The organism is Pseudoalteromonas sp. OF7H-1, from assembly GCF_022347825.1.
In the GTDB taxonomy this organism is placed as follows: Bacteria; Pseudomonadota; Gammaproteobacteria; order Enterobacterales; family Alteromonadaceae; genus Pseudoalteromonas; species Pseudoalteromonas maricaloris.
Genome location: NZ_JAKRFX010000011.1, coordinates 1 through 115,343 on the forward strand (window position 1 = coordinate 1; position 115,343 = coordinate 115,343).

Annotated in this window: 77 protein-coding genes (1 of these 77 running past the window's edge); 21 read left to right on the plus strand and 56 right to left on the minus strand. The window is 44.2% G+C overall.

Translation table 11 applies throughout. The features are described from left to right. Positions 1–50: 50 nt before the first annotated feature. The 5 genes from MHN30_RS14390 to MHN30_RS14410 all read right to left on the minus strand — a co-directional run bounded on the left by MHN30_RS14390 (position 51) and on the right by MHN30_RS14410 (position 3,885). Complete coding sequence (locus MHN30_RS14390; RefSeq protein WP_239360106.1) at positions 51–953, minus strand: HD domain-containing protein; 903 nt, start codon at positions 951–953, stop codon at positions 51–53. A gap of 6 nt (positions 954–959) precedes the next feature. Next, positions 960–1,583 (minus strand): RNA ligase family protein, encoded by a 624-nt coding sequence (locus MHN30_RS14395; protein ID WP_069021149.1) that lies wholly within the window; start codon positions 1,581–1,583, stop codon positions 960–962. Between the two features lie 169 nt (positions 1,584–1,752). Then, entirely contained in the window at positions 1,753–2,082 is a 330-nt protein-coding gene (locus MHN30_RS14400; RefSeq protein WP_130165174.1) for a phosphotyrosine protein phosphatase, read from the minus strand. Then, a complete protein-coding gene (prfH, locus tag MHN30_RS14405; RefSeq protein WP_130165175.1) occupies positions 2,072–2,716 on the minus strand; it encodes a peptide chain release factor H in 645 nt (214 codons plus the stop codon). The genes MHN30_RS14400 and prfH overlap by 11 nt, the downstream gene beginning before the upstream one ends. After that, the gene (locus MHN30_RS14410; protein WP_130165176.1) at positions 2,713–3,885 is read right to left on the minus strand and encodes an RNA ligase RtcB family protein; all 1,173 of its coding nucleotides are present in this window, start codon (positions 3,883–3,885) and stop codon (positions 2,713–2,715) included. The genes prfH and MHN30_RS14410 overlap by 4 nt, the downstream gene beginning before the upstream one ends. Positions 3,886–4,502: 617 nt before the next feature. On the opposite strand from MHN30_RS14410, the gene MHN30_RS14415 reads away from it, so the two are divergent. After that, entirely contained in the window at positions 4,503–4,796 is a 294-nt protein-coding gene (locus tag MHN30_RS14415) for a PAAR domain-containing protein (RefSeq protein ID WP_045989257.1), read from the plus strand. Between the two features lie 62 nt (positions 4,797–4,858). Here MHN30_RS14415 and MHN30_RS14420 read toward each other — a convergent pair whose 3' ends face one another. The 19 genes from MHN30_RS14420 to MHN30_RS14510 form a co-directional block, all read right to left on the minus strand. Beyond that, positions 4,859–6,094 (minus strand): CyaA/EF/ExoY family adenylyl cyclase toxin, encoded by a 1,236-nt coding sequence (locus MHN30_RS14420; RefSeq protein WP_239360107.1) that lies wholly within the window; start codon positions 6,092–6,094, stop codon positions 4,859–4,861. Positions 6,095–6,269: 175 nt separating this feature from the next. Continuing rightward, positions 6,270–8,501, minus strand: coding sequence for a hypothetical protein (locus tag MHN30_RS14425; RefSeq protein ID WP_239360108.1), 2,232 nt, complete (start codon positions 8,499–8,501; stop codon positions 6,270–6,272). A 91-nt stretch (positions 8,502–8,592) separates the two neighbouring features. Further along, positions 8,593–9,096, minus strand: a complete 504-nt coding sequence (locus MHN30_RS14430) for a hypothetical protein (RefSeq protein ID WP_130165180.1) — start codon at positions 9,094–9,096, stop codon at positions 8,593–8,595. 8 nt (positions 9,097–9,104) lie between these two features. After that, on the minus strand, positions 9,105–11,117 hold the full coding sequence (gene tssI, locus MHN30_RS14435) for a type VI secretion system tip protein TssI/VgrG (RefSeq protein WP_239360109.1): 2,013 nt from the start codon (positions 11,115–11,117) through the stop codon (positions 9,105–9,107). 26 nt (positions 11,118–11,143) lie between these two features. Continuing rightward, entirely contained in the window at positions 11,144–14,506 is a 3,363-nt protein-coding gene (locus MHN30_RS14440; protein ID WP_239360110.1) for a type VI secretion protein IcmF/TssM N-terminal domain-containing protein, read from the minus strand. After that, positions 14,503–15,660 (minus strand): DotU family type IV/VI secretion system protein, encoded by a 1,158-nt coding sequence (locus MHN30_RS14445; RefSeq protein ID WP_045989252.1) that lies wholly within the window; start codon positions 15,658–15,660, stop codon positions 14,503–14,505. Before MHN30_RS14445 ends, MHN30_RS14440 begins: the two co-directional genes overlap by 4 nt. A 2-nt stretch (positions 15,661–15,662) precedes the next feature. Beyond that, entirely contained in the window at positions 15,663–16,982 is a 1,320-nt protein-coding gene (tssK, locus tag MHN30_RS14450) for a type VI secretion system baseplate subunit TssK (RefSeq protein WP_128727255.1), read from the minus strand. Positions 16,983–16,984: 2 nt separating this feature from the next. After that, a complete protein-coding gene (gene tssJ / locus MHN30_RS14455) occupies positions 16,985–17,497 on the minus strand; it encodes a type VI secretion system lipoprotein TssJ (RefSeq protein WP_045989250.1) in 513 nt (170 codons plus the stop codon). Continuing rightward, positions 17,482–18,294, minus strand: coding sequence for a hypothetical protein (locus tag MHN30_RS14460; protein ID WP_239360111.1), 813 nt, complete (start codon positions 18,292–18,294; stop codon positions 17,482–17,484). The genes tssJ and MHN30_RS14460 overlap by 16 nt, the downstream gene beginning before the upstream one ends. Next, positions 18,295–18,984, minus strand: a complete 690-nt coding sequence (locus MHN30_RS14465) for a transporter substrate-binding domain-containing protein (RefSeq protein ID WP_239360112.1) — start codon at positions 18,982–18,984, stop codon at positions 18,295–18,297. Positions 18,985–19,021: 37 nt separating this feature from the next. Beyond that, complete coding sequence (gene tssH, locus MHN30_RS14470) at positions 19,022–21,592, minus strand: type VI secretion system ATPase TssH (protein ID WP_239360113.1); 2,571 nt, start codon at positions 21,590–21,592, stop codon at positions 19,022–19,024. A gap of 14 nt (positions 21,593–21,606) precedes the next feature. Then, positions 21,607–22,527 carry a type VI secretion system baseplate subunit TssG gene (locus tag MHN30_RS14475; RefSeq protein WP_130165184.1) on the minus strand — a complete coding sequence of 307 codons (921 nt, stop codon included), beginning with the start codon at positions 22,525–22,527 and terminating at the stop codon, positions 21,607–21,609. Further along, on the minus strand, positions 22,518–24,335 hold the full coding sequence (locus tag MHN30_RS14480) for a type VI secretion system baseplate subunit TssF (RefSeq protein WP_045989246.1): 1,818 nt from the start codon (positions 24,333–24,335) through the stop codon (positions 22,518–22,520). Before MHN30_RS14480 ends, MHN30_RS14475 begins: the two co-directional genes overlap by 10 nt. Next, a complete protein-coding gene (gene tssE / locus MHN30_RS14485; protein WP_045989245.1) occupies positions 24,328–24,771 on the minus strand; it encodes a type VI secretion system baseplate subunit TssE in 444 nt (147 codons plus the stop codon). The genes MHN30_RS14480 and tssE overlap by 8 nt, the downstream gene beginning before the upstream one ends. Further along, a complete protein-coding gene (locus MHN30_RS14490; RefSeq protein ID WP_130165185.1) occupies positions 24,768–26,045 on the minus strand; it encodes a type VI secretion system contractile sheath large subunit in 1,278 nt (425 codons plus the stop codon). The genes tssE and MHN30_RS14490 overlap by 4 nt, the downstream gene beginning before the upstream one ends. Before the next feature lie 108 nt (positions 26,046–26,153). Beyond that, positions 26,154–27,626: a type VI secretion system contractile sheath large subunit gene (tssC, locus tag MHN30_RS14495; protein WP_045989243.1), complete on the minus strand. Its 1,473-nt coding sequence runs from the start codon at positions 27,624–27,626 to the stop codon at positions 26,154–26,156. After that, positions 27,626–28,123: a type VI secretion system contractile sheath small subunit gene (gene tssB, locus MHN30_RS14500; RefSeq protein ID WP_045989242.1), complete on the minus strand. Its 498-nt coding sequence runs from the start codon at positions 28,121–28,123 to the stop codon at positions 27,626–27,628. Before tssB ends, tssC begins: the two co-directional genes overlap by 1 nt. A gap of 11 nt (positions 28,124–28,134) precedes the next feature. Continuing rightward, positions 28,135–28,665 carry a type VI secretion system tube protein Hcp gene (locus MHN30_RS14505; protein WP_045989241.1) on the minus strand — a complete coding sequence of 177 codons (531 nt, stop codon included), beginning with the start codon at positions 28,663–28,665 and terminating at the stop codon, positions 28,135–28,137. A 65-nt stretch (positions 28,666–28,730) separates the two neighbouring features. Then, complete coding sequence (locus MHN30_RS14510; RefSeq protein ID WP_239360115.1) at positions 28,731–30,035, minus strand: type VI secretion system ImpA family N-terminal domain-containing protein; 1,305 nt, start codon at positions 30,033–30,035, stop codon at positions 28,731–28,733. A gap of 357 nt (positions 30,036–30,392) precedes the next feature. On the opposite strand from MHN30_RS14510, the gene MHN30_RS14515 reads away from it, so the two are divergent. Then, positions 30,393–31,850 carry a hypothetical protein gene (locus tag MHN30_RS14515; protein ID WP_239360117.1) on the plus strand — a complete coding sequence of 486 codons (1,458 nt, stop codon included), beginning with the start codon at positions 30,393–30,395 and terminating at the stop codon, positions 31,848–31,850. 190 nt (positions 31,851–32,040) lie between these two features. On the opposite strand, the gene MHN30_RS14520 is transcribed toward MHN30_RS14515, so the two are convergent. The 7 genes from MHN30_RS14520 to MHN30_RS14550 form a co-directional block, all read right to left on the minus strand. Further along, entirely contained in the window at positions 32,041–32,427 is a 387-nt protein-coding gene (locus MHN30_RS14520) for a hypothetical protein (RefSeq protein ID WP_130165188.1), read from the minus strand. Positions 32,428–32,744: 317 nt separating this feature from the next. Further along, entirely contained in the window at positions 32,745–33,434 is a 690-nt protein-coding gene (locus tag MHN30_RS14525) for a DUF6602 domain-containing protein (RefSeq protein WP_130165189.1), read from the minus strand. 19 nt (positions 33,435–33,453) lie between these two features. After that, positions 33,454–37,101 carry a DEAD/DEAH box helicase family protein gene (locus MHN30_RS14530; protein WP_130165190.1) on the minus strand — a complete coding sequence of 1,216 codons (3,648 nt, stop codon included), beginning with the start codon at positions 37,099–37,101 and terminating at the stop codon, positions 33,454–33,456. 35 nt (positions 37,102–37,136) lie between these two features. After that, a complete protein-coding gene (locus tag MHN30_RS23915) occupies positions 37,137–38,282 on the minus strand; it encodes a restriction endonuclease subunit S (protein ID WP_130165191.1) in 1,146 nt (381 codons plus the stop codon). Further along, complete coding sequence (locus tag MHN30_RS14540) at positions 38,279–39,886, minus strand: class I SAM-dependent DNA methyltransferase (protein WP_130165266.1); 1,608 nt, start codon at positions 39,884–39,886, stop codon at positions 38,279–38,281. The genes MHN30_RS23915 and MHN30_RS14540 overlap by 4 nt, the downstream gene beginning before the upstream one ends. Positions 39,887–40,489: 603 nt before the next feature. After that, positions 40,490–42,310, minus strand: coding sequence for a glutamine--fructose-6-phosphate transaminase (isomerizing) (glmS, locus tag MHN30_RS14545; protein WP_130165192.1), 1,821 nt, complete (start codon positions 42,308–42,310; stop codon positions 40,490–40,492). A 10-nt stretch (positions 42,311–42,320) separates the two neighbouring features. Continuing rightward, a complete protein-coding gene (locus tag MHN30_RS14550) occupies positions 42,321–43,103 on the minus strand; it encodes a DeoR family transcriptional regulator (RefSeq protein ID WP_130165193.1) in 783 nt (260 codons plus the stop codon). A 149-nt stretch (positions 43,104–43,252) separates the two neighbouring features. Between MHN30_RS14550 and MHN30_RS14555 the strand changes: the two genes are divergently transcribed. Further along, a complete protein-coding gene (locus MHN30_RS14555) occupies positions 43,253–45,154 on the plus strand; it encodes a PKD domain-containing protein (RefSeq protein WP_239360118.1) in 1,902 nt (633 codons plus the stop codon). Between the two features lie 64 nt (positions 45,155–45,218). On the opposite strand, the gene MHN30_RS14560 is transcribed toward MHN30_RS14555, so the two are convergent. Continuing rightward, a complete protein-coding gene (locus MHN30_RS14560; RefSeq protein WP_095729450.1) occupies positions 45,219–45,539 on the minus strand; it encodes a DUF6482 family protein in 321 nt (106 codons plus the stop codon). Positions 45,540–45,742: 203 nt separating this feature from the next. On the opposite strand from MHN30_RS14560, the gene MHN30_RS14565 reads away from it, so the two are divergent. Next, entirely contained in the window at positions 45,743–46,036 is a 294-nt protein-coding gene (locus MHN30_RS14565) for a transposase (protein WP_239360119.1), read from the plus strand. A 338-nt stretch (positions 46,037–46,374) separates the two neighbouring features. Here the strand turns inward: MHN30_RS14565 and MHN30_RS14570 are convergent, their stop codons facing one another. From MHN30_RS14570 to MHN30_RS14600, 7 genes are all read right to left on the minus strand, one after another. Beyond that, entirely contained in the window at positions 46,375–47,499 is a 1,125-nt protein-coding gene (locus MHN30_RS14570; protein WP_239360120.1) for a glycosyltransferase, read from the minus strand. Beyond that, positions 47,496–48,524, minus strand: coding sequence for a glycosyltransferase family 9 protein (locus MHN30_RS14575; protein WP_130165197.1), 1,029 nt, complete (start codon positions 48,522–48,524; stop codon positions 47,496–47,498). Before MHN30_RS14575 ends, MHN30_RS14570 begins: the two co-directional genes overlap by 4 nt. 1 nt (position 48,525) lies before the next feature. Then, complete coding sequence (locus MHN30_RS14580) at positions 48,526–49,872, minus strand: 3-deoxy-D-manno-octulosonic acid transferase (protein WP_239360121.1); 1,347 nt, start codon at positions 49,870–49,872, stop codon at positions 48,526–48,528. Between the two features lie 122 nt (positions 49,873–49,994). Then, on the minus strand, positions 49,995–52,409 hold the full coding sequence (locus MHN30_RS14585; RefSeq protein WP_239360122.1) for an FtsX-like permease family protein: 2,415 nt from the start codon (positions 52,407–52,409) through the stop codon (positions 49,995–49,997). 226 nt (positions 52,410–52,635) lie between these two features. Further along, positions 52,636–55,032: an ABC transporter permease gene (locus MHN30_RS14590; protein ID WP_239360126.1), complete on the minus strand. Its 2,397-nt coding sequence runs from the start codon at positions 55,030–55,032 to the stop codon at positions 52,636–52,638. A 2-nt stretch (positions 55,033–55,034) separates the two neighbouring features. Then, on the minus strand, positions 55,035–55,742 hold the full coding sequence (locus tag MHN30_RS14595; RefSeq protein WP_130165201.1) for an ABC transporter ATP-binding protein: 708 nt from the start codon (positions 55,740–55,742) through the stop codon (positions 55,035–55,037). Between the two features lie 10 nt (positions 55,743–55,752). Beyond that, the gene (locus MHN30_RS14600; RefSeq protein ID WP_017218594.1) at positions 55,753–57,006 is read right to left on the minus strand and encodes an efflux RND transporter periplasmic adaptor subunit; all 1,254 of its coding nucleotides are present in this window, start codon (positions 57,004–57,006) and stop codon (positions 55,753–55,755) included. A 249-nt stretch (positions 57,007–57,255) separates the two neighbouring features. Between MHN30_RS14600 and MHN30_RS14605 the strand changes: the two genes are divergently transcribed. The 4 genes from MHN30_RS14605 (at position 57,256) to MHN30_RS14620 (ending at position 63,027) form a co-directional block, all read left to right on the plus strand. Then, the gene (locus MHN30_RS14605) at positions 57,256–58,668 is read left to right on the plus strand and encodes a sigma-54 dependent transcriptional regulator (protein WP_130127197.1); all 1,413 of its coding nucleotides are present in this window, start codon (positions 57,256–57,258) and stop codon (positions 58,666–58,668) included. A gap of 11 nt (positions 58,669–58,679) precedes the next feature. Then, positions 58,680–60,011, plus strand: coding sequence for an ATP-binding protein (locus tag MHN30_RS14610; protein WP_239360127.1), 1,332 nt, complete (start codon positions 58,680–58,682; stop codon positions 60,009–60,011). A gap of 132 nt (positions 60,012–60,143) precedes the next feature. After that, a complete protein-coding gene (locus MHN30_RS23920; RefSeq protein ID WP_239360128.1) occupies positions 60,144–60,920 on the plus strand; it encodes a LytTR family DNA-binding domain-containing protein in 777 nt (258 codons plus the stop codon). A 139-nt stretch (positions 60,921–61,059) separates the two neighbouring features. Next, complete coding sequence (locus MHN30_RS14620) at positions 61,060–63,027, plus strand: TonB-dependent receptor (RefSeq protein WP_239360129.1); 1,968 nt, start codon at positions 61,060–61,062, stop codon at positions 63,025–63,027. 503 nt (positions 63,028–63,530) lie between these two features. Here the strand turns inward: MHN30_RS14620 and MHN30_RS14625 are convergent. Both MHN30_RS14625 and MHN30_RS14630 read right to left on the minus strand, forming a co-directional pair. Next, complete coding sequence (locus tag MHN30_RS14625) at positions 63,531–66,956, minus strand: GMC family oxidoreductase N-terminal domain-containing protein (RefSeq protein ID WP_239360130.1); 3,426 nt, start codon at positions 66,954–66,956, stop codon at positions 63,531–63,533. A gap of 137 nt (positions 66,957–67,093) precedes the next feature. After that, positions 67,094–68,296, minus strand: a complete 1,203-nt coding sequence (locus tag MHN30_RS14630) for an acyltransferase (RefSeq protein WP_130165207.1) — start codon at positions 68,294–68,296, stop codon at positions 67,094–67,096. A gap of 166 nt (positions 68,297–68,462) precedes the next feature. On the opposite strand from MHN30_RS14630, the gene MHN30_RS14635 reads away from it, so the two are divergent. From MHN30_RS14635 to MHN30_RS14650, 4 genes are all read left to right on the plus strand, one after another. Next, positions 68,463–69,326, plus strand: a complete 864-nt coding sequence (locus MHN30_RS14635) for a LytTR family DNA-binding domain-containing protein (RefSeq protein WP_045989705.1) — start codon at positions 68,463–68,465, stop codon at positions 69,324–69,326. A gap of 230 nt (positions 69,327–69,556) precedes the next feature. Further along, complete coding sequence (locus MHN30_RS14640; protein ID WP_239360131.1) at positions 69,557–70,843, plus strand: LysM peptidoglycan-binding domain-containing protein; 1,287 nt, start codon at positions 69,557–69,559, stop codon at positions 70,841–70,843. Between the two features lie 23 nt (positions 70,844–70,866). Then, positions 70,867–71,616 carry a hypothetical protein gene (locus MHN30_RS14645; RefSeq protein ID WP_130165210.1) on the plus strand — a complete coding sequence of 250 codons (750 nt, stop codon included), beginning with the start codon at positions 70,867–70,869 and terminating at the stop codon, positions 71,614–71,616. Next, a complete protein-coding gene (locus tag MHN30_RS14650; protein ID WP_188249499.1) occupies positions 71,580–72,233 on the plus strand; it encodes a hypothetical protein in 654 nt (217 codons plus the stop codon). The genes MHN30_RS14645 and MHN30_RS14650 overlap by 37 nt, the downstream gene beginning before the upstream one ends. A 3-nt stretch (positions 72,234–72,236) precedes the next feature. On the opposite strand, the gene thpR is transcribed toward MHN30_RS14650, so the two are convergent. From thpR to MHN30_RS14665, 3 genes are all read right to left on the minus strand, one after another. Further along, on the minus strand, positions 72,237–72,755 hold the full coding sequence (gene thpR / locus MHN30_RS14655; protein WP_239360132.1) for an RNA 2',3'-cyclic phosphodiesterase: 519 nt from the start codon (positions 72,753–72,755) through the stop codon (positions 72,237–72,239). Positions 72,756–72,784: 29 nt separating this feature from the next. After that, a complete protein-coding gene (locus tag MHN30_RS14660) occupies positions 72,785–73,507 on the minus strand; it encodes a helix-turn-helix domain-containing protein (RefSeq protein ID WP_239360133.1) in 723 nt (240 codons plus the stop codon). A 171-nt stretch (positions 73,508–73,678) separates the two neighbouring features. After that, on the minus strand, positions 73,679–74,545 hold the full coding sequence (locus tag MHN30_RS14665) for an AraC family transcriptional regulator (RefSeq protein WP_010377630.1): 867 nt from the start codon (positions 74,543–74,545) through the stop codon (positions 73,679–73,681). A 284-nt stretch (positions 74,546–74,829) separates the two neighbouring features. On the opposite strand from MHN30_RS14665, the gene MHN30_RS14670 reads away from it, so the two are divergent. The 6 genes from MHN30_RS14670 (at position 74,830) to MHN30_RS14695 (ending at position 84,229) form a co-directional block, all read left to right on the plus strand. Continuing rightward, positions 74,830–77,484: a TonB-dependent receptor gene (locus MHN30_RS14670; RefSeq protein WP_239360134.1), complete on the plus strand. Its 2,655-nt coding sequence runs from the start codon at positions 74,830–74,832 to the stop codon at positions 77,482–77,484. Positions 77,485–77,542: 58 nt separating this feature from the next. Next, the gene (locus tag MHN30_RS14675) at positions 77,543–79,030 is read left to right on the plus strand and encodes a tryptophan halogenase family protein (protein ID WP_239360135.1); all 1,488 of its coding nucleotides are present in this window, start codon (positions 77,543–77,545) and stop codon (positions 79,028–79,030) included. A gap of 106 nt (positions 79,031–79,136) precedes the next feature. Beyond that, on the plus strand, positions 79,137–80,402 hold the full coding sequence (locus MHN30_RS14680) for an MFS transporter (protein WP_239360136.1): 1,266 nt from the start codon (positions 79,137–79,139) through the stop codon (positions 80,400–80,402). Between the two features lie 6 nt (positions 80,403–80,408). Next, the gene (locus tag MHN30_RS14685) at positions 80,409–81,284 is read left to right on the plus strand and encodes an ROK family protein (RefSeq protein ID WP_239360137.1); all 876 of its coding nucleotides are present in this window, start codon (positions 80,409–80,411) and stop codon (positions 81,282–81,284) included. After that, a complete protein-coding gene (locus MHN30_RS14690) occupies positions 81,274–83,820 on the plus strand; it encodes a family 20 glycosylhydrolase (protein WP_239360138.1) in 2,547 nt (848 codons plus the stop codon). Before MHN30_RS14685 ends, MHN30_RS14690 begins: the two co-directional genes overlap by 11 nt. Positions 83,821–84,055: 235 nt before the next feature. Further along, the gene (locus MHN30_RS14695; RefSeq protein ID WP_017218574.1) at positions 84,056–84,229 is read left to right on the plus strand and encodes a hypothetical protein; all 174 of its coding nucleotides are present in this window, start codon (positions 84,056–84,058) and stop codon (positions 84,227–84,229) included. A gap of 49 nt (positions 84,230–84,278) precedes the next feature. Here the strand turns inward: MHN30_RS14695 and MHN30_RS14700 are convergent, their stop codons facing one another. Beyond that, positions 84,279–84,797, minus strand: coding sequence for a hypothetical protein (locus tag MHN30_RS14700; RefSeq protein ID WP_130165217.1), 519 nt, complete (start codon positions 84,795–84,797; stop codon positions 84,279–84,281). A 238-nt stretch (positions 84,798–85,035) separates the two neighbouring features. Here MHN30_RS14700 and MHN30_RS14705 point away from each other — a divergent pair, with 238 nt between their 5' ends. Continuing rightward, positions 85,036–86,601 carry an NAD(P)-binding domain-containing protein gene (locus tag MHN30_RS14705; RefSeq protein ID WP_045989717.1) on the plus strand — a complete coding sequence of 522 codons (1,566 nt, stop codon included), beginning with the start codon at positions 85,036–85,038 and terminating at the stop codon, positions 86,599–86,601. 46 nt (positions 86,602–86,647) lie between these two features. Here the strand turns inward: MHN30_RS14705 and MHN30_RS14710 are convergent, their stop codons facing one another. Together MHN30_RS14710 and MHN30_RS14715 are read right to left on the minus strand one after the other, a co-directional pair. Continuing rightward, positions 86,648–89,776, minus strand: a complete 3,129-nt coding sequence (locus MHN30_RS14710) for a lantibiotic dehydratase (protein WP_239360140.1) — start codon at positions 89,774–89,776, stop codon at positions 86,648–86,650. Positions 89,777–89,785: 9 nt separating this feature from the next. Continuing rightward, the gene (locus tag MHN30_RS14715; RefSeq protein WP_130165219.1) at positions 89,786–90,991 is read right to left on the minus strand and encodes a lanthionine synthetase C family protein; all 1,206 of its coding nucleotides are present in this window, start codon (positions 90,989–90,991) and stop codon (positions 89,786–89,788) included. Positions 90,992–91,221: 230 nt separating this feature from the next. Here MHN30_RS14715 and MHN30_RS14720 point away from each other — a divergent pair, with 230 nt between their 5' ends. Beyond that, the gene (locus MHN30_RS14720; protein ID WP_130165220.1) at positions 91,222–91,422 is read left to right on the plus strand and encodes a hypothetical protein; all 201 of its coding nucleotides are present in this window, start codon (positions 91,222–91,224) and stop codon (positions 91,420–91,422) included. Positions 91,423–91,769: 347 nt separating this feature from the next. Then, positions 91,770–91,937 carry a hypothetical protein gene (locus tag MHN30_RS14725; RefSeq protein ID WP_165384120.1) on the plus strand — a complete coding sequence of 56 codons (168 nt, stop codon included), beginning with the start codon at positions 91,770–91,772 and terminating at the stop codon, positions 91,935–91,937. Positions 91,938–91,989: 52 nt separating this feature from the next. Here MHN30_RS14725 and MHN30_RS14730 read toward each other — a convergent pair whose 3' ends face one another. The 9 genes from MHN30_RS14730 to MHN30_RS14770 all read right to left on the minus strand — a co-directional run. Next, positions 91,990–94,134, minus strand: coding sequence for a peptidase domain-containing ABC transporter (locus MHN30_RS14730; protein ID WP_130165221.1), 2,145 nt, complete (start codon positions 94,132–94,134; stop codon positions 91,990–91,992). Between the two features lie 17 nt (positions 94,135–94,151). Continuing rightward, complete coding sequence (locus tag MHN30_RS14735) at positions 94,152–95,396, minus strand: HlyD family efflux transporter periplasmic adaptor subunit (protein ID WP_130165222.1); 1,245 nt, start codon at positions 95,394–95,396, stop codon at positions 94,152–94,154. 159 nt (positions 95,397–95,555) lie between these two features. Continuing rightward, complete coding sequence (gene glmU / locus MHN30_RS14740) at positions 95,556–96,917, minus strand: bifunctional UDP-N-acetylglucosamine diphosphorylase/glucosamine-1-phosphate N-acetyltransferase GlmU (protein WP_239360142.1); 1,362 nt, start codon at positions 96,915–96,917, stop codon at positions 95,556–95,558. A gap of 326 nt (positions 96,918–97,243) precedes the next feature. Beyond that, positions 97,244–97,453 carry a hypothetical protein gene (locus MHN30_RS14745; RefSeq protein WP_039493175.1) on the minus strand — a complete coding sequence of 70 codons (210 nt, stop codon included), beginning with the start codon at positions 97,451–97,453 and terminating at the stop codon, positions 97,244–97,246. Positions 97,454–97,467: 14 nt separating this feature from the next. Continuing rightward, positions 97,468–99,087, minus strand: a complete 1,620-nt coding sequence (locus MHN30_RS14750) for a cyclic peptide export ABC transporter (RefSeq protein WP_239360143.1) — start codon at positions 99,085–99,087, stop codon at positions 97,468–97,470. A 48-nt stretch (positions 99,088–99,135) separates the two neighbouring features. Continuing rightward, positions 99,136–100,146, minus strand: coding sequence for a TauD/TfdA family dioxygenase (locus MHN30_RS14755; protein ID WP_017218556.1), 1,011 nt, complete (start codon positions 100,144–100,146; stop codon positions 99,136–99,138). A gap of 19 nt (positions 100,147–100,165) precedes the next feature. After that, positions 100,166–107,464 carry a non-ribosomal peptide synthetase gene (locus MHN30_RS14760; protein WP_239360144.1) on the minus strand — a complete coding sequence of 2,433 codons (7,299 nt, stop codon included), beginning with the start codon at positions 107,462–107,464 and terminating at the stop codon, positions 100,166–100,168. Next, complete coding sequence (locus MHN30_RS14765; RefSeq protein WP_239360145.1) at positions 107,461–110,838, minus strand: amino acid adenylation domain-containing protein; 3,378 nt, start codon at positions 110,836–110,838, stop codon at positions 107,461–107,463. The genes MHN30_RS14760 and MHN30_RS14765 overlap by 4 nt, the downstream gene beginning before the upstream one ends. A 2-nt stretch (positions 110,839–110,840) precedes the next feature. Further along, positions 110,841–115,343, minus strand: the 3' portion of a protein-coding gene (locus tag MHN30_RS14770) for a non-ribosomal peptide synthetase (protein ID WP_239360146.1). The gene runs 1,269 nt beyond the window's last position; 4,503 of the gene's 5,772 nt are visible here — the last part of the coding sequence; the start codon falls outside the window, past its right edge; it ends in the stop codon at positions 110,841–110,843.

Sequence of the window (115,343 nt, forward strand, 5' to 3'; positions counted from 1 at the left end):
TTTTGCCAAGTCGATAGCAATTAAATTAGACTGTGTCATGTATGGACTCCTTATTTGGTAAAAGTGTTTTGCAATATCTTTATACCGTACTCTCCCGTTAAGGGGGAGGAGTCCATACATCTCCCACTAGCTCCACACATGATATAAAAATGACCATAGTGCTTTGCCTGTTGGTAAAATTTGATAGGAGCTTCTTCAGGAACTGTGATTTCGCCAAAAGCCATTTGCCTAACTGTATAAGCAGCAATGAAGCACTGTTCTTCAACAGTTGGGTATCGCGATATATTAGCAAGTAGTGATTCAGCCGGATCTGCAACCGACCAAAGCTTATATTCTTGAGCAAACATTTTAAACAAGCTCAGCAGTTCAATTTGCATATTCTGATCTGGGCAGATACGACCTCGCATATCTGCAACTTCGAGCCAGTAGAGCATCTCGAGATCAGCATTTAGCGCTAAATTAAGATATTCACTGAAGCCTTTGTTTTTAACTACCAATAATTTGGGCATTTGATGAAAACCGACTAATGCTAAAATCGTTTGAATAGTCTGCATTGGCAACGGTAAGTCAACGAGTCTACTTGCTAGGTAACTCATCCCGATCGCCTCATGCCGCGGTGCAACAATCCGCCGTTGACCATCAATCTCCTTCGCTCTAGTCACGACAGGCTTGGCAATATCATGCAACAGCGCAGAGAGTATCAGCACCTGCCTTCGCTCCCCCTTTATATGAGAGGCAGAACTCTGCAGCAATGCATAAAGTGCTTCCAATACCATATTGGTATGAATGGCAACATTACCTTCCTCATGCCAAATAGTATCTTGTGGTGTTGCTTCAAGTTCGTGCAACAGGGGAAAGGTTTCCCCCAACATGGCTAAGCACTCTGTAAAATCAGGCTGATGTTGCTCTGCAAGCAAAGGCAACCAATCCGCTACTTTTTTCTTCGCTAACATACAGTGTTACTCCTCCATAAGTTTGTTTGGTGTAATAACGCTATGCATCCAATGCTTATCCGACACAATATGATCTGAGCGCACCCATTTGGCAACACAATTAGCAAACTCATCATAATGGAAGGCATCAGCCACTCTGACCACATAGCCTTCTTGTAAGTTTGTATCTACAACAATACTTTTGATGGTTTTTTCGCACCATGCCCCACGATAGAGCACCTTTGGATTATGCAGACCAAGCTCATTAAAAATAGCTTGGCTATCATCCCAACTTAAACACTCGTTACTCGCGTTCCACACAGAAAAAGCGAGGAAGTAGCTAGGCAACTTCTGATAATGAATGGCGTGCTTTGCATACAAGTTTTCACCACAGATACGCCATCCTTTTGGAATCTTTAGACCTATTTGAGCCTGTAGTGCTTTTACCCACGAGCGAGATGGATGAAAACGACTGTCGAGTGAACGTGCATGCATATAATCAGCATACAAAGTGGTATTTTCACCATCCATTTTTTCGGTCACGACTACTTGTTTGTTTTTAAAGTGTTCCGTATTGGCACACCTTACATCATCACTTGTGATCCCTTTTGACCACACCAAGTGCGGAGTTCGAGGATATTTAATTCTCATCTTAGTTGCTCCATTTTTAAAATTAAAAAGCCAAGTTGGTACTTGGCCGCAAAATCAGCAATTAATAGCGACAAAACGACTTATTGTGTTCTCAATTGCTTGTTCCCGATGGAATTACATTGCTCTATCCTCTTCCCTACAACCTTATTAACACCCAAAATGGGCTGGGTTAAACCACTAAAATACTCGCGACGCTGTCTTGTAGTAGCGTCACTAACTCGTCATCCATAAATTGATATTCGTCAGGAATATCCAACACTTGAACATTTTTATAGCGCAATAGATTGGCGTATAGTGCACGCAGCCGCGATTTATGTTTTTCTTCCATGACTAAAATAGTATCGGCCCACTCAATATCACTCGCATTTACGCTGCGACGTGCTCTTGGGCTTGTGCCTGCCGATCTCACGCTAATACCCGGATGATTTTTCCAGATACGCTCAGCGGTTGGACTGCGCCACTGGTTGCGACTACAGATGAATAACACATTAGTTGTCATGCGGAGTGCCTTTATTAAATGGCACCGTTGGGCTGAACTGGTTTCCTTTAAAAGTATTTTTAGGATTACCGCGTTGTAGCGCCTGATGCTGCTGCCACCTTGCTTTATCACGAGCCATTTCCTCAGTATCTGCCTGCGCGGCCAATTTCTGTAGCAATAACGCCTTTGCAACGCGCTTGTTGGCGTGCTGACTACGTTCACTCTCCACTCGCACACTCAATCCTGATGCAATATGCGTCGCTCGTACCGCTGAGTCTGTGGTATTAACATGCTGCCCACCAGCTCCTGACGCGCGACAAGTTTGATAGCGAATATCGGATGCCATTGCGACTTCATCTATCTCGGCCATGCTGCCGCTAAAGAACCAATTTTTCCGTTTATGTTTGGCACGAAATGGGCTCTGACACACCCACAACTGCGGGCCATGCCAATACTCGGCAAGCGCTTTTGCGTCCCTCGAAAGCTGTAGCAATACGGATTTCATGCAGCCTTTGTGTGCATGCATTTCTTGCGCTAACACGGTACATTCTGCGCCTATTGCTTTGGCTTGTTTATTGACTAAGTTGAGCGCCAATGCAACGGCTTTCCCGCACTCTGCTGGGCCTTGACCGGCTGAAAGTTGCAACAAGATCATGATGAACAGCTCCCGTTGGTTTTAAATGTCAGCACCGGACGCAATATTGCAACCACTTCTATCAATCCAGCGTCAACCAAATCACTAACAATGGTTTCACACTTTTTATAAGCTTGCGGCGCTTCATCGTACAGCAACTCCTTATTGCCACAGATCACACGACTCCCCAACGCTGTGCGATAAAGATCTTCGCGTTTATATTTGTGACTCAAGCGGCTTTGGCAGTCACCTCGCTTCCACTTTCGACCAGCACCATGAGCCAAAGAATATAAACTAGCCGTTAACGCAGGCGCATTGTTTACAGGCTGAACCAAATAGCTATAGTCACCTCGTGAGCCGGGGATCACGACAGCACCTTTGTCACTTGGGGTCGCACCTTTACGGTGCAGCCAACCAGCGCGGCCATCAATAACTTTTGGGCACACGAGGTTGTGATTAACATCTAGCGTACATTCACCATCGCTACGAATGGCTGCGAGAAATCTTTTTGCAATCAAAAAGCGGTTTAACTCAGCCCAGCGCACCGCTTCATCATGGCGTGCCAAATAGTGTGAACTTTCACTACCTTGAGCCGCTTCAGCCACCAAACCATCATGATTAAAACGCGCAACATGGTCGACTAAAATAGTTTGCCCAAGCCCACGCGAGCCTGAGTGAACCAGCAGCTGTAAATACTTTTTATCAAGGCCAAGCGCAGTAAACGCGGCTTCATTGTAAACACGTTCCACCGCTTGAAACTCGGCGAAGTGATTACCGCCGCCAATCGTACCCAGTGCACTTTCAAATAATCCAGCTGAAATATCACGATGTGTCATTTCAGCTTGAATCGTCTCTTGCCAACTGGCATCGAGCGGTTGCTCGATATCTTTTAGCCGTTTAGCAAACTTATCGACATTAACTTTGGCAACCTTTGTGGTGGTTTGCCACAGCGCCATGCCACAGCCAATATCGTTTCCGACTAACGCGGGATACAGCCGGTCTAGGCTAAAAAATGCCGCGCCGATTGGATAACCACGTCCCGGGTGCAAGTCAGGCATACCTGCAACACGATGCATACTGGCTAGTTCAGCGGTTTTTGTAAGTTGTTGGATCGCAGCGCCTTCAATCCAAGTGTCTTGAGATGCAAATAGACACACGCGATCAGAAATTTGTTGGACGGATCTGCCCATAGTTACCAATACCTTTCAATGAGGTTTAAAAATAATTGTGTATTGGCAGGTCTAGAATGGCTTAGTTATAGCAACCAAATGTTAGGTTACATAGGCAACATAAAATCGCTAAATACAGCTTTCACAAGCTAGGAAATATTTATTCGCGCTCGCGAATTACAGAGAAAGACCTGCAAAGGATAAAGTTGTTTGTGTCATGTTTTTTCTCCTCTACAGTGAATGAATGGTTAGAATCGCGGCAAGTGTAAACAGTTTGGGAACGTAATGCAACCTCTGGCAGACATTACACCCTTTCTGTGTATTGGGAATTTTCATAAAGGCGATATACTAAGTAACCTGAGCTGTGGATAATTAATGCCTTTCTAGCAGCCAGTTTTAGCGCTAACTGCGTTGAATTCACTTCCAATAGCCAGCTATTGGTGCGTAAATTCGCCTTGCCTACAGGATGTAGGTACCTTAGCGAGAGCAGGACGCGGAAGCGGTGTTTTCCCTAAAACTCTCTAGCTAGACAAGGAAAAAACTAAGTTGTGCTTTAGCAACAATGAGTTGGAACATTCCTTATCCAAACCTCAGGTTAAGTAATCTCAGGTTAAATAAAACAATAAAAGGAGAATGCCATGCCAGGATTACCAGCTGCACGGATTTCAGATATGCATGTCTGCTCTATGGTAACAGGCACCGTGCCACATGTAGGTGGGCCGATATCAGGCCCCTCGGTGCCTAACGTGCTAATAGGAAATATGCCTGCTTCTGTTGTTGGCGATATCGCTGTCTGTGTTGGCCCACCTGATACTATAGTAAAAGGCAGCACCAGTGTGCTTATCAGTGGCAGACCGGCGGCGAGAATGGGTGATACCACCAGCCATGGTGGCAATATCGTGCTGGGAATGCCAACCGTCCTGATTGGCTAACGGACGACAGCACAAACTGAGCTTCAAAAAGCGAATGCCTTTCAAGTGAAAGGCATGCTCAATTAGATTTTCAATGACAAGCCTTGATAGTCTTTCAACGGGAAGCCTTTCATTGAGCCATGTCGCTGCAGCCATTCAGTTAATATTTTCATCCATTGGAAACCAAGTTTAAAATTCCAAATTGGATTAAATAGCGGCACATAGTCCATTTGTACTAATTGTGCCCGCAGCGTTATCACATCCTGTTCGCTTTCCATGATCCAAATACGAGAATCTGGAAAATACACCACGGCTTCATAATCAAGTTCATCAACCATAGGTCGGCCGGCTTCATCACTGTGGTGAACCATCCACCCGCCACTGCCTTCATTCATACAGCCAGTGTTGACGCGTACCGCTATTTCTTCGATCAATAGAGAAAGGTTACCGGTGTGAGGACCTTCTTGGCGGCTATATTCATCAAACGTACGAATAAACTTATCACTGCCATCCACGTCTCGTTGCCAAAAGCCATCCTTTTTACCATTGGTGGCAGCTCGCACGACCGCTCTTTCTTCTTCACCGAAAAACTTCTCCTTCGGAAATACTCCCCACAAGTCATAATCACCAGTTTGTACACCTTTGTAGTTTGATGGCGCTTTGGCACCATAACCTAGCGGGTTTGTTAGTCCGCAAAGTTGTACATAGGTATGCCCAGATTGCAGCGTGATAGTATGTTTGCGGGGATCAGGACAGGCTGCAGCAAGGGTATTACTCGCATCATAGCAAACTGCCCAGTCGCTCTGTTCTGGTCCATAGGCACGAGACGCTGGCTGAATTTGGCTTACCTTAATCAATAAAAAAACATGTCGCTGCCCATCTTTAGCGGCTGCAGTCACTTTGATGATATGGTCATTCACGGTTTCTTGCGCGTAGCCTTTACTGGCTCGTAGCATTAGCCCTGCCATCGCCTGCCGACGAGCATCCGTAATATAAAGTGGAATAGACATTGCGCCATATTTATTAATTGCTTCGGCTACCTTCCCTTCTTGCCAACCTCTCGCCTTACCCCCTGTGCCCTTCTTTCCAAGGGCAGGATCAGCTAAGACAAAACCAGCCATTGGTCCCCAATCACATGACTTAGCCTTAACATGATAGCCTTTTGTGGCGTAGCCTTGTGTGATCAGCTGGGTTGCGTAAATACCAACCGCGCGAGAGGAAATAACACAGTTTGTCTCTTTTGCTACACGCGCAAATACCGCTGAGTGGGCTTCTGGGATCCCAGCCAACAGCTCCGCATTTTCTATTCCGCTTTTCAACGCTATATCCTTAGTAATGATCCATTACAGTTACAATACCAACTTGATTTGAGCACGAAGTGATAACGCCAAATGCGTTAGCAACCCCATATATAGCAATCAACTAGCGATTTAATCTTAATGTTCGCCATGATGTATTTGCCTCAAAAAACCATTTTACTCACTGCCGCAGACCCTATGCTTTGTACCCTGCCAACACGCTATATCGTCGGTTTATTTTTTCTAACGACATCGCTAGTGCCTGCAACGCATTTCTCTCGGATTGGCTCGAGGCATTCAGCTTAGTCATCGCAGGACGACGTGGACTCGTCCGGTGTGTCGAGTCCAGCTGTGACAACCACTTTTGCGTCGGATAAAGTACATCTCGCTGCAAAATTTCTATTCTACTTGCAATCAACGCCAAGCATTTTGGGATCTGTTCACACTTGCTAGGCCTTGTAAAAGCATGTTTGCGCTGGCAAAAGAATTGGTAATATTTACCAATTCCACTATCTATCGCTTTGGTTATTTCGTGACGACGACCAAACTTTACCCAAGTAAGTTTTTTCCACTGCGCAATATTAACGGGTGTACTTTCGATACTATTCAAGTCACTGGACAACGAGCCTTTACCTAGCAAAGTATGCGCTAACATCTTGTAGTCCAGCGTATGCAATTCCATCTCCAGTTTCTTTAATTGCGTTAAATAGTCCAACTTGTTTGTACTTTGTTGCTTCAGTACTTTTTTATTGAATAACTCAACTTGGTCCAACACGCTGACGCCCTGTTTTACAACCGTGTTAGCACTACTCAATGACTTGTTATTAAACAGCTCAACCTGATCAAGCACACTGACCCCACGCTTTACCTGTGTTTTACTTGGTGTCAATTGTAACGGGTTAAAACGCGTCACTTCATCGAGTAACCCCAAACCACGCTTTTCTAGCGTCGTCACCGAGTTCAACTTTTTGCTATTAAAAAGCTCAATATCATCAAGTAGTCCATGCCCTCGTTTTTCCACGGTCACCGTTGGCTTCAAGCTAGACTTATCGAACCCTCTAACCTCGTCCAATACAGATTTAGGTTTAGATAATTCGACTTTACTGAGTAGCGATTTATCAAAATTTTGTACTTGTTGCAGAAAAGGCGCAGGACCTACTTCGCTTGCCTTCGTTTTTAAATCTTTAAGTCGAATTTTGCGTGACTCTATGTACTCTTGCGCCCGCTCCTTGAGTGACTCAAATTCAGACAAATGCTCATTACAATAGTCGAGCCAAACAGCCATATCAGTGTTGTCTCTAACCGTTGCAAACAATGTGGAATCGGTTGCATTAACAATAAGATACGCAGCAACTAATGGGTCTTTAAGGAGGTTATCATCCAAATATGGATGATATTTGTTGATTTGTAATAAATGCCTATTAATTTTACGCGTGTAGTAATACTCTTTTGCCAATACTGCGATTTTTTGCACATAAAAAGCCGTGAGCGTCAGCACCTTCGTGACATTTCCGGGCAATGTGATCCCGGAAATAACAGAAAAACTATTATCTATTGCTTTGACCAATTGCTTACCCGCTTCGGCCATCGCCAGTAAAAACTGATTGTTAGCAAACGTCGTTAGTGCGGTTCTTAATTGATAAGTTTTATTCGCCAGCATCATCGTTTTACTATCTTTAAAACGCTGAGAACAAGCTTTGGCAGCCATTTTAACCGCTTCAGTGTAGTCTTTCACCGACTTCGCAGCAGATACAATGGCATTGATCCCAGGCACCAAAGCGATACAAATTTCGGCGACTAAACTGATCAACAGCTCACGAATGCTCACCCAACACTCTTTGACAAATAACATAAAGTCTTGCGCTATGCCTTTCAAAAAGTCGATCACAGTTTGCGCAATTTCTTTTACCCAGTGATAGCCCTGCTTAACTGCCGTTGCCATGACATTACCACTTTTAACTTGGCTGACGATTGAATTAGCAATTCTATGAATTTCAGAGGATTCTCGTCGTTGCTCTTCGTTGTAATTCGATTGCACCTGACGGTCTTTTTCTTGCTTTTCTCGCTTCGACTTTGTGATGTCTTCCTTTGCCTGCTTGACCATGTCTTTTAAGTCATCTTTATAAAGAAACTTTGCACGGCTGCCATACAAGATCCTGACACAGTCTCGTTTGGCCTCTTTGGCAAGCAACAATGAAAAATCATCAATACCTTGATCTTCTTCCTTCGGGAAAAGGAAGTTATGTAAACGCTCAACAGGGAAGTTATTATCAGCCGAGTTACGTAAACTAGAGCGCCAGCCATCCTGTTTTAAATATTTCTCTTCTTTACTTACCTGCCATAGAAAGTAGGCACTTTTTAGTTCTCTAAAGTTGGCTGGGGTCGCTGATTCTCGATAGGCTGCGACCTTACTATCAACTTTACGCAACAATTTCCCTCTGGGTGTCAGCCTAATACTCGTGTCATTACGCCATGTATTAAGGATATGAGTAGTCGCAAAGGGCATGTAGGCTCCAAGATTATTGATCAATCATAGATAATAATATTGCAGCATTGATAGCATGGCCAACCATATTTTCGGGTGGTAATACCACAGGTAACTCAGGCGCAACTATTGAACCTGTTCCTGACCAAAAGACAGAGTAAGCTAACCACCCAAACGCGTTGTCTAGCCCCACCCGCTCAGCGAGCTGTTGTGCACGAATACGCAGGGTTTCACTAGGTGATTGCAACCACCCCTCGACACAACTCAATACCTTGAGTTCATCATCTGATTTCCCTCCTGAGGCCTTCACGACCTGAAGCCCCCATCGGATAGCATTCATCACCGCTAAGCCATGCGCGACGAGTTGAATTGCATCTCGCTCAAGGTCAGCTTTTAGTAAAACCGATACCGCCTGCCGTGGGGTTAATGTTGGTTCCAGTAATTTGCTTGCTTCTTCAGAAGCCTGATATCGACTGATAATAGTCGCAATCGATGCTTGCTTGAGTTGCTCTAGCACTTGCTCGTTAATTCTCGTCATCAATATACTCAGTTAATTTTGACCAATGCGCCGCTGATCTCAGCCATTGCCGTACCACTCAGTTTGGCCATCGCCGTTGAGGTGACTTGTGCACCCGCCGTTCCCTCTAACTTAGCAATTGCGGTCGATTTTACGTTAACGCCAGCCGTCCCCTCTAAGTTTGCCTGTGCGGTTGCTTTGAGATCTAAGTTTGCTGTCGCACTAATTTTGGTAGATGCTTGGCTTGAGGTTGTCAGATTCATGGCTGATATTTTTGTATCTTGAGACGATTTAAGCTCAATGGCAGAACCTTCTATCTTGATACCAGAACTTGAAATAGTAATTTTATTACTGCCCACTTTCAGCTCAATCTCGGTGTCCCCTTCAAGCGCAATTTTATCTGCTTTTAAGCTGTAATTTTTAGTTACCGAGACGGTTTGTGATTCTTCAACTGTCGTTGTCTGGTTTTTCTTAACCGTTAAACTATCGTCCGCGTTGATTAAACTCGTGGCATTGTTGGCAACCGTAATGGAGAGATCTTTACCTGATGTAATAGAAAGCAGCTCTTCGCCTTTTTTATCATCAAAGCAAATTTCATGCGCGGTATCATCAGCCAAACCTGTTTTGATACTCGACTGCGTCGCGTCTTTTTGTGGATAAAGTGGTTTCGTGTTGCTGTTAAACACACTACCAATAACGATTGGCTGATCAATATCACCGTTTATAAAATCTACGATAACCTCATCGCCTATGCGCGGAATAAATTGCATCGCCGCTTTGCTGCCCGCGGTTTGCTGCATCACACGTAAATAACAACTAGTTGATTTTTCGTCTGTGGTATCCCAGTAGAAATGCACTTTGACTCGGCCATCCGTGTCTTGGTTGATTTCGCCTTTGCTATCTAATGAACCACTTTCGGTTACCACCACCGCTGACGTAATACCCCGTGCCAACGGTTTTTTGGGATAAGGTGGCGTTAGCGGAAGCGCCTCATCGCGACACTGAACCACACAGCGATAGCTCGCGCTTTGGCTTGATTGCTGCACATCAATATGATGATTAACCGCCAATACATTATAGCCACCTTCGAGTTGACTATTAACGTGAGTCGCCACGGTGAGCTTGTTACCCACCACCACCACGTTTGCATCCGTCTCCATCTCGATATCACCACCACATGCTTGCTCTGCGCTATTAAGTTGAGCCGCGAGCGTGCTGACATCACTAAAGTCGTTACTATCACTATTTAACGCTACATGCTCAAAGTTATTTGAGGTTATCGTCGTGACACTTGAATTAGAGAGCTGGCTTTTGGCGGATTCTACTTTCGTTTTTGTGTAGTTATAACCTGCCAATGACAGAGATTTTTTAACCAGCTTTTGCTGTGGTTCAAAGCGCTGTAGCAGCAAGTTTTTTGCCGTTTTAACCTGCGCATGATCGAATTTAGCTTGGCTATTGCTATCGAGTGGTGAACTTGCACTATGAACCTGCAGGGTGTGCTTGCCACTGTCTTGAGAGAAATAAAAGATAACCCCAGATTGCGACATTAAGCGCGTCACAAATTCCAAGTCGGTTTCATCATATTGAGTACAGTATTCCAATTTAGCGGTTGGCATAGTGCCAAACTGGTACATCCCTTTAAATCCTGCCGTATCAAAGATATCTGACAAAATGTCTTTTGCAGACTGAGCTTGATAGATCCGATAGGTACGATTAAAACTGAGCAACCATAGCCAAGATTTCAACGTTAGCTTGAAGCGACGAAGTGTATCAGCACGACTATCAAGCTCATTAATTTCAACTACATAAGCCTGATATTCCAGTAAGTTATTGGGTCGTCCAGCAACATCCTGATACCAGTTTAAGGTCATTGTGTCCCCTAACGTATCTGAAATATCATCGCCGTCAGTGACTAACTCAATTTCTGCAGAGACGCCTTTATCTACTGCATCATTAATATCGCAATAGTTCAGGCGATAAGCTTTGCCGCTACTTGTCTTAGCAACTAAGTAGCTAACTTCACCTGCAATATAAGTTTCCATGTTCACACCTTAATCGACGGGTAATATCACTGCAAAACAGCATCGGGTACGAGTAACCGAGAGAAAAACTCGGGGTTTAGCAAACTCGTTTCATCGCCAGCACCTTTCATGCTCAACACGACAGCGGCACCTTGTTTATTGCTCACCTCAACCGTATCTCGCCCATTTTGTTGTTGGTAACTCTCAACCAGACGCATGGGTGACCAGACGCCCTCCAGTGTTTCCGTCATTTTTTGGTTGCTCAGATCGGTTAACACCAATTCTAGTGATTGCTCAGTAAAATCTGTTGGCCAGATAAACTGGGTTTCAACCAAAGGACCATGGGTATAGGTTAGTTTTCGCTCACCAACGCACATCGCAAATTCGCTCAAGGCTGCAGACATCGACTTTGGTGCAACTACAATGTTCAGCTTAAGATTGCCATCTTGGCCGTAAAGCTCTCGCTGAAGCTTGCCGTAGGTGGATAAAAACGTTGTGACTGCAGGTGATAGTGAAAGCGCAGCCTGACGACCAAATACCGGAAATTGTAACGTGCCATCAACCGAAACAAACTGCCCTAAGATCTGCTCCTCAAAATTACTGATCGAACTATTGGGCGCGAAAAATGCGGCCAGTGCGCTGAGCTTAAGATCTTCCCCAGATTTATTAAATGGGTAGTAAATAGCAACATTTTTACGGTAAGGCGCTACGACGTCTTGCTGCCACTTTTCTTGTAAGTACTCTGATGCTTTTCGCTTTACATGCGTTGCAGTTTCACGCAAAACCAAATCCACCAGCTCCGCCATTAAAGGCTCGTCGTAACGGGTTAACCACAGTCCTGAAAAGGCCTTGAAGTTATTAGGGTCTTGTAGCTGCTGAAAATAGCTTAGCCCAGGGATCACAGTGCTGTCCGCCTGTGTTTTCCAATCCTTCAGCGCTTTTAACTGTGCCACAAACGCTTGATACTGCTTTGATAACGTTTCAGCGCTTTGCACTAGGATTGGACTATCAGAGAATGCTTGACGGATTTTACCCGCAATTTCGTTAAACTCTTTTGCCCGCTCGATTTCCAATAACTGTTGCTTATTTAAGTTCTGATTGGCTTTATCAATTAGTTGCTGCGCTTTTTGTGCTTTGGCTGCGACCTTCTTCGGGGCATTTTCAGTAATTGCATCGGCTTTTTCAAAGCTCGGCACTTCCACTTGCGGCAGATAGATATAGGCTCGAAGTGTGGTATATAGCTGCAACAAAGGAGATTGCTCGCTTTCGGTTAACTCGGAAAGCAACACCTCTAGCGACAGCTCTGGAGCAAGGTGGATACCTGAGTAGTACTGTCTCCAAAAGCTAATATAATCATTAATATAGCTAAACTTTATATAGTTCCCAATGCGAGTTAGTTCACGCTTGGATGGCGGAGTTTGAAATAACCCATGGTTGTCTTGCACTAGCGTCTGCATAAACGCAGACTCCGGCAAAAACGATAGCTGTTGCAGTGCTTTAGGTGTAAACAACTCGGGAACCAAAAACTGTGTTTTAGCTCGAGTGATCCCAAATAAACTCACATGATCGCTATGTTTGGCGAGTAGTGTTGGTCTGATATCAATCAGCTTTGCAAATTCAGGAAGCTGCTTAACGTACTCATACATCAGTTGGTTGGTATCTTGCAGCGCTAATTGGCTATCGACTAAGGCCAATAGCTCTTCATTGATATCGATTTTGTTATAGCCGAGGAAATACAGGTCATCAACGAGACTTAATACCATTTGAACTTGAGATTCATCAAGCAAAGCACTCTGTGCGAGAGATTCTGCCAAATGTTTTTTAACCAATCCTTTGTTTTCACCTAGTGCAAACGATTGATAAATATCCTTTACATTGATGACATTGAGATAGTCTTCAAGCTCCAAATAAACAAACAACTCTTGTTCAAGGTATTTGCTGATGGTTGGCTCTAACGTGGTAGCTAGTTGCTGTTGATATAGCGAACGATAATGCTCTTCACGATCAATCGAGGCAAGAATTGGTAACGCATACCAAGGCTGGTTTTCTTTCCCCTCAGTAAATTTACTATAACCAGACTGCAGCAATGCCAATGGTTCAACCAAGGAGCTTAACTCATCAAAGCTAATCACATCTTTGTTTAAGATATACTTATAATCTTGATGTAACTTGCTAAACTCTTGATGTAACGACTGGTTATAGATATAGGCCTGCCAGCCTACCCAAGCCGCTCCAGCGAGTAGACCTGCACCTGTGCAAAGCATTAAAAACTGCCTAACGCTGTGGCGCCAAATCTTCCATCTATTTACAGGCGCTAAATGTGCCAACGGCAAAACCTGATTTGTGAATGTCTTGGTGATCTCTGCTTTAGGTTTTAACGTGGTTTCGGCAACAACCGGTAGGAGAGATTGATTCACTTCAATTAACGTATGTGCCGTTGCAAGGTTTACCCGCTGCTCTGCATTTTCAGATTCAACTAAGTGGAAGCTCTCAATTTTATACGGCAGTACCTGACCATTAAAGTCGGCCAGCTCATCGATAAAGTGTGCAACGGCAAGCTTTAAATATTGCAACTGCATCGGCCCCAGCAGCTGTTTACGCTTGAACTCATCGTCAAGCTGCAACGAGACTTGTTGTAGATTATTGGCAAATAGCTTCTTAAACAGTAAGTCGTATGCTTCATTGAGCGCATGAGAGGATTGTAATCCCTGCTCAGAGAAGTAAATGGACAGATCAGCAAGCTCGACCCGCTCATTCAAGCTTTCAGCTATCCCATCTAACTTGTTAATTCCACATAGAAATAAGTGTGCGGGAACGGGATAGCCACTACGCAGATAAATAGATTCGAGCCGCGCTTTAAAGTCAGCAATAAACTCTTGTTTAGCCTTTTGCGAACGCTGGATCACACTAAATGCATCGCTTAATAACAGCACTCCGTTCAACGGTTGTTTTGCACGAATAAAGCTCAGCCAAGCTAAGAAGTGTTGTTGATCTTCAACCTTTGCTTTTACATGCCAAATCAACGCCCCTTGAACGTGATAAACCGCTATATTTGGTGGCATACCATTGAGTTTAACGCGATTAAATTGCGCGAACGAGTCACTGGTATTGCCCTCTGAAATCACCAAATACCATGCGGTTTTATAAACATTGCTGCTCAGTTTCAGTTTCTTTGCGATGCGCTTGTATAGGGTCGAGTACTGCTTAAAGAAGTTTCTTCTTTGGTACTTGCCGATGACAAAACGATTGATACTAGGCACATACACCACCAGCACACCAACCAGCGCCAGCAGTCCGCTCAGCCAATACCAATGTGTTGCTAACGCTAGCGAAAAAGTAAGTACCAAAAGTAGTACAGCCAATAACACGAAGGATGCACCGATCCATAGGCGAACTAACGGAGTCTTCACTGATACTCCTTGATATAAGGTGAAATGTTACAGCTTTGCACAAAAAACTGACTAACCGCTTTGGCCTGCGTAAAACCTGTTGCAATAAAACCTACAAACTGGCTATCGCCCACTTCCTCAATAACGAGTGGATAACGGCTATTATCACATTTTTGTTTAAGACTTTGTGCGCGTGCCATATTGTTAAAAGCACCAATTTGCACCAAGTACAATGTCATAGGCTCTTCTGTGATAACCGGTGCAACTGCGGGCGCTTTAGATTGCTCAATTGTCTGTGGTTGCGCAGTTGGTTTTGCTGTTTCTAATGCATGCATTTGCTCACTTTCGTAAAATCTTGCATTTTCAATAAACATTTTCTTTGGTTGCAACTGCTGGATATGCTGAAAAGTGTCTCCCGCCATTTCTTTGTACTCTTGGTTTTGGCGCTCATAAATCTCACCGAAATACTGGTTATAGATAAATAAACCCACCACTAGAAGCACCGCAAACGCTAACCAAAAGCTCAATGGTGAAATACCGGTAAATAGCCCTAGGTTACGAGATGACTTTCTGGGAGCCGTTGTTGTATTCGTATCAAGCTTCAACTTGAATGCCCCAAGCTCAGTTAATGCAAAACTGATCTCGGCGGTTAACTTTTTCAGCTCAGTCACATGACCTGTGTGATATTTCCCTTTAAAGCCAAGCTGTAGAATGAGATAGCAAATCTTTAATAACGCTAAGTGCTTCTTAGGAAACTCCATCAACTGAAATACTAAGCTAAAAAAGGTGTCCCCACTGTTGCGAATACCAAATAATTGACTCACTAGGGTCTTGTTTTGCCACTGTGTCGTATCCAACTGACAACCATAGCTTACCCTTTCGTCAAAAAATGCCGCCCAAATAAAGCACAACTTATCCAGTAGCGCTGGTGATACTGCTCGCTCCCGACCCCTTTGTTTAATGCTCTTGAGCTCGGTAATGAGGTTAGCTCTGAAATTTTCCAGCGCGGCGATATCTTCCAATGAAGAAACAGACTCAACCATCGCAAGAAGCGGCAGGCTTAATTGCAATAACGCCTCTTCCTGCCAACTAAATTCCGTTAGCAAGTCCTTTAGCGCTGCATTTTTCTCATCAACAAGTGAGAATTGGTTAACCGTATAACTGGCTGCACTCATAGTTAGCTAATCAAAAATAATTTAACGTCATCGACATGAATTCGGGCATCAATGTGCAACGCCAGCATTTCTTTGTTATCCACCATTTTCACCCACAGTGGATCTTCTAAATCAATTTGAAAATATTCCGTCGACCCTTGCTCTTTTAGCTCTGGTGGAGCGTAAGGTAATGCACTCACTCGCACACCTGGTGTGGCGTTTTTAATACAATTGATGATGCTCTTGTTACCGGCGAGCTTAAACCCTGTTGTAAACAGTTCTTTGGCGAGGCTTTGCGGACTAGTCACCGCAATAACCATACGTTTAGTCTGGCTGATATCGTGTTGCTTCACCTTTACCAATAACATTCTTCTGCTATCGAAAAGCGACTTATCCCAAGTGTATTCAATAACATTTTGCTGCTGGGTGATCGACAGCTTGTCTTTGATCCGGGCCAATACACCATGAAACTTTTCATATAAACTTTCGAACGTAAGCGGTGTCCACGGGGAGCGCACCTCAAAATCGATACTCAATAGCGCCGCCTCAAACTGTTTTAGCTCAAAATAGAAACGGCCTAATTTATAATGTTGTGTTCGTTGGGTTGCCTCAAGCCAAGGTAGCCAATGATAGATCACGGTAAGCAACTGCTGCTCTTTGTACCATGCGCTGTTGCTTTGTGTATCAACAACGGATTGTAATCGTGTGAGCAGCTGATTCACTTTGGCATTTGCCAGAGTGTCGAGTTCTCGCACGCGCTCTAACAAAATATCTGCAGCCCCAATGCTGAGGCAGTCTGGGATAAAGGCGCGGTCGATGATCACAGCCCCATTACCATCCACCTCCAGCACTTTACCAACCGCTAATTTGACAAAACCATCTAAGTTTTCTTGCTCAAGCTTAAGCGCAACGTTTAACCGTGCGGTTTCAATTTCAAGTTCAGCAGCTTGGTTATTGGTAAAGTCAAAAACGCGATTAAACTGGGTTTTATAGCGAGAGCTAGAAGCCCCGTTATCAAAGCTGTTGTTTCCAGCAAGATTGGCTGGCACAACCAGATAGACCATTTGATCTATCGTGCCTTCAGGAATGTGCAGCGCGACCTCTTGATCTAACTTGAAGTACTGACCATCGGGTAGAATGCCTTCACACGCTACCACAGAAAACTGACCCAGTTTTAGTAACCCTTCATTGATACTCAGCTGAGCAAGACCGCAATGCGGTGCAAATTCACTGGTTGTCAGTGCACTATATTGCTGTGTGACGTTTTCAAGGTGTGATTCCATCTGCTGAAAATGCTGAGGATATAAAAAGGTACCTTCTCGCCAAACAATTTTATTACTCAAAACTATGCTCCCCAACCAAACAAACTATCCATCCAGCTCTGCTGTGGCATTACCGAGAACTTTATCGTCGTTCCTTGGAGCCCAAGCCAAATTACTGTACTTTCAGAAACGTCCTCAGGCACTTCCACGACGGCCTTTGTCGTCCCTTTCTGATAGTCACTAAATTCTACCAATACCGCCAAATATCTTACTCCAGGAAGCAATTTAATTGTCTTTTGCTCTTTTGTATTCGGCATCACTGGGTATAACCGCTGCTTCTCTATCAATTGCTCAGCCAATATTTGCGTATCCGATTGAAACAGCTCGATGAATTCACTTTGTGAAAATCGGTCTGACTTGGTGAGCTGATATAAACGGATAGCAACCGGATTGGCACCTTCATTGGCCCAATTGAGCTTTTCGTTGGTCTCCAGCTGCAACTGTATCGGCAACGAGAAACGCTGGAGCGGATCGGCACTCGAGCAGCCAACCGCTAAGCATATCAATAATGAGACTAAGATTACTTTTGCATACATTCGATTAATAGCGCTTTAAACTGACGCTTAAAGTGTCCTTCGTTCATTTTTCTTGTGTAGTAATTTTTATACGCCGCCCAGTGCTTACCACTCCACCTTGATGGTGAGCCAACCATGTCTTCAATCAACTGAGGATCGAATTCTTTTAGAAATTCATCCATCACCTGATCCAACATCAACAACATCTGCTTTTGTTGCTGCCAAGGGCTACGCGACGCCTCTAATAACTTATCCAGTTTCTGCTCAATAGCAGCCTGATTTAATGTACTTTGCGTATCATGAGCGCCGATATCTGTTGCTTTATACTCTATAAATTCTTCTTGCTCAGGACTCGTTTTTTGCGTGTTTATTTGGTCAAGTTCAGTCTCTAAATCGGCAAAAATATTACTCGCATCAAATTCAACTTCATCAATCACATCAAAAAAAGTCTCTTCTTGCTTTTCAGCGGCCAAAACAGGTTCACCGATTTCCGACTGCATGGAAAGCAATAGGGTGTAGCCAAAAAGTACAATGATGTCACCATCAGAAAGCACGGAGGATGAGTGGGTGATCTGTGGCCGACCATTTAAACTTACCCCCTCAACTTCTGTATATAACCGTAGTTGATTGGCATCTTTATCCTGTTCGATGCGAGCATATACGTCATGTTGCTGCGTTTCTTGCTCGGCATGCGGCAAAATCAAATCACATTCAATTGACGCTCCGAGCACCACGCCGGATTGAGAAACCGTCGCCATTCTCGATAATAATCGAACATCTTCAGGGCACTCAGTGACTTGCAACATTGCAGCATTCATCTATAACTTCCTATCATCGGCAACAATACAATTCGAGGCAGCAGTATTAAACGCCTCTAGAAAGGTTGGACGCTTCTTTAAAAAGGCTTTTGAAAACAATATACCTAACTCTATGGTGCCATATTCACGTCGAGAAAAGTTGGTGTTCTGTAGCTTGAACTTAGCCAACTCATGCTCAAATTCATGTTCATCTATTAAAATGGCATCGACTTCATGGCCTAATAACAACTTTAATAGTGCATTACCACTGCGCGGCTTCATTTGCACGTTATAACCTTTGCGCTTGATATCAAACCACTCGTCAGAGCCGAATTCAGCGGCGACTTTATATTTCTTATACAACGGATTGTTATCATTGATATCCATTTCAGCACCAGAGAAATACCAGTACAAGTGTTTTCTCGCCATCGGAATAGAAAGCGTTCCGTAACGCATTCGAGCATCACTTTGGGCAACCGCAAAGATGGCATCGAGTTTACCAGTACGCAACTTGAGCTCGGCTTCAACCCAGCTATCAAACTCTGCGCGATATGGAGCTTCCATTCGACTAAAAGCACACTGAACTTGCCTGATCACGTTACCCTTCACGAGTTCATTTTCAACATAGTGATAGGGGTAAGCATCATGCGTCGCCAGCTGTACGACTTCTTTGCCTGTCACATGCATGGTAAACAATGTAAGGCCTAACATAAGGCCTCGTATTAGTCTGGTTTTTAGCATCATTTCATCAATTTATAGCTAACTCAAAGCCCGAGACATCCGCTGAACCTGAGATCACCACTTCACGGATAGGTTCGCCTAAGCTGATCCGTTCGATACAGCGTTCAGCCAATTGCGGCATCAGGTTTCGATTGATTATTTGCTCAATGGCACGACCACCAATGGTCGGTTCATTTCCTTTGGCAACCACATAATCCACAAAGGCTTGATCATAATTTAATGTTGCCCCATAGGTTTCTTGTAGTTTTTGCGCAACACGTTTTAGCGATATCCCCGTGATCTCAGCTAACTCCGCAGTATTTAAAGGATAATATGGGATGATATTACAACGACCTAAAAAGGCTGGCTTGAAAAAGCTTTGTAGCGCAGGTCGTACGTTATCCACCAACTCCACTAAATCAGGGCGAGATTCACTGACATTACAAAAATCGACAATTTCACTGTCAGCAGCGTTAGAAGTCATGATGATCAAGGTATTTTTAAAATCGATATTACGACCTTCACTATCTTGAATACAGCCCTTATCAAAAATTTGATAGAAAATGTCATGGACGCTTGGGTGCGCTTTTTCCATTTCGTCGAGTAACAGTACACAGTAAGGATTACGACGAATCGCTTCGGTTAGCACACCGCCCTTACCATAACCAACGTAACCTGCAGGCGATCCAAGTAACATAGATACCTTATGCGCTTCTTTAAACTCGGTCATATTGATGACCGTCATATCTTGCTCGCCACCAAAAAGCTGATCCGCAAGTGCAAGCGCGGTTTCTGACTTACCCACACCACTTGGACCACACATTAAAAATACGCCAACTGGCTTACGTTTATCAGTCAGACCGGCACGCGAAACCCGAATACTCTTAGACAACTCATGTAGCGCATGTTTTTGGCCAATAATACGCTGATGTAAAGCGGTTTCTAATGTCAGTAGTTTCGCCACTTCATCTTTAACTAAATTACCAATTGGGATGCCAGTCCAAGCGCCTATTACCTCCGCAATAGTTTGCTCATCGACAATGGCATGAACCATAGGCTGCTCGCCTTGTAACGACTTGAGTTCAGCCAATTTCGCCGTAAAATCTCCCGCTTGCTCACCCGCTTGGATTTGTGCCAGTTCAGATACAAGCGCTTTTTCTTTTTCCCATTGCGTATTCAACGTAACCAATTGCGCTTCTAGTTCAGTCTTTTTCTGTTCTTTTGCGGCTATGGCTGCTGCTTGGTTCGCCAACATGTCGTTTTCTTTTGTCAGCGCTACCAGCTCTTTCTCCAAATAGCGAATACCCTGCTCTGTTGCCTCGATACTTGCAGGTTTTGCGTTTTGCGTTAAGGCAATACGAGCACACGATGTGTCTAGCACACTGATGGCTTTATCTGGGAGCTTTCGACTAGGTAAATAACGAATAGACAGATCAACGGCTGCCTGTAGCGCCGCCTCTGTGATAAACACATTGTGGTGACTCTTTAGCGACTCTGCGACACCACGCAGCATTTGCAACGCATCTTCTGCGTTCGGCTCATCGACTTTGACCACTTGGAAACGGCGTGTCAGTGCAGGGTCTTTTTCAAAGTATTTTTTATACTCTTCCCAAGTCGTTGCCGCGATGGTTCTAAACTCGCCTCGCGCTAGTGCTGGTTTTAACAAATTAGCGGCATCGTTTTGCCCTTCCGCACCACCTGCGCCAATCAAAGTATGTGCCTCATCAATAAAGACAATAATGGGCACTTCTGAAGTTTTGACTTCGTTAATTACGTCTTTTAAGCGGTTTTCGAATTCCCCTTTAACGCTCGCACCCGCTTGCAGTAAACCAAGATCCAGTGAATGAATTTGCACGCCAGACAAAACCGGAGGTACTTCATCCGCTGCAATTTTTTGCGCTAACCCCTCCACCACGGCGGTTTTACCCACTCCAGGTTCACCAACAAAAATAGGGTTGTTTTGTCGTTTTCTACATAAAATATCAATGGCTTGCCTAACTTCGTCTGCACGCCCAGAAACAATATCTAGCTCACCTGCCTGAGCAGCCTGAGTGAGATTGATGGTATATTTGTCTAACGCCCCCGTAACCACACTCTGCGGTGCACTTGCTGCGCCCTTTGCTGGCATTTTCGCCGTAATAGACAGCGTTTTTATATGTTCTTTTAAGCTCTCAACAGAGACATTTTTAAGTGCAGTAAACTCTTTTTGCTTAAACGACAATGGATCAGGCTGCAAGATGCAAAGTAACAGATGTAGCCCCGCAACAGCACTGTGAGAAAACTCAACCGACGCAACCAACCACGCAGACTTCACTAAGTCTATCAACTCAGGGCTGATGGTAGGCTGTCCTGAATGACTCGGTGCCAACTGACCTAGTTTATGCTCTAGTTCTTGCACAAACTGTGCAATATTAACCTGTTGCGACTCAAGAAACTGTTGCAACTTAGGATCACGTCCTTTCAGTAACGAAATGAACCAATGCTCAATTTCAATGGCGCCAGCTTGGCTGTTCATGGCATCTGCAGCGGCATACTCCAGCGCATTTTTTAAATTACTGTCTAAATAAGAAATTAGTTTTGAAATAGATACTTGAGACATATTTATCCCTAACTCTACAGAGCCCTTACCGTTCGTTTCTGGTCGTCATTGCGCCTTGCTAAGTTGGCGTTTACCCCAAGCACAATGCCCTTATAATTATTAGTGAGTACCAAAGTAGAAGGTACTGTTCCGATGTATTCGGCTTCAACTTCCACCGCCACCTCGTGATTGACGTAGTGGCAACAAAGTGACTTGATGGCACTTAACAACGCCACCTGTTCTGCTTCCTGTTTCTCTAGTTTTGAAAAAACCATGGCATCATCAAAGCTAACTGTTACCCTTAAGGTTCTACCTAACTGGGCAAATTGTTTTCCCAGTACAGCCCCTCTACCAAGTTGACAAGCGCTTAGACGACTTCGTGCGGCAGGGGGAATTTCCTTCACCTCGATATCACTCATCGCTAGCCGAATTGGATGGGGGAAATAATGCTTAAGCAAGCGCTGAAGATTACTCAAAGAGTAATGCTCAGCCCTCGTAATCAAAGTCGCTGGGATCATCGATAGTGTTTCGTAATTTTCGGTTAGCGAGCTGAAGTAACTTTGCAATAACTGACGCTGTTGCTGCTCTGTTGTCGTGGCCTCGGCACGAAACACCTTAGATGCAAATGCTTTGAGTTCTAAAGATTGATGAACAAAGGTATTGTCGAAAATGGCTAAAAACCGGAGGTACGCACGATTATTACGTAAGTAAGCCTCTTTCAGCCAGTCTAGGATGAAATGAGGTAACCCGCCGCGCTCACCAAATAACGTTGCTTCATTGCTATCGACCACAAAGTGCTGATCAGCCAGTTCTTGGTAGTCGATTTTTCGCTTACCATACGTGTCTGAAAACAAGTGCTGTTTAAAGCTGATTTTTTTTGCCCCAGCGACTCTCAGTAAGCGCGTAAAATGAAGTACCGACGATACTTTGCTAAATAAGCGTTTCGTTAACTGCATACGCGCGCTCCTAGCTGTGCTTCAAAGCGCTTTGCTGGCCAGTTATAACTGGTGTATTTCACTGTTAGCTGACTGCAGCGATCAAATGGTGTTTGCGCCGCTAAAAAGTCATTGAGTAATTCAGCAAACAACGAAAAATCCGCGTTTAGCTCTGAGTTATCGAGCGTCAATGTCAGCGACATCCCCGGTACAAAGATCATGCGATTTTCAACCAAAAACGGGGCATTCATTTTTTTTGCCGTGACATCATAAATTGAATTGAGTTCTTGATGTGTGGCATTGGCATTAACAAATAATTTTAAGAAACCAATCAAGGTAGCCTTCGCATCTTGTGCCTGCAACAGCTGAGATAAATTAAAGGACATCAGCTTGAGCAAGCTCCAGTAATTTTTCTCGTCCGTCACCATGCTACTAGGTTGAATCGTCACACCACCGACTTCAAACTCCCCAGCTAGCGCTTCTTCTGTGTTCACAACGATTTGATTACCAACATGAATTTTGTTAGCTAACTGCGCATCGTAACAGCTGATCTCAGCAAATGCGGTAAACCCGTTGGGGTAAGCCTTGGTCGCCTTATTGATTGGCAACACTAAGTGCTTCACTTCATCTAAAGAAGCGGCCTTATCTGCTGATTCAATATGGCCTAATTTATTGCTCTGTGACCAATATAGTTGCGACTGAAAATCAACAGTTTGCGTGCCGACCACTGGTGGGATTTCCTTTTGACCAGCCGAAGTTACGACGTAAACTTTATCGATTGAATAAATCTGAATATGACGCTGACTGGCGTCTGCAATAACGGGATAAGATAGCTCTTGATAGTTGACTCTCACCGGTTCCGAAGATTGATGAAATAAGTTACTAAAGAGTGTCTTATTGATTTTGACCGAGAGGTTTTTCTCTTCAAGTAACACTGCGCCTAGCTCATTTAAATAAAAGTCGATGTAAACACTTTTGCCATGCGCGACGTTTATCTTATGAGGGTTTTTCAAGATAAAAAACTGTCGTTTAGCAGGGATTGAGAAATACTCTTTGAGCTTAAAATAAACCGGAATTTCATTGCTTTTGATTGGTGAGATAAGAAAATCATCATCCGCGAGCAAAGGGTGAAAATTGTGTTCACCGATATCGTAGGCAAACTCGTCATCCGCCACACAAATAGCGACTTTCTTCACCGCTTGGTTAATAATGTCGGCAACATTTCGGCCTATCGACTCATTACTAAAATGCAGCTGAATTGGTTGCGTCAGCGCCTGCTGAACATCAACATCACCACTTAGCGGTGATAGCTCGACGCGCAGACAATAAGGCGCCTCTTTGCTATCAAAATTTTCAGGGATAGCATGTTGAAACGGCGTTTGCTCCAACTTAAAACGAGAAACAGTCATCGGCGTAAAGGTGACGGGCAAAGAATTACACAACTTCACGGTTGTGTTGTCATCACCTTTATTAATAACATCAAGCTCAACCTCTACCTGTTTGTCTAAAAACACAGGCTTATTAAAGTCATCCGCATTAGGTTGAAAATGCGCTTGCACCACCATAGGCAGTGATTTGAATAAATTTGGGGAGACAATATCAGCAAACTCTTCCACATGACGTGTGCGCAGAGCATCTATTTCCATGGCATTTTTCGCTGCCACCCATGCAAAACTGTCAATGAGACGGGTTACGTTCGGATCTTCTTGCCCCTTATCATTGAGGTTAATATGCTCAGCTTCTCTACGGAAACGCTTGCGGAACCCCTCAAGGCCATAACGAATGCTCGCTAATTCATCTTCAAAGTGCTTTAACATGCGGCTAATCATATTGGCTCTCGTTCTCTATCAACACAGTGAGACGGGTTAAGTCGATGTCCGTATCAAACTGTAATAACTCTTCTTTCCCCTCAAACGACAACATCGCTGAAATCTCAAAGCGCATCGTATTCGCGATGTGCTTCTCCTCATCTTGAGCTAAATAATTGACCTCAACGCTGTGTAACCTTGGCTCAAATTGGCTAATTTTATTTTTTATTCGCATCGCTATCTGCTCACCACTATTGAGCCGACTAAATAGCGCGATATCTTCGAGGCCAAAACAAATACTGGATTGGTTAACCAGATCGCTCTCACTGTCGTGTAAAAATGCCGCTTCAGTTTTTAAAATAAGGCCAATGTTGTGATGAATAGACTGCACCACTTCGTTACCTTGGTCGACCGATACGTCTTCTCTATCCATGTAAAACGCACTAAAAAAACTCATCGCTCTACCGCCGTAGATAAACTCACTGTACTCGCCACTCTGTCGAATTGATATTGCGGCACAAGGTCAACATGACAGCCATACCGTTTAAATTCGCCGGACTCTTCAACAACACTGACTTTCGCAGATTTGAGTGGCATTTTCGCTAACGTCATTTCATCAGAAACAATTGAGTTCGAGCAGTATTGTTCAAGCCAATGGGTAAGTCGATTTTCGCAATCATGCGCTTCCATCGAAGAGCCAATCATCTCCCTAAGTTGTACTTTGAGATAATGTGCAATTCGGCTGACCATCAACGTAGTTTGGATCAGGTAGCGATTTTCGGTTTCATTTTCCACTTTGATTGAGCTATTCGATTGAAAAAAGTATCGTTCATTTAATGGGTTATGAAATATAGGGATCAAACCAAGCTGAGAAATAAAGGCGGCATTACTCGCTGAAATACGAGTTTTAAAAACCACTGGCAGGTCATCTTTCTTTGCGCCATAGTAGCTAATAGCACTGCCACCAGAACCGTCTAGCTTGCGAGATTTCAAAAAGCCAAACCAGCGCACGCGATTGAACTCAATCATCACGTTTTTCAAAAAGGTTGTGGCTGTGTTTCCCCAACGAAAATTGTCATCGGCTTCTTCGTCGAACACAAACCCTGCAGGATGAAAACGGTAAATGCGACGATAACCTATTTTATTGAAAACCAAGCCAATAAAGTGACTATTGTCTTTAGCCCGCAAGCGATGCCAGCTCTCAAAATCGTGCGCTGCCAGCACTCGTTTGATCTTCGCAGTATCACATAAAAAAGACTCTCCTATCGCCCCGAGGAAAGCTTCATCAGCATCCAAGACGATAGGACAGAGGCTTTTCTCTCCCAACTCAGCAAGTAACTCTAACGTGTAAATATCGTCAAATTCATTGGCATAATCGATATCAAGGCTAATGTTGTGATCTATCACAACTAACCCATAAGGTTCTCCCCCCATAGTATTGAACTCTCGATTCGCAATGAGGTTGTATAATTTAGCCTGTTTGACTGATGGAGAAATATTGAGATCTTGGGAAATTTCTGACCAAGCAATATTTAAGATTTTTACTCGGACGGTTTTATAGTTGACCGGTAAATTAACTAATTCATGTAACGCCCGCCAGCGCGCCTCTAATGCCGTAAATTTGCGATGGGCCATAACCAAAGACAACTGTTCACTGATCAAACGGTCAATATCAGCAATTAGGTGCTTTACCAGCGCAACATTGTTTGAATGGTGTTCAGTCCTAGACATGAGGAGTAATATTCCAGCGATCAATCGGTTAATACGCAGAAGTGAAACGAGGTATCGCATACCTCGCTCCACTTAGTGTTTTTAACGCTTGAATTAGGCGTTGTAAACTTAGCCCGGTAAGCTTGCGACCATACGCACAGAAGTTGTTAGTTCTTCCATTTGTAGCCAAGGACGCAAATGCGCAATTGCCGAGTAAGCACCTGGACGACCAGGCTGCTCAATCACTGAGATTTGTGCTTCAGCAAGTGGGGTTTTTGCACGCTCTGCATTGCCCATCGCACCTGAGTTTGTGTACATTGCGATCCACTCACTCATTTCCTTCTGGATATCAGCCGCTTCCATATTAGAGCCAATATTGTCGCGACCCATTACTTTGAGATAATGTGCAATGCGACTACTCGCCATGATATATGGTAAACGTGCTGAGATTGCGGCATTCGCTGTCGCATCCGGATCGGTATACTCTTTAGGTTTTTGCGTTGTTTGTCCGCCTAAGAACACGGCATAATCGGTGTTCTTATAGTGAACTAACGGAAGGAAACCTAAATCACTCAGTTCTTTCTCGCGCTCATCCGTTAAGTTAACTTCAGTCGGACACTGCTGCGTGATATCACCGGAATCAGTCAAATAAGTCAGGTTAGGCAAAGCTTCTACTTTACCGCCATTGTCCATACCACGGATCGCAGTACACCAACCGTATGCTTCAAAAGCTTGGTTCATTTTCAGCGCCATTTCATACGCAGCATTAGACCAAACAATCTCGTCATTGCTCGCTGGTTTTGGATTACCTGCGGTATCTGTCGCTAGCTCTTCAAATTCGAATGATTTGATTTTTTTGCCTTTACCACCGTACGGTAAACGCGCCATCGTGCGAGGCATAGTTAATGCCACATAACGTGCGTCATCGCTTTCTCTAAATGAGTTCCAAGACGCATAGCTTGGCGAGTCAAATGCCGGTGCGATTGGCTTTCCTTCACTAAATGTTGAGAAGCTACTTAATTCGAACATTTCAGGCGCTGCTGCTGCGATAAATGGCGCGTGACTAGCTGCAGCCACTTCACCCATGTAACGCAAAAGCGCAACGTCTTCATCTTTTTGAGAAAACTCGTAATCACCTAAAATTAGGCCGTAAGGCTCACCGCCTGCTGTGCCATATTCATGCTGATATAGCGTATTGAATAACGGGCTACGGTCGACCGCTGGTGCATCTTCAAATTGCTCAAGTAACTCATCTTTTTTGATATTGAGTAACTTAACCTTTTGTGAAGTGCCAAGCGCACTGTTACGGACCAACTTTTGCAGACCTAACCATGAACCTTCTAACTCTTGAAAGCTATCTTGTTGCATAATTGCTGAAAGCTGTTGGGACATTTTCTTATCAATTTCTGCCACCGCATTCGCGATGGTATCTGTTAAGTTTTTATCCCAAGTCACCGTGCCTGACATCGCTTCTTTGGTTAAAGAAGTAAGTAACTCTTTGGTTCTGTCTGGCGCAGTTTGACTTGTCGCGCTGATTGCACGGTCTAAAAACGAACCGCTTTCACCAGCTGCACCACCATCTTGCTGTAATTCTTCAGACATTATTCCTCTCCTTTAACGCCAAGTTCATCAGACAACGCGCTCAAAGAATCCGCGCTTTGTAGAATGTCTTTTAGTAACTTTTCAAAGTCACGAGAGCGATCCGCTTTGCTCAACAATTCATTCAGTTGATTACGCGTTTCAAGCAGCTTTTTCAAAGGTTCAATGCGTTGAACCAACGCATCAGGCTCAAAGTCTTTCATTGAGTCAAAATCTAAATTAACTTCAAACTGACTGTCATCAGCTTCAATCACATTGTCGACTTTTAGGGTCAATGAAGGTTGGATACGGCCCAGTACGTCATCAAAGTTGTCTTGATCTACTTGAATAAATTCACGATCTTCAACTTCTTTTGGGTCTTCTCTGTCTCCAGAGAAATTACCGAGTACCGCTGATACAAACGGCAGCTCTTTTTTCTCAGTTGCGCCATTAGTTTCAACATCGTAGGTAATACTTACGCGGTTTTTACTAACGCGCTTATGTTGCGAATTAAGTGCCATAGTGATTTACCTTACTTAAGATCTGCAGCAGAAGTAAGCTGGTTAGTCGTTGCATCGTATTTAACAGATGCTGCTTTCTCTAGCTTACCGCCCTCATCCTCAACGAAGAAGATTTGCTCAATTTTAGTATAAGTAAGCGAGAATGACTCAGATGGCTGACCACCGTCACTACCAGAGATGCTAAAGTTCGCCATACGTGCTTCTTCTAGAGAAATAACGTAGTAAGGTACAATTCCTTTACCGTCACGAGATGGCTTAGTCATTACTAGCTCAACGGTTTTACCGTCTGCACCTGGCTGGAATAAATAGGTAAGTAGGTAAGGTGTTGCACCGTCATAGCTCTTTGAGATGCTGATCTCGCCAAGTGCTACCATACCGTTATCTTGGTTGTTTGCATTACCAATATCTACAGAAACGCCACGCATAGCGCCCCAAGATAGGCTATCTACCGCAAACCAACCTTTTTTGCTGTTTAAATCGGCAACTGTTGCAGCCCCTTTGATGCTGTCATTGCCGTCGATTCTCATGAAAATTGACGCCATTTGTATTCTCCATAGCTATGTTATTTTTCCCTACAAAGTGTAGGCATAAATTTAATCTTTATTAATTACCAGAGTGGCCCTGACGAGGAACTATCTTTGGTTACAGGCTTAACTTCTGGTACTGGCTCTGCGTCTGTTTGAATCGGTTGCACTACTTCAGGCACCACCGTTTCTACAACCGCGGGATTCGGACTAGATACTGCTACACTCTCTTCCGACAACAACTCACCTAAGTCATTGTCAACGCCTGTTAACTTGCTTATCTCAGCAAGCGCAGGTGAATCTTTTGCAATCAATTCTCCCATTAAATCGGAGAATGACATATTGCCCCAACGTATGGCTCTGGCGAGTAAATAGGGAATGGGGCTATGCGGCTCCGTCTTCTTAAAGAAAACCGCAATTTTATTTAAGTCTTCCAGCGCATGCTCACGGGTATACGCAGCTTTAGCAATCACAGGCTGGGTGATAGTCGCTTCTGCGACAGCTGCACTTACCGTGGCTTGTGGTTGTGGCGCGGGCTCTTTTCTTGCTTCAACAACCACTGGACTCTCTTCCTTTTGTACTAAAACTTCAGTCGCTTCTTGTTGTTTTACAACATCAGGAAAGAAGTGTTGGTACATCAGCTTAATTTGCTTTATCGCATCGCGAACAAAACGAAAACCAAGCAATGCAAGCCCCTGCTTGTTGCGGTATCCGTTGACGAATAAATCAACCTCTTTAAGCTTGTTTTCGATCTCACTCAAGATATCAAAACGCGAGACCAGCTCTGCTTTTCTGGATTGTAAAACTGCGGCGAATTCGGTTTTTTTGACTTCGAGACTGCCGTCTTTCTGAGCCGAAACATAATCACTGTAAGTGTAGTCATCAATAAACGGATAGCGCATTAGTGGCACATTTAACAGCCCTGAACTTGGGCTATCGCCGGTCAGCTGTTCAAGCGGTTTGGTTTGATTTTCACAGTGTTTTTGCGCAGCTTCAGCGTCATCGAGCTTAGCTACTTTTTTTTCAGGTAGTTTAGGATGAATTGACTCACCGAGTTGTTTTAGTGCAAACAAAAAGTCGTCTAACCCTGCATTAAATAGGGATAGATCTTCTTTTTTGTACGCTAACGAGGATAACCACCACACAAAGACTTCAATATCTCTTGAGTCATTTTTTAGCGTTTCGCCAGTTGCTTGTTGTAGTTGATACCAATCCTCGGCATTTTGGCGTTGAAGTTCTTGGTCTTGTGCTGAAGATGGCGTTTCTAGCAACTTGCGTAGGCTAGATTGCGCAATATTGAGTAAATTACGTAGTTCCCGAAACTTTGTTCGCTCTTCTTTAAGAAATACACCGGCATCAAGCTCAGTACTCGGAGAAAAAAGTAACATAGGCGACCAATTACAACCTTAATACTCGTTTATAATTTATTCTTCATTCCATTGTGGAGCAGAATGATCCAAAGTCAAGATATTAATATCTTGTAAAATAAGAACCGTGATTGTCCTTGATTCAGGCCAAATATTGACATCAATATTTAAAGTTATTAACGCAAATGTAATCAGCCTTAAATGATTCAAAAATAGCAAGCAACTGTGGATGAAAAATGAATTTAAGCGGTGTTTTTTCATTTTTCGAACAAAAATAAACCAACCAAATTAAACACTTTAATTATGTTTTTTTAACTTTGATTCAACTTTTACATTCAACTATAGTTGCGCTAATTGAGGTCATATCTAGAGGTTTACATGAAAGAGAATTTCATCAGGGATGGTATTAGGGGCAACTTAGTTGTCAAAGACTTTGTGCCTGCCACAAAAATCGGCAAGTTTGATCTCAAAGTAGAACCACACAAAAAGAAAATCACCGTGATTGTCAAAATCTTTTATCGATTTATCGACAACACCGAAGATCAACTCTCGTGGTCAATGAATGAAAAAAATGAGTTTAAACGCAACGCAAGACGCGTAATTTTAGAAAAGTGGAAGAACAATTATAAGATCCGCTGTACCAAGCAGAACTGGGAAGAATTTGTGATGGACATTAACTTTGTCATTGCAGAAGTGAACAACCCAGCGTACTGTCGTTATGTTGTAGAAGTTAAAAAGCTTGCGCGGTATAAGTCTAGCGGCGGCATCAATCATGGCGTGGTTCCACATGTCTGCGACGTCAACAATTTTGCCAATGAAATTGACATCACCAAAAACCAAGAGCGGATCTTCAATTACAAAGAGGGTTTGCTGCGCTCAGGATTGAGGGGGTTGCTACCTGCGGGCGATGGCGACTATATTACCTTCTCATCAGATCAACATTTACTCACTACTGGCATAAAAACCTATCTCGACCGCTTTCTTGCGATAGTTAGATTGAGACGCACACCTGACGTTGTGGGTATTAAAGCTTATATTATTGGTCTCAAAGGTCAAAATGACAGCACCTTTACGTACAATTTAGAATCACGCCGAGCAAATTCAATTGCCAACTATATTAATCAACGCATTGTCGGCGACAACTTTGCTATTGTGGCCAACACGTCTCAGCAATGGGCGAAAGACGCAGTCACCTTTTTAAAAACTCGTACTCGTAACCACACAGTTTCAGGCCAAGATGGGGGTGTACTTATCGTTATTCGCACACCCCATAATGTTGATCGCACCGTACCGCATAAATACATTGTGATGACGCATGAATTTGGGCATATGCTTGGGCTACCTGACGAGTACTTTGGTGTGCATAGTAACTCCACCATGGCAAAGCTAAGGCTAGATAATGTTTGGCCAAGCACAATACGCTCACAAAGTGTAGCAACAGGGAACAAACGCCTCAGAGAGATGCAAGACGGCTTTACACAAATGGCCACCCAAGCCAATGTGTCTTTACCTAACTTGATTTTAAAGACCACCATCGTCAAACGGCCAGAGGCTAAACAAGCTTATCAAGAAATACAAGATAAAAATGACCAAATCTCTCGACGTAAGCAACAGCTAAAAGATACTTTTGGTCAAACTAGTTGGGCCTATAAGAAGTATAAAGACTCACACCCCAGACTTTATGCGCCCCCGAGCACAGAAGCGATTTCTAACAGCATCATGCACAGTGGCAGCGATATTCAAAAAGTGCATTTTGTGACGATTTGGTCGGCACTGTGCAAAGCAACTGAAACACACCTTGATGTCACTGAGTGGGAGATTGTCCCTGCAGAATAAGGAAATATCAATCCTGAAGTTTGAGCAAGAAAGAGCTAAGCAACTAGAACATATGCTAATGCTAATTAGAATATAGGGCTTATTGGCTGTTGCTAGTTAGATGTTGTGTTTTGCTCACGGCAATTGAATTGCAGCTGAGTACCTAAAGCAATGGAAGGTGCGCACACTTTCCATTGCGAAATAGCAAAGCTTAGAAGCTTAGCATTTTTTTAACATGACAAACTTGAGGTAATACATTTTTTTGCACCTCAAATTGTACTCTGTCGCCTTCAGAGATTGTCGCTGCGATGTTCGTTACTCTTTCAAGAATAGTAGGATCGCTGTAGCTTACAGTGCCATTCATTACGCAGCGGAACTTACGTCCATTAGAGTCTTGAGCATTTACAGTTAAATGGTTTTCGCTCACATTCATAGAGAAAGTGCCTGCTTGGCTGTGGTTTAATACAACTTCAGCAGTTTGAATGACCACGCTGCCATAATCTACTTCTGTGATTTTTACTTCAGCAGCAGAAGCCGACCCTGCAGATACACCTAGCGCTAAAACGGTTGCACCAAAAACTTTGTTCAATACTTTCATTGTATATTATTCCTTTATACATTTATTAAGTTCATTTATTAGAAAAGCCCTTGAAATTTAAGGCATTGCAAACCTAACACATAACAAATTTAAATAAAACAAAACAAGTTTAAATATTTTCTAACACAGCACGTAGTTAGTTTAAGATTCAATTTGAACAACATACGCAGACAGCATTACCGCATTAATAGCCCGGGCCACAGTATTCCCCGTTGCCGATATAATCGAAACTCTAGAAGAAAACGGCTACCACAGATATGTTGCTGAGCTTAGTGCTTATAATAAATAATCAATTAAACCGCAGGGTTAGAAATATCTTAGTTAGAAGAGTTCAGTTTATCTGCCCTTAGAAGCTCTTGAAATAACCACTCTGAATACGGAGCACCTTTGAACAAGTCATAGGAAATAGAGCTCCTCTTTAAAAAGAAACCTTTATTATAGGTGATTGGCTCCCTATTATGGTCAGTACCATTCACCTCTTCTTCCTCATCTAAGCAAATTATAAAGTCTATGCTCGAGTATTCTTTTTTAGAGTTATCTGACTCAAAGGTTTGATACGTTTTATCAAATTTATATCCACATCTAGCAAGAACAGTGCTCGTTTTACCGGCGATCTTATAGCAAAATATACCGCATACTAGATTTGCATTATGCCTTTTGAGCTCCTTTGATTTACGTTCGAAGTCTCGAATTTCTGTTAACTTTGCATTGGTTTTAACTTCAATGATTGCTGCACATTCTGTGCTACAAATTCGAACTTGATTCCCTATATTTGGGTTCACAGTGTCTTCTCGTCTTAGAATAATATCGTGTTGCCCATATTCAATATTCTGGTAGAAGACCTCTCCTTTGTGCAATCGGTCACCAACGCGATCTAACCTGCCTTTCACTTGATCGCGAAGGAATTCCTCGCGAGCATCGCCTAATACCCCTTTATGCTTAAATTTTTCAACTGCTGTTGACTGAAGGCGTAAGAGCTCATCAATATACTCGTATAAATAAGACACTACTTAAATCCTACCCACGTTAAGCACTCTGGTTTGCTGTAACCACTGCATTCGCATTGACAGCTCGGATCACACCAAACAGCTCGACCACAGTACCTTCATCGAAGAAACCATAGGCGCTTTCGCCGTGCTTATCAGTAAATGGTGACTCGAATAGCTGCGACATATCTAAGATGCCATTATTAACGAGGTAGTCGATCACTTGGTCGACAAATTGAATTTGCTCCGCGTTATAAGCCTCTTCATCAAGGAAGCTACTGAATGCTTCTTTAGCTGCATTCATATCTAAGCCGACAAGCTCGCGAATAAACGTGCCTAGAGGCTTATCTTGTAGGATTTTTTCGCGATAGGTTTCCACATCACTCATACCACTCGCTTCCAATAACAGGCCTTCTAAAACGTCTAAGTCCGCTTGTGTAATGGCTTTATTTCGCTTTAACTTTTGGATGGTTAATTGGTCTTGGTGATCTTGAATATAGAGCTCAATTTTCTTGCGATATTGGGCTAAATCAATGCTCGGGTTCTTGTACACATTAGTCACGTCATGAACACCTTGAACATCGTCTTCAAAGTTGGTGTACACCATCTCTTTTTTATCTTTGTCCAACGCAAACATAAGACTTCGTAACTTACGTCGTAGCACTTCCAGTGTAGCTAATTGGATATCTTGCCAAAACTCTTGGGTCTGGATATCTTGGATAAGTTGTAGCTGAGCCTGTACTGCTGGAATGGTTGATTTGGCTTCTAACTGCTCTGCAAACTCGATGACACGCCCACGGTTCGCTTCCGAGATCATGCCTTTCTCTAGCAGGTCCAATTGCATGGTCAAAACTAAATTATCAAAGCGATGTGATAGGTGATTAAGCTGCTCATCAGAGTTAAATGCCTCTGCTTCCGTTGGTAGTTGTGAAATCTGACTCTCTAGCTCAGTAAACTTAGCATCATCAATGTTATTCCAATGCTCACGCTCTAAAAACGGCTCAATCGCTCGGCGCTTCGGTCTTACAATAAAGTTATCAAGATTCATCCCACTGACAATATGGTGCAACATATCCAGTTGGTAACGATTTAGCTCAGAATAACGCTCGTAGTCTTCTGGATTTTGCTCTCGGAACGCTTCATTATTCAACTTGCTGTTAAGTAATGTGCTAAGTAGAACGCGTTTCTCGAATACCTGTTGAGTCACAGATTTCGCTACACCCACCGCAATACCTCCAGGGTTAGCATCGAAATACTCAAAGTTTTGGCAGTAGTCAAAGACCTTAAATGTTTTCTTATCGTCATTCGGACCAAAGAGGTCTTTACACAAACGTGTACCACGCCCAATCATCTGGGTGAATTTCACTTTTGAGCGAACGACTTTGAAGAATACAAGGTTCACGACTTCCGGTACATCAATACCGGTATCGAGCATATCTACGGAGATTGCAATACGACATGTAGGGTTCTTGGGGTCGAATTCGTCAATCTTGTTCTCGTCTCCGCTGAATTCATCAATGAGGCTTTGTGCATAAGTCTCTTTCCATGTGATCACTCGCGCCAATTTCCCCGCCCACTTGGGATAGTTCTTATTGAATATTTTCTCAAGAAAAATTGCATGATCATTGTTAGCGGCAAAGATGATGGTTTTACCAATTACATCTCCACCTTCGACATGGATACCGCCACGTTCATCTTTACTCATCAACTGAGCAAACATCTTCTCGGCTGTATCTTCGTTGAATAAGAACTTATTCACCTCAGATGGTAACACTTCATCTCGGCCTTCTAGCTCAGCTTTGCCCTCCCACTCTTCTTGCTCTTCAGGTGATAAATCTTTGTACTTAACGCCCTCACGCAGGAACTTGGTCGCCACAGAAATCTTAGTTGGTGGCACAAGGTAACCTTGGTCATACGCTTTATCGTCTTCATAGGCGTAAGTTGGCATCCCCTTTTGCAGGTCAAAAATGCCATAAGTATCTTTTTCAACTTCATCTTTTGGTGTGGCGGTTAACCCTACCAAGAAGCCATCAAAATACTCGAAAATTTGCCGATATTTCGAGTAGACAGAACGGTGTGCCTCATCGACAACAATCAAATCAAAATGACCGACACCAAATGGTCGCTCATTTGCGCCACGATCCAGTAGATTCTTCATGGTCGGGTATGTCGAGAAGTACAAGCGACTGTCGACACTGTTTTTACTCTGACCAGAATCCAGAATAGAACAACTAACGCGGGGTAGTAGCTTAACGAAGTTCTTCTTGGCTTGAGTGAGCAGCGCATTACGGTCAGCAAGAAACAGGATGTTCTTAACCCAGTCGTTTTTCACCAACAAATCGACAAGGCTTATCACAGTACGGGTTTTACCTGTCCCCGTCGCCATCACGAATAACCCTTTGCGCTCATGTTCTAGTTCAAAGTCCTGTAATAGTTTAGTGATGGCTGATTTTTGATAGTGACGGTTGGTGATCTCGTTGTTAATAACAAGATTGCTGTTAGGCATGCCATTTTCAAAGAATGGTTTACGATCAGTACGACGCTTCACCATAAGCTCAAGTTCAGCTTTGGTGTAAAAGCCTTGAACTTGGCGTGGCGGGTAAAAATGGTCATCCCACAGATGAGTCTCATAACCATTGGTGTAGAAAATAACTGGACGTACACCACACTGTTTTTCTAAGCAATCAGCGTAAAGCTTCGCTTGCTGTTGCCCGTCTTCGGCTCGACGATGCGTGCGCTTTGCCTCAACAACCGCGAGCGCCGTACCGTCATCTCCCCATAGAACGTAGTCAACAAACCCATTCCCATTAGGGTTAACTTGCGAAATTGGCATGCCTGATACAGGGTATTCACGGTCTCGCTGATGCGCTAATTCCCAACCGGCCTCAGAAAGCAGCACATCAATAAGATAAGTACGTGTTTCTACTTCGTTATAGTCGTGCGTATCCGTGACCTTTTCGGCACTTTGCTTAGCTTGTTCAATCTGCTCAAGTAAGGCTTGGTTTGCGGCTTTGAGCGCTTCGTTTTCTTTTAGCTGCTTGAGGTAAGTGTCACGCTCTACTTTGTCTTCTTGCTCTAGCCGCTTCTCTAACTCTTGAACCCGCTTGATGCTGCTTAGCGCTTTGGTCGCTACAGCCGCATCAATTGAGACTCGCTGTGGGATAAGCGCTTCATCAAATGGTTGGACGACAAATTGCCTACGATTCAAATCTCCGTTTGCAAAAGCGGGTGTATAGGTGCGAATAAACCAATAGAGCACATGGTGCAGCTCTTTCACAGCTTGCAACGCATCACGCTGTGGCAGTGTGGTTTTACTGTGTACAGCCTCGTTACCAACCTTAATCACCAGCTTAAGCTTAGGAAAGAGGTTGGTGGTGAGGTTTTGCTTAAAGCCCTTATCATGAATCAGCGACATTAAGGTCGCATCGTGGCGAGGGCGAGTTAACCAGTTATCAATGTCAAATACGGTTTCAACCATTAACTCCAGTGCGTTACGGGCATAGAAACCAGCAATACGCGGATCGGTTTTGATATTGCTTTCCGCATTTTGGGCACGAGTTTGAATCTCGGCACAACGTGTGGTGTATATATCGCTGCCACCGTTAAGGGCAACGTCCATAAACGCAAAATTGCTCTTTTGAGAAAAGCTGCCTTTAGAGCTAGATGAAGAGTTAGCCGTATCTGACATTGAATTTCCTTTTTACATCATATTGTTATTATTCGTTATAGGTTTAGCTCGCCTTTAAAGGCTTTTTGCATAAGGGCTTTAAAATTAGACTCATGCAAGGCTTCTTCCGCTTTTTGATTCGCCAACAATTCTCTAATAACTTGAATTGCCTTGATATACTCTTCTTGCTTTTCAAGGCTTGGTACGATGATCCTAATGTTCAACAAATCGGCCATATCGATTCGTTTTGTACCATGTGCAGCCGTAGAGACAATACCTAGCAAATGAGCGTGCATACTTGATAATGCCGCTAGTAAAAATTCACTGGTGATAGATTCAGACTTAACCATTAATGCTTTTATATCTTGATTGATAGCAAGTTTTTTTCGAGTAATTGCCAACGGAACCGTATGTGCCAGAATCATTCCTCTAACGACAATAAGTATTGAATTTAAGGGGATACTTTTTAAATTAGTTTCAGTAAAAGTAATCTCATTAACATGATCAATGGCGTCATATAATTCTGGTACTTTCATATCCTTCGGAGAAACCCAAGGTACATCTCCGACCCAAAAACTATCATTTGATTTAGATGGCGTAGCTCCACTCAGTACTGAAACAAGATCTTTGAGTTTCGTAACTTCAAAACTCTTCGGATTAGTCACCGGATCACCAAACATATCAACAAACACTGACTGAGCGAGGCTGTTTAGCTCTTGCTCCATTTGCTGGCAGTCTTTACGCAGTTGGTCGGCTTGTTCTAGCACTGCTGCGATTTGCTTTTGGGTTTCTAGTGGCCAATCTGGGACATCTATATCTAAGAGTTTTTTAACCGACAGGTGTTTTACAGTAACAAAAGGAGTGTCATCCCAAATCTTTTTTAGCTTTAGAGGTAGTAAGTAGTAGATAAACTTCTTACATACTTTCGTTGGGTCTACTTCTATTTTGCATACGCGCTGGTTTAACAGAGCTTTTCCACCGCGCCAATATGCAGTATTAAAGTCACCATCCATGCCAACCAAAATATCACCATTTTCAAGAATGTACTTTTCGTCAAACTCACCGGAGTAGTAAGTGTTTGAGGTGCCTCTAACAACATCCCTTATTCTTACTACTGGTATTCCTTTCTCTCCAAACAATTCTGATTTAAAAGCAAACCCCGAGAGTACATTACATAAAGTCGCTAATTTAACGGTTTTCACAGCAACTTCTCCAACTCAGCTACCCCCTTCGCCATCTTATCCTGCAACGTTTTTATTCGCTTCAAGATGTCTTGCGGCGCATCGTATTGCACTTCTTCGTAAACCACTTCTTTGTAGCGATTGATGCTTAGATCAAAGTCGTTATTGGTAATGTCCTCTACCGGAACCATAAAGCTCTGCTCAGTCTTCTTGCGCTTATGTTCTGGGCTGTCACTGTTTGGGGTGCAGTCTTCGTTGGTTAGCGATTTAAAGCGTGCAATGATATCGGCAATATTACTTTGCTCGTGGGTTGGCTGTTCGCCATCCTTGAACAGCTGTGAGCGCTTGTCATCCAATGAGTAACCATCTGCCTGCATATCGTAGAACCAAACGTTATCGGTACCACCACTGTTGGTTTTAGTGAAGATAAGAATGGCGGTACTTACCCCTGCGTAGGGTTTGAACACACCAGAAGGAAGTGAAATGACCGCTTCCAATTTTTGGTCCTGCACGATTTTTTGACGAATGGTTTTGTGCGCCTTGGTTGAACCAAATAACACGCCATCTGGAATGATAACTGCGGCACGGCCACCAACTTTCAACATACGAAGGATTAAGGCTAAGAATAATAACTCTGATTTTTCAGTCGGCTTTTTCTGTTTAACCTCAACTTGGATCTCGTTACCGTTTTCGTCAGTTTCAGTTTTGAATTTCGGTGCCGTTTTCTTAACAATTGGGTTTTTACCTAATGCACGAAGTAAGTCTGGTGCAACAATATCGAAATCAACTGAGCCTTTAAACGGTGGGTTGGCAAGGATAAGGTTGTAGGCTTCAGAGATATTCTCGTCACCTTGGTCTTGTAAGCTATCGCGGTAGTGAACACTTGGGTTTTCAATCCCATGCAGCAGCATGTTCATCGCACCAATGCGTAGCATGTGTTTATCGAAGTCGAAGCCAGTAAACATTTCGTTGTTAAAGTGCTTACGGTTATCAGGTTTGTTCAATTCTTTCGCGTGATGCTCTTCAACGTATTCAACCGCCGCCATTAAGAAACCACATGTCCCTGATGATGGGTCACAAATGGTGTCGCCCACTTTTGGCTGCATCAGCTCGACCATCATTTGGATGATATTGCGCGGAGTACGGAACTGACCATTTACGCCTGATTGTTGCAACTTGCTTAACAGATACTCGTACAGATCGCCTTTGGTGTCTTTGTCGTTCATGTCGATAGCACTTAGTAGCTGTACGACCTGATCTAATAGCTTAGCCGATGGGATCATGAAAATCGCATCTTTCATGTGTTCAGCAAAGCTACCTTCATTTTGTAGCGCCTTGATTTTAGGGAACACGCGATCACGGACGATTTCCATCATGACGTCTGGATCTTTGTCTTTGAAACTACTCCAGCGAAGGGCTTGTTCTTCAGGCGAAAAGGTTGGGTTGTTCATCGGTAGACCCGTTGCCTGGCTGCGCCGCTCTGCGGTCTTTTGCAGCTCATCTAAACGACGAATAAACAGCAGGTAGGAGATCTGCTCAATCACTGAGATTGGGTTCGCGACACCGCCTGTCCAAAACATTTCCCAAACTTGGTCGATCTGATTACGAATTTTGCCTGTTAACATCATGATTCTCTTTGGTAAACCTGTAGCCAAGTAGTTGGCTTATATTGACTTTATCTTACTGTATCATTAATGCTTAGACACTCAATTTTTTGGGTTAATGCGCAACCGTACCTTTTAAATGCTCACTCAAAAGCTTCTACCCGTCAGGTTTCATACTAACATTCCGTTCTTAATACACTTTCAGCCGCTACTTTTTGGCCCTATTGAGCGTGTCTTAAAGATCCTACTTTTGAAAGCCATTATGAAAGCGTGAATATGGAAGACTCAGAGGTTTTGGATGTTCTGTTAACATCAACGAGATCATAGAAGATAAAGCGAATTGCTTAACCAAAAGTACCCGTATGGATTGAACCCAACAAATTGGTGAGTAAGTTCATCAGTACCATTCCATCAACACTCAAATTACAAAAAGCCTAAGCTTGGTTCTTAGTCTATCGACTGCTCAAAATTCAATGTATTAAATTTTCTCTTTCTCCCACAAAAATGTCGCCCAGCAATATAGTTTCATACTGAGCGGGGCTGTAGGGCTTATTCTTCGGCTTGGAAATTTGAGGTTGGGAACTTTATTATTCACCCACAAAAAGGGCGCTTGCGCGCCTTTTCTTATTCTACCGTTACACTCTTTGCGAGATTTCTCGGTTGGTCAACATCGGTGCCTTTGATCACGGCTACATAGTATGAAAGTAGCTGTAGTGGGATGGTGTAAACCACTGGGGCGATGATGTTTTCTACGTGATTGACGTTCATTACTCGCATGGTGTCATCCGAGGCAAAGTTTGAGTCTTTGTCTGCAAATACATAGATGATACCGCCGCGTGCGCGCACTTCTTCAACGTTTGATTTGAGCTTTTCAAGCAGCTCGTTGTTTGGTGCAACGACGATAATAGGCATATCTGCGTCGATAAGCGCTAGCGGGCCGTGTTTTAGCTCGCCTGCCGCATAAGCTTCTGCGTGGATGTAGGAGATCTCTTTAAGCTTAAGTGCACCTTCCATTGCGATTGGGTATTGTGAACCACGGCCAAGGAACAATGAGTGATGTTTGTCGGCGAATTCTTCTGCCAGTAGCTCAATGCCATCGGCCATCGTTAGGGTTTCTTCAAGCTTGGTTGGCAGGGTTTTGATAGCGTTGACGATTGCGCTTTGATCACGGCCTTTTTCCTGCGCGATCGATGCAGTTAGCATCAATAAGCCAACTAATTGAGTTGTAAATGCTTTGGTTGATGCCACCCCAATTTCAGCGCCGGCTTTGGTCATAAAGGCAAGATCTGACTCACGTACTAGCGATGAGCCAGGTACGTTACAGATGGTCATCGACGCCATATAGCCTTGCTCTTTGGCAAGACGTAGTGCCGCAAGCGTGTCTGCGGTTTCGCCCGATTGTGAAATGGTTACCAATAGGCTGTTTTCGTGAACGAATGAGTCGCGGTAGCGAAATTCTGAGGCGATTTCAACGTTACAGCTTACGCCTGCAAATTGCTCTAGCCAGTAGCGCGCCACCATGCCTGAGTGGTAAGACGTACCACACGCGATGATCTGTACGTGTTTTACATCTTTAAAAATTTCGTTGGCTTTGTCGCCAAATGCGTCGATACTGACGCGATCGTTATCTAAACGGCCTTCAAGTGTGTTACGTACGGCCATTGGCTGCTCGTAGATTTCTTTTAGCATGTAGTGGCGATATTCGCCTTTGCCCGACACATCTTGAGTAATGTTAGACTCAACCACTTCGCGCTCTACAGGATTGCCGTTAATGTCGAAGATTTCTACCGTTTCGCGAGTAATGCGTGCTACATCACCTTCTTCTAGGAAGATAAAGCTGCGTGTTACTGGTAATAGTGCAAGTTGATCAGAGGCAATAAAGTTTTCACCAAGGCCAAGGCCGATAACCAGTGGGCTGCCTGAGCGTGCCACGATGATTTCATCTTGGTTTGCTTTGTCAAACAATACCGTGCCGTATGCACCTTCAAGCTGTTTTACCGCTGCTTGCACGGCAGCAAGTAATGTAGTGTGTTGCTGTCTGAGTTGATGGATCAGGTGCACCATCACTTCGGTGTCGGTGTCAGATAAAAACTCGTAACCGTCTTCTTTTAATGCCGCGCGCAAGCCTTCGTGGTTTTCAATAATGCCGTTGTGTACCAGCGCAATTTCGCTGTTAGAAATATGCGGGTGCGCGTTAGCTTCTGTTACGCCGCCGTGTGTTGCCCAGCGCGTGTGCGCGATACCGGTAGTACCTTTTACTTCTGCATTTTCAAGCGCAGATTCTAGGTTTACCACTTTACCTACGGCTTTCACGCTGTTGAGTACACCACCTTCGCAAAGCGCGACACCCGCAGAGTCATAACCACGGTACTCAAGGCGTTTTAGGCCTTCGATAAGAATTTTGTTTACTGGACGCTCAGCAACAGCGCCTACGATTCCACACATAATCTCTCCATTATTTGCACGTTGTGTGTAGTTCAGCACAGATAAGTTGTATGCCACGCGCTTCGATCGCTTGGCGGAGGTCATCGGCCAAGTTGTTGTCGGTGATCAAAGTGGTGATCTGTGCCCAAGGTATTTCTAAATTTGGAATTTTACGGCCAATCTTGTCGGATTCGACCATCACAATCACTTCACGGGCTGACTTTGCCATCACACGGCTCAGCCCAATTAATTCGTTGAATGTAGTTGTGCCGCGCTCTACATCAATGCCATCGGCACCAATAAAAAGCTGATCAAAGTCATAGGATTGCAGTACTTGTTCTGCTACTTGCCCTTGAAAGGATTCTGAGTGCGGATCCCATGTCCCGCCGGTCATCAATAAGGTTGGCTCATTTTCTAGTGATAACAATCGATTAGCGATATTCATCGCATTGGTCATCACGACTAAACCGCGCTTTTGCGCAAGCTCAGGAATTAGGGTTTCAGTGGTTCTGCCGCTATCGATAATGATGCGATTGTGATCTTTAATCAGCTCGGCGGCCGCTTTGGCAATGGCCATTTTACGTACCGAGTCTTGCTCGTCTTTACCTGATGCGATGATCTCTTTAGGAAGGGCTATCGCACCGCCATAGCGGCGTAGTAACAGGCCGCTTTTTTCTAGTGCCGTTAAATCCTTACGAATCGTAACTTCTGACGTTTCAAACTCAGCGGCGAGTGATTCTACGCTTACTTCACCGTATTCATTCACCCATGAAAGAATGGTATGTCTGCGCTGTTGAGTATTTCGTTTAGTCATTAAATAAGTTTCGTTTCGAAATTTAAGGCGATTATAGTCGAAACTTCAAAACCTAAACAAGTTAAATTTTGCACTGAACAAATTTTAACTGGAAATATTTTGGTCATCAGGATACATTTCCCAGTTGAGGTACTTAAAAGGATAATTAAATGAACAAAAACTTAATAACATCAATACTTTGTTGTTCACTATTACTAGCAGGATGCGGCGGTTCAGGCGGTGACACCACACCAGTCAATCAGGATAGCGGCAAAAATGGAAATAATGGCAACACAGATTCAAATAACGGCAACACGGATTCAAATAACGATAATACAGATTCAGGAACGGATACCACGACTAAGCCAGTCGCTAAAATTCAGGCAAGTGCCTTTGGGGAGACAGGCAACGTCATTCAGCTTAGCACTGCGGGAAGTACGATCCCTGAAAATGCCGAAATAACATGGCAGTGGCAAGCCAAACCTCAAGGCAGTAACGCTCAGTTTTCTAACCCCAATGCTAAGCAAGCGCACTTTACCGCTGATGTTGCAGGTAGTTACATTGTAGGGCTAACAATTAAGTCAGGTAGTAATGAATCGACAACACAGTTTGAGATCCGTGTAAAAGAAAAAACCACACCAAGTGTGAACACGCCTCCTGTCGCTGATTTCACACTCACAAAACAGGAAATTGCCATCAACGAGCATCTACAGTTAGATGCGAGCAACAGCTCAGACTCAGACGGCGATAATCTCAGTTATAAATGGCAAGTTACTGCACCTGCTCATGTTGATGAATACACATTGGTAAGCCCTAACAATAACCTTGCCTCTTTCGCCTCTAAATTTGCGGGTGAATACACTATTACTTTAACCGTTTATGATGGTAAATCGTCACATAGCAAATCAGAAAAAGTCATCGTTATAGATAACCAGCCAGCTCTTAAAGCGGTTATTTCAGCACCTTCAGAGGTTACATTAAGCTCAATGACTTTTGTTGAGCTGAAAAGCGATGGTAGTCAGTATCAAGGCGCTGTAACACCGCTTTGGAGTTTTGACAGCAAACCGAGCGGCAGCCAAGCCGCAATGGCAACACCAAATGGATTTCTCACCTCGCTTCAATTAGATAAGGCTGGACAATATAGAATCCGCTTTAGCCTTAAAGACAAACAGGGCCGTTTAAGTGAAGCAACCCATACCTTAACGGCCAAATTAGGCGAAGCAAACAAACCACTTGTATTCGTCGACGCGCCGGAGTCAACCAAAATCAATGAAGCCATCGAGCTTAGTGCCAAGCGAAGTAGAGATACAAGCGGAAGAACACTCTCCTTTCGTTGGACGTTTGAGCCATTTGAAGCCGGTTTGACCTATTCCGTTACGAATGAAGATACCGATACGGTGATTTTTACGCCTCACGGAGAGGGGAGTTACCGTTATTTTGTGGAGGTAAGTAACGGTGAGCTAAGCCAAACCGCCAGTGGCGTGATAAAGAGTTACCCTGAAAATTATGGACCTACAGCGTCTATGAGCCCACAAATATCTACAGCTACGGAAGGGGAAACCAAAGTCTTTGTGGTATCCGCAGAAGATAAAGATGGCGATCCGATCACTTATCGCTGGTCGCTTGAAACGAGGCCAGAGAATAGCACGGCAGTGGTCAATAATGCTGATAATCGCGCATCTATTACCTTTGATGAAGCTGGTAACTATGTGCTGAAATGCATAGTGTCTGATGGCAAGGTTGAACTAGTAGTCGCAGCACTCATCACAGTAAATGCAGTTCAAAATAGCGCTCCTGTAATTACGGCACTGGACTATCAAGGTGTACTGAAAACAGATGCAGCGCTTTGGATAACTCCAACTGTTATGGATAGCGACAGCAACGCAGGCAATTTGACCTATTTTTGGAAGGTGGTTGCTCCGTCTGGTGAAGTGATTGACAGTACCGCAGCTCATGACTCGAACCTACAATTCACTCCTGTAGCATCAGGCGACTATCAGGTAAGTTTAAGTGTTGTTGATGAAAAGTCCGCTTCCGTTGCAACTAAAACGATAACACTCTCAGTAGAATAAGGTCTCTCTACTCGATACCTTGTAAGGCTTAAGCACTCACCTATGGGCGCTTAAGCCTTTTTGTTTAAACGGATATGTCGGATGGAGTTAAGTGACGGATCTCCATATTGCTGATATGCGTTCCCGAAGAGTCCTCTGGACCAATTTCATCATAGGCAGACTCAACTCTGAGGTAGGCTTGAGTTGCGCCGAGTTCCGCCAGCTTTGTCTCGGCCTCTCGCAGCGAGTTAAACGGCGTTAGTTTACCCTCGGCATGCATTAAGATATGCAAGTTCCCATCAACATCCTGACCACCCGCAAGATAGTGATTTGAATCCGCGTAGCTAAGCACGATGGCATGGAGTTCTTTATTAGCGATTTTTTCTTTGAGTGTGGCAGCAAGCATAATACTCTCCTCGTTTAACCGATTAATAATTAAACGACATATGTGCGTGTTTGGTTCACCTTGATTGTCGTGAATGTTTTGTCGCGAACCTGTTGTCGTGATAAATCACGACCTACCATCCAAATGTGGGTCGAGGTTTACCTCGACAGATTTAATCGAAGGGATTATCTTTAAAATTCATCTCTCAATTGCAAGGAGTGCACATGAGCTGGAATGGCCTGAGAAAAGGCAGGATATCAATCCCGTACGCGGAATACTTCATTACGTTTAACTGCCATAAACGCACGCCCTATTTTACGGATTATCGGCTGGCACGATTGTTTTGCCAATCTATCTCACATAATGAACAAAAGTTTGAGTGCAGCTGGCAAACATGGGTATTAATGCCAGATCACTTTCATGGCTTACTGACACTTGGAAATACGCAACTTGGTAAGGTTGTTGGAGAATTAAAAGGCAGAACAGCTTACCTGCTAAATAACCTGAGCTGCGGATAATTAATGCCTTTCTAGCAGCCAGTTTTAGCGCTAACTGCGTTGAATTCACTTCCAATAGCCAGCTATTGGTGCGTAAATTCGCCTTGTTTTCCCTAAAACTCTCTGGCTAGACAAGGAGAAAACTAAGTTGTGCTTTAGCAACAATGAGTTGGAACATTCCTTATCCAAACCTCAGGTTAAATAAACAACTGGATTCAAAATACAAAGTTTGGCAAAGCGCGTATTACGATCATATGCTCAGGACCACAGAAGATAGGCATACCATTGCCCGGTATATTGCTGCAAACCCACTAAGAACCAAGCTAGTAGGCCGCATTGGTGATTATCCTTATTGGAACTCACACTTTCTGTGATTGGCTGGTTAAAGGCGCTCTTCCCAACTCAGTTAACACGCTTCGATACACCGACAAGTTACCTTCCGCCATCACCTCAATGGCAAATTCACTGCATATTTTAGCACGACCTTTACGGCCCATTTGCTCTCGTAAAATCTGGTCCTGCAATAAACGATTAAGATCTTGGGTAAACTGAACTTGATTACCAACCGGAGCGAGTAATCCGGTTTCATTGTGCGCAACCGCTTCAGGAATGCCGCCAGCAGCAAAGCCCACAACAGGCACGCCAGATGCGCTGCTTTGTAATAACGCGACACCTAACCCTTCCATCGATGCTGGATGTGCAACAATATCAACCGCAGGTAAAATACGCGCTACGTCTTGTCGAAATCCCACCAGCTGGACAACTTTTTGCAGCCCCAGCTCGTCTATACGCGCCTGATACTGTTGCTGCTTTGGCCCTCGACCAAACAGTAATACGCGCAAATTAGGATGCTCAACAATGAGTTTTTTGGCTGCACGCATGATCACATCTTGCCCTTTGCGCTCTATCAGCTGCGCAAAATTAGCCACAACCAAGGCATTTTGTGGCAGCTCAAACTCATCAAGCAGCCATTGCCGCTCCGCGCTACTTGGTGCAAAGCGCTGGGTATCGACTGCACTGTGGACTAACTTTACTTGCTCAGAGGCAACACCCTGCGAGAGTAATACTTGACGGATCCCCTCTGAGATAGCGATAACTTTATCGTAGGCTGGGTATTTTAATTTTGACCACCAGCGTGGCTCGGTGTTGTCGACTCGTCTCGATAAAATAACAGGGACATTAAGCGACTTCGCGGCAAGTAATCCCCAAGTATCAACCCCTCGACGGCTGTGAATATGAACACAATCAGGCCGATGGTGGGTAATAGCCCTTCGTAACCGCAACCATTGCATGACATCGAGATCGCCTGCCATTTTCACAGGCTCTACAACTACTTGCTTATCAACGGCTGCAATCATTTCACTATTTGGCGGGCAAACCAGTACGTTTTCAATGCCCTTTTGCTGCAACGCTTGGGTTAAATATACCACTTGTTGTGCGCCGCCATATAAGTGACGACCCGCTTCAATATGCAGAACTTTCATAGCACTTCTCCTAGTGCGCTCGAGACTCTTTGTGGCGTGAGCCCCACCATACAATCAAAACGAGCCTCACAGGTTGGCCGGCGTTTGCATGGTGAGCAAGCAAGTTTATCGCTCAACACGCGACCATTTGGATTGAAGGTGTTTTCATACGGTAAGGTTGAACCAAACAATGCAATAACCGGGGTATGATGCGCCATCGCCATGTGAGTTAGCCCTGTATCGACGCCAATCACACCTTTTGCCCCCCGAATGATCTCGCTGCACTCAAGCAATGTCGTTTTCCCGGTTAGATTAATGATCCCCGGCATCTGTTTTGCTAAACGCTCGCTATGAGCGATATCACTTGGTCCACCCAATATAATAATATGCGCACAAATAGACTGATTTACTTGTTTATACAACTCACGCCAATGCCCATCTACCCAGTGTTTCTGTACTCTCGTTGTAAACGGGCAAAACACCACATAAGGTTGACCTTGAGTATGCTCCAATAGCAGTGCTTCTGTGTGTTGTTGTGTCTCTTTCGAGGCAATGAGCGAATATTGAAACGCCGCTTCTGGCGCACCAAAAAATTTCGCTGCAGCTCTGTATTCCGAGCTGATATCAGCAGACCAAGGCGAGGTCACTACCTTATTCATAAGCCACTGACTGCCCTCGCGACTATTGATCCCAACCTTATATTGAGCGCCGCTAAGCCAAGCTAGCACACCACTTTTAAGGAGTCCTTGGGCGTCGAGCACTAAGTCAAATTGTCGACTAGCCAACTGCTTTTTAAAGCTACTAACTCGCTTCAGTAGCGCTATGATCCCTTTTGCTTTTCGCACTTTTTGCCACTCATTGCGAGGCCACAGGATCACCTCATCTAGCAATGGATTTTGTTGTAGCAAGGTCGCGCCAGCAGGCTCAGCTAACCAGCTCAGTTTTGCTTCTGGATAACGTGCCTTTAGTGCAGAAATAAGGCCTGACGCCATCACGATATCACCAATGGCACTGAGCCGGACAATAAGGATATTGTTGTATTGCATGTTATCTGATCACCATTGGATGTAATCGGGTACTATGAACTGGCCGTTGCGCTTGCTTTAACTGATATAAAACTTGCAATGTGGTTTTGTGTAGTGCGCCATTATGCTTTGCGATTGCGGCTTGCCCAGCCTGTACTTGTTGTGCTGTTGCAGCACTATTTTGCCAAAAGCCGATGACTTCTTTAGCTATTTGCTGTGGTTCGTTACCCTCAACAAGTGCACCAACTTGACTCAGCGGCGCACATATATCTTCACAATTTCGTCGACTACTTCCCATTACAACAGCAGCCCCTTGGACAATGGCTTCGGCAGGATTATGACCACCGAGCTTAACTAACGAGCCACCGATAAAGGCAACGTGGGCATCACGATAAAACGCAAATAGTTTGCCCATCGTATCAAGCAGGTACACTTGAGTATTTGCCGTTAGTGTTGGCGCGTGCGAGTAACGCTGACAGCTCAGCCCGCTTGCTTGCAGCAGCTGCCATACCTCATCAAATCTTTCAGGATGACGCGGTGCGATAATTAGCCGAGCTGCTGGATTTTGCTGTAACAACTGTTTGTGCGCTGCGACCACCGCTATTTCTTCAGTGTCATGCGAGCTCCCCGCAATCCATGTCAACTGAGAGGGTTTTTGCGTTGGGTCGGCATGTTTAAGCTCTGGCCAATCGTACTTGATATTACCGCACATCATCAGTTTTTCTGGTGGTACACCCAACTCGCGAAAAGCTTGATAACTGAGCTCACTTTGCGGCAGAATTTTATGCACCTTTGACACCATAAAGGTAAAAAGACCTAACATGTTGGCATAACGATTTTTTGATCTGTCGGTCATGCGGGCATTTACCAGCATCACTCGACTGCCTTGGTTGCGCGACTGGCGAATAAGGTTCGGCCACCACTCCATCTCAACCGACATGGTCAATACCGGATTAAAATGCGTCAAGAACGCACCAACTGTCAATTGAAAGTCCAGTGGCAAATAAGTGTGAATGACTTGCTCCCCCCAGTTGCGCTCAATATAGTTGGAACCCGCAACCGTGGTACAAGTAAAAACAATGGGTAAATGAGGATGCTGTTTACGCAGCTCAGGAATAAGTTTAGCAATGGCGGCGCATTCGCCAACGGAGACGCCATGTAAATGAATACAGGCGGGTAAACGTTTACAATCGTAGACACCTAAGCGTTGCAAAAAGTGCCTTTTATAACCCGGTTTACGTAGCCATTTTTTTAATAAGATCAGCGCAATCAAAGGTAAACACAACAACAGGATACTGTTATAAACACCAATCCAAAGTGAATTAGCTGATCTTCTACGAAGACGAGAGGTTGTCTTAACCTTAGCCATAGCTACACCTTGTTATTCAAGCCTGAATTAACCCCAGTGTAACTATGGTTTTTGACACTAAATTGACAGCGAGTTATACCAACTTGCTTTATTAAGTGGTCTATTTTAAAAATTACTATCAGCTACTCGTAGCGCAGCGCTGATGAGGGGCGCCGGCTTGCAACCTTGTAGGTAACGAGTACAACGGTAAGCCAAGTAAGCAAGATCACAAGTAGGCCTGCGACTCCATAAATCCATATAGATTGATTTATCCGCTCATTAAAGCGATTAAGCCACTCACCAACTAGCCAATACGTCAGCGGGACTGCAAGTACCATACTCAATGCAGATAACCACAAATACTCTTTAGCAACCAAGCTAATTAACCCAATACGTGAAGCGCCTAACACTTTGCGGATAGCTAATTCCTTTTCTTTGCGCAAGGTAGTAAATGACGCTAATCCAAATGTTCCGAGTAAGGTCAGAAATATAGCTAAAGGACTAAAGATAGATAGCATGGTAAGCGTATAAAGTTCATTCTTGTGGGCCGCCAAGAACTCATCATAGAGAGACTGAACTTCTATATCACGACGATTGAGATGTGCAGCAAGGACTTGTTCAATTTCAGTGATCACGTTACCTGGATCAATGCCTTCAGCGATCTTTAATACCACATTTGCAGTTTCACCATCAACATGACCAAGCATCAATGAAGTAGGTTGTACTGCATTATTCACGGAACCAATTCTGATATCCTCAACTACGCCCACGACCTTGGCTGTCAACTTTCGCCTTGGTACGGTAACAGTGACGCCGATCACCTCATCAAGCTTCTCATATCCCGCTAAATGAGCCATTTTTTTGGTTATCAGGATAGCGACATGCGCCTCTCCATTTTGCTGTTCACGATACCAATCTCCAGTGTAATCGCGACTAAAGCCTCGTCCAGTAATCAGCTTTAACCCGAGTACATCAATTACGTCATAACCCGTATTGATTACTGCTAACATGCCGTCATAGGTTTCGCCATTTGGCCAAGTGTAATGCATCCCACCGTTAATGGCGGTTGCATAATTGGTATCGCTCAATGTCCAACCAGCCACACCTGAGATCTGGCCTAACTCATCAAGCAATGCGTTTCCTTGTTGCTGATAGATCAGCTCTGAGGGCAATTCTCGAATGATAATTCGCTGTGCTTTTTCGTAACCTACATCCAACTGTTTTACCAGCATCATTTGTTGATAGAGCATGCTGATAGCTGCTATCAGCCCTACGCCAATCGCACCTTGTAAGCATAAGGTTATTTTACGGATCCTTGCTGATGAACGCCCTCGACTAAAATCGCCACTTAATACTTTTTTCGCGCCAAATGACGAGATAAATAAAGCTGGATATAGCCCAGAAAATAAACCAACCACTGTCAATGTAATTACAAGACCGAGCATAAATAGAGAGTTGTATACCAATGTCAGGGGCTGCGCGATTAACTGATTAAAGTGCGGCAATGCCAACTCAACGATTACAACCCCTAAAAACCCTGAAAACAGTACAGTCAGTAACGATTCTGACAGGAATTGTGTGACGAGTTGCGACTTACTAGCACCTAGCGCTTTACGTATGCCGACTTCTTTAGCACGCTTTGCAGCACTGGCAATATTGAAGTTAATAAAATTAGCGCTGGCTATGATCACAAGTAAAGTACTCAGCACAACGCTCACTTGCAGTGCCAAATAAGACCCTCCTTGCTTCATCTCTACGGTGCCATTGGTGTGAAAATGCAACAGGGTCAACGGAATAAACTGAAACTGGATGTCTTTGAAGTTCGGGTTTTTAGCTCTTTTTTGCATCTCGCGCGTCATCTCTTGGGCTAACGCGTTGGGATCTGCTTCTGACTGCAACTTCAAATACACATGACTACTAAAAGGACCGCGCTGTAATTTGGGTAAGTACATCAGCACATCAAAATCAAAGTGTGTATTTGCTTCCAAATCCGCAAAAACAGCAGCCACTTCATAGCTTCCCCCATCGTATTCAAGTTGCCTACCGATAACATCTGTATCGCCAAACAAGCGCTTTGATTCTGTCTGGCTAAGGGCGATAAGATTGGGCTGAGAAAGAGCCTGAGTTAAGTCTCCATGTAATACAGAGATATTCACAAACTCAGCCAAATTTGGCGTCGCAACATACGCCTTTTTGAACTTAAAGCGCTGATCTTTAACCTTCACGATATCCGCCATTGGTTCGCCACTATATTGTAACGATTCAATCCGACTAATAATCAACAGTTCCTTTATTTGACTGTGCTTTTGCATCAGCTGCGGCATTCTAGGGTCAATCGCACCGCGCACGCCCACACCCACAGAACGCAAATCTAAATGCACTCGGTAAACATGATTTGCATCAGGCTGATGTTTATCAACAATCAACTGACTTTGGGCAAATAAAGCCACGATAATTGCAGCAGCAATTCCAATGCTGAAACCGATGACATTGAGCAGTGTGTGTAGCTTTTGCTTTTTACTTACCCGAATTGCCGTACTCAAATATGAAGTGAGCATAGAAGATCCTTTTTAGTTATTTTTTATAAAGATATCCAGTACAAAGTCACTTGATTTTTCCACTCGCGATTGTGACTCACTTTTGAAATGACTGCTTGTAGCAGCATATTCACACCATTCAAAAGCAGAAATGGTCGTGCCGATATTAGCGATGAACACACCAAGAAATAAATGATGAAAGCGGCCTAAATTAGGCCGCAATTTCTTGAGTGATTACCAATTTAATTTACTCATATCGCAAGATCAGCGACGGACGTGTACTCGCGGCTTTAAAGGCAAGGGTCGCCACAGTCAACCAAGTGATACCGGCAACCACCAAGGCTGCTGCACCATAAACCCACATCATTTGCTCAATACGGTCATTAAAGTTTGCAAGCCAATCACCAACAAGCCAATAGGTGATTGGATAAGCTATGGCGATACTGACTCCCACCAAAGTCAGGAACTCTTTTGCTAAGATATTCACAATGCTTAGCCGTGATGCCCCTAAGACTTTGCGTACAGCTACTTCTTTTTGACGGCGAACCGTTGCAAAAGATGCCAATCCAAAAGTGCCCAAACAGGTTAAGAATACAGCTAGTGCAGTGAAGATAAGTACTACCTTAGAGATACGCTCATCACCACTAAGTACAGCCCTATAACTGTCTGAAAGGAGGTTGATCTCTGGTTCATACACGTTTGCGGTTTTTGCCAACACACTAATCACATCTTGTCTAATCTGTGCTAAATACTGCGGGTTAATCGTTAAGATCACTTCAGATGTTGGATTAAAATAAGTAAACCCTAATAAAAACATAATGTTAGAACTCGCTTCTTGTGCATTCCCCACTTTGACGTCAGCGACGACACCAACCACTCGCATCTCTACGTTGCGGCCAGTATCTTTGATAGTTTTGCCAATAATATCAGCAACATTACTGTAGCCAGCTTGCTTAGCGACCGACTCGGTAATAATGGTGCCTATTGTGGTTACGCCGTTAACTCGATTTGACCAATCACCGGCAAACTCTCGGCTAAAATCTCGCCCTGCAAGTAGCGTTAACCCTAATCCTTTGACTACCTCGTAGCTTGTGCCGATCACTGGCGTTAAGGATTGCGACTGTTCACCATTTGGCCAAGTGGGTACTAGGGTGTTATTAATCGAGCGAGTCAGCTGCGTATCTATCACACTGATATGTTCAACGCCCTCAATCGCCGCGAACTGTTTAGCTAATGATGTTGGCGCTTTTGTAAAAGCCGCTTTAACGGGCACTTCTGAGACCACCAAACGTTGTGTGGTTTCGTAACCAAGCGGTAAGCTTTGCAAATGTGCCAACTGGTACTGTAGCGTTATCGAAGCAATAATTAACCCAACCGCAAGTGCTGCTTGTACAGTTAAAAGACTTTTGCGCACCCAAATCGCGGTACTCCCACGCTGTAAATCTCCGCTTAATACGCGTTTAGCACTAAAAGATGAGATAAAAAATGCAGGATAAAGACCCGCCAATAGCCCCACAGTGACGGCAACCGCGACCACGACGACACTAAACATAGATGCATAATCAATACTTAATTCACGGCCAACTAGATTGTTGAAACTTGGTAATAGTAGCTCGACCAAAACACAGGCTATTGTCATTGCAAGCAATGACACGAGTACAGACTCTGATAAAAACTGTGCAACTAATTGCGACTTGCTAGCACCAAGTGCCTTGCGTACACCCACTTCTTTTGCACGTTTGGTCGACTGTGCAACCGTCATATTAATGAAGTTAAAGCCAGCGATAAGGATCAGCAGCACACTTAAACCAACACAGATCATCACCACTTGTTTCGCACCACCCACTTTCATTTCAAACGGCGACTTTGCAGTAAAGTGAAGGTCCGTTAAGGGGTGTAATTGCAGTGATAAGCGGCCTTTAAAATCACCGAAATAGTATTTCTCCGTCAGTGTTTTTTCCAAGGCAGTAACGTCTGTTTGCGGTGCCAATCGTAAATAAACATAGCTAGAAGTTATATCCGTATTGGCTGGATCATGCTCTACAGACACTAGGTTTTTAAAGCCAAAATGCGTGTTTTCAGGTAAATCTGTAAATACTGCACCTACCGTATATTGGCCGTTTTTATGCTGCAGAGTCTCGCCAACCACGTTCGTGCGGCCAAAAATACGCTGAGCTTCTGAACTACTCAATGCAATGCTATTCGGTACACTCATGGCGCGACTTAAGCTACCTGCCACCGTTTCCATATCGATGAAGTTCTTGATATTTGCAGTTGCGCCATAAAGATCATTCAGTTTAAACCCTTGATTTTTTACTGTCACATCGACTTCAGCTTCGCGAGTAAACTCCACCATCGTCAGCGCAAAAACCTCTTCAACCTGGCTATATTCAAGTGCTCGAGTGCCATTGATGTAATTAAAAACAGGAACGACCCCAAGCCCTAATTGCGAATAGTCTTGTGCAATTCGATACACGCGCTCAGCTTGAGGTTGCTGGCTGTCGTAAGACAGTTCATTTTTTGCAAACAGTGCGACCAAAATTGCCGCGGCTAAGCCCACACTAAGCCCAAGTACATTTAAAATAAAATGCTGTTTTTGCTGCTTAAAAGCACGCAATGCCGTTATTAGATAATTCACTATCATCGTTATGCCACCTCTACTTTTTGTGGTTGCACCACTGTGTTGGCTTTGTCTAACATCACTTGACCATCGAGAAGGCGTACAAGTCTATCCGCGTATGACCCCTCTTTTTCTGAGTGCGTTACCATGATCACGGTTGTGCCTTCGCGGTTTAGCTCGCGTAACATCGCCATGACTTCTTCGCCATTTTTGGAATCCAAGTTACCCGTTGGCTCATCCGCTAAGATAAGTTTAGGGTTAATAACCAGCGCTCTAGCAACCGCTACACGCTGCTGCTGACCACCAGAAAGTTGCTGTGGTAGGTGATCGGCGCGGTGGTCGATGGCAACGCGTTTTAAAATCTGCTCTACACGCTGCTTACGTTCACTTTTTGAGATATTTTGGTATTGCAGCGGTAGCTCGACATTTTCAAACACAGTCAGCTCATCAATCAGGTTAAAGCTTTGAAATACAAAACCAATAGACGCTTTACGTAGCTGTGAGAGCTGCTTTTCGCTATACCCCGCAATGTCAGTACCCGCAAACTCAAACTGCCCAGATGACGGTGAGTCCAACATCCCTAGGATGGACAATAAAGTGGACTTACCACACCCAGACGGGCCCATGATGGCGACAAACTCACCTTCATTAACGGTGAGGTTAATATCGTTTAGCGCAGTCGTTTCAACGTCTTGAGTACGGAATACACGGTTTAAGTTAGTTAGTTTTATCATTGTTATATCCTTAGAAATTGAGTTGTTGCGCTTTGTCGAAGTTGCTATAGCTTGAGGTGATCACTTGCTCACCTTGTGATAAGCCATCTAACACTTCGTAATAATCTTGATTCTTTTTACCTAAGCGAATATCACGACGCTCGGCGGTTTTGCCATCACTTGCCAACACGTATACCCAGTTACCGCCAGAGCTAGTAAAGAAGGCACCGCGTTTTAGCAATAAAGCATTTTCTTTGTTACCGCCAAGCATCAGTTCGACATCTATGCTTTGGCCGCGTTTAATGTCGCTTTGGCCGCTTGGTAATGCCACTTCTACCTGAAATTGTGATTGCGTTACACGGCTATCAATTTTGCTCACCTTGGCACTGACTAAGCCACTGTCTAACATCACATTCACTGCCATATCCGGTTGTACTTGATTTAAATAAAACTCATCAAGACGGACAACCAACTTGTATTCATTCGGAATGTCAATTTGGCCTAACCTTGCCCCTTTACTCTTTGACTCACCGATTTCAACATCCAGCTCACTCAAGTAACCCGACACCGGCGCTTTGATCAGTAGGTTTTCGAGATTTTTACGGGCAAATTGCAAGTTCTTCTGTAACATCTCAGCACTGTCTTCTAGCTGTTCGACTTGCACTTTACGAATTGAATTTTCCTGCGTTTGGCGCTCTAACGTCAGCTCCTTTCGGGCCTTGTAATACTGTAAATCGTCTTCGATTTCAGACAATCTGTCGGTTGCCAGCACGCCTTTTTCAACGAGTGGCTTGGATTGCTTATAACGACGTTCCAAATGGCTAATTTGTAAGTCAATTTCAAGCAAGTCACGGCGTAAATTAAGGCGACTGGTTTCCATCGTCATTTGGGTGTTTCTTAGGAAGTTAAGCTGCTCTGTTACTTGCGCTTCGCGACTCATCACGTCTAGCTGTAAACTGGTATTGCTCAATCTCACTAATGGCTGACCCGCTTCAACAAACTCACCCTGCTCCACCAAGCGCTCTTCCACTTGACCACCGGCGATGGTATCTAAGTAAATCGTGGTTTTTGGTACGACTTGACCACGTAAGCTTAGTGCGTCCACAAACGCCCCCTTGCTTACGGTACTCACCGTAAGGCTACTCAGTGCGAGATTTTGACTACGGCCTGAAGAGGCAGTGTTATTGAATGCCAGTGCCGCTGCTGCAATGCTCAGAAGTACACCACCTGCCACCGCTTTTTTAAGATGTTTTTGCAATCCTGAACGCTCTATTTTCTTATCCATAATCACGCCTCTTGTTGTTAGTCGGTTAAATCGTTTTATCGAATATGTATGACTAATATCAAGCACCGTGCCAAGCTTAATTTTATTAGCAATTACAAAATGTTAGGCGTTTAGCATTATATTCTAAGAATAATAAGTGTCCGGAAATAGAACACATCAAAAATAACAAAGTGTCCATAAATGAACACTTTTCGTAGACGAGATCTAAACGATTGCGGTACGCTAAAAGAAAAATAAAGCGATCAGGATATGAAGCAGGAAGGCACCATATTAATTGTCGACGACAACAGCGATATATTAATTGCAGCAAAGCTTTTGCTAAAAAAGCATTACCAAACCATCATCACCACAGATAATCCTTTTGATATAGAAGCACAGATTGCATCGCAGCAAATAGATGTGATCTTGCTTGATATGAACTTTAGCCAAGATGCTATTAGTGGCAAAGAGGGCTTTTATTGGTTAAAGAAAATTGTCGAACAAGACCCAAGCATCGTGGTGTTGTTAATGACTGCCTATGGTGACATTCAACTTGCCGTTGACGCGATAAAAGCAGGAGCAGCCGACTTTATCGCTAAGCCTTGGCAAAATGACCAACTACTGGGTGCTGTTGCTGCCGCATTTGCTCATGCCAAAGACAAACAGCAGGTTGGTAAGCTCACTCGTCAGACCCAAGGGTTAAATCAGGCACTCAATCAATCTAGTGGTAGCCATCAATTTGCTTTTTTAGGTCAAAGCCCGGCCATGCAAAAGGTATTTAGTACCATAGAACGCGCAGCGCTCACCGATGCCAATATTCTGATCACCGGCGAAAGTGGCACGGGCAAAGAGCTCGCCGCCCACGCCATTCATCAGGCGAGTATGCGCCGCGACAATACCTTTATCAGCCTAGACATGGGTGCTATCTCCGAAAGTTTGTTTGAAAGCGAATTGTTTGGTCATAAAAAAGGGGCGTTTACCGATGCGAAAAGCGATAAGGTCGGCCGCTTTGAACTCGCACACGAGGGGAGCTTGTTTTTGGACGAATTGGGCAACCTGCCAATGAGCCAACAAGCAACGCTACTTGCGGCTTTACAAAATCGACAAGTCACTCCTGTAGGCGGTAATAAGCCCATTTCAGTGGACATACGCCTTATCTGTGCCACCAACGACAACCTGCAACAAGCGGTTGATGAAGGCCGTTTTAGGCAAGATTTATTATATCGGATCAATACCATAGAGATCCGTCTGCCACCGCTTCGCGAGCGTGTCGATGATATTCCACTGCTCGTAAATTACTACCTTGAACACTTTTGCCACAAGTATAAAAGACAGCTTGAAGTAAATAGCAGCGACATGCAATGTCTACAAACCTACCCGTGGCCCGGTAATGTCAGGGAGCTCGCACATGCTATCGAGCGCGCGGTGATCTTAAGTGAAAGCGAGTTTTTAGATATCAGCACTGTGATTGGCACCACCCCAACGACGGCGCAAGCAAGTATGGAAGATACCTCGGACACCAATGCACTCACTTTTGAAGGCACTTTCAATCTTGAAGAGATTGAACAACGTACGGTGCGTGCAGCGCTCAAGCATTATCAAGGCAATGTCTCAAACGCAGCCAAAGCGCTCGGGTTAACCCGAGGGGCGATGTATCGTCGCTTAGAAAAGTACGATTTGTAGGAAGAAAAGAAATGACCCGCCTTGCTCACCACCCCACCCTTGTTTTTTTCTTTACTATCATTGGCCTAGTAATTTCCAGTGGACTCTCGCTATATTTGTATATACAAGGTGGCTTTTCGGCAACTTGGCTGTTGATCACCCTTATTACCATCGCGTTTATCTCGGCCTTATACTTTCAATTTAACAAGCAAAACAAGCACATGGGCTTTGTACTTAAGTCTTTAGCCAATGGCGATAGCTCCCTGGGATTAAGCCAACATCATCCTATGCGGCAACACTTAGAAGAGATCAAAACGCGGATCCAAAGCGCGCGGTTGAGCGCAGAGCAGCAGGCTCACTTTTTACAAACCTTGTTAGTGCATATCGACTTAGCGGTTTTGGTGTTCGACAGTGAGGGGAAGGTGATTGAATCAAACCCAGCGGTAACCCGGCTACTCGGTAAACCCATTAATCACAGCGAAGATTTAGAAGATATCGCACCACTGGTTAATGAATGCGATAACAGCTTGAAAACGATAGCAAATTGGCAATATGGTGAGCAACAAGATAACTTGTCTATACAAATAACCTCAGCGCAGATCCAAGGGCAAATTCGTAAAATTGTCACCTTACAATCCATTCGTGATGCATTACAAAACAAAGAGCAGCAAGCCTATAAGCGCCTCACCAAAGTGCTTACGCATGAGGTGGCTAACTCTATTACACCTCTGTCATCCATTGCCCAAACCTGTGAAGGGCTACTGCCAGACACACTAAGCTTTGACGATGAAGAAGATAAACAAGACCTCGCCTTAGCACTGCAAACACTGGCAAAACGCACTGAGTATCTGGGCGCTTTTATCGCCCGTTTTCGAACGGTGAGTAATTTACCCAGCCCAGCGCTGCAACCTGCTCAGCTTGCGCCGCTGGTAGAGGGCATCTATCAGTTACATCAACAAAGCTGTCATCAAGCGAACATAGACTTACAGCTTGATATTAGCCACTCCCAACTGGTGATGCTAGACACGGCTCAGGTTGAGCAAGTACTTATTAACTTAACCAAAAATGCCATTGAAGCGGTGCAACAACGCAACGACCAAGACCAAGACCAGCGAAACACCCGCCAAGTGGTGTTGAAAACTGGAGCCAATAACGCAGGCCAACACTATATAGAAATAAGCGATAATGGGCCCGGCATCGCAGAACATGTCATTGACATGATTTTCGTGCCGTTTTTTACCACTAAACAACAAGGCTCGGGGATAGGCTTAAGCCTCTCGAGACAAATTATGATTAATCATGGCGGCGACTTAATTTATCTTAGGCGCGAGCAAGGCGCATGCTTCAGATGTGTATTTGGTTAACTGACTTGAGCTTTGCTTAAGGGCTTATCTTTAGTTCAAGGCAAATAAGACTACAGGCTAGGTCTAGCCTTGAAGATTTGTGAACTTATAAAAAGTCGGTAAACTAGAAGTATCTAATTTAGGGAAAAGTTCGTGCACACCGTATACAAACCTATTCTTACTATTACTGGAGTTGGCTGGACTGCCGTCATCATATTTTTAACCGCAATCGACTTGCTGCACGATTGGGTTGAGATAGAAAGTGAGCGGCTGAATAACCCTATCTGGTGGGCCTTGCAGGAATGGGGGCTTTGGTATATTTACACGCCTATACTCTTCTTGTGGCTAAATAAACTCAACCAACAGAATAAGGTATGTTGGCGTGATTACCTTGTTTGCTGCTCGGTTTTATTCGTGCTGAGCATGTCTATACAAGCCGGATTCGACTACTTCGTTTACTGCGATGATCTTCCCTATACCCTGTATTATTTTGCGCCGTTACATCCGCTGGTGATCTACGTCTGCTTTATGGTTTGGCACAAGTTTATCCGTATTGAAAGCAACGAAGAAAACAATAGCACCGCGATAAATCAACGTTTACTTGTGGATTTAGGCGGCGATAAGTCATTTGTACAGATCAAAGATATAGTGCACATAGTGGCTGCTAAAAACTATGTTGAAATTCATACCGAGTCGCGCCAATACCTCAAGCGAGCAACCTTATCTCAGTTTGAAGCCATGCTGCCAACCGATATGTTTGTGCGCACCCACCGCTCTTATTTGGTTAACATGACATATGTTGAACGTATCATCACCAAAGCGTCAGGCAATGCCATCATCAAGTTATCAACGGGCGCGCAAATTAGCTTGAGTAAAGGTTACAAGAAAGCACTAAAGTCACGCTTCGATACACTTTCTCAGGCCGCATAACACCAGCGAGCAACGTGAACCCGATTACGGTTTCCCGTCGATCCGTCCCATAGAACCACCTTACGTACCTAATAATTTGTTTTATCTGCTTTTTTATTTTTAATAGCGCAATGGAGAGCTTTTTATTTAAAGAGGAACAATGACACGATTTCATCCCTTCACAGCGGCATATTACGCTTTAATGAGCGTCATAAGTAGCAGCGTTTACGCCAATATGGATAACGCTAAACCGAGTGTTTATGCTGGAAGTTCACTGCAACAGTTTGCAGCACAAGATGCACTTGCAGCCATCGAGCGCTTACCGTCATTCACGCTCATTGAACAAAGTGGTGAGCGCGGCCTCGGAGGCAGTTCTGCCAATATTTTATTAAATGGCATGGAGATCCGCGTAAAGTCTGGATCGGTCTCGGAGTATTTAAAACAACTTCCCGTTGACCAAATCGTTGCGCTAGAAGTGTACCTAAGTCACCACCCATTCCCTTCACTTAAGCAATATAATCAAGTTGTTAACATCATTCGTGATGAAAAAACCAATGCCTATAATTGGCAGCTAGGTAGTGCAATAAATGCCAGTGCCTCCACTGGCATAACAGCAATGGCGGGATTTGTATTACCTAAAGGGCAATGGACACACAGCGGTCATATTCAAGTTCAAGATGAGCCGTATAAAAGCACCAGCCAAGGTCAGCTGTTCGCATCTAGTAATACTCTCGAAGAAAAGAGCGAAGAAACATTTAAAGAGCAAAGTGAGCGAATAACGCTCTCACTTACCAGCCACAAAACCATTCAGGATGGTGCCCTAACGCTCAATGTTCAGGCTGTAAAAGACAACTTGCAATCGCAATACGAATGGCTGTACCGCACACCAACTTCATCCAGCGATGTTGAATCTGCGTTTTCGCAAGAGCGCGATAAAACAAACACTAGCGAAATGTCTATCGATAGGCAGTGGCAAGGTCAGCGCTGGAGCACACAACTTACAGGCTACTACTCAAAACAAAAGAATGAGTTGCACATGTTTGATGGTCTCTCTGCGCAACTTTCAACACCGGGCTTTACACAGTATAAGCGTACTGACGAGCGAGTAATTCGCCTGATGGTAAACGACGCTGTCTCGGAGTTCGGTCTTGAGGCCAGTATCAATCGCGTAAATGCCAACACACTATTGCCCGATGAGCAGTTACACAGCACGATAAAAGAGCTAAGTATTGAGCCCTTTGCTGCTTTTACTTGGTCGCTTTCACCGAAATGGCGGTTATACAGCAAACTGGCAGCCGAGCAGGCTACGCTTTCGACCAACAGTAGTAAAAGTGAAGATATTCAACATTTCATCGTCAAGCCGTTGGTGCGATTAAATTATGACGCAACAAAACACATTCAGCTTACGACCACCTTAAAACATGAAGTGGAACAGCTCGATTTTTCACTTTTTTTACCAGAGCTCAACGCAGGATTTGGCCGCTTACAGTTTGGCAACCTTGAAATAAAGCCAATGCAGTACACTGAACTTGCGCTGCAAATTGATATTGAAGAAGGTGAAAGATGGCGTTTTAACGTTAAACCTTTTTATCAGTGGCAAAAAGATGTGCATGAATATCAGCAAGATAATCGAGGTGAAAGCATAGTTGCAAATGCTGGGGATGCCGCGCTTTGGGGGCTAGATGGTGCAGTTAATCTAGACTTATCAAGCTGGGTCAACAACAGTCAGCTCAATCTTGATTATAGTTATCGAGACGCATCATACCGTGACGCGCTCACAGGAAAACGTGCGATTAACGGGACTGTTCCACATAGGGCTAGCGTGCAATTTCGACAAAGCTTTAATCGCTTTTCTTGGAGCGCAGAGATTTCCAGTGGGGATAGTTATCGCGAATATTACCCCGATGAGCAATTTATTGAAGCAAGCTCATTGCAATTGACTTTGCAAGCGCAGCTTCAAGTAAGCCAACGCGTTAAGCTCAATCTAGAAGCTTCGCCACTCACGTCTAGATACGAATATCGACGCTTGTACTACAACACCTCACGGACAGATAGCGTAAGCGCCGTGGAAACGATTCGTGAGCGTGTACCACCTGAGTTTGCGTTCACGCTCAGTGGTAGTTGGTAGGCCGATACTAATCGCGCCTACCGACTTTAGTGTCCTGACTAGGGCCTGTTTATCTTTCAAGTTTGTTTTTGCAGCAGTTTGATTGGTATTTAACCTGAGGTTTGGATAAGGAATGTTCCAACTCATTGTTGCTAAAGCACAACTTAGTTTTCTCCTTGTCTAGCCAGAGAGTTTTAGGGAAAACAAGGCGAATTTACGCACCAATAGCTGGCTATTGGAAGTGAATTCAACGCAGTTAGCGCTAAAACTGGCTGCTAGAAAGGCATTAATTATCCGCAGCTCAGGTTATTTATACAAGGCAGAGCCGGCGTAGCATAGTTATTCTATGTGAGTCAGGCGATAACACAGTAGAAATGCCAATCAAGCGCAGCCCTTTGGGTTCACCTGAGTGCGCTTTGTTCATTGTTGCTCAACTTTTGCCTAGATTACTAGGCGGCAAGTCGAGCGTCGCGACTAAAACACACTCAGGAGAACAAAAGTCAAACAGCAAAGGTCAACAGGCCCTAATATCGCTCTAAATGATTGAGAATATGTGGAAAAACATCTACATCAGCCTGACGCCCAAAGATACAATCTATGTGCGCGTAATTGGGGATCACCTTACGCGTAAACTGAGCATCACCAAAGGCATGACAAAGACGTTCATAGGTTTTTTTCGTGCTCTCAGGTAAATAGCATTCGTTATCTGCCCCGCTAATAAATAGCGTCGGCACGTTTAATCGGTTGATGTGTGGCATGTAAACGTCCTTGCCATCTGCATCAACCAGTTTTCCTGCGCGACAAATTGCAGCAAGGTGCTCTAGGGTTTGAATATTGGCTTCGGCAAATAGTTCATCAATATGCTCATGCAGCAAATCGGTTAACTGATCATGACGGTATAAGGAGGCGTACATAAAAGTCACGCGATGGCAGCTGTCATTGTTGCATCGCCCCTGTGCTTCAGCGAGCGCGTACAAGCCTAACGCCTTATCATACAAAGAGGCAAGCCCATTGCTCTGCTGTGGTACTCGCGCCGTTAGCGAGTCTACGCCCAGCCTTTCTAAAAATGAGGGGAGGTGTAAACCTGTTTTCATTTTTGTTGCCATCGGTACCACGACGTCCGCCGCAATTTGTGATGCAACAACACTGCGAACCCCTGAAAGGCCGCGAAGCATAGACATAAAGAAGGTCGTAGCACCATAACAATGCACCACCGCCTGAATACTATCTGCTCCCGTGATGGTTCGGATCTTGTTCACCGCGGCTGGGTAATCGTATTTCGCTACCTGATCGCCATTTGATTGCTTTACGGCAGCAGGCAACAAAATACTGACTCGATAATCCAATAGCCACACGTCATATTGGTTAGCGACTAGGTACTCGACTAAGTTGGTATCAATCATGTCGGTGGAAAAGATACTCGAAGCAACTCCCAGACCATGCACTAACATAACTGGGCCCTTGTCACCGCCACGATAACGAGTCAGCGATAGCTGCACATGATCAGCTGTATCAAACAAGTATACTTCAGGTGTTGGAGCCCTTAGCGGCCGCTTTTTGCGCACCAATTCACCACTGTGCGTTTTTTCTTGGTAAAAAATACTGCCGTAACTTTGATATAGAGTGCCCGCAAAAAATTGCCCAAAGCGCGCGATGGCTTTTAAGCGAGCCGCTTTACTCTCGGCATGACTTACACGAATAGTGGCAAGCTGCGTCACAAAATCAATCGGCGCTATCTTCATAATACCGTGACCACATACGGCCCCTTGAGTATCTTCTCCTTCATGAATATCAACAAATAAGGTTGTAGTATCATCCCAAAGATCGAGAGAGTGAGGGTCGTCTTTGATTAACTTAAAGGCATTAAAGAAGTACTGCTTGCCATCCTCCGCCGTTAAATTCATTTTATAGATCATCTTCCGAGTATTTGGAGGAAAGGCCTGACGCTCAAACAAACGAAACTCACCATTGCGAACGGTCAGTGGTTTATCAGAAAGCAGATTGCACTCAACGCGACCCGAAATATGCGCTTTATGTTGTGGGTCGGTCAACATCACCTCTAGATCCGTCGAGGTGACCGTCAATACAAACGACAGCGTTTGGTTTGTTTCTTGACCCTGCTGATAGGCAGCCAAGTAGGTTTGTAAAGAGGTAGTGCTTGGCTCTACCACGCGGCTAAAATAGCCCTGCATGCGCTCTGTAAACGCCAACCCTGTTGTAGTCGGCTCAGCGCTACGGGAGCGGCTTGATGGCAATTGATAGTCAATTTGCCAATCACGGTCCTTGGCGATAAGTGCACAGCAGCGCTCCGTCAATGCACTTATCGTAAGCAGCGGATTGACCGCAAGCGACGTTGGAATGATGGCACCATCTGACACATAGAGCGAGTCGTAGCAGGCATCACTCTCTCCTGTAAACACTTGCCCTTTATGATTCACCACCCCTTCGGAACCCGTCTCAGCAAGCCGACAGCCACCTAAAGGATGAACTGTAACCAAGCGATTATTCAACCACGGTGACCAAATTGGGTTTTTAACATAGGTGCCACCGAGCGCCGCTGTCGCTTGAAGCAGCTTTTCACTCGCATGATGAAAATTAGGCTGAGATCCTAACTCTGGCCAACGGATGTTCAACTTGTCTTGCTCTAAAGTTATGACACCTTGGCTATCGTCATGGCTCATTACTAAGTAGGTCTGAGTATGTTTTACCGCACCATGATAAGCGCCTCGCCATTGGCTTTGCCATACTCTCGCTTGCTCCTCCAAAGCGTCATAAAAACCATGATCCGTGTCGAGCCCAACTACACCCGCAGCACTTGCAAGCGCAGTTGGTAACACTCCCGCCATGGCGCCGGGTAAACTTCCCTCTTCAATAATCATTTGTTGCGCGCGTTCGCTCGCTTCACGAAGATCGATTGCACTAGTGATACAAGGCCCTGTAGGCGCTTTGTCTTCAGGCTCTAGATTACCAACCCCAACACCATCAATTTCGCTGTCGCAGTTATAGCCAAAACCCAACATATCGCCATTACCAGTAAAATGCTGACCAAGTTGCGAAGAGATAGCCAAACCGCGACTTTGGCTACGCAATAAAATTTCATTACTGCCCAGCGTGCCTGCAGCCAAAATCACAAGATCCGCCTCAACAAATAACGGTTCAGCAGAAAAGCACTCTGCGCCGGTTCCCATGTCTTGGTAAAACACCCGCCAACCGGAGCCGGTTTTCTCCAAGTAGCGCACACTGGCCTGGCAATAAATTTCTGCGCCATGATTCCAAGCATCCGGTAAGTAGTTCATTCGAGTAGTGTTTTTAGCATTAAAATTACAGCCAGACACACAGTCTCCGCAGTTGTTGCATGCTTGCTGCTCAACACCCACATGGTTAATGCCACCTTCAGGCGTCGCAAAACATACATTGATTGGTACTTTATTAAAGGGAGCTTCTAATGCATTTGCCGACTGCTGATGAGCCTTCAGTTTATTCAAAGTTGGGTAATATTCAGGGTATAAGGCAGGTTTCAGCATCTCTCGAGCCCGCGTGAATCCCTCTTCCAACAAACCATCCTCATCATCTCTAATCGCGTGTGGCCATACTGGGTCTTTCAGTACTGCATCTACTGGGGGCAAAGCAACATTGGCATTGATAAGAGAGGTGCCGCCTAAACCACAACCGACGACGACATTCTGTTCACGGTGCATATGAATATCAAATAATCCCAAATGAGAGCCCTTGTGTCCTGTTTGGCTATTAAACTGCAACTCACCAGCGGCCTCCAATTCGGTATCCGGAAATTCTCCCGTTAAAAACTCGCGCCCTCGCTCAAGTAGGCAGACTGATTTTCCGGCTCTCGCCATGCGTGACGCAGCGATAGAACCGCCATAACCACTACCAATAACAAGTACATCGTAATGTGGCTGAATTGCCGCCAGAGGTGAAGAAATTGGTTTCATTTGCTTGATTCCCTCTTCTTATTTTCGCTCACCACCTTGCTCGTGGCGATGCTATCCGTGAAGTATCCTCCATCGGAGGCATACTGACCCTAGCAATAAGAGTAGAGTATTTATTGCACAATGGCGCAGTACACAGGTTAAATAATCCGGAGGATCAGCGGCAACAATAACAAACACCCTACCCCCCAAAGCATTTTATTGTTTGTCAGCAAGGATGCGCGATACCCCACCACCAACCCAAGAGAACCCAGCTTTGGCACCAGCCAAAACAACAATCCAGAAAATAGCAACGTTCCTGTGATCACCAACAGGCCCTCAAGCACACCACCGAGTTGATAACGGCTCAGCCAAAGCGCCAAGGCAATAATCACGCTTTGATGCCAGAGATAGATGGGAAACACCACTTTATTGAGCCTCGTAAGCAGCGGATGAGGACGGTTAAGATAACGCGCTGCTAATGCCAATATCAACAACACCGCACACACGCGCTGCAACACCAACACAAGACTCCCACTCCAAGTAATGAAGGTTGTGCGCGTATCTTGCTGCAACCAGTAAAAATGATATAAAAGCAAAATAATCACAGCGTTGACTGCACAAACCCACAGTAGCACTTTACCTTGCCGAGCAAGCCAAGCCCAAAACCGATTATGCTTAGCAAGCAGATAACCTGCGAGCAGAAAAACAAACCCCTGAAATTCTCTTTTGCTATCACCTTCCAATGCTAGCTGAGCCCAAAGTAAGCTTGCAAAAGCCAGCACGCTTAGTAGATAAGTTGGCCAGCGCAAAGTGATAAAATGCCGAAGCATTACTTGAGGCTTAGAATTAAAGACGATATGCAACACAGCAAGGAGCAAAGTAAAACGCCATAATTCTCGCAAATACCACAAGTGATTGACATCGACATGGGGCCAAATACCGCTTTGATACTGACTAAATAAAGGGCTATTAAAATCAATAAACTGTTTGTAAAAATCAACATACCCAAGCGTTAATCCAGCATTTTGCTGCATTTCTGCGTACAGTTGTACGGGCACAACAAGCCATATGCCAAATAATAGCGGGAGCAACAGCAAAGGAGTGCGAAAGAGCATGGCTGTGCATGCACCTTGTTTATCAAAAATATATTTAAGCGCAACTCCCGAGATAAACCAGATAAGCAACATGCGCCATGGTGAGATCAGTAACATCAGATATTCTAGCCAAACCGAAGTATAAGCACTTTTGTAGTGAAAACCCCAGTTAGGTACATATAACATGGCGGTGTGATAAAAGATGAGTATCGTAAATGCAATAACACGCAGCCAGTCTAGCTCTACTCGCCGATTTAAATGATCCATGGTATTTCTTTTTGAAAATAAACTTACCCCTACAGTGCGCCAATACAGCGTACAACCAAACGAAATTTGCTTAAATAACAATAGCTAGGGATAAACCGTGGAATAGAGGGATAAAATAAGTGACCGCTTTGCATCCAGTTGCTAGAGTAAAAGAAAAACTCAAACCATGATGTTTTCACGTACCTTTATTCAGCAATACCACCCTTTGATGGCAATGGCATTACTCGCCCTCTTTCTGACGATTAACAACACCTTGAATACCATTACTCTGATCATGGATGCCAACCGAGATGCGCAGCTCGATTTTGCGCTGTGGGAACCTTTCGTGTGGGAATATACCAGTGCAGCTGCCAGTTTAGCCTTAATTCCTGCCATATCTTGGTATTTAAACGCATTTCCTTGGCAGTGGCATAAACCTGTTAACGTCGCTTTTAGCTTTTTTATTGCCTCACTGTTATTTTGTTTTGGCCATGTTGGCATCATGGTGTTATTACGTGAAACGATTTATTTTAGTTTGCAACTAGATTACAACTTTCACTTTTCTTGGTTTGAACTTATCTATGAATATCAAAAAGATGCATGGAGCTTAGTGTTCTTTATTGCACTCATAAAAGCTTATCAATTTAGTGTCTCCCATATGCTTGGTGAAGCATCTCCGATAAAACAAGAAAGCGATGAAGATGAAACACTCCACAAACCTATTCATCACTTATTGGTACGTAAGCTTGGTAAAGAATTTATCGTTAAAGTTGAAGAGGTTGAGTGGTTACAGTCGTCTGGAAATTACGTCAATCTACACGTAAATGGCCGCATTTATCCGCTACGTTCAACGCTTGCTACGTTATGTCAGCGCTTAGACCCCGTTGGCTTCGTGCGTATTCATCGCTCTTTTGCTATTAATGTGTCTAAAGTGGTGAGTATTACGCCGCTCGCCAGTGGTGACAGTGAAATCGCATTGCAAAGTGGGAAAGTATTAACACTCTCGCGAACCTATAAAACACAATTTAAGCACCAACTACGTCTTGAGTAAGTGAGCAATACGCAATTACCAAGTAACCGAGTGTTATTGCGTTAATTCCATTAATCAATGCTAAATGCTGTAACGCTAAAGTTCATTTTGTATCCATTTCATCACCCTACACTACACTGCCGCAACAGGTAAGGTGCCTATTTTTGCATTTGCACCGAATTTATATACAATCTTATGCAGTTCAGATGCCTCATTGGACTGCATAATAAAAGGATAATAAAAAAGGCTCTATGAAAAACCTCATCACTCCATTATTTGCAGCAATCCTGCTGCTAAATGGCTGTAGCCAAATACAGCAACCTCAACAGAATGAACCAACGCCAGATAACTCCGTACAAGCTGGTGTAAACACACCGAAAAATAAAGTCAAAGACGAAGCTAAAACGGCGGTTAAAACGCCATATGATCCGCTCGCAACTGATGATTTATGGCTCCGTATTAAAGATCAGCTCAGCTTTGCCGATTCCAACGATAAGCGTGTAAAACAACGGATTGATTGGTACCTCAAGCATCCCAATTATATGGATACCATCAGTGAACGTGCAGCGCCGCTACTTTATTACTTAGTAGAAGAAGTCGAAAAGCGCGATATGCCAATAGAACTGGCATTGATGCCGCTAATTGAAAGCGACTTTAATACCCAAGCCTATTCTCACAAGCATGCTTCAGGTTTGTGGCAACTCACGCCGCTGATTGCAAAACATTATGGTGCCAAGATCAACGCTTGGTATGACGGTCGCCAAGATATCGTAGACTCGACCCGCGTCGCATTGGACTTTTTGCAATACCTCCACAAACGTTTTGATGGTGATTGGTATCATGCCATTGCCGCCTATAACACAGGTGAAGGTAGAGTGCTTGCGGCCATTGAACGAAATAAAAAAGCAGGTAAACCAACTGACTTTTTCCATTTGAAGCTACCACGTCAAACCAGCCACTACGTACCAAAGCTACTTGCGGCATCACAGTTGTTAAAGCATGACTTGATGAAGTTTCCTAAAATTCCTAATCGCTCGCTGATCAGCGTTATTAAACTCGAACAACAAGCCATTTTATCTGATCTCAAAGGCTGGAAAGAAGTCGAGGTATTAAATCCTGGCTATGCACGTTTTCCTGCATTACTCGGCGGCCCTGAGCATATTGTCATTCCCACAGCGCGCGTGTCAGAGTGGCAAACCATGCTCACACACTTACCAAAAATGCCTGCAGATACATGGCAACATTATACTATCCGACGTGGAGACTCTCTCAGCACCATTGCAAAACGCTATTCGCTATCCGTCGCCGAGTTAAAAACCTTTAATCAATTAAAGAGTGACCGAATTCGTGCAGGAAAAAAGCTAATTTTGCCCATTTTGGCTGACAAACAACTGGACTATAAGATAAAACACGGCGATAGTTTATGGCGCATAGCTAAGCAATTTAATGTCAGTGTCGCTAAGCTAAAGCAATGGAACCAGCTATCGACAGATAGACTGAAAATTGGCGATACGTTACTCGTATTTCTGTCGCCTTAGGCCGTAGTGTCAGTTGGATAAATATGTCAGAACATAACAATAATAACTTACCCTCTGAAAATGTAGCCGAAACGCAGGCAGCAAAGCCTGCTCGGCCACAGCCACACAACTCAAGACACTCAAGGGGCTCCTTTAAACTTTCTCGCTCCAAAATGAATACCATTTTGGCTTTGTGTGCGATGTTTATTTCCGCAGCGTCGTTTTACGCCACTTATCTGCAAGCAAAGGCTGCTCAGGAGCAAGTTTCCGCAGCCGAAAAGCAGCTAAAAACTGAAACTTGGCCATGGCTTCAATTTAGCTATAGCAACTTTGATTTAGACTCCACTCAAGCAACCATTCGAGTCGATATTCGCAATTCGGGGACCGGACCTGCCATAATCCACTACATTAAGTACGAGTTTGATGGCGAAAATTACTTTGATGTTACCGAACTTATGGATGCATGTTGCAACCTCAATGCCTATCAAGCAGCCCTAGACGATGCGCAGGAAGAAGAATCGAATATCAATTATCTAAAAAAGTTTGGCTGGTATGTTTCCAGTGCGCCACAAAAGATTTTGCTGGCAGATGGCGACACTTTCAACATTTTTACCATGCCAAAAAGCAATTTTAATCGTGGATTATGGGATAAAATCGACGCCCATAAATCGGTTTTTAAGGCAGAGGCCTGCTACTGTTCTATACTAAAACAGTGCTATACCACGAACGAAAAAGCAGTGATCACTGAGGTACCTAGTTGTTCAACGACACCGACAAATTCTATCAACGAGTAATACAGCATCTATTGCAATTTGAGGGCGAGGTACTGCATTTGTACCTAGATGTGAATGCCAATCCGACGATTGGTGTTGGTTTTCATATGCAAAGTGTTGAGCAATTTTGCCAGTTACCAATGCGGGATAGGCGCTCTAAACGGTCTGCCACCTTGCAACAAAAGCGCGATGAATACCGTAATATTAAGGGCAAACCCAGCGGCTACAAGGCTTCTTGGTATGCACAATATACCGAGCTTACCTTGCCACCAAAAGCGTCTAAAAAATGTCTCATAGAGCAAATCAAAGAATTTGAACAGTACCTCATTCATTTTCTTGCCAAGCAAGAAACTGGCAGCATTCCTTATCAGCTATTACCGACGCCCGCTAAGATTGCGCTGTTGGATATGGCTTACAACCTTGGTACCAGTAAGTTATTTTTGGCTTTTCCTAATTTGATTAAAGCCGTCAGCGCACAAGATTGGCACAGCGCAAGTAAAGAGTGTAGCCGCTTACATATTAGCCCAGCACGAAACGAAGCCACCAAAAAGCTATTCCTCAAGTGCGAGAAATACAAACGCTATCAACTGACTTGGTTCGAAACTTTGGTTAAAAAGCTAAAGCGCTGGCTGTCCTAAAGTTCAGCTCAGAAAAAAGGACTCGATAGGGTCGTAGATCAAGCCACGCTCATTGCGGTGAGAGTGATATAGATGAAATTTCTTTACCGTGAGTGAGAAAGGCGTAATGGGCTTCGTAACACTCGGCTCTGGCTTACAATTTCTAAATAGTGTGATATGTGGTGAGAACGGATGCGGGTTGTGATAGAGGTCGCATTTTTCCCCAAAAGCACGCAGTGGATTGGCTAAATCAAGCAAAGCTTGTGGTTTTTGTTCGGGCTTTAAGTAAAAAATGCCATTGTGCTGCCAGTAGCCATAGTCACCAAAGGTGAGTGTAAATTTAGGCACCGATAGAGCACTCGCAAAATCACAAAGCTCGGCTACTTGTGACTCTTCTACCATAGCAAGAAACGCCAGTGTAAGATGCCAATTACTTGGTTGTGTATTGGCTTTACTGGCACTAACACTATCCACCAGCCACTGACCGATATGCGCTCGAACGTCGTCGTCCATGCCAATACCAAAAAATAATCGTTTTTGCATCTTACACCTTTACCTTAAGGTTTAATAAACTAAGGCTTAACTAACCGTTTGCCTACTAAAGTTAGCATAACCCCAGCAGAGAAGCATAATAAGCCAACAAATTGCAGCCAGGCGTTTTCTACACGCTCACTAAATTTAGGGCCTTGAAAACGATAATGCCTTCTACCATCGGTTACCGTTTCGGTATAAGCGCTTCCCCTATAATCTGAGAAAAATTCCGTTTTTTTATCTAAACGTTTCGCCATGGCAAGCTCAACTTGTTCAAAAAATTCACGGTCACTATTCTTACTATGAGGAACAAGGTATGCGTGCCATTTTCTATATAACTCAACGGGCTCACCGGCTTGCAATACACCTTGAGATTCATATTCAAACAGCTTTTCACTAAAAAATATCTGTTTATAACCACTCCAAAATAACCCGACACCGAGAGACACTAGCAAAATAGCTAATATCGCAAGTTGCTTATATTGCTTTTGTTTTGATTGTTGATGTTGCTTATACCAATACTCTATATCTGGAATTTGGCTTAATTCTTCACGCTTCCCTTGTGTTGAAAGGGTTTGCATACACTCATCTAAGGATAAATTGAGCGCCGTTAGTAACTTTCTAAATACCTCGTTAGAAGGCACGGATTTGTCGTTTTCTAGTTTAGATAAATAGCTTTGCTCAACACACATTTGCTCAGCTAACTGGGGTTGGCTTAAGCCTTTCTGTGTACGGATCTGTTTAATAAAGTGTCCTAATGTCATCACGGTCATCCTCGTTTATTGTTGTTGCGACCCGGAACATTCTTGGCAATTCCTTGATAAATACCAAGCTGAATATCTAGGAATAAGCATGAATATCATAGCATTACGAAATATTCACGGTTTGAATTGAAGTTTTGATTAAAAAGCACAATAAACAGGCCCACGTTCAGATCAATACAATGCCTTTTGGTGCAGCCGTGCGCGAAACTCACTGGGCGTACACGCCTTCAACGCTTGAAAACGACGATTAAAATTAGAAATATTATTAAAACCACATTGATCCGATATCACACTAATGGGAGAGGCGGAGCTAATTAATAGTTTACAGGCCTTGGCAATACGCAGCTGATTGATAAATTCCGTCACAGTACGCTCTGTGCGCTTTTTAAAGAAGCGGTGAAAGTGATTGGTGCTCATGTGTACTTGCTGTGCAAGCTCATCGGCGCTTAATTTGTCGGTGTAATTGTCATAGATATAGGCAATAACCCGGTCAAACTTGTCTTTCGCAGGATCATGGCGGGCATCAAAGCGAAAGCCGCTACTGGCTAAATGTTGATAATTCGATGTCGTCATCCGCGTTAACATTTCAAGCAAAAGCACAAAGCGCATTAACGGCTCGGCATCCGCGATTTGCTCAAACCACTTTTTCGCTTGCCTTGCAACTTCCACAGGAAATTTGACGCCACGGCGCGCTGCATTTAACAATTCAGATAAGCCATGTAATTCAGGATGCTGAGCCACTAAAGACTCCAACCAGTGCGCGGGTATTTGTGCAACATGGACAACGTGAGCGGAGTGATCCGGATTCGGTTTTGACTGCCAAGTATGTGGTAAGTCAGGGCCTAGGATCACCAAATCTAAGTCTTCGTAAGGGGCAATATGATCACCCACGTGACATACACCGACACTGTTGAGCGTCAAACAGATCTCATATTCCGGATGATAGTGCCAATTAAAGGGAATTTCGGGCAATTGATACAGGCAATAACGCCATGAACATCCGGGAGATGGCAGTACTTTCTCGTACATCGCTCGCATAGCAACTTCCTTTTACATTAATAAACTTATTTAAAATCGGCATGTTATAAACTTTAAAACAACTACTCGTTACACCTAGTTGCACACCATGCAAATTCAATCACTCAACAATATTAATCTATCGAAATATAGCGACAGCCTGAAGTGCAGTGAAGTATTTTTGTCAAATTACGCTCATTTAAGCGTGAAAAGTATCATTAGTAGATAGAAATATACCGCTTAAAAAACACCCAAGGCGATACCCTAGCTTCTGCCAACAACAAATAGGAACAATGGGCAGAACAATGAAAACAACTAAGTTGAAGCAATTTAAATTGAATAAACTTGCCGCCATCGTGACAGCAAGTACCTTATCACCCCTTTTACTCACCGCGGCACCATCAGCATTAGCCGAAGAACAAAGCGCAACAGAAAAAGTCGAAGTGATTGAAGTAAGAGGCATTCGCCGCTCGCTTGAAGCTTCAATGAACACCAAGCGCTTTGCAGATGGTATTGTTGATGCTATCACCTCGGAAGATATTGGTAAGTTTCCCGACAAAAACATTGGTGATGCGCTACAGCGTATTTCTGGGGTCACGGTCGACCGCCAATATGGTGAAGTAAGTGGTGTTACTATCCGTGGTACCGCACCCGAGCAATCGCGTATTTTATTAAATGGCCAATCCGTCGCTAGTACCGATTGGTATGATTTGGGTCCATCGACACGTACTTTTAACATGGAGCTGTTATCAGCAGAGCAAGTTTCGGCAGTTAACGTCTACAAAACGCCTGAAGCAAACCTTGAAGAAGGTGCGCTGGGTGGTACAGTGAATCTTGTCACGCGTAAACCACTGGACTTAGATGCACACACTTACATGGTGTCAGCAGAAATGGGCCGCTCTACTTTGTATGATGAAAATGATATAAGTGGCTCATTTTTAGGTAGCTGGAAAAGTGACGATGAAAAATTTGGTGTGCTCGCAGCATACTCTATTGAGAACCTGACTTCAGGCCGTCACGTTATTGAGTCCATTGGTGGCTACTATGAATATTTTGCGGCGGATCAAGACACGGGACAAGCATCTACAGTGGGCGCTTGGGCTATCGGCTCGCAAGCATTCAGAGCTGAGCGCGAGCGCACCAGCGCGCAACTTACCGCGCAATTTGCACCAAGCGATAACACCGAATTTGCGGTAGACTACTTTCGCTTTGAGTTTGACAATCCACATGTAAACCATAACTTCCTTACTGTAAGTGCCCGTGGTGCAGGTGCTGTTGATGTACAAAACAACGCTGCAGGCGGTACACAGCGTGCGCGCATTTTGCCAGCTTACGCGAACATTATATACAACCCTACTGTTCGTAACGCCGTAAACATGGAAGTCGATGCTTTAAACTTCAGTGGTAAATACGTCGGTGAAACTTTCGAGATTAGCGGTGTTATTGGTCGCTCAACATCTGATGGTGGTACACAGTTTGGCTCCTCAAGTTGGTGGATCCCGGCAACAGATGAGGGTGGAAAAATTGGCGATCCAGCCTTCCCTAACGGTCAAAATAGTACTGATGGCGGCTTTACTTACGATGCATCCGGCCCTTATCAAATTTGGTTTGATTCGCTAGACCCAACCGATGCCTCACAGCTCAAATTTGCTCAGGAATCAAACTTCCAAACTACGGTTCAAGAGCATGAAGTGAGTTATGCGCAAGCCGATATCAAATGGATGCTAGAGCATGATTACTTCAAGAACATCAAAGCGGGTGTGAAAGTTAATAAAAACGAATTTGCACGTATCGCAATACAAAGAAACCCCGCGGATGTTGTTGGTTTTGTCCCTGATGGTAATAGCTTAGCTAACTGGAGTGATGGTATTTTTACCAATCTTCATTCGCAAACGGGCGGACATATTCTTAATTCATACGCCAAGCTCGATGAAGATAAGTGGTGGGATTTTATCACTGGCAAGTATGAGGCGGGTGAATTAATTGAGCAGCAAGATTTTGGTAAAACCTACAATGTCGAAGAAGATATGCTCGCTATCTATGTGCAAAGTGAATTCAGCGGTGAAAACTTCCGCGGTAATATCGGCTTACGCTATGTGGATACAGAACAGCAGTCCAGCGGCTATGTTGATAACACGGTTTTCGATGAAACGGTTGACTACGACAACTGGCTACCGAGCATCAACTTCGCTTATGACTACAGCGACGATATTATCATCCGTGCGGCCGCCTCCAGCGTTATGTCTCGAGTTAATTATAACGACTTAAAACCAGGTCTAGCGATTGATGCCAACTTTGGTTCTGCGACCGGTGGTAACCCAAACCTTAAACCTTATGAAGCAGATCAAGCAGATATTGGCGTCGAATATTACTTTACCGAAGCTTCCTTGTTCTCAGCAGCCGTTTTTGTGAAGAAAATTGACAACGTTGTCTTTTCTACCGAAGCGATTGAATATGTAGACGGATGCGGTACCGATCCTTCTAAGTATGATCAATGCCGAGTCACACGCCCACGTAGTAACGGAGACGGTGACGTAACAGGGATAGAACTGCAGCTTCAACATAGCTTTGATAATGGCTTCGGCTTTATTACTAACTACACCTACGTGGATAGTGAAACCACCACACCAGATAATGCAAAAGAAATGGTGCCGGGAGTATCTGAAAACTCATTCAACGGCTCGCTATTTTTCGAAAACGAGCAATTTAGTGCACGTATCGCTTATAACTGGCGTAGTGAATGGATAGGCGTCGGTGCAGCACAAGCGGTGCGCAACGATAGCTACCAACAATGGGATGCATCTTTGGTGTGGCATGCAATGGAAAATCTGGATGTCAGCTTAGAGGGTGTAAACCTGACCAATGAGGTTATTCAATCTTACGACACCAACTACAACTTAACGCAGAACACCATTGAATTTGGTACGCGTTATTACCTTGGCGTCAGCTATAAGTTCTAACCTCGGAGCCCCAGTCGTTTGCGGCTGGGGTCATTTGCCTATGAAAACTCATTTGCCTATGAAAACAATACAGTCACTTACCATCCTTGGTGGCGGTACTGCCGGTTGGATGTGCGCAGCCTACCTTGCTAAGCATCAACCCAATTTATCGGTCACAGTGATCGAATCATCGAGTATTGGCAGAATTGGCGTTGGCGAAGGCTCAACGCCACATTTGCAGCTTTTTATGCAAAGTCTTGGTGTGAAAGAACGCGATTGGATGCCTGCATGCCAAGCAAGCTATAAAACCGGGATCTATTTTGATAACTGGAATGGCGACAATGGCAGCTATTTCCATCCCTTCTTCTCTGAAATGGATGCAAAAACAGCGGAAGTCTACTTTGTCAACGCCAACGCCAGACGTCGTGGTAGCGAATATATAGATAAGCCTGAACATTACTTCTTAGCCGCAGTACTGGCCGACAAGCAACAAGCACCTCTGCCACAGCGTCCATTACCAAGGGCGCTTGAATACGGCTATCACTTTGATGCGCAAAAACTTGCGGATTGGTTAAGGGCATTTAGCCTAGCGCGAGGCGTAAAGCATATTCAAAGTACGGTGAGTAGCGTACAGCATCATGCCAAAGAAATTATTGCACTGACACTTGAGTCGGGTGAGCAGGTGAAAAGCGATTTTTACGTCGATGCCTCAGGGTTTAACGCCCTGCTGATAGAGAAAACGCTCGAAGTGCCCTTTATTTCCTTTGCAGATCAGTTACTCAATGATTCAGCTGTCGCGATTGCCGGCGCTAAAATAAACCCGCTACCTTCAAGCACTTCTGCTATCGCGATGCCGTGCGGCTGGCGCTGGCAGATCCCGCTACAAGGCAGAACCGGACATGGTTACGTGTACAGCAGCGCACATACCACTCCCGAAGAGGCTGAGGCTCAACTGCGTGAAGCCGCGCAACTCGATAAAGGACAAGCCAAACATCTCACCATGAAAGTGGGCATGATGGCGCGCAGTATTGAAGGCAATGTATTTGCTATTGGCCTCGCGCAGAGCTTTATTGAACCACTCGAAGCCACCGCGCTGATGGTCACAGGTTATAGCATTGAGTTATTAAATAGGCTGCTTTCGCAACAGCTCGAGGCACAAACCATCAATCAACAACTGTCAGAGCTGGTGCTCGGTATTAAAGAGTATGTACTGGCACATTACGCCACCAGCAAGCGCGCAGATTCACCGTATTGGCAAGATGCGAAAATCGCAGCACTGAGCTTAAACGAGCTCGATGAGCTGCTCACACACTGGCGTAGCGGTGGTGATTTTGACGCTTGGCTCAACCAACACAGGATGCACTCACCCTACATTCGTCCCAGTTGGTATTGCTTACTTGGCGGCATGGATCATCGCGATAGCACCTGCCAAATGCCCTTTGATCAAGCACCACAGCATATCGAACAGGCGGCCAAGGCCTATCTAACGAAGCTTAGTGATGAGCATTTTACTGCCCATACAACTGCACTGGAACAATTACAGCGAGCACAAGCGTTTCGTGCATAACCCAATTGCGGGTGGTGGTGAGATTCCCCTTGATCTTTTTGTTTGTCTGCCCACAAGCGAGATCGCCACGCCATCACCCGCTCTCTAATGAAGGTGGAAATACAACATGAAAAAAAGCTACCTAGTGATTGCCTTAGTATTGGCAACCTTTTTTACGGTGTCCTTTATCACCAATATTTTAGGCGCGATTTTTCCAGCATTAATAGAAAGTTACAGCATAGGTCTAACGCTTGCGGGGTTTTTCCCGTTCGCCTTTTTTATCGCTTACGGTGTGATGTCTATTCCAGCGGGACTGCTAGTTCAGCGTTTTGGAGAAAAAACCGTTATGCAGCTCGCATTTACCCTTGCTGCAATTGGCGCAACGACCTTTGTGCTAATGCCAACGTTTGCCATTGCCATGGTAGCGTTGTTTATGCTCGGCTGTGCCATGGCACTACTGCAAGTGGCTATCAATCCACTATTACGCGCTAGCGGTGGTTCAGAACACTTTGCCGTGCTTTCGGTGTTTGCGCAGTTGATGTTTGGTGCTGCCGCAACACTCGCGCCTCTGGTGTATAGCAAACTACAGTCTCAAGTCACCACCGTAGAGGGATTTGGCGGAGCGCTGTCTGGTGTTATCCCTGCAGATAAAACCTGGCTAAGTATCTATGCGGTATTCGCTATCCTAAGCGTCGTGATGCTATTACTCTCGCAATTTACGCCATTTAACGCTGTACCGGAGCAGAAAAAGCAGCAGCTGAGCTGGTCACAAAGTATCGGTTTTTTTAAAGATAGAACCGTATTGAAATTTTTTGCCGCCATCGCCGCTTATGTTGCGCTAGAACAAGGCGTCGCAAACCTTATTTCCGTGTTTTTGCAGCAATATCATGGCCTAGACCCAGCCACCGAAGGCGCAAAAGTGGTGAGCGAATTCTGGTTATGCCTAACCTTAGGCTGTTTACTTGGACTGGCACTACTTAAACTCATTGATGCGCAAAAGCTTTTGATTTTATTCAGCTCTGGCGCCGCTATCGCGCTCCTAAGTGCGTTATTCGGTAGCACTACGGTGGCGCTTATTGCTTTTCCAATTGTGGGATTTTTCCTCTCCATTATGTGGTCGGTCATCTTTGCTCTGGCATTAAATTCATTCAAAACCGGCCATGGCGCAATCACAGGGATTTTATGTACCGGGATCATTGGCGGTGCTTTTATGTCTCCCATCATAGGTTTTGCGGCTGAATTGAGTAACAACTTACAACTTGCTGCCCTGCTGTTACTACTGCCACTTAGCTATATTCTGAGTGTTGGTGTATGGGCTAATCCTTTGATTAAAAATAAAACTTTTGGCAATAGTCAAAAGACGCTGTCTCAACCTCTAAATGAAAATAGTTAAATTACGATGAATCACTCTTTGTTATGTATTGACTTGGGAGGCACCAAAGCGCTTGTGGCTTCGGTTGCGCACACTCAGGTCGAGCAGGTACGCCAGTATGCGGTGCCTAGTCAGGCCAACTTAGACCAAGTTAATGCCTTTGTTATCCGTTTAATCGAAGAAAACCTAACGACCGAAACAACTGGTATTGCGATTGGCGTACCAAGCACACTGGATGTGTGCAGCGGCACCGTGCTGACAACACAAAATATTCCTCATTGGCAAAATGTGCCTCTGAAGGGATTGTTAGAACAGCACTTTTCTTTGCCCGTTGTTGTCCATAATGACGCAAACTGCTTTGCATTTGGTGAATACTTATATGGTGGCCACCATGCCAACAACCTAATTGGCGTATGCCTTGGCACAGGCATTGGTGCCGGTTTTGTGTTTAACGGTAATTTATATACGGGTAACCATAGTGCTGCAGGAGAGCTAGGCAACTTAAGCTATCTTGATGGAATTATTGAAGATTATGCGTCAGGACAGTTCTTTGGGCGACAAGGAATTGAAGGGAGGTGGTTGGCCGAGCAAGCACGCAGTGGCGACCCATTTGCACTACAACAATTTGAAACTTTTGGCAGTCACGTTGGTCATGCACTCGCGCAAGTAGTCATGGTGCTGAATCCAGATGTCATTGTACTTGGCGGCTCCGTGACGCATTCATATAACTATTTTAACGCTGCACTTGAAGCCAAGATGCAGCAGTTGCTTGGCAATGCTTTATATCAATCCGTTCGTGTCATTCCAAGCACCTTAAATCACGCGCCACTTTTAGGGGCATACGGATTGTTTCAACACAATAAAATTAACCATGATAACAAGGAACTAGCCAATGAAGTTTAATCGGCTTATGGCCCTACTTTTTGGGGTGTCGTCACCCCTTTATGCGCTCGACCAAACCGCTGTAAACTGGTTGGGCCAAAATCTTGATGTAAAGTACACCTTGCTTGATAGCAAGCCAAGCACCTGCCCCAAGGCACAGCAAAAGTGTTATTACTCAGAGCTGAGTTTTAGCGTAGTCACAGAAAATACCAAGGCAAATAATGACTTTGCTATCTTTTTTAGCCAACTGATGCCGATTTACCATGTTGAGGGCGATAACTTTACCATCACCCATATCAATGGTGATATTCACAAAATCACGCCTGCGGCAGGGTTTAGTGGGTTTTCAAGTACCCCCACTACCGTGCGCTTTTATACCAAGGATTCTCAGGTTACGCGCTCGGAATTTATGCCAAATTATGTTGTAACGGACGCACAGCTTAAGCTCACCCCACAAGTGATCAAAAGCACGCAAACCCAGCGCGATAACGATACAGGACTTGAGCTACAACCTTATCTGACGCCATTTGATACGCTTAACCAGCTGCAAACCAGCAGTAAAGATGACACCCCGTGGATGGGCAGTGAATACTTATATCAACATCAAGTGAGGCCAACACTTGATGCTGCAATTGGGCTGATACCAAAACCTAAACAACTGACAGTGCTGTCCGATAAACGACTCAATCTAGCAGCCGGAATTAATCTGCAACTTTCAGGTATTTCAGCTGATGCTATCGCCATGGCACAACAGCGACTCAATACCCTTGGGGTAAAAAGCACCAAGGACGGGCTTGTAGTTAATGTCGCTGTAAAGCCAAATAAGCAATCAAGTCCACATTATCAACTGACGGTCGCCGAAAATAATATCTCAATCCAAGCCAATAACAGCGCCGCTGCATTTTATGCGCTACAAAGCCTTGCAGGACTGTTGGATATTAATGATTTGAGTATTCCCATGGTGGATATTATTGATACACCAAGGTATGACTTCCGTGGTTTACACGTCGATGTTGCCCGCAACTTCCGCTCCAAAGCCTTTATTTTACAAACCATTGAACAGATGGCGGCATATAAGCTAAATAAACTGCACCTTCATTTAGCGGATGATGAAGGCTGGCGCTTGGCCATCGACGGTCTTGACGAACTCACCTCTGTCGGCGCTTATCGCTGCTTTGATTTGACCGAAACTCGCTGCCTATTGCCGCAATTAGGCGCTGGGAATGATAAAAACGCGCAAGTAAATGGCTTTTACTCTGCAGAGGATTATATTGAGATCCTGCGCTATGCCAAGGCGCATCATATCGAGGTGTTACCCTCATTAGATATGCCAGGTCACTCACGTGCTGCAATCATCGCCATGGAGGCGCGATATAATAAGCTGATGGCACAAGGCAAACCAGAGGATGCACAGCAATATCGATTAGTAGAAGCTGCTGACAAGACGCGTTACAGCTCCATTCAGCATTACAACGACAACACGCTAAATGTCTGTATTGCAAGCACTTATACTTTTATCGACAAAGTATTAAGCGAAGTAAAAGTGCTGCATGACCGTGCAGGTGTACCACTCAACACTTACCATATAGGTGCAGATGAAACCGCAGGTGCTTGGCTAGAGTCGCCGGCTTGTAAAAAATTGCAGGCAAGCGTGAAAGATTTTACCAACTTTAACGGTTACTTCATTGAACGGATCGCAAAGTTACTTGATAAAAAAGGAATACAGGTTGCAGGGTGGAGCGACGGTTTAGGTGATGTACGTGCTGCAAATATGCCAGCAAACGTACAGAGCAATGCTTGGGCGACATTAAGCGAAAACGGGCACGCGGTCGCGCATCGCTTCGCCAATCAGGGCTGGCAGGTTGTCTTGTCTAGCCCTGATGTAACCTACTTTGACTTTCCATATCAATCTCACCCAGAAGAGCGTGGTAATCACTGGGCAAGCCGTGCTATCGAAAGCAAGAAGATGTTTGAGTTTATGCCAGACAACCTTCCTGCACATGCAGAGATCTGGAAAAATACCAATAACCACGCCTACATAGCCAACGATAGCGACTCATCACTAAACAAAGGGGTTAAGTTTGCCGGGACCCAAGGGCACTTATGGAGTGAAATGCTGCGCAGTGATGCACAAGCCGAATATATGCTTTATCCACGGCTATTGGCCCTTGCAGAGCGTGCATGGCACCATGCCGAGTGGGAGTTACCCTACCAAGCCGGTCGTATATACAGCCAATCTAGCAGATATTTTACGGCTAAGTTACAGGCGCAACGTGAGGCTGATTGGCAACGATTCGTGGCTATTTTGGGCAATCAAGAACTACCTAAGTTAGCACAAGCCGGAATTGAATTTCGCATTCCCGTCGTCGCCGCAAAACAGCTATCTGGAGCAAAGCTCGACGCTTTTACCGCCATTCCGGGTTTTGTTATCGAAGCACAGCTTGAAAACGGCAACTGGGTGCCCTTCAATGCCTCACTTAATCAAGTACAGGCGCTTAGAGCGGTGCACCCAAACTCTGATCGCAAAGGACGAGCTTTGAGTTTAGAGAAAAAATAACGAATAAGAGCAACATGATGCTAAGCCCTACTTAGTTCTTAGCATCTCTATCACCATTATCAGCTGCAAAAGAAACATTGAGAAAATGTAATTAATAGCAAAATGTTGAAAAAGTAATAAATATGTTTTAGCTTAGTTGTTGTGTTACTTTTTTGTTCATTGAAGAATAAATCAGATGACATAACTACAATATAATGAGCTCAATCAGAGCCTATAATTTAGAAGGAATACTGAAATGAAATTATCGTTAAACAAGAAGAAAATCAAAGCTCTATCAGCTGATAAGCAAACTGTTCCAGCAGTAATGACTCCACAGGTTGCAGGCGGCGCGCTTCGTTTCAGCCAAGACAGGCTAACGCATTGTGTTGCCAATACGTGTGGTCGCCATACTTGCCCTGATATTTACTAATCGAGAGTAAATAACACAGTTCAGTGCCTCTAAGGAGGCACTTTAAGGCTTACTTAAATTTAACTTTTTTATCGCTTTTTGTATAAATGCGCGACTCAGGTTCAGTCCACTCGCCGTTTTTCAAGTATTGCGTCGACACCGTAAATTGACCACTCTCAAACTTACTGGTTGATTTCACCTTTGTAATACCATCTTTGTTATTGATAACCTCTTCGTATGCCACAAACTCGCTCTGGTTCAGGACTTCCATTGTTCCTTGGGTGTAAAATCCTGCCGTCGTAAAATAGTAAAACACTAGACTGTTTTTACTTTTATCCCAGAAAATTAATGACTCTCCACCGTACATGCCATCGTTGATTGAATGTAAGGTACGAACGGCTGTGCCATTTAAAGCTCGCTCCCAGTGACTGACATCCTGCATCTTTGGCTTATCTGAAGGCACGTCAAAGTTCGATTGCCAAGTACCAAGATAAGGTGTAAACACCGAGAGTTCTTCATTTAATTTTTCATTAGCCCAAGATAGCGTACTGAATACCACCAATATGGCGAGCCCGAATTTTTTCATCATTTTTATTTCCGTTGATTGTGTCTCACTCAGTATAAATCCTCATGCGTAGGTTGCGTACTTAAGATAAACCTGTCACTCCTCCCGTTGGTAAAAAAACATTGCAAATACACAATTAATACACAATTTAAAACAACAATTATACAACAAATTAATATCATAACTGCAATAGGGAAAGCGGGGAACGTTACCCTGTCTAGAGTAGTTGTTGCAGCACCAACACCAACAAGGAACAACGAACATGCTTGATTATCTTATTATTGGCGCAGGCCCAGCAGGAGTCCAAACCGCTTACCACCTAAAACAAAGTGGCTTGTCCTACCTCATGTTGGAGTCAGGTCAGCGCGCAGGGTGTTTTTTTGAAACATTCCCAATTCACCGGAAACTAATTTCAATTAATAAAGTATTTACCGGCTCAACAAACCCTGAATTCAACTTAAGACACGATTGGAACTCCATTTTAACTGATGACTACAGCCTTAACTTTTCCAGTTTTGACCGCGACTTTTTCCCAAGTGCTGATAACTTAGTCAAATACCTCAACCATTATGTTGACCAAAATCAGCTAAATGTTGCTTATAACCAGCGTGTTAAGTCCGTCGAAAAGATTGCCGATCACTTCGTTGTGACCACAACTCATAATGAACAATATACAGCAGCCCGCGTCATCGTCAGCACAGGTGTCCCTAAGCCTTATATTCCGAAGATCGAAGGAATAGAGCTAGTTACACAATACTCAGACTTAAATATTGATTTGGCACCATATGAAAACAAACGCGTACTTGTTATCGGTAAAGGAAACTCAGCTTTCGAAACGGCTGATCACCTTATCCCTGCCACCAGCCTAATTCACGTTTGTAGTCCAAATCCTTTAGATATGGCATGGAAGACCCACTATGTTGGCGACCTACGTGCAGTAAACAACAATATTCTAGATACTTATCAACTGAAGTCGCAAAACGCTATCTTGGACGCCGACATTAAGCGTATTGAGAAACAAGACAACCGTTTTATCGTGCACTTTAGTTATGCTCATGCTAATGGTGAGCAAGAAACCATAGAGTATGACGAGATCATTTGTTGTACTGGATTTGCCATGGACAGCAGTATTTTTGCCGATAGTGCAAAACCTGATCTCATGATTGAAGGCCGTTTCCCCTCTCTAGATTGCAGCTTTGAATCCATCAATGTAAAAGGCCTTTATTTTGCCGGCACGCTGACACAATCCACCAAATATCGAAAGTCGACTTCAGGCTTTATTCACGGCTTTAGATACAATAGCCGCGCCTTAGTCGAGATGCTAAAACAAAAACATCATGATACTACGCTTGCATGCGACCAACACTTAGGTACACCAGAAGCAATCGGCAGTGCAATCCTGAACCGTATCAATGAGACAAGCGCGCTATGGCAACAGCATGGCTTCATGGTGGATGCAGTTACGGTATCAAAGAGCGGTATGGCACAATATTATAAGCACCTGCCAAGTCCGTACCTCCATGCTCATCTAGGTGATCACTATCATTTGCAGATAGCATTAGACTTTGGTGCACCAATTGAAGGCGACCCGTTCAATCAGGTTCGAGTGCATAAAGACAACGCGACTGACGCGGAGTTAAGTAAATTCTTACACCCCATCATTGAACTTTGCTATCAGGGTGAAGTAATAGAGACTCATCATATTATTGAGGACTTAGAAGCGGACTGGACTGACGTAGAAGCGCACGTTAAGCCACTTCAACAGTTCATTGAGCGAGTATTACCAAAACTTGTTGGTGAGAAAATGCAAAATAAAGTGTCAGCATAACTCATAAATGAAAAAGGTTGGCAACCAAGCCAACCTTTTTCATTCTCTAAGAAACTTTAGACTCAGAGAAGTACTTTCGTCTCAACATATCATGAATAACAAATTCCTGTTCTCGACCATAAGCTTTAAACATACGGTTGTTATGCATATGCAAAAGAGAGCCGAGTAATGATTGTATACTCAAATTAAGTGAACCTGACTTTTCTAATGTCAAAATTTCCTTCACCACTGGCTCTGCCTGCTTCTGCCACGCCTCTAACAGCGCCAACATCGCTTGTTGCGCCTCATCACATTGCGCTAAGCTCGCAATATTAAGCTTGGTAAAGTCATCATCGAGCTGAGTTTGGTGATCGCGATAACGATTACCGAGCTGCTTTCTCAGCGCGCTACTCTCATTGAATTCTTTACCAAACCCTGCGCGCAATGAAGAGATCAGTGATAGCTTTTGTTCCGCATCATAATCAAATAGCGTCAGCAAACGGTTAGTACAAGCCAATGCGATACGCCAACGGACATCTTCTCCGAATTCTTCAACTAGCTGACAACTTTTCGCAATAAGCTCACTGTCAAACATAAACAAGCTTTCGATCAAAGTCATAGATTGCGGACCGCCGTAGCGCTCGACTTCTCGCTCATAAGTCATTAATTCAACTTTATGCAGCTGAGAGCTCTCTATCATAGGTGACAATAGCTGATTGAGTTTTGGCAATAACTCTCCACAAAGCACTGCTGGCTTGCCTTGGAAGCGTAAGCGTAGATGCCAATCCGGATCGCCATAGCGAATAAAGAACCACTTATCGAACAATGCACTATTTTCCTCAATAAGCGGCAATAACTGCTCATAAAGTAGCTGCTCAACAATGGTATTACCTGAATATATTTTTAAGCTGAGCCATTCGGAACCTGCACTGAAGCGTCGAGAGATTGGTGTGGCGGTAATATTTTCTAGTGGCTTTTCGGCAAAATGCGAATGAGGAGTCGCATTCTCATTAAGTAAAGGAACAATGATTTCATTAGCGTAATGACGACCTTGTGCATCCGTTACACGCGGCGTCAGTTGATATGCCAATACTTCGCTGAGCTCAACCGTATTGCGGCCTTTGGTTTCCATCAGCAACACTTCTACCATCGCACTTTGGCTTAAGTTCAAAGTTAAAACATTATCTCCTGCGGCAAAACTGACCCAATCATCTAACAAATACTTCTCTTTGAGCTGTTGAAGCTTATTTGCGTCGATGTGTTGATTAACTAATAACGCTTCTAGTTCTTTGCGTTCAATACGCCATGTTTTCTCATGTAAAATCAGGTTATCTAACATGATGCGCGGCACATAAGTAGCGTTTCTTAGGCTTGAAGGCAGTGAAAACTTGGGCGTTTCACTTTCTTGATGCTGCAACATACAAAGGAATTTATAAGCGCTCAAGCTTCGAGCAGAAAAGTTATGTGCACTCGACAAACGCGGAATAATGCGTTTATTGAGTCGCTTACTCCAGAGTTTAACCTGCTGGCTTTCGACCCAAACATACAGATCACTTAGCGGGATCTGGTATTCAAGGTCTAGTGAACTGTCTGCCATAAAAACGATTTCGTACTGCCGTAAATGTGGCCTCGCAATCACGTTACCAGGTCTTCCCTCGGGCATATGTACAATTTCTGCGAAGATAACCTCTTCACTGTGACTGTGTTCTTGCTCTAAATGATGAATAACCGATTCTTTTAATGTTTCATCAAGGTGGCAAAAACGACCCAAAAGATTAGCTGCCGACGGCCCATAACAGCCATTGAACTTGAACACAGGATTCGACTTTTCGTCCTCAAATAAACTCAACATCACAGCCATTGAACGTGGCAAGTTAAGTTCTACTTTATCCTTAACTTTTTGCTTTAATTCGCTACTGGTCAGGACAACACAGCTTTTGCCTAAATTACTTGGCAATGTCACAGCCTGCTCAATAATGTGATCCAGTTCGGTATAGTCAGGGGCGCTGGCTTGTCCGCTACTCGCTCGACCCAACTGTAAACCACCTACTAACGGGGCATCATAGCCAGTTTCAGTGGAGACACTAATACCCGACTCATCATCCAACACCATATCCAAAGGTACAAATTGACCTTCAAACCGCGTGTTGAACTTATTAATAAAGTTTTCAAGTGGGTTATGCTTAGCGCTGCGATTTAAACTCGCGATCAATTGCAGTTGTTTATTCACCCTTGCAACTTCTTGCTGTGACATTTCACAATGTAAAAAGGCGCGGTAAGTATCTGATTGGAAAAGTTTGTTTTCTTGAACTTTAACCGGTAGCTCAGAAAGGTATTTAAAAATGGCTTGATATTGCTCAGGCTTCGCTTGCCCCGCTTCATCCATCACTGCAAGGTCATGAGTCGCCTGCTCCAACTTGGCGTAAACTTCTACAGGCGCAACGTTTTTCAACGCTTTAATCAACGCGATGTCGGGACTTTCACCAGTAAGTGGTAGCGGAATATCGGGAATTAATACCCCTTCACTGATGAGCTCTTCAAGGTATGCACTAACTTCCTCATATTCTGCTTCACTATAGCGCAAACAAAATTGCTCAATGAGCTGAGAAAAGCTTAGCTTCTGTTTCGCCAGTTCCAGCATAGTGATGAAGTACTCATCACTATCAACGGCACTCAGGCGATACTGCATGGTGTCATCAGAAAGGTAAGTTTCGATGTAGCGGCACTGTTCTGCTATAAAGTAGTGAGATGGATTAGGTAAATAAGACAAATTATCTGATTTTGCTTCAGTTTCTGCTAAATGAGAGCGAATTGCAGACAGCAGAAACATGTCTAAGCGAGTTTTGCGGGAATCATGCTCTGCGCTATCACTCACAAGACGAGTTTCTAAGCCAATTTTACCCGTATGGACACCAGAAAAAAGACCAAAAGGTGTAGGTCGTGAAGACATTCGAATGAGGTATCGCAATAGCGCCAATGCGACTTTTTTCCCCTGCTTGGAGTTCGGCTTTTCACGCCACTGTTCCAATCGCTCAAGTAGAGATGGACTTGCAACGAACAAAGCTTCCATCACCCCAGGTGTGGCAAGCCAGGCACTTAACATCGCATTACTATCTTGCTGATGGAACAAGGTTTCAATCGGCAGTTTTGGTGTTCGCAGAACAAAAAAGGAGTCTGTTGTTATTTTAGCTGGCATAAATACTCCTTAACTCATTAACAGACAATCGGTCCAATCAAGATTGTCATCCAGCACACCGATGAGCGCTAAACCAATACCCGCAAACCCCATTAAAAAGCTATGATCTTCCTGGTGTGCCTTTTCCAGACCGTTATATGAATACAGGGCTTCTAGTCCACGTTCTTGGTACTGATTTAAGCCATAATCTAGCCAAGTTAAGGCGGCCTGCTGTAACTTAGGATGAGGCATAACTTGGTTGAGTAGTTGATAAATGGTTACCAACCCAAAAAAACCATGACAAAGTCCGGCATCGTTAATATGGCCTTGCTTCGCGTCTCTATCGACGTTAAACAACGCGATTTCCAGTGCCTGTTCAACATAACTTGGCTTGTCTAACGCATGCCCAGCTCTTGCAAGTGTTAACGCAATCGTTAAGTCACCATAGCACCAACCTAACCGAGAGTGATGCTCATCTCCTGCACATGATCCAAAGCAAGCTTTCTTATCATCAGCATGACTTTGTTGTTCAAGCAGCCAATCACAGCCCGCAACGACCAGTTTTTGCGCCCGCAGCTTTACTTTTTCGTCCTGAAGCGCAGGAATAAGTGCCGCGATAATCCCGGGTACACCATGAGCAAGCCCAAGGTTAAACTCATCTTGTTCGAGATTTTCTTTGTCAAATCTATATACCGATTGCTTCGGCTGAGACCAAGCAACCTGCTGACCATCTAGTTCTACCGCAACCGACTCATATCCCGTAACAAGACGATCAAACAAAGTACTTTGTTGTGTTTTTTTTGCACGACGTGAGATATAGGGAGAATATCCGGCAAGGCCTAACACCATTTCAATTTCTCCAGTCCAAGGAGAAAAGTCGAGTGCAGTGTCAAAGAAGTTATCTATCTCCTCCAGCAGATCAGAATCATACTCTTCGTCGTCATACTGGTTAAAATACTCAAGCACCCAAGCTTGCCCAGCTAGCCCTGAACTCAGTTCAGGGGTTTGCTCTGCCAATTCATTTTGGAGCTTATCTAGCGCCAGATGAAATTTTTCCTCATCGACCCAAGCATCATTAAAGTTTGCAGCTCGAAATAAAAACAATAAGTGCCCAGCTAAACCACTAAGCAAACCGTTACTGTTCACGGCTTCAAGATTTGATTCAACCTGCTTGGCTAGCTTTTCCACTATAGACAGGATTTGTTCTTTTTTTTCTAAATCTAACGCCTTTAGCATACTTATCCTTGTTTCAATTCTTAATTATAATTTCTGTACTCACCATAGGTAAGTTAACCTTTTGTTTAGGCAAACTCAAACTTTGATATAAAGGTTGCCATAAAAAAACAAAGTATTGACATTTATTCAAACTAACACTAGCTTAACTTTTGTACACACGCGTTCAATGCGTGTAGCAAAAGGATTGAAATAAAGGACTGCTATTAACCAACATAAGTAAGGAAAAACGAATGAAATTGACACTAAACAAAAAGTGCATAAAGGCACTCTCAAGTGACAGCAAATCTATTCCAGCAAATATGACACCTCAAATTGCTGGCGGTGATGTTCAGGCTAATTCTCCAGCAGGCTCTCTATTCACAGATCGCTATGGCGATTGTTGGACAGGTCGTAACCACTCTTGCCGTGAGCACACTTGTCAGATCCCATAATCTGACTAAAAAGAGTAGAGAACTCTCTACTCTTTTTCAGCTTTAAAATACAAAGCACGTAAATAACCTGAGCTTCGGATAATTAATGCCTTTCTAGCAGCCAGTTTTAGCGCTAACTGCGTTGAATTCACTTCCAATAGCCAGCTATTGGTGCATAAATTCGCCTTGTTATCCCTAAAACTGTCTGGCTAGATAAGGGGATAATTTAATATATTATTAAAAACAATGAGTTAGCTCATTCCTTATCCAAACCTCAGGTTAAATAAGCAAAAGATATTGTAAACACTAAAATTAATTAACTGTTACTTACATCTTTAATAAAACAAAAATCAATAAAGGAGTTAATTATGAAAATAGCATTCAAAAAGAAGATCATAAAAACACTTTCAACTACTCACGGCAAAGCGCTAGATAAAAAAATGACACCGCAAGTAGCAGGTGGTGTTGAAGGTAACGGACCTACAGTCACAGAACTTACATGCTACGACGACTGCTTTGTGAAAGTCACTTTATGAACTCTACTTGTTATTCAAAAATAGAATAAAGCGAGCTGTATGCTCGCTTTATTTATTCAGACCCCGATGTCGAGGTTTGCTCTTCCCCTTCATGGTGCACTGGCTTTTTGAGCTTAATCTCTCTGTCAGCAGAGGCAATGGTTTCTTTCCGGTGCGCGATGATAATACGCGTTATCTTCAACCGAGACACCGCATCATTGATATCCTCTTCCAACCCCGTATCAAGGTGGCTAGTCGCTTCATCCATAAACAGTATTTTCGGATCTTTATACAGAGCACGCGCCAAGATGATCCGTTGCTTCTGACCACCAGATAAACTCGATCCCATGTCACCAATCAAGCTGTCATAGCCCATTGGCATATCGCTGATATCATCATGAATGGCAGCAAGCTGGGCACAGTGCACCACCTTTTCCATATTAATCGGTGAATCAAAAAAGGCGATATTATCAGCCACAGTACCAGATAGGAGCTCATCGTCTTGCATCACCGCAGCTATCTGCTGACGATACTGTCTTGCGCCAATTTGGTTAAGAGATATACCATCCACCAAGATTTCACCGCTGGATGGTTTGTTTAACCCCAACATTAACTTAAGTAAAGTCGACTTACCGCAACCGGAAGGCCCTGTAATTGCTACTGACTCGCCCGCATTGATTGTTAGGCTTAGTTTTTCAATAACATTTGGTGTTGCGTCTGAATATGCGAACGACAGGTTTTTTACTTCAATTTTGCCCTCGATATTCAGTTTGCGATATTGATCTGGTTGTAGCTCTTCTTTATCCGTTAAAGCAATATCAGCAATACGGTCAAAGTGGAGGCCTAACATTTTAAACTCAATAAGCTTTTCTATAAGATTTGCGGTCTTATCCATAAACTGACGCTTGTAAGACATAAAAGCAAACAGCATACCAGTGCTAAATCCACCAGCAATCACCAAGTGCGCCGCCAAATAAACCACAATGATATTCTCGATACCAAATAGCGCCCGGTTAATCGCGTCGTAGCCAATTTTAAAATTGCCCAAGCGGATATTGTGGTTAATCGCACTCGCATAGCGATTTTGCCACTGTCCTTCTCGCTTGACCTCTGAGCCAAATAATTTAATTGTTTGGATCCCGCGTACCGTTTCCATAAAGTTGGAATTTTCTTCCGCGCGCGCCATGATTTCTTGCTCACTGATATTGCGAAATGGCTTATACATGACCATTCTGATAATCGCGTAAGTGATCACAGCCACCAACACGACCGCTGATAACATAGGGCTATAGAAGAAGATCATCGCTAAGGTAATAATCGCCATTAAGCCATCAATAATCGCTTCAATGACTCCCGTTGTAAGGAGCTGCTTTACTTGCTGAAGAGAGCCGAAGCGAGAAACGACATCCCCCATATGGCGCTTCTCAAAATAGGCGATGGGTAAGCGCACTAAGTGGTGAAATAGGTTCGCCCCCAGTTGAATATTCATCTGATTACCAAAGTGCAGCAAGGTAAAGCCACGTAGCGCATTGGTAGCGATTTCAAAAAGCAGTACTAAAAAGAACCCTATCGCCAGCACCGTCAAGAGAGAGGTGTCACCAGTGAGTATGACATCATCTATAACCAGCTGAATATAATAGGGCGCTGCCAGCGTAAATACCTGTAGCAAGATGGATAACATAAAGATAAGCAGCAGTGAGCGTTTTAAGCCCGTAATACGACTCCAAAAATCTGAGAATCTAAGGCTCGCTTTTTGCTCTTTCTTTTCAAAGTCTTTGGTTGGCGTTAACTCCAATGCCACGCCAGTAAAATGCTTAGAGGCTTCTTCCATCGTAAAGGTTTTTTCGCCACCAGCGGGGTCATGGATCACGATGCGCTTTTCATTGGCTTTTTTAAGCACCACAAAATGGTTCATATCCCAATGTAGAATTGCCGGTGCTTGCAGCGCATCTAGATCTTCAAGCTCAATTCGCAGAGGCCTTGAAGTTAAATGGAGCTTTTCAGCAAAGTGCATAATATCGAGCAGCGTACAACCCTCGATTGAAATACTAAAACGCTGCCTTAAGCGAGTTAAATCAGTGCGATAACCATGATATCCAGCAACCATAGCAAGACTCGCAAGGCCACACTCTGCCGCTTCTGATTGGATGATCACTGGTAAAGATTTCCGCGACCAAAACTCTAACTTATTGGCAGCGCCTTCATGTTCCATTTCCATATCAACCCTTTTACTTCTTATAACTGGCCTTTGATGCTAAATACTGGGTCAAACAACCAACGCAATAAAGAGCGTTCTTCTACCACAATATCCGCATCAAGCGTCATACCTGCACGCAAGACTGTATCTTTACCATATGCTTTTACTGCTTGTTCATCCAACGCAACCACTACACGGTACGCAGGCTCTTGAATAATGCCTGGCATGTTGGTTTCCTCAGGCAAGATAACGCTGTTACTAAGCTCTACAATCTTTCCTTTGTATATACCAAACTTTTCGTAAGGAAACGCGTGGTAGCGCAATTTTGTTTCCTGCCCCTCTTTGATAAAACCAAAAGCCGAAGTTGGGATATAAACAATTGCTTGCATATCACTATCTTCAGGGATAAGGGTCAGTAAATGCTGACCTATGGAGACATTTTTGCCAAGCTTAGCAAGCAAGCCAGTGACAACACCGGATTGGGCCGCGCGGACTTCACCAAGTCGCTCCTGCTCGATGGATGAGATTTGGATAAGCAGGTCAGCTTGCTGCGATTGCAGCTGAGAAGTTCGGTTTTGATGTTCAATCGGCAATTTCGCCAATTGATTTTTGATGTTTTTCAGCTGTGACTCAAGCGCTATGCGTTCTGAACGGATTGAAGAAGCTTGCTGCTTTAATGAAAGCAAGGTGTCTTTTTGGCGCTGCAATTCTAGTTCAGAAATATAACCAGTGCCTTTTAACGTCGCAATTTGCGATACTAAATCTTGATTAAGTAGTAGCCGCTCTTGGAACGTGCTTGCTTGGCTCTCAAGTTCTTTTAACTTTTCTTTTACGGTCGTTTCTTGTTGCTGTAGCTCTTCAATATCAAGCTGGTACTGTCCACGTAGTTGCTCAATCTGCTGTAGTAAGTTCTTTTGCTGAAAGCGATATTGATTCAGTAATGCTTGATTCAATTCAGTGGCTTCGGTGCTATGTTTTGCAGATGCAATTCGCAGCAAAGGTTGCCCAACAGCGACTTGTTCACCCTCTTTGACCAACACTTCAGACACCACACCTTGTTGCATTGCAGCAACACGCAGCAATCCACCACTGGGCTCAATAACGCCAGACACTCTTTCCTTTCTGGTATAGCTACCACTTGATAGAAACACGATACTTAAAATCACAACCGTTAAAATGAGTAATCCCAAAGTCTTAAATACGGGCGGTTGGATTAAGCTAATTGTGCCCTCTAAGCGGTGCTGTTTATGCTCTAACACCTCACGGCGAAATAAATTTTCCATAGCACTTATCGGGTAATATTATTGTTAATATTTTTTTATTGAAAATACAATGTACCACGGGTGGTAACAGAAAGGAATGAAATAAGGCAAGTCGCACTTGCCTTATTTAGGTTTAGAAATATTTAACGCTATCTGTATGATATTAAAAATTAAATAATATTATGACTTCTTAATTGGACGCTGCCAGCCATCCAAGTTACGCTGTTTTCCTCGCGCGACTGCCAATTGCTCATCTTTAACACTTGAGGTAATCACTGAACCTGCACCAATCGTTGCCGTACTACCAATTTCAACCGGTGCAACTAGTGATGAATTAGAGCCAATAAAGGCATTATCACCGATAATGGTTTTTGACTTATTCACACCGTCATAGTTACAAGTGATGGTCCCGGCACCAATATTCACTTTTTCCCCAATTTCAGCATCTCCAAGGTAGGTCAAGTGATTAGCTTTTGAACCTTTACCCAAACGAGATTTCTTCATCTCGACAAAGTTACCAATATGAGAATCTTCTTCCATTATCGCGCCAGGACGCAAGCGAGCAAATGGACCTAAAGTACACTTATCAGCGACCAACGCATCTTCGATAAGCGTATTAGCTTTAATAACTACGCCATTACCGATTTTACAGTTTTTAAGTACGCAGTTAGGACCAATAACAACATCATCGCCAATTTCAACATGGCCTTCAAATATCACGTTAACATCAATCTGAACATCTTCGCCAGTTGTTACCTGTCCACGCACATCAATGCGAGCAGGATCCGCTAAACTAGCACCATTAATCATCAAGGTTTCAGCTTGCCAAGTTTGATAAGCGCGCTCTAAAGCAGCAAGTTGCACACGGTTATTCGCACCTTCTACTTCCATCTTATCATCAGGCTGTGCAGAAGTAATTTCTACCCCTTCGCTGTGCGCCATCGCCACGATGTCAGTGAGATAATATTCACCTTGTGCATTATTATTCGATAGCCGTCCAAGCCACTTTTTCAATAATCCACCGTTAGCCGCCATTATGCCTGTATTGATCTCGGTAATAGCAAGTTGCTCCGCAGACGCATCTTTTTGTTCGACAATACCAACCAATTTGCCATTTTCTCGCAGCATACGGCCGTAACCTGTCGGGTTTGCTAAATCAACAGTGAGTACCGCAAGGCCTTTAGCTGGCGTCACATCCAGCAAACGCTGTAGCGTGCTCAGCTTTGTGAGAGGTACATCACCATAGAGGATCAGTACTTTATCGTCATCACTGATATGTTCCTTTGCTACCGCGACAGCATGACCAGTACCCAACTGCTCAGCTTGATGCACCCAGTTCACTTCATTATGTGATAACGCGGCTTGTAGCTGCTGCGCACCATGACCGAAAACTAAATTGGTAGACTGCGCGCCCAATGAGACCGCATTGTCGATAACATGCTGAACCATCGGCTTTCCAGCGATAGGGTGAAGTACTTTTGGCAACTTAGAGCGCATGCGAGTGCCTTTACCCGCAGCAAGAATAATTGTATTTAACGGCATGAACACAGGATCCTTTTTCTTGTGTCAAAAAACAAACGTACGGTTCAATACTCTTGTCTTTAATCCGGTCACTTCATTGTGCACCGTAATACTGAAATGGCTTTAGCAGACAACAAGCACTTACTAAGTACAAATTGCGCAATATTGTAGCGAGGATTGGTGAGAAAGGTAAGAGTGTACTTTTCTTCCACACAGCGGTTTAGTCAAAAAATACGTTAAAAGAATGCAATAGTACCTACAACACAGTCAACTGAATCGTTTTAACACACTAAAAGTGAGCTAAAGTGGCACGAAGCTTTCGCCTCGCACCACTCAATGTTCAGCACCTATTTGGCTGGAGCTTGGGGCGGAGTCGGCGTGGCTGGGGCTGGTCCGCCATCGCCTTTGGTAACGGTTACATGGCGCTCTTTCACCACTTTACCACCAACGGTGTACTGAGATTCTTTCACTGTCACTTCACTTTCAGCTCCAACAGCTTCGATATCCGTATTTTTTGGTGTTTCTGGGGTCTTGCGACCTTTGATAAAATCAAACATATGTGCTCCTTTAATTATGCAGCTTGTTGTTTTTTCTGGTTCAACTCTTCTGCCTGCCCCTGATCGAACTTGATATGGCGATCAGCGAGGTGAAAGTATTTGTCATCATGAGTTACCGCAATTACTGTTTTACCTTGCGACTTCAACCATGGCAGCAATTCTTGATAAAATAGCGCTCTAAAATGTGGGTCTTGATCCGCAGCCCATTCATCTAGCACGTAGATATCTTTATCTTCGAGAATTGAGGCGATCAATGCCAAACGCTTTCTCTGACCTTGAGAAAACTGTGTGGCGGAAAACCCTTCCTCATCCACGCTTAGCTTGTGATCCAATTGAAACTGAGCCAGCAATGTATTCGCCGTTTTTCTATCTACTGGGTCGCCTTTGGCGTCTAACAGCTCGCGATAAAGGTAGAAATCGGGCAGCACCATCGTAATTTTATCTCTATAGCTATCAAGTTGAGCTGCATGCACTTCCTGTTCATCTACTTTTATTACGCCCTTTGAGGGTGTGTAAAGACCCAATAGCAAGTGTAAGAATGTTGACTTACCACTGCCGTTACCACCGGTAATAAAAATAATTTCTCCTTTATTAAACGTCAGATTCAGTTTCGGCAAAGAAAAAGCGGTATCTTCTCCTTTCGCTTCATAAGCGAAAGAGACATCTTTAAAAACTAACTTATTCCAGTTGTCTGAAAGCGGCGTGTGCTGAACCGTAGTTAATCCACCTTGCTCACTGCCAAGCTGTAAAGATTCGATTTTTTGCATCGAGACGCGTGCCCGAGCGATGTTTTGCCATAGATTCATCACATACCCAAATGGTGCCGCAATGTAAGTTACGATAAGGATATAACTCATTACTAATTCAGTGCGCTGTAGATAATGGCTGACCGCAACTATGGTGCCCAACGTGATGAAAATCACCACCTGACTTATATTGCGGTTAATGTCCCAGGCAAAGCCATATTCACGCTCGCTGCTGCGTAACTCTGTCATCACTGGCTGTAGGCGCTTCTCAAAAAAGTACTGGCGTCTCGCTTTGTTGACTGTTAATTGTTTCGCGCCATCTAAAATGCCCTTATAGCCCTCAAATACATGGTCTTGATGTTCACGCATTTGGTTCGCAGCCTTGGTTATTTTTGTCATTACTATTTTTGTGATTAAAAATGACACTAACGCAGCTAATACAAGAATGCCAAACATGACTTCAGACAGTACAAACAGATAACCGAAACAAGCCAACAACAGAAAACTGTTATAAACGAAAGCTGGCATCTCAGCGAGCGCCCCCGAGATAGCATTCACATCATTGGTCAGAACGTTATATAGTCGCGCTCTACCAGCTTTTTCTAGTTTGTCGTAATCGGTTCCCAAAATTCGACTAACTAGGTTTTGGCGCACACTGTTTACTGTGCCTGCACTGTATTGAGAGAGAAAATAACTCGTCGTCATTGAAGCCGCTAATAGAAACGTGACTAATACCGCAAACACAACAACCTCTAGAGGCTGAAAACCGGTTTCCCCACTTTCCCCTATCATATGAAACAAAGCTATCGATGTAGCCGCAGTAAACAAACTAGCGAGCCCCGATAAGAACATGATCTTTTTGAATTTTTTAATATAGTAAAGCAACATAATAAACCTGCTATTTTGGGGCTCGCAGTCACGAGCCACATGACTAACTTATAGTTCCACTGGCTCGCCCATTGAAACAACAATCCGACGCTCGCCTTTGAATGGATCACGGCCGTGTGATACCAACATGTTGTCCATCAGTAACACATCGCCTTTTTCCCACAAGAAAGTCACGGTCGCCTTTTTATAGGCTTCGTTAATATGCTCAATCACGTCGTCAGGGATCACAGAGCCGTCGCCATACATTGTGTTATAAGTTAACGCTTCTTCGCCAAATTGAGACACCAACTCTTTTCTAATCACTGGACACAAGCTTGACGGATGCCAGAATGCAGCATGGTTAAACCACACCTTTTCACCGGTATGAATGTGATCGCGAATAGCAGGACGCACTTGGCGAGTACGGATTTGATCGGCACTGATAATTTCCAACTCAACATCCGCTTTCTGACAGTATGCTTTAACTTCTTCAATATCATCAGTGTTGAATGCTTTTTGCCAAGTTGGGCCTAAGCCATTGCCATAGTTGCGTACTAACATCCAACCATGCTGTTCAAACTTGGCTTTAATATCAGCGTCAATATAGTCATGCACTTTTCTAACGTCTGCGATAGGTGTCGCACCGCGCTCCTCTGCTGGGATCATGCAGCTAAATGCAATCTTCATTGGCCATTGTTTAACGTATGACAATTCGTTGTGCTGTGCGATGCTCAATTCATTAGGAAACTCAGTTGAGGTGTAAGCACCTTTGCCGAGATTGGTGCGAGGTGTCGCGCCTTCCATATATTTTGCGAGCGTCGGAATAAACTCATTTGCGACGTCACGGAAGTCGTCTTCATTCTGTAGATTAAAACCACGTAATAGAATTGCACCGTATTGTTTCAGCTGCTGATCTATTTTTGCTGCATTGTCAGCAACCCACTGCGCAGCACTGTGTGTTCCGCTAGTATCTTCAATTACAAGCGGGAAATCTGGACCTTCAGGTAAAAAACGCTCCTGAAGTGCAGCTGGCATTTGACCGTTGTATTGCTCTTTGAAAATTACAGTATCTTTTAACATGGATATTTCCTTTTATATTTTAGTTTAAATGTTTATTAATCAGTGTTTTAAGTTCATTTTCTTTCATAATGGCATGATGATCTGTGTCCTCAATGCCAAATGCTTCACAATGTGATAAACGTGTTGACCATCCCTCTACAGCCGTAAAATCGCTGGCGTAAATTAGTCGAGCACTGGATGCAGAAGGAATGCAGGTATGGGCTGAAAATAATGCATGGTTATGGCTCAATATCTGCCACTGCATCTGTAAATCCATTAAGGTAAACGCTTTAGAGACTAGGTGCTGTGTCACACACAACTGATGAAGCATCGCCAGACGTTGCTCGTGATCCAAATGCTGTACATCTTCAACGGCAATGCCATCCAGCGACACCCCAAGTTCTTCGGCAAAAGCGCCTAACCGCTGTAATTCACTTTGTTCAATATTTCTATGTAGCTCAGGAACATATGAATCAATCATGGTCAGACTAAGTACTTTTTCTTGTGCCAACCTTTGCATGGTATGACCAATTACTCCACCCATCGACCAACCGATCAGATGATAATTCGGGTGCTCGATACCAACCTCAAGCAAAGACAGATAATGTGTGGCCAGCGCAGTGATCGATCTAAATTGCAAGGTAGTGGATTGCAGCCCGTAAATAGGTGCATTCGTTTCCAATTCAGAAACCAATTGTGCATAGCAAGTCAACTGACCACCCACAGGGTGAATAAACACAATCGGGGGTTGTTGGTCATCGCCTTCACGCAAACACACAAGTTGTTTAAGGTCACCATAACTATCCATTGCATCCACTTTTGCTGCCAGTGAACTCAACGTTTGCTGCTGGAAAACATCTAGTGCATTGAGCTGCACATTGAACGTCTTTTTAATTGCTCGGACTAGCGCGACCGCTTGTAATGAGTTGCCACCTAGCTCAAAAAACGACGACCCCTTAAACAGCAGCGTATCCGTCGGTAGCCTTAATACTGCTTGCCATACCTCTGCTAACTTGCACTCCGTCTCAGTGCTTAAACTGTCCCCGGATGGCTCAACCTCGACTTGTGGTAATGCAGAAATATCCAGTTTGCCGTTGCGAGTAACTGGCCAGTGTGTCATAGCAATATATTGTTGAGGTATCATGTAGCTTGGTAATTTCGCACTTAATGTAGCGCTCAACCCAGTACTATCAAGCACTTCAGATACACCTTGTACATATGCCACAAGCATAGGAGTACCACTTGCTAAATAACTAATCATCACATGTGCCCTTACAACATCAGGCAAAGCGAAAAGATGCTGCTCTATTTCAGCCAATTCAATACGATATCCGTTTAGTTTCACTTGAGAGTCAGCACGACCTACGTAGTGCAAAATACCATCTGAAAAACGCACGATATCGCCTGTTTTGTATAACCGAGCATGGCATGATTGGTGGTAACCAAACGGGTTATCAATAAAGCAGCTGGCAGTTAGCTCAGGTTTACCTAAATACCCTTCTGCAACGCCTTCACCACTGATATATAACTCCCCACTCATTCCTTCTGCGACTAATCTTTGATGTTCATCAAACACATACAAACGAGTATTAGATAACGGCACACCTAAATGTGGACAGGAGCCTGAGATTTCAGCAACCGTTGCATTGACGGTACATTCTGTTGGACCATAAACGTTCAAAGCCTTCCGATCATACTGGTGCTGCCACTTAACCAAACGCTGCCAAAGTGACTCAGAGATGGCTTCACCGCCTATGATAAGGTTTGGTAATTGCGCATCTAGGTCTTCGTCCAGCCACATTTCGACTAAGCTTGGCGTACAATCCAATACCGTCACGTTATTGTCGCTAAGGTATTCGCCCAGTTGTAGTGGTTGTAACTTAAGGGTTTCTGGTATCGGCGTTAACGCCATTCCAGCTATCAGCTGCAATAACCCCTGCAACGACGCATCAAAAACATAGTTAGCATTCCATCCCCAGTTTTGTTCACCTTGGCATATTGGCCAACGTTGCATCTCTTCCATCAATGAAACTGCATTGCGGTGCGATACCATGACACCTTTCGGCTGCCCTGTAGTACCTGAGGTGTATATCACATAGGCAAGATCCTCTGCCGAGACGATAACAGGGGTAACTTCCCCAGCGACTTGTGCGACTTCTAACATATTGACGGTAGTGCTTGGGCACTGAGCGCTATCAAAGCGCGTCTGATAAGCTGGCTGTGAAATCAACAGACTGGCTTTAGCATCAGCTAGCACAAAATCAACTCGTTCTCGCGGTGCGCTTGGGTCTAGCGGCAAGTAAGCTGCGCCAGCAGTCATAATGGCTAACAAAGCAACGACCATCTCATCACTTTTGTCCATCTGCACAGCGATAACCTGTCCACGCTCAATACCATGAACTGTCTGGAGCACTTGCGCACACTTTGCTACACGCGATGCCAATACTTGAAAGGTCCAACTTTGATCCTGCCAGTGAAGCGCGATGTTAGTTGCGTGCTTTGCTACAGTATCTGACCAACATGTGACCAAACTCTCGGCAACAACAGGCTGCGTCGAGTCTAGCGGATTCAACTTAGCGAGTAGTGCTGTGGTTTGAACTTCGTTACAAAGCGTCAACGCGCTCATTGGTAAAGTCATGATATCGCGCTGCAAATTGCCTTTTACCAACGCGCGTAACAACTGCATCATCTGCTCGGACAATCGCTCAATGCTCGATGCTTTAAATAGGCTAGTGTCGTATACCCAATTAACGGTTAACTGGTGGTCAGACAGCTCAAAATGAACATCTAAATCAAACTTGGTTGTGATCTTTCCATCCGTTAGCGAGGTAAACTCAACACCTGATAAAGCCTCTATCGAGTCTGCTTTATCAAACCGGAAGCTATCTTCTCCATCCGTAGTCAACATTATCTGAAATACAGGGCTTATCGCTGCGGAGCGATTCACATTAAGCGCATCAACTACTAAATCGAAAGGCACCAAATTATGTGATTGTGCGGCAATATTGACGTCACGTATGTGAGCTAAATACTCTCCCAGAGTCGCAAAGTCGGTGTGCGCCGTTAGTGCAATGGTATTTACAAATAGTCCAATTAAATCAGCTAGCTTTTGATCATGTCTACCTGCCACTGGCGCGCCAATTACACACTGAGATTCACGGCCATGTTGTGCAACAACAAGCGACAACGCTGCATGTGCCAACATAAATGGGGTTAGATTATGCGTGCCGATAAAATCCTTTAACGCCAACACTTCAGCCTTTGCAAGAACCTGGGTTACAACGGCTCCAGCTTGCTGTTTAATTTTCGGCCGAGGAAAATCCAAGGTAATACCATGCTCTGCTGGTGCATCCTTAAGGCACTCCTGCCAGTGTTCAAGCGATGCTAAGCAGCTCTCACTGGTCAAGTATGTTTGCTGCCACACAGCATAATCCGTGTAATTAAGCGCATTATGCGGCAAGTTTGGCTTCTTACCTTCTTGCTCACCACGGTAGAGTTCGGCGAACTCGTTAAACAAGATGTTCATCGACCAACCATCGGTAGCAATATGATGCAAGCACAATAGTAAGGTACCCGAATTTTGCGCAGCACCATCAATGTAAGCCACGCGTATCAGCGGAGAACTGGTGAGATCAAATGATTCATTCAACTCACTTTGCACTCTCATTAACTCATCAGCATAGTGTTCTGCACTGGTATGGTAGTGAGCAATAGTAAATGCTGAAATTGGCTGAACCTGCTGTATCTCACCTTCATCGGTTTCATGGTAAGACGTTCTTAATACTTCGTGACGCTGAAGCAGGCTTAAAAACGCGCGTTCGGCTGAATCAATGTTAAAATCACCGCGAACTTCAAACTGATAATTTAGATTATATTGCGTACTACCATGACCAAGTTGGTCGATAAACCACATTCTGCGCTGTGCTGCCGACAAGGGATACCCCTGCTCCGAACTTGGCGCTTTGGTGACGCTAAGTAAGCTAGTGGTATGCTGATATTGCGCGACTAATTCGGTAAATTGAGCCAGTGTAGGCGCTTCAAATAAACATTGCACAGGCACTTCAGATTGTGCAGCATGATGAATTTTGTGCACGACATTCATCGCCAGTAGCGAATGGCCGCCGAGTTCAAAGAAATTACTTTCCATGCCAATGTGCTCTGGCGCAAGCTGCAGAGCAACAGCCCAAATATTGGCAACTACACTCGCTAAAGCGGTAGAGGGTGGTGTCAGTTTCGTAGCCGTATTACTTTGCTCACGCACCAGGCGGGCACGATCTATTTTGCCATTTGCGGTCAGTGGCATCGCTTCTAAAAGTACAATCTGAGCCGGGAGCATATGTAAAGGCAAACACGGAGTAAGTGCCTGTTTAATCGCCTCAACACTCTGTACCTGATGGCAAGTTACATAAGCAATCAAGCTTTTTTGCCCACCCTCAGTTTCGACTTGTACTGCGGCCTCTTTGACATCGGTTAGATTTGTTAGCGCTTGCTCTATTTCACCGATCTCGATACGAAATCCGCGGATCTTTACCTGATTATCGGTTCTGCCGATATAACAAACATTGCCATTTTCATCCCACTTAACCATGTCGCCGGTGCGATAAAGTCGCTCACTCGTAATTGAATCAACATGGACAAAACGCTCTGCTGTCATATCAGGTTTGTTTAAGTACCCTCTGGCAAGTCCTATTCCGCTTAAGTACAGCTCACCAACAACGCCAACGGCACTGCGTTGCTGCTCAGTATCCAAAATATAACAACCCGTACCTGAGATTGCCTTACCGATTGGATATTGGACTCTCCCTACTTCTTCAATTTCATAGTAAGTACTAAATGTCGTATTTTCAGTCGGTCCATAAATATTCAATAAACGCATGGGCTTACCATTAGCTAACGCGCGATCAATAGTATATTTATCGAGTTTCTCTCCACCAACCATGACATTATTTAGTGAGGCAAATGCATCTGGACGAATAGCAATTATTTGATTAAATAGCGCCACAGTGATGAACACTGTGGAAATGTTCATGCGATGAACTTCATCAGCAAAGCGGTTGGCATCAAGTAAACAAGCCTTATCCATCCCATATAATGTTGCACCGTTTGCCAATGCTCCCCAAATCTCAAATGTGGCAGCGTCAAACGCGGTATTGGAAATGAATAAGATATTTTCAGCCGAACTCAATGAGACATAATTAGGGTTGTGTACTAATCGCTCAATACCTAAGTGTTCAACCATCACCCCCTTTGGCTTACCTGTCGATCCAGAGGTGTAAATAATGTAGGCAAGATCATCGCCACTGGTAGTTAAATCAAGATTAGTACCACTGTGAGTTGCAATTTCAGCTTCAACCTCTAGCGCATCAACTGCCACGACAGCAATCTCGTACTGCTCAAAAATGAGTGCTAACGCTGTCGTAGTCAATACTTGCTCTAGCGCCGTATCTTCGATCATATATTGCAGCCTAGCCGCTGGATAATCGGGATCTAGAGGGACGTAAACCGCGCCAGCTTTGACAATCGCGAGCATGGCAATCACGAGCTCCGTAGAACGTTCGAATGTCACGCCAATGAATGCGCCTTTACTTATACCTTGGCTTTGTAGGTATCTTGCTAATTGATTCGCTCGGGTATTTACTTCTCCATAACTCAGAGTGTTACCGGCGACACAAATAGCTGGTTTGTCTGGGTTGCTACCTGCCCAATGCTCTACATAGCTATGAATAGGTAAATTATTTCCCTGATATGCAGCGGATTGCTCCCATTCTTGTATCTGAGTAAGTTCGGCATCATCAATCAGCACAAGTTGCTCTATAGGAGTATCAATATTGTCAGCAATTTGCTTGCAAATGATCTGTAACTGGCGGGTCATTCTCGCGACGGTTTCGGCCTTAAACAGGTTAGTGTCAAATGAAAAGCTCACTTGAATGCCATCAACTGTGTCAACGATGTTTATTTGGATATCGTATTTTGCGCTTAGCTCTGCTGAGTCAAACGATTGCAACACGACCTCTCCTGCCAATGGGATCTCTGCCTCTGTGCTAATATCTAGATTATTCTGTACGAGCGCGATTTGAAACAGCGGATGATAACCATTGCTACGCTCTGGTTTTAACGCCTCAACTAAATATTCAAATGGAATATCCTGATGCTCAAGCGCAGATTCATTCACTTGTTTGGCTGCCGACAACAGCTGGGCAAATGACTGCTTTGAGTCTAGGCGTAAGCGCAACACTAAGTTGTTAATAAAGCAGCCAAACGTTTTTTCTAGTTCTTTTTGCTTTCTACCCGCCACTGGCGTGCCCACGACAACGTCGTCACTACCTGCGTAGCGCCCCAGTACCACCGAAATAGCGGCATGAAACAACACAAATAATGATGTTTGCTGTGTTGTTGCCAACGCTTTTAGTTTGCGACTTAAAGAAGCTGATAACTGTGCAACTCTAAAGTCACTTCTACCACCGGTAGATGCCGGTCGCGAAAAGTCCAATGGGATACTATGAACGCTTGGCAAATCCTGTAATTGAGTTAGCCAGTAGGTCTTTGATCCCTCCACATTATCACTACGTAGCATCTCTGATTGCCAATTTGCATAATCGGCATATTGCACTGCAACGTCGGGAAGCTGTGGCGCAATACCATGAAATAAAGCGTTATAAATATGCTTGAATTCGTCAAGTAACAATGCCATTGACCAGCCATCAGCAGCAATGTGATGGACATTGAAGAACAAAATACCCCGCTCTGGAGATTGCCTTAAAAAACCACCTCGAAGCATGAGGTCATGTTCAAGATCAAAAGGCCTATCAGCATCCTTACGTACAAACTCAAGTGCAAGCGCCTCACTTTCTGCAGCTGATAAATGACTATAATCTTCAATAATAAAGTCAACATCGCCCGCTTCACGTACCGTTTGCACCAGCTGTTCACCTTGGTAATGTACAACAGTACGCAATGCTTCATGACGAGCAACTATCATTTGCATTGTCTGACGAGCCATAAGCTCGTCAAACTCTCCAACCACGTGCACACCATTTGGCATATTGTAAGTCGCCGTAGCATCTGACATCTGCTGTGATAACCAAATTCGGCGTTGTGCAGAAGAAACGGGCAGAAGCCCATTTCTGTCTACTGGCGTAATACGATAACGCTGCCGTTCACCTTCTAGCGCAGCAAACCGCTGAATATATGCAATCAGAGCTGTTTTATTTTCCTTAAGCATCGCTATGAGTTCAGGGATCAGGTTACTCTTATCGCCAGTGATATTCAGGCTCTGGCCGTCCGTAGACAGCCTGAGGCCCAAAGTAGAGCACTGTTCAATGATGTGCTCTACACTCATATCACCATCCTTTCGTCATCATCACGCGCGACGCTGCTAGACATTACCAACTTTTGTTTCTCATAGAGCTCACACTGTTCAGCAAGTGCTTGAATAGTTGGGTTTTCCATTAGCACTTTTAATGGTATTTCAATGCTAAGTTGCTCACGGCAGGCACTCGCAACCCGGATCCCCAATAGAGAGTGACCGCCGATAGCGAAGAAGTTGTCGTCCATGCTGATAGACTCTTTGCCCAATAAATCCTGCCAAATGGTTTGTAAACGCGCTTCCATCTCTGATCTTGGCGCAATGTAGTCATCAATCACTTCTTCAAGCTCAATGCTAAGTAGCGCTTTACGATCCTGCTTACCATTTTTCGTTAACGGGATTTCTTCAACTTCAATGATGACGGCAGCAACCATGTAAGCGGGAAGTTTTGCTTTCATCCAATCACTGAGTCTATTTTGATTTACATCTGCACCTGCCACGTAAGCGACTAGCTGTTCATCCTTGACGAGTACTGCGGCATCAGTTACACCCGCATCTTCCAAAATAACAGACTCAATTTCGTTTAGTTCGATACGATAACCACGTAACTTAACTTGGAAGTCACTACGTCCTAGGTATTCAATAGTGCCATCTGCCAGCCAACGCCCTAAGTCACCGGTTTTGTAGATACGACCAAAAGTAGCAGACTCGATGAAACGCTCTTCAGTTAACACATCATTGTTAAAGTAGCCACGAGCAACCCCTTCACCACCAATGTATATTTCACCTTTTGCGCCAGCCGCTAACGGTGCTAATGCATCATTCAAAATATAAGTCTGGCAATTCGGCAATGGACGCCCAATATTTGGTATAGACTCAGCGGTAATATCAGAGAAAGTCGCGTTAACAGTACATTCTGTAGGCCCATAGACGTTGAGCGCAAAACGTTGATGTTCAGAAGCATGTGATGCCACTTTTTGCCATAATTCAGAGCTGATAGCCTCACCACCGATTAATAAATTCGGCAATGCAATTCCCTGCTCATTGGCTTCACGAAGCACTAAATCAACTAATGCAGGGGTGGTATCGAGTACGTCGATTTTATTTTCGGTAAGGTAACTAAGTAACTTGCTTGGATCCTTTCGCAATTCATCTTTTAGTAGATTAAGCTCCACACCAAAAGCCAACTGAGTCAGAGCCTGAACAGAAGCATCGAAAATCATCGGCGCGTTCCATGCCCAGCGATACTGACCTGAAACCCCACGCTCAGACAACAGCAGCTTCATGCTGTTTGCAAGATTCACCAAGTTACCGTGTTGAACTGCCACGCCCTTTGGCTTACCAGTTGAGCCTGATGTATATAACACGTAAGCCAATTGCTCAGCTGACAAGTTGATATCGTCGACATTGATCTCACCAGTTGCCACCAACTGTGTGTGATCGATAGTCAGAGTCTGACAATTAATGTCTTTGAATTTATCGTTGTAATGAGACTGAGCAACAACGATATGTAGTCCAGTGTCAGCGATGATGTATTCGATGCGATCATTAGGTGCTCCAGCATCTAGTGGAACATATGCGCCACCCGCGTGCATCACCGCTAGTTGGGCAATTAGCTGTTCGATACTACGGTCAACACAAATACCGACAGGAGACTCAGTTACCACGCCTAGCGCTGTTAACTGCTGAGAAAACTCACTGACTTTCGCTGCAAGCTCACCATAACTAATGGCTTCATCTTCAACTCGTAACGCGATTGCATCTGGATTTTGTTGTGCGAATTCAAAAATCGACTTAATCAGATTGGTTTTGTTTTCAAAGGTATGTTCATTCGCATTTTGCCAAGGCTGTAGAGTACCTTCTGTCACACCAGAAATTGTCGAGATTTTCTCGTCTCCATTAGCGATAGCATTTGCTAGCAACGCTTCAAATGATTGAGCAAAGTTCTCCATGGTATGTGCGTCGAACAGATCCGATTTATATTGCCAAACCAGTACTAGCTTTCCTTCTTCCACCGCGGCACTTAGCGAGATATCAAAGTTGACCACGTCAACACCTGAGAGGATTTCTTCCGGATCCGACATTTCTAAACCAGGGAGCTGGAACGTACCGCTATCATGGTTTTGTAGTACAAACCACAGCTGGAACATAGGTTGATGACTGCTACTACGCTCAGGGTTCAAGTCTTCAACAAGCGCGTCAAACGGCAGGTGCTGATGTTCAAATGCCTCTAATAACGTAGTTCTATTGCTGGCGATAAGTTCATTGAAACTTGGATTACCTGACAAGTCGGTACGTAGTACTAAATTGTTTAGGAAGAAGCCAATGAGTGGTTCCACGTTTTGGTGAATACGGCCTGCGACTGGCGTACCCATAACGACATCTTCTTCGGCGCTCCATTGACCAACCAATAAGGCATAAATCGTTTGCAGAGCCATAAACTGTGTTACGCCCTGTTGTTGGCAGTATGCATCTAGTTTTTTCGTTAGCGCGACACTCAATTCACAGCGCAATGAATTACCTAAAAAGCCTTGCTGTGCTGGGCGACTACGGTCTAATGGTAGGCTGTGTGTTGCTGGTAGGCCTTTTAACTGTTCGCGCCAGTAACCCACTTCATTTTCAAATACTTCACCTTGTAGCCATTGACGTTGCCAGTGTGCATAGTCCTTATATTGCACTTCCAACTCAACTAACGGATTCGGTTGGCCTTGACTGTACGCGGTATATACTTCCAAGAACTCTTTGACTAACACACCAAGAGACCAACCATCTGAAGCAATGTGATGCATGTTAAACAACACATAGTGCTCAGACCCTGACGCTTTAATTAACTGAACTCGCAGCATAGTGTCGTTTTGCAGATCGAATGGCTTTAGCGCATCTTGCTCTGCCAACGAACGGATCTCGTCGTACAGGTCATCTCCTTGCAAGTGAGTGAAATCAATAATGGTCACCGCACTATCGACCTGATCTCGGATAACCTGTTCACATTTGTCGTTCGTTTCTTTGTATACAGTACGTAAAATCTCATGGCGCTCAATCACGGCATCGATCGTTGCAATGAAAGCCGCTTGGTTAAGGCTGCCATCTAGCTTAAATGCCGCAGACATATTGTACTGTGCAGAGCCTTGCTCAATACGGTCAATAATCCAAAGGCGCTGTTGAGCAAAAGATAGCGGAATAGGTCCATCAATCACCGCACGCTTGAGTTTTTGTTTTTCAACAGCACTTTTCTGTGCTGAAAATTTATTAATGAACTCAATAAGCTGCGCTTTATTTTCCCGTAAAATAGTGATCATTTCATTGCTCAATCCGCCTTTTGGCGCATCGATTTGCAAGTTGCCGTTCTCTACAGAGAGTCGAACTCCTTGCTCAAGACATTGATTTATTATTGTTTGTGTGTTCATGGTTATTTCCTTAAAGTTTGCGGCGAAGTAGTAGCTGTCATCGTTGGACTGGCCATACTTTGATTGTTAAAAATGGATGAGATTAGTTCTGCCAATTGGCTAACAGAGGGACCACTGGCAAATGTCGACACATTTAGTCCCAAGTTAAAATGCTGTTCACAAGATGAACATAAACCCTGTACTTGTAATGGATTACCTCCTAATTCGTAGAACCCTGCATCGACTTTGACTTGGTCTTTTTTTAGTAACGATGCATAAATATCATGCAAAATATCTATAATGCGTTCGCGCAGTTGTATGGCTTTGCTTTGAGTCTGTGCAAGACTGCCAATATGCTGAGTTGACGCTGATAGCTGGTTAAGTTTGATTAAGCGGAACTCTTCAAAAAGTGCGTTGACTGCTATCACTTTGGCATCTGATGTTGCTTGATATTGCGCTAGGATTTCAGTCAGGTGTGTATCCACCTCTGTACCATTGATAAGCAGATCCGTTGTGTGACTAAACGTAAGCCCAGTTTGACTGTGCATTAAACTTAAGTACCCAGGCGTCAGCTCAATCAGGTTTACTTGTTGAGATGCTAAGTAATCATTCAATTCAGTAATTGAGTATCGAGTCTTGGTGTCAACGATATGTAATTCGAAGCCAATACTCATTAGACATAGCGCCATGACAGAGCAATCGAAGGACACGGATGCATTCCAAATAAACTTATTACTGTGACTCTGCTGTGGTTGAAGCTCATTGGTGAGCTTGCCCGATAGCATGACGAGATCGTGTTGTGTTAGTGCTATTTCGTTATCGGATCCCGGATACAGAATACAAATAGGCTGAATCGATAACTTTGCTTCTGGCTCAAGAAACCCTGTCGGTACCTTAAAAGCCAGCGCTTCTGTTGTATCCAACACTTTTACCGGTGTATCAGCTAAGAATGATCCTAAATGACGCTGCGTAACCGCGAATTCTAGGTTAAAACGCTTGATTGCTTCATCTATCGTCTGCGTATCACTATCTGGGTCTAATACGATAAAGGTGATACCACTGAATAAGCAGGCCATTTGAGTGACTAATAAAGCCAAACCATGTTCTAAACAAACCCCTACCGAATAACCTGGTTTTACGCCTTGAGCATCTAAATAAGCGCGCATGCGTCTAACTTTGGCAAACAGGGCTTGCTGAGCCACTGTTTGTCCTTCGTTTACCACTGCCGTTGACTGAGGACTGGCGGTAGCATTTGCGACCACTCGTGCAGCAAACACTCCTTGCTCAACGATTGGCACTTCAATATTCTGTGAGGACATTTGTGTCAAAGGAATTAACGTGTCAGACCCTTCAAGGAACCATTGCAAAATAGCCTTAAAGCGCGCGGCGTATTGCGCTACCGTATCGACGTTAAACAACTCAGGGCGGTACTCCCAATCCAGTGTTAATGTGCTTTCCTGTTCGTATACCGACAATGAAAGATCGAAGTTAACGCTAGGAGTATGAGGCTCCACCAGCTCAACTTTTAAATTATCCAACGTCATCGGGTTGAATTGTTGGCTGTGGTAAACAAACCAAAGCTGAAAGATCGGGTTGTAACTTTGGTTGCGTTCGGGATTTAATCGCTCTACCAATAGTTCAAAGGGAACATCCTGATTATCAAAAGCAGACATCACAGACTGTTTGGACTCGGCCAATAAGTCTTCAAGGGGTCGACCAAAATCGATCCTATTGCGAAGTACTATTGAATTAGTGAAACACCCTATTAATCCTTCGATATCAGGATGATTTCTACCCGCTACAGGTGTGCCAACTAGGATATCGCTTTCGCCACTTTGCTCTGCGATTAAAAGGGCATACACGAGCTGTAGTACCATAAACGGCGTCATGTCTTTACGCTGACAAAAAGCCTGTAACTGCGAGCGCATTTGGCTATCAATAGTCAACTTGTAGCTACGCCCTTCAAATGAAGGTTGTGCTGGTCGAGGATAATCCAACGGCAAACCATGCACTTGTGGATGATCCGCCAAAAAGTCAAGCCAATGCTCTAATTGCGCATCCAGTAAACCGTCCTGAATGTTTTGATGTTGCCAATGCGCATAATCTTTGTATTGAATATCCAGAGTCGGAAGTTCAGCAGCTTCATTTCTCAACACACTGCGATAAAGCATCTTCAGCTCTTCGGTTAAGATGTTGATAGACCATCCATCAGCGGCAATATGGTGCAAAGTCAGTAGCAAAAAGTGATGTTCCGGCGCAGTTTTAATAATTTTGGCGCGAATTTTTAAGCCCACATCTAGTTGAAAAGGCATATTCGCTTCGGCTTCAACAAAATGTTCAACACTGGACATCACATCTTGTTTACCCGAGAGGTCTATCAATGGCACATCAAAGCTATAGTCTTCGAGTACGTATTGCTTAGCCGTATAATCGTCATCGATTAACACTGTGCGTAACACTTCATGGCGGCTAACTAGCTGCGCTAACGCATTCCGTAATGCACTAACCTGCAATGCCCCAGTGATGGAAAATACTCCAGGCATATTGTATTGCGCCGTGCCATAACTGAGCTTATCAATCACCCACATTGACAGTTGAGAGCGCGATAAAGGATGTCCACGTTCGATGTCCGACTTAGTCAGATTGCGAGTCGCCGGACTATATGATTGATCTTCCAACATCGTATCGACTTTGCTCGCCAACTGCCTAATCGTTGGCTGTTCAAAGATGCAAGCAAGTGGCAGATCCACTTGTAATCTTTGCCTTATCTGACCAAACATCTTCATGGCTAATAAAGAGTGACCACCCAACTCAAAGAAGTTATGCGTCACGCTAATTGCATCTCGCTCAAATAGCGACTGCCAAATCGTGCTTAACAAATGCTCGGTGTCAGTTGTTGCTGCGAGAAACTCAACTTCTCGATGTGCGGGTTCAGGCAGCGCTTTGCGGTCTACCTTGCCGCTAGAAGTCAATGGAAATGCATTCATTTCGGTGTAAAAGTGAGGCACCATAAAGTTAGGTAACTCAGCTGCAAGCGCAGTACGTATGGCCTCAACATCAAGTGCAGCACTAGACTCCATGATGACATACGCAGCCAGCTTTACATCACTACCTCGCTCACCATGCGTGGTCACCACCGCCTGCTTAATGCCGGTCAGTTGCGATAGCTTTTCTTCGATTTCCCCCAATTCAATACGATAACCACGGATTTTTACCTGATGATCGATACGACCTAAATACTCAATCTCACCGGAGCGGTGTAAAGTGACTAAGTCCCCTGTTCGATAAAGTCGCTCGTTGGCAACTGCAGGCAAGTGCACAAACTGAGTAGCAGTAATATCAGGTCGACCTATGTATTCAAGCGCAAGACCATCGCCCGCAATACATAGCTCACCACTCACACCAACCGGAGCTAGCTGCCCTCGAGTATCAACAACAAAATGACGGTAATTAGGAAGTGATCTTGATAACCGGCAACTTGGTATACCATCTTTGTCTCTATGCACCTCTTCAACCAAGGAGTACACGGTTGCTTCCGTTGGCCCATAACCGTTAATAACTCGTTTCGATCGCAACAGCATTTGCTCTGCAAGTGCTGGATAAAGCGGCTCACCACCAGTGACCAATGTCGCTTGAGCATTTCCTTGCCAACCAGCCTCAACTAAGGCTTGCCACATCGTTGGAGTACACTGGAATAAGTTGTACTCAGATGTATTTGCAAACGCTGCGAGTTTAAGTGCATCCTTACCTATCTGATGTCCAACCAACGTGACTTTGCCACCAACAACCAAAGGGGCAAATATTTCCAAAGTCGAAATATCAAACCCTATCGTTGTTGTTGCTAAACAATGACATGCTTCTGTAAGTTCAAGGCGCGCGACCATGCCACCAATGAGGTTGTCTAAACTACGTTGAGCAATCAATGCGCCTTTAGGACGACCCGTAGACCCTGAAGTGTATAAAATATAAGCACCCACAGCTTCACGTTCTGTCAAAAAGCTAAGGCTATGCTGCCTTGGCGCCTCTATATCGGCGGTTAATTGGTCAATAAGTAATGTACGTTTAGCATCAATCGGAGTCGTTTTCGATACCTGCGTATCAGTCACCAACAGCGCAGCCTGACTATCAGTAAACATAAAGGTCAGACGATCTAGCGGATAAGAAGGATCTAGCGGTACATAGGTTACGCCTATAGATAAGCAAGCTAATAACGTGGCAACCATATTCTCATTGCGATCGAGGCATAACCCTACACAATCGCCAGATTGGAGTCCTTGTGACGTTAAAATTTCAGCTATTTGCGCCGATTTTTCGCTTAATTCGCGATAAGTCCAAGTAGATTCACCAACAACTAGCGCAATACTATTTGGGCGGTCAGTTACTTGCTGATTAAAACGTTGCACTAGGCTACTACTGTCACACGCTTCCGAGCTGCCGTTTAGCGTTTGATAAGCCTGAAAGTCCTGCTCATTGAAAAAGTTAAAGCCTGAGATCTGCTGCTCTGGGTTGTGACGTATAGCTTCCAA

Coding starts and splice junctions, on each gene's coding strand:
- MHN30_RS14390 (WP_239360106.1), bottom strand. CDS start 953: ATGTTAGCGAAGAAAAAAGTAGCGGATTGGTTGCCTTTGCTTGCAGAG.
- MHN30_RS14395 (WP_069021149.1), bottom strand. CDS start 1,583: ATGAGAATTAAATATCCTCGAACTCCGCACTTGGTGTGGTCAAAAGGG.
- MHN30_RS14400 (WP_130165174.1), bottom strand. CDS start 2,082: ATGACAACTAATGTGTTATTCATCTGTAGTCGCAACCAGTGGCGCAGT.
- prfH (WP_130165175.1), bottom strand. CDS start 2,716: ATGATCTTGTTGCAACTTTCAGCCGGTCAAGGCCCAGCAGAGTGCGGG.
- MHN30_RS14410 (WP_130165176.1), bottom strand. CDS start 3,885: ATGGGCAGATCCGTCCAACAAATTTCTGATCGCGTGTGTCTATTTGCA.
- MHN30_RS14415 (WP_045989257.1), top strand. CDS start 4,503: ATGCCAGGATTACCAGCTGCACGGATTTCAGATATGCATGTCTGCTCT.
- MHN30_RS14430 (WP_130165180.1), bottom strand. CDS start 9,096: ATGACGAGAATTAACGAGCAAGTGCTAGAGCAACTCAAGCAAGCATCG.
- tssI (WP_239360109.1), bottom strand. CDS start 11,117: ATGGAAACTTATATTGCAGGTGAAGTTAGCTACTTAGTTGCTAAGACA.
- MHN30_RS14445 (WP_045989252.1), bottom strand. CDS start 15,660: ATGAGTGCAGCCAGTTATACGGTTAACCAATTCTCACTTGTTGATGAG.
- tssJ (WP_045989250.1), bottom strand. CDS start 17,497: ATGTATGCAAAAGTAATCTTAGTCTCATTATTGATATGCTTAGCGGTT.
- MHN30_RS14460 (WP_239360111.1), bottom strand. CDS start 18,294: ATGAATGCTGCAATGTTGCAAGTCACTGAGTGCCCTGAAGATGTTCGA.
- MHN30_RS14465 (WP_239360112.1), bottom strand. CDS start 18,984: ATGTTAGGCCTTACATTGTTTACCATGCATGTGACAGGCAAAGAAGTC.
- tssH (WP_239360113.1), bottom strand. CDS start 21,592: ATGTCTCAAGTATCTATTTCAAAACTAATTTCTTATTTAGACAGTAAT.
- MHN30_RS14475 (WP_130165184.1), bottom strand. CDS start 22,527: ATGCAGTTAACGAAACGCTTATTTAGCAAAGTATCGTCGGTACTTCAT.
- MHN30_RS14480 (WP_045989246.1), bottom strand. CDS start 24,335: ATGATTAGCCGCATGTTAAAGCACTTTGAAGATGAATTAGCGAGCATT.
- tssE (WP_045989245.1), bottom strand. CDS start 24,771: ATGAGTTTTTTTAGTGCGTTTTACATGGATAGAGAAGACGTATCGGTC.
- MHN30_RS14490 (WP_130165185.1), bottom strand. CDS start 26,045: ATGTCTAGGACTGAACACCATTCAAACAATGTTGCGCTGGTAAAGCAC.
- tssC (WP_045989243.1), bottom strand. CDS start 27,626: ATGTCTGAAGAATTACAGCAAGATGGTGGTGCAGCTGGTGAAAGCGGT.
- tssB (WP_045989242.1), bottom strand. CDS start 28,123: ATGGCACTTAATTCGCAACATAAGCGCGTTAGTAAAAACCGCGTAAGT.
- MHN30_RS14505 (WP_045989241.1), bottom strand. CDS start 28,665: ATGGCGTCAATTTTCATGAGAATCGACGGCAATGACAGCATCAAAGGG.
- MHN30_RS14510 (WP_239360115.1), bottom strand. CDS start 30,035: ATGTTACTTTTTTCTCCGAGTACTGAGCTTGATGCCGGTGTATTTCTT.
- MHN30_RS14515 (WP_239360117.1), top strand. CDS start 30,393: ATGAAAGAGAATTTCATCAGGGATGGTATTAGGGGCAACTTAGTTGTC.
- MHN30_RS14520 (WP_130165188.1), bottom strand. CDS start 32,427: ATGAAAGTATTGAACAAAGTTTTTGGTGCAACCGTTTTAGCGCTAGGT.
- MHN30_RS14530 (WP_130165190.1), bottom strand. CDS start 37,101: ATGTCAGATACGGCTAACTCTTCATCTAGCTCTAAAGGCAGCTTTTCT.
- MHN30_RS14540 (WP_130165266.1), bottom strand. CDS start 39,886: ATGTTAACAGGCAAAATTCGTAATCAGATCGACCAAGTTTGGGAAATG.
- glmS (WP_130165192.1), bottom strand. CDS start 42,310: ATGTGTGGAATCGTAGGCGCTGTTGCTGAGCGTCCAGTAAACAAAATT.
- MHN30_RS14550 (WP_130165193.1), bottom strand. CDS start 43,103: ATGACTAAACGAAATACTCAACAGCGCAGACATACCATTCTTTCATGG.
- MHN30_RS14555 (WP_239360118.1), top strand. CDS start 43,253: ATGAACAAAAACTTAATAACATCAATACTTTGTTGTTCACTATTACTA.
- MHN30_RS14560 (WP_095729450.1), bottom strand. CDS start 45,539: ATGCTTGCTGCCACACTCAAAGAAAAAATCGCTAATAAAGAACTCCAT.
- MHN30_RS14565 (WP_239360119.1), top strand. CDS start 45,743: ATGAGCTGGAATGGCCTGAGAAAAGGCAGGATATCAATCCCGTACGCG.
- MHN30_RS14570 (WP_239360120.1), bottom strand. CDS start 47,499: ATGAAAGTTCTGCATATTGAAGCGGGTCGTCACTTATATGGCGGCGCA.
- MHN30_RS14575 (WP_130165197.1), bottom strand. CDS start 48,524: ATGCAATACAACAATATCCTTATTGTCCGGCTCAGTGCCATTGGTGAT.
- MHN30_RS14580 (WP_239360121.1), bottom strand. CDS start 49,872: ATGGCTAAGGTTAAGACAACCTCTCGTCTTCGTAGAAGATCAGCTAAT.
- MHN30_RS14585 (WP_239360122.1), bottom strand. CDS start 52,409: ATGCTCACTTCATATTTGAGTACGGCAATTCGGGTAAGTAAAAAGCAA.
- MHN30_RS14590 (WP_239360126.1), bottom strand. CDS start 55,032: ATGATAGTGAATTATCTAATAACGGCATTGCGTGCTTTTAAGCAGCAA.
- MHN30_RS14595 (WP_130165201.1), bottom strand. CDS start 55,742: ATGATAAAACTAACTAACTTAAACCGTGTATTCCGTACTCAAGACGTT.
- MHN30_RS14600 (WP_017218594.1), bottom strand. CDS start 57,006: ATGGATAAGAAAATAGAGCGTTCAGGATTGCAAAAACATCTTAAAAAA.
- MHN30_RS14605 (WP_130127197.1), top strand. CDS start 57,256: ATGAAGCAGGAAGGCACCATATTAATTGTCGACGACAACAGCGATATA.
- MHN30_RS14610 (WP_239360127.1), top strand. CDS start 58,680: ATGACCCGCCTTGCTCACCACCCCACCCTTGTTTTTTTCTTTACTATC.
- MHN30_RS14620 (WP_239360129.1), top strand. CDS start 61,060: ATGACACGATTTCATCCCTTCACAGCGGCATATTACGCTTTAATGAGC.
- MHN30_RS14625 (WP_239360130.1), bottom strand. CDS start 66,956: ATGAAACCAATTTCTTCACCTCTGGCGGCAATTCAGCCACATTACGAT.
- MHN30_RS14630 (WP_130165207.1), bottom strand. CDS start 68,296: ATGGATCATTTAAATCGGCGAGTAGAGCTAGACTGGCTGCGTGTTATT.
- MHN30_RS14635 (WP_045989705.1), top strand. CDS start 68,463: ATGATGTTTTCACGTACCTTTATTCAGCAATACCACCCTTTGATGGCA.
- MHN30_RS14640 (WP_239360131.1), top strand. CDS start 69,557: ATGAAAAACCTCATCACTCCATTATTTGCAGCAATCCTGCTGCTAAAT.
- MHN30_RS14645 (WP_130165210.1), top strand. CDS start 70,867: ATGTCAGAACATAACAATAATAACTTACCCTCTGAAAATGTAGCCGAA.
- thpR (WP_239360132.1), bottom strand. CDS start 72,755: ATGCAAAAACGATTATTTTTTGGTATTGGCATGGACGACGACGTTCGA.
- MHN30_RS14660 (WP_239360133.1), bottom strand. CDS start 73,507: ATGACATTAGGACACTTTATTAAACAGATCCGTACACAGAAAGGCTTA.
- MHN30_RS14665 (WP_010377630.1), bottom strand. CDS start 74,545: ATGCGAGCGATGTACGAGAAAGTACTGCCATCTCCCGGATGTTCATGG.
- MHN30_RS14670 (WP_239360134.1), top strand. CDS start 74,830: ATGAAAACAACTAAGTTGAAGCAATTTAAATTGAATAAACTTGCCGCC.
- MHN30_RS14675 (WP_239360135.1), top strand. CDS start 77,543: ATGAAAACAATACAGTCACTTACCATCCTTGGTGGCGGTACTGCCGGT.
- MHN30_RS14680 (WP_239360136.1), top strand. CDS start 79,137: ATGAAAAAAAGCTACCTAGTGATTGCCTTAGTATTGGCAACCTTTTTT.
- MHN30_RS14685 (WP_239360137.1), top strand. CDS start 80,409: ATGAATCACTCTTTGTTATGTATTGACTTGGGAGGCACCAAAGCGCTT.
- MHN30_RS14690 (WP_239360138.1), top strand. CDS start 81,274: ATGAAGTTTAATCGGCTTATGGCCCTACTTTTTGGGGTGTCGTCACCC.
- MHN30_RS14695 (WP_017218574.1), top strand. CDS start 84,056: ATGAAATTATCGTTAAACAAGAAGAAAATCAAAGCTCTATCAGCTGAT.
- MHN30_RS14700 (WP_130165217.1), bottom strand. CDS start 84,797: ATGATGAAAAAATTCGGGCTCGCCATATTGGTGGTATTCAGTACGCTA.
- MHN30_RS14705 (WP_045989717.1), top strand. CDS start 85,036: ATGCTTGATTATCTTATTATTGGCGCAGGCCCAGCAGGAGTCCAAACC.
- MHN30_RS14710 (WP_239360140.1), bottom strand. CDS start 89,776: ATGCCAGCTAAAATAACAACAGACTCCTTTTTTGTTCTGCGAACACCA.
- MHN30_RS14715 (WP_130165219.1), bottom strand. CDS start 90,991: ATGCTAAAGGCGTTAGATTTAGAAAAAAAAGAACAAATCCTGTCTATA.
- MHN30_RS14720 (WP_130165220.1), top strand. CDS start 91,222: ATGAAATTGACACTAAACAAAAAGTGCATAAAGGCACTCTCAAGTGAC.
- MHN30_RS14725 (WP_165384120.1), top strand. CDS start 91,770: ATGAAAATAGCATTCAAAAAGAAGATCATAAAAACACTTTCAACTACT.
- MHN30_RS14730 (WP_130165221.1), bottom strand. CDS start 94,134: ATGGAAATGGAACATGAAGGCGCTGCCAATAAGTTAGAGTTTTGGTCG.
- MHN30_RS14735 (WP_130165222.1), bottom strand. CDS start 95,396: ATGGAAAATTTATTTCGCCGTGAGGTGTTAGAGCATAAACAGCACCGC.
- glmU (WP_239360142.1), bottom strand. CDS start 96,917: ATGCCGTTAAATACAATTATTCTTGCTGCGGGTAAAGGCACTCGCATG.
- MHN30_RS14745 (WP_039493175.1), bottom strand. CDS start 97,453: ATGTTTGATTTTATCAAAGGTCGCAAGACCCCAGAAACACCAAAAAAT.
- MHN30_RS14750 (WP_239360143.1), bottom strand. CDS start 99,087: ATGTTGCTTTACTATATTAAAAAATTCAAAAAGATCATGTTCTTATCG.
- MHN30_RS14755 (WP_017218556.1), bottom strand. CDS start 100,146: ATGTTAAAAGATACTGTAATTTTCAAAGAGCAATACAACGGTCAAATG.
- MHN30_RS14760 (WP_239360144.1), bottom strand. CDS start 107,464: ATGAGTGTAGAGCACATCATTGAACAGTGCTCTACTTTGGGCCTCAGG.
- MHN30_RS14765 (WP_239360145.1), bottom strand. CDS start 110,838: ATGAACACACAAACAATAATAAATCAATGTCTTGAGCAAGGAGTTCGA.